Origin of the sequence: Fodinicurvata halophila, assembly GCF_042651425.1 — a bacterium.
Classification (GTDB): domain Bacteria; phylum Pseudomonadota; class Alphaproteobacteria; order Kiloniellales; family DSM-21159; genus Fodinicurvata; species Fodinicurvata halophila.
In genome coordinates, this window is sequence record NZ_JBHSCW010000010.1 from 51833 (window position 1) to 164439 (window position 112607).

Sequence of the window (112607 nt, forward strand, 5' to 3'; positions counted from 1 at the left end):
CCGGTATCCTCCGGAGGCGTGTCCCCGTCCTGCAGACAGGTCAGGAAGTAGAGCGAGAACTCCATCTCCGGGAAGTCCAGCCTGCGCAGCACCTTCATGCCCAGGACACCGGTGTAGAAGGCCAGCGAGACTTCCGGGTCCTTCACCCGCATCATGGCATGATTGAGGGTGAAGCCCTCGGTTTCCTCGGGACGTTCCTTGACGGTGCCGGGATAGGATTCGCCGCTGAAGGCCATTGCGCAATGTCTCCTGTTGTCTGTCTGGACGGAAAGATCCTGAGATTGGGTTGCATCTAAGAGTATCAACGGCAAGGATCGAATCAACATCCTATGCGTGTTTCTTGTCACGAGGCGAGACGATGACCGAGGAGAGCAAACAGCTGTATGAATGGATGCATGCCGAGATCGGCGCCTGTCTGAAGCGGGAGGAGCAGGTGGACAAGGAAGGATTGATCGCGCACGCGATGGCCGATGGGGCCAGCCGAACCGAGGCGGAGGCGGCCTATGAAGAGGCCATGGGGGACTGGATCGATGCTTACAGCCTCGTGGACAAGCTCAATTCCGGGGATCTGGAAGAGCCCTGATCCTCCCAGGCACTTGGCTGCCCTGCCATTGCTCCTGCTGTCTGGCGGCACTACCTTGCCGGACGCAAAACCTGTCGTTCGAATTTCTGGGAGATAAACGTGGCTGAGCAACACCCGCGCGCCTGGCAGCGCATGCTGTCGGGGCGTCGGCTGGACCTGCTGAATCCCTCGCCCCTGGACGTCGAGATCGAGGATATCGCCCATGGCCTGTCCCGCGTGGCGCGCTGGAACGGCCAGACGCACGGGGATTGGGCATTCAGCGTGGCCCAGCACTGCCTGCTGGTGGAGGAGCTTTGCGGGATCATGAAGCCGGATCTGCCGGCACGCTGGCGTCTGGCGGCGCTGCTGCACGATGCCCAGGAGTACGTGGTGGGGGACCTGATCTCGCCCTTCAAGGCAGCGGTGGGTTGGAGTTACAAGAGTCTGGAAAAGCGCCTGTCCTCTGCGGTCTTCCTGCGCTTCGGCCTGCCCGGCGACTTGCCGAAGACCGTCGAAAACCGCATCAAGCGCGGCGACCAGGCTGCCGCATATGTGGAGGCGGTCCAGCTGGCCGGTTTCGAGGAAAAGGAGGCCCGGCACCTGTTTCGTCCGCCGCGCGGCCAGGATCTCTCACCTGAACGCCTGCCCCTGACGCCGTTGGATCCGGAAAGCGCGAAGGCAGCCTACCTCGCCCGTTTCGAGGCCCTGCAGGAGGCCATGAAGGGCGCGCGGTGAGGCGGTCAGCTTTCGCGCAGGCGCGCCTGCCGGCCGCCGCGGCGCCGGGTGCCGGTTGCCTGGCCTGTCTGGGCCGTTTCCTGGAGCAGTTCGACGAGCCTGCGACGCGGGCCGCCACCCGCGGGTGAACGCTCGAGGCCGTGCCGGACGATGAGGCGGCGGGCAGCGGCGGGAGGGTCGTCCAGTCGCAGGGACCAGGAGAGCAGTAGGTCCTCTGCCGGGCCGGGGAAGGCTTCGCCCATCTCCAGCGCCTGGCCGATCAGGCCGCCAGGATCATCCTCGCTGTGGTGGGCGGAGAGATACTGGACCATCCGTTTCGAGCCTCTTGGAAGCCTCTTCAGTCAACCTGCAGGAGGTTGACGCGCATGGGCTGGGTGAAGAGGTACTGGCCCTCCTCGTGTTCCGCATACCCTTCGAAGGCGGCCTTCAGGTCGGCTTCCGCCTGTTCCACGCGGGCTTGCCGCTTCTCGTCGGCGGCCACGATCTTGTTCTTGAAGGCCTCGAAATCCGGATAAAGCACGGGCGCCTCGTAGACGATCTCGCGCAGTTCGTGAGCGTACTGGCTGGCGGTGAAGGCCCGCAGGGCGTCATAGGCCTGGGCACGGACCACCGTTTCGTCCTCGACCGGCAGCATGGCCCGGAAATGGGGCCCCTGGGCCAGCGGTTCCGCGATATAGATCAGACCCTCCGTCTTCACGACCCGAGCCGCCTCCTTCAGGGCATCCGCCATCAGCTCGGCAGGGATATGGTGTAGGGAATTGAAGAAGACGGCGGCGTCGAAACCGTCGTCCGGGAAGGGCAGGGCCTCGGCGCCCCCTGTCATGTAGCTTTCGTCGCGGACGCTGTCTTCGGCCCGGGCTTTTTCGACCTCGTTCTCCGAGGGGTCGAGGCCTGTGGCTGCGGCTCCCCGCTTGGCGAGGGCGCGCACCAGGGCCCCGTTGCCGCAGCCGATGTCGAGGACCTTCAGGCCCTCGAGTGACAGGTTCTCGACGAGGACGTCTATATTCGTCCGGCGTGGAAAAATCTGGGAAGTCTGTTCGTTCATGCTCCCGAAGCTAAAGCAAATGAGAGCGCCAGACCAGAACCCCGGTGCATTTCTTCTGAGCGGGCACTGGTCATGAGCGGTGCAAGGCGCTAGAGGTTGGCGGTTTCCAGGGCAGGACGACGCGAGGAAAGGGGCCAAGCGAGATGACGGAGACGGATCTGAGTGCATGGATCGGACAGCAGGAAATTCGTGAGGACCGGGTGGATGCCACGCGGGCCAACGGGATGCGGGCGACGCTGGAAAGCCCGGACGCTCCTTTCGCCGAGGGACAGCCGCTGCCGCCGTTATGGCATTGGGCCTATTTCTGGGACATCGCCCGTCATTCCGACCTGGGGGCAGATGGCCATTCGGCGCGCGGCGAATTCCTGCCGCCCGTGGATCTGCCGCGGCGCATGTGGGCGGGCGGCCGCCTGAGATGGTCGGGAGACCTGCTCGTGGGAGAAGCGGTGCGTCGGGAGTCGACCATCAAGTCGGTCCAGGAAAAGGAAGGGCGCTCCGGCCCCCTGGTTTTCGTGACGGTCCAGCATGTCATCTCCGGGGCTCAGGGTGTGGCCATCGAAGAAGAGCATGACATCGTCTATCGCGAGGCGCCGCGTGCAGACGAGGCGTCACCCACGCCGCCCGCCGTCCCCGACAGTCCGGTGCTCTGGGAACACCAGGTCGAGGCCGAGGCCGTGCGTCTGTTCCGCTATTCGGCGCTCACCTTCAACGGCCACCGCATTCACTACGACCATCCCTATGTAACGCAGGAGGAAGGCTATCCCGGCCTGGTCGTGCACGGGCCGCTGATGGCGACCCTGATGGTGGAGCTGCTGCGGCACAGTGCGCCGGATCGGCGCGTTGCCGCCCTGGATTTCCGGGCACGCAGCCCCGTGTTCGCGCCGGCCAGCCTGCAGGTCTGCGCGGCCCGTACCGAAGAGGGGACGGGGACACCGACGCGGCTGGAGACCTGGGTGAGCGGCGCTCCGGGCGTGCTGGCGATGTCGGGCCAGGTGGATCTGGACTGAAATCACGGGGACAGGGTCTGCACCCAGCGCATGCAGCTGCTGCGCAAGAGCGTTGCGGGGATTGGGCTTGAGCAGGCGGAGGCCGGCGGTATAGCTTGGGACCCGTAACAAGCAGGGATGGCCCCTGAGGGCGCCGTCCTCTCTCTTCACGGAACAGGAGATCCGTCATGTCGACCCGACCCAATTCGCCTGCGGCGAAGGACATCGCCTATAGCCTGCATCCCTATACCAATGCCCGCCGGCACGAGGAGACGGGGCCGCTGATCATCGAGCGCGGCAAGGGCGTGCATGTCTATGACGACCAGGGCAAGGACTACATCGAGGGCATGGGCGGTCTCTGGTGCGTGGCCCTGGGCTTCGGCGAGGAGCGCCTGGTGAAGGCGGCGACCGAGCAGATGCAGCGCCTGCCCTACTATCACAGCTTCGCACAGAAATCGCACGAACCCTCCATCGAGCTGTCCGAGCGCCTGCTGGACATGGCCCCGGGGGACATGAGCAAGGTCTTCTATGCCAACTCGGGCTCGGAAGCGAACGACACCGTCGTCAAGCTGGTGTGGTACTACAACAATGCCCTGGGGCGGCCGAACAAGAAGAAGATCATCTCGCGCATCAAGGGCTATCACGGCGTGACCGTGGCGTCCGCCAGCCTGACCGGCCTGCCGACGAACCACAGGGATTTCGACCTGCCCATCGACAGGATCCTTCACACGGCCTGCCCGCATCACTACCACAACGCTTTCCCGGGCGAGAGCGAAGAGGAGTTCGCCAGCCGCATGGCCGGGCAGCTGGAGGAGATGATCCTGCGCGAAGGGCCCGACACCATCGCCGCCTTCATCGGCGAGCCGGTGATGGGCGCAGGCGGCGTGATCGTCCCGCCAAAGACCTACTGGGACAAGATCCAGCGCGTGTGCCGCAAGTACGACATCCTGCTGATCGCCGACGAGGTGATCTGCGGCTTCGGGCGGACCGGCGAGATGTTCGGCAGCGATACCTACGCGATCGAGCCGGACATCATGGTGGTTTCCAAGCAGATCACCTCGGCCTACATGCCGCTGTCGGCCGTCCTGATCAATGACGCGGTCTACCAGGGTGTCGCCGACAACAGCGCCAAGATCAGCACCTTCGGCCACGGCTTCACGGCGAGCGGCCACCCCGTGGCGACCGCCGTGGCGCTGGAGAACCTGAAGATCCTGGAAGAACGCAAGATCGTCGATCACGTGACCAAGGTGGCGCCGCGCCTGCAGAATGGTCTGCGCCAGTTTGCCGACCATCCGCTGGTGGGCGAGGTGCGCGGCGTCGGCTTGGTGGCGGCCGTGGAGCTGGTGGCCGACAAGGACAAGCGCAGCCTGTTCGATCCCGTGGGGCGGGTCGGCTTCCACCTTTATGACACGGCCCAGAAAAACGGCCTGATATTGCGTAACGTCGGCGATTCCCTGGCCTTCTGCCCGCCACTCATCATCTCGGAGGAGGAGATCGATACGTTGCTGGAGCGTTTCGGCCAGGCCCTGGACGAGACCTACAGCTGGAGTACCCGCACCGGCGTCGCGGCCGAATAGGGCGGGCGCATCCGCGACCTTTTCGCCTCTTGGCGCGCGACAAGCCAGGGCCTAAGTTCCGTTCATGGACTACGAGGCTTTCTTCGAGCAGGAACTTGAGCGGCTGCGCGCCGAGGGGCGCTATCGCATCTTTGCCGACCTGGAACGCCAGGCGGGGAACTTTCCCCATGCCCTGCGTCGCGATGACGCCGCCGAAGGCCGTGAAGTTACCGTCTGGTGTTCCAACGACTACCTGGGCATGGGGCAGCATCCGAAGGTGCTGGCCGCCATGCAGGAGGCGCTTGCCAAACATGGAGCGGGCGCCGGCGGCACACGCAACATCTCCGGCACCAACCACGATCACATCCTGCTGGAGGCGGAACTGGCCGATCTGCACTGCAAGGAGGCGGCGCTGCTGTTCACCTCCGGCTATGTGGCCAACTGGACGGCGCTGGGAACCTTGGGCGCGCGTCTGCCGAACTGCGTCGTGCTGTCCGACGAGATGAACCATGCCTCGATGATCGAGGGCATTCGGCACAGCCGGGCGGACAAGCGGATCTTCCGCCACAACGATCCGGCCGACCTGGAGCGCCAGCTGGCAGCGCTTCCCGGGGACTGCGCCAAGCTGGTGGCCTTCGAATCCGTCTATTCCATGGATGGTGATATCGCGCCTATCGCCAAGATCTGCGAGGCGGCCGAACGCCATGGCGCCTTTACCTACCTGGACGAGGTGCATGCCGTTGGCATGTACGGCCCGCGCGGCGGCGGCGTTGCCGAACGCGACGGGCTGATGGGACGCATCGACCTGGTCCAGGGGACCCTGGGCAAGGCCTACGGGCTGGTCGGCGGTTACATCGCTGGTTCGGCGCGCATGGTGGACTTCGTGCGCTCTCATGGCAGCGGCTTCATCTTCACTACGGCCCTGCCGCCGGCCATCGCCGCCGGGGCGCGGACCAGCGTGCGCCATCTTAAGGACAGCCAGGCTGAACGCGAGGCACAGCAGGCGGCAGTGGCGCGCGTGCGCGAACGCCTGACGGCGGCGGGCCTGCCGGTCATGCCGTCGGAGAGCCACATCGTTCCGCTGCTGGTGGGCGACGCCGCGCTCTGCAAGGCGGCCAGCGATGCCCTGCTGCAGGACCATGACATCTATGTCCAGCCGATCAACTATCCGACGGTGCCGCGCGGCACGGAACGCCTGCGCCTGACGCCCACGCCGCTGCACAGCACGGACGATATCGAGCAGCTGGTGCAGGCGTTGAACGATGTCTGGGCGCGTTTGGAGATCCGCAAGGCGGCGTGACGACGCAAGCAGGCGCATTTTTCTTGCTTCGGCTGATCCAGACTTGGAGCAAGGTCAATCGCCTATGCACAGCCAATTTATAGTTTGTGGATCTGTGGGGCTCTGGATAGGTTTTGTCTCACCTGCCGCGTGACCAAAGCGTCCCCGAGCTAACCTTTTATCCCAGAGGTACTGTGAGATGGTGCATCCAGAAACCGATAGCGCTTCCTCGAAAGAAAGCAAGAGCCCGGAGGTGCGGGTCGCGATCGCCAGTCTGGGCGCAATCGGCCTGAAGCTTGCGCAGGAACTGGATGCGGGGATTCCTGGATACCGTTTTGTGTCTGTGTCTGCGCGCACACCCGAAGCTGCGGCAGAGCGCATGAGTGGCTTCAAGGCGAGCGTGCCCGTTCTGCCGATCGAGGAACTGGAGCCACATGCGGATCTGGTTATCGAATGTGCGCCCTCCGCGCTTTTCTCGGAGATTGCCACGCCATTCCTGAAGGCGGGCAAGTCCGTCATCGCGCTGTCGGCAGGAGCCCTTCTGGAGAATGAGCACCTGCGAGACATTGCAAACACGCATGGCGGCCGAATCATCGTTCCTTCGGGCGCGCTGCTGGGACTGGATGCGGTCGCGGCTGCGGCAGAAGGCAAGATCGAGTCCGTGCGGATGATCACGCGCAAACCGGTTCGCGGCTTACTGGGTGCGCCATATCTCGAGAAGAACGGCATAGATCTGACCGGCATCACCGAACCCATGAAGGTCTTCGAGGGCAGTGCACGTGAGGCTGCCGCAGGCTTTCCTGCCAACCTGAATGTCGCGGTTGCCTTGTCTCTGGCGGGCGTCGGTCCTGACAGAACGACACTCGAGATCTGGGCGGATCCTGATCTCACCCGCAACACCCACAGCATTCAGGTGGTCTCGGACAGCGCAAACCTGGAAATGAAAATCGAGAACATCCCGTCCGAGAATCCGAAGACAGGCCGCATCACGGCGCAATCGGTGCTGGCGGTCCTGCGGAAGATGAATGCCAGTTTGAGTATCGGCACCTGATCCGGCGGCACACGCGCTTACGGAGAACGACAGGGCCTGCGCATCGCCGGGACACAGAAAGTTTCGGTAGCTTTAGCGGCGCGGACAAACACGAATAATTTAAGAACGATTATCAATCGCATTTACCTGGACATGTGGAACGGGTTGCTCTATATTCAGTTCATCAAGTGTCGAGCTCACTGTAAGGGACAGCCCATGTATCGCGACAACAGCCTGATGCCGAACGAAGCGATCCGCGTGCTGGCGCTGGGCCTGCTGGCCGAGCGGCCGCGCCACTATGCGGAACTGGCAGGGGAGGTGCGGCACTTCATCGAGCGCATGGTCGGGCCTTCCCTCGATCTGCTGGCCCAGCCGCTGGAACTGCTGAAGCTGGAAGGTCTGGCGGAGTCCGTCGAGGGCGAGGGGATGAGCGACAACGCCCTGCTGCGGCTGACCGACAGCGGCCAGGACGAGATGCGCAAGCTGTTGAATGCCAACATGCGCGCCCAGGTGAACGACCTCAACAAGCTGATCATCGCCATCAAGATGCGCTTCCTGCACCTGCTGCCCGCGGACGAGCAGCAGCGCCAGCTGGACCTGCTGATTGAGATCTTCGATCGCGAAAGCGTGCGCCTGAACGACCTGCGCAGCTACCAGGATGCCGAGGCTTCGGCGCTGTCCGACTGGTTGGACCTGGAGATCGAGCAGACGCGCAGCCGACTCGCCTGGTTCGAGGAGCTGCGCCGGCGGATCGAAGCGGGCGGCGCGGCCTGAGCCAACCCCTCTCGAAAGAGGCTTGGACTTTCCCGCCTCGTGGGCGAATGATCGAGGGCATACCTTGTCCTCGGAGTGAACGGCCATGTCCCTTGAACGGATGATCCTGCTGATCGTCGGACTCGTCGTGGTGGCCAGCGTCCTGCTGGCGGTCTACGTCAATCTCAACTGGCTGTGGCTTACGGGCCTGATGGGGGCCCACCTGATCCAGGCCGCATTCACCGGGCTCTGTCCGGTCGTCGCTCTGCTGAAGCGCTTGAGAATGCCGCAGCGTCCCGGCTTCGGCTGAGCGCAACGCCGAGAGCTTCATTCGGATACGAACGGATAGTGAGCGAGGGGGCGGTAGTGCTATAAGCGGTTGATCTGCCGTTCTGCCCGCCCACCCGGAGTCTGCCGATTGAAGTTCCTGCGCGATCCCTTCCTGGCGCTGATGACCGGCGTCCTGGTGCTGGCCAGCGTCCTGCCGGCCGAGGGACGGGTGGCCGACCTCTTCGCGCTGCTGAGTTCCCTGGTGGTGGCCCTGCTGTTCTTCCTGCACGGCGCCGTGCTCTCGCGCAGCGCCCTGCTGGACGGCCTGACCCAGTGGCGCCTGCACCTCTTCATCCTGGCGACGACCTTCCTGGTCTTTCCGCTTCTGGTGCTGCCACTCGGCCTGTTGCCCCAGAGCCTGCTGCCCGAGGATCTGCTGACAGGCTTTCTCTACATGGGCGCCCTGCCGTCGGCGATTTCCTCGTCGATTGCCTTGACCGCTGTCGCGCGGGGAAACGTTCCGGCGGCGATCTGCAGCACGGCTGGCTCGAACGTCTTCGGCCTGATGCTGACGCCATTCCTGGCAGCTCTGCTGCTCAGTACCACGGCCGTAGGCGGGATCGATCTTGTCGAGTCCCTGAAGGACATCTTCATCGGGCTTTTGCTGCCCTTTCTGGTCGGCCAGCTGCTCCATCCCTGGATCGGAGGCGCACTGAATCGCCGAAAGCCCCTGTTGGGACGCTATGACAAGCTGGTGATCCTGATCATTATCTACACGGCTTTCTCGCAATCGGTGACCCAGGGACTTTGGAGTCGCCTGCCGTTGCACGGTATTGCCCTCGCGCTGCTGCTCTGTTTGCTGCTGCTGGGCATTGCCGTGCTGTTCACCCTCTACGGAGCGCGCCTGCTGGGCTTCGCCCGTGCCGAAGAGGTCACGGCGGTCTTCTGCGGCTCCAAGAAGAGCCTGGCCACGGGCCTGCCTCTGGCGCAGGTGATGTTCGCCGGATCGCCGGCGCTGGGCATGATCGTGCTGCCGGTCATGATCTACAACCAGCTTCAGATCATGCTGGGCGCCGTCCTGGCCCAGCGCTATGCCCGCCAGGAGCAGGATGCAACAGCCCTCGAAGAAGGGGGCGCCGAACGTCAGTAAAGGTGCTGGCCGCCGGTGACGAAGACCTCACTGCCGGTGACATACCCGAAATCGCTGCTGCACAGCTGGAACACCGCGCCGGCCACTTCCTCGGGCGTGCCCATGCGCTGCATGGGAATGCGCGGGATCAGGGCCTCGTACTCCGGACCGACCATTGAGGTCTCGATCTCGCCGGGGGCCACGGCGTTGACGCGTACGCCCAGCTCGGCGAACTCCACCGCCATTTCGCGCGTGAGCGCCGAGAGGGCGGCTTTCGAGGTGGAGTAGGCCGAACCGGCGAAGGGGTGAATGGCGTGTCCGGCGATGGAGGTGATGTTGACGATGGCGCCCTGGCCTTTGCGCAGCGGGACCGCGAAGCCGCGCGCCAGTGCCAGCGGTGCGAAGAAGTTCAACTCGAAGACCTCGCGCCAGCCGGCAATGTCGCCGTTCAGGCAGCCCAGCCGCTCCTTGAAGGGAGTCTTGGGCGAGACGGCGGCGTTGTTGACCATGGCGTTGAGCGGAATATCGCCCAGAATTTCGTTGCCTTTCGCAATGAACTCCTGGACGCCCTCGGGATCGCCGATATCGGCCGTGACATGGTGGGTCCAGTTGGGATCGTAGCGGCATTCCGGCGGGATGCCCTCGCGCGAACAGGTGATCACGCGCCAGCCTTCCTTCGAGAAGCGCTGGACGGTGGCATGCCCGATCCCCCGGCTGGCGCCGGTCAGCAGAATGGTCTTGCGTTCCTGGGGCTCCGCCGTCTCAGGCGGCGTCTGTGACGACATGGCGGTGCTGTCCTTCACGGCTGCGGGAACCGGCAGATCCTGGAGGTCCTGCCGGAGAGGTCAGTGAGCCATGAAGACAGGAAGCGCCGCGCTGTTCAAGACCGTTTGCGTGGCTCCGCCCAGCAGGAATTCACGCAACCGGCTGTGCCCGTAGGCCCCCATCACCAGCATCTCGCCATGGACCTCGCTGGTTTCCGCCAGCAGGCTTTCCCCGGCTGAGGAGAGGATCTCGGTGCGCCGGGCCTCGGCACGTATGCCATGGCGCTGCAGGTAGAAGACCAGGTCCTGAGGGTCTGTCTCCTCGTCCTCCTTGCGGACCAGGCTGATCACCGTGACCTGCTCGGCCATCCTGAGGAACGGCAGGGCGTTCCGCGCCGCTTTGGCCGATTGTCCACCGCCGTCCCAGGCGACGACCACATGCCGTCCGAAGGAGTCGCTGGTGCCGGGGGGGAGCAGCAGGATCGGCCGGCCCGCGCTGAACAGAACGGCCTCCAGCGCCGGGGTATAGGCCGAGTCACGGTCCTCCGAGGGGCGACCCATGAAGACCATGTCGAAGAGCAGGGCGTGGCGCGACAGGACGTCGTCCTCGTTGCCCTCCACGCTTTTCCAGCCGGCATTGAACCCGCGCATGCCGGCCAGCTCCCTTGCCTCCTTCGGCTCCACGCCGGCTTCCCGGCACTGGGCTTCGAAGTAAGCGTGTGCCGTCTCGCGATACTCGCGGTTCCGCTCACGTATGTCGTTCATCATCTGGTCCACCATGGCGCCCGACATGCCTTCACCCAGCAGTGGGATGCTGGAGTAGGGATCGGCCTCGATATGGAGGACTTCAACATAGGCGTCGTGCTGGCGTCCCAGCCGGAAGGCGGCCTTCAGGACGTCGGCGGTGTTCTCGCTGCCGTCCGCGACGGCAAGGATGGCTGCGATGGACATGATCCTAACCTCGCCTGCAACTGTTTGTGTTCTCTGGCATTATATATGAAGTACATGCCGGGCTGGGAACGAAAATCCAGATGCATCTGCGCCACTTCGGCGCAGGTTGGGCTCCTGGCCAAATCGGCTGAATCACCATCACTCGTAGATGGGCCCTTCCTCGGAGAGGATATGCGGATCCTGGTGTATCAGCACCTCCGCGCCGGGAAACAGCGTCTGTAGCTCGGCCTCGATGGTGTCGGCAATGGCATGGGCCCGGTAGAGGGTCATGGAACCGTCGATTTCCAGGTGCAGCTGGATGAAGGTCTGCTGGCCCGAACTTCGGGTTTTCAGATCATGGACGCCCAGCACGTCGGAGTGGCCGCGTACCAACTCGAGGATCCGCTCGCGTTCGCTGTCGGGCAGTTCGCGGTCCATCAGGATGTCCAGGGCCGAGCGCGCGATCTTCCAGGCGCTGCGCAGCAGGATCGCGGCGATACCGAGCGCGATGATCGGGTCCGCGAGCGTCCAGCCGAGATAGATGGCAAGCACGAGCGCCAGGATGACGGCAGCGTTCATCAGCAGATCGCTGAGGTAGTGCAGGGCATCGGCGCCGATGGCGATCGAGCCGGTCTGGCGCACCACCTGACGCTGGAAGCTCGTCAGACCGAGAGTGACAATGATCGAGACCAGCATAACGGAGATACCCCAGACTCCGTGTTCGGGGGCCTGGGGCGTCACCAACCGGCTCACGGCCTCCGCGATGAGGAAGAGGGCCGAGCCGGTGACCAACCCGGCCTGGGCCAGGGCCGAGAGGGATTCGATCTTGCCGTGACCGAAACGATGATCGGCATCCGCCGGGATCAGCGACTGGCGGACGGCCAGCAGGGTCATGACCGAGGCGGCCGCGTCCAGCAGGGAATCCACAAGGCTGGAGAGCAGCGCCACGGAATCGGTGACCTGCCAGGCCACGATCTTGAGCAGGATCAGGCCGAACGCCGTGGCAACCGAGGCATAGGTGGCCCAGCGCATCAGCCGGGCCTTGCGTTGCGGTGCGATCATCGCCTCCTGCTCTCCGTGAGGTGGGATCCTGTGCGACGCCGGATCAGGGGTAGAGGCGCTCCGTGGTCCAGCTCTCGCCCTCGCGATGATAGACGATCCGGGTGTGCAGGCGGAAGGCGCCTTCCTCCCAGAACTCGATCCGTTGCGGCACAACGCGGAAGCCAGACCAGTGAGGCGGTCGCGGCACCTTGCCCACGGCATACTTGGCGGTCATGGCCGCCACGCGTTTTTCCAGGGCGTAGCGGCTTTCCAGCGGGCGCGACTGGTCCGAGGCCCAGGCGCCGATCTGGCTCTGGCGCGGCCGGCTGGCGAAATAGGCATCGGCTTCCTCGGCCGGAACCTGTTCGACATCGCCTTCGATGCGCACCTGGCGACGCAGGGATTTCCAGTGGAACAGCAGGGCCGCCTTGGGAGTCTGCAGCAGCTGTTCGCCCTTGCGGCTTTCATAGTTGGTATAGAAGACAAAGCCTTGGGAATCGAAGTCCTTGAGCAGGACCATGCGCGCCGATGGCATGCCGTCCGCACCCACCGTGGCGAGGCACATGGCATTGGGATCGTTGGGTTCCTTGTCCTCGGCGGCCTCCATCCAGCGCCCGAAGAGCGCGAATGGGTCCTGGCCGGACGCGTCAAGTGAAGGCTCTGTCATACCGGTTGCATCTCGTCCTGCAAGGGGTCGCGGCGAAAGCGACGAAGGCACATGCGAGCCTGAAAACTCTCACAACACAGGCACGCGTGAAAAACCTACAATATCCGCAAGATAGAACAAGGCCATCCTCATGCCTAAATCTTGCCTTGAGATGGCCTTATGCATTCACGATGTACTTGCGTCAGGTAGATTTTGGAACAAGGGGAAAGATGATGTACAAGAAGCTTCTCTGCGCATTGGCCATGGCAGCCGCCCTGGTGGTGGCAGGCTGCCAGCAAGGGCAGGGCCCGGGCACCAAGCAGACCGTTGGTGGCCTGGGTGGTGCTGCGTTGGGTGGCTTGGCCGGCTCGCAGATTGCCAAGGACAGTTCCTCCAGCACGCGCGCATTCGCGACAGGCCTGGGTGCTGTCATCGGCCTGATCGCCGGCAGCGAGATCGGCAAGTCCCTGGACGAAGCCGATCGCCAGCGTGCTGCACAAGCCCAGCAGCAGGCCGCGCAGGCGCCGATGGGTGAGCAGATCACCTGGAACAATCCGAACAGCGGCAACTACGGCAGCTATACGCCCGTGCGGGATGGTCGCACGGACGATGGGCGTTATTGCCGCGAGTTCAGGGAAACCGTGACCATAGACGGCCAGACGGAAACGGCCACGGGCATCGCCTGCCGCCAACAGGACGGAACCTGGCGCATCCAGCAGTAGCAATACGCGACGACGCTGCCTATATCCTGCAACGGGCCCGTTGTGCAGTCGCAAGACCTGCATGGCGGGTCCGTGGGGGTATAATGTCAGACAGACAGTCAGCGGTAGTCCATGAAAGATCTTTACAGCGTTCTGGGGCTGAAGCGCGGCGCCAGCAGCGAAGAAATAAAAAGCGCCTACAGAAAGCTTGCCAAGAAGCTGCATCCGGACCTGAATCCGGGTGACAGCAAGACGGAACAGCAGTTCAAGGACGTCAGCCAGGCCTACGCGATTCTCTCCGATCCCGAGAAGCGCAAGCGCTATGACGCCGGAGAGATCGACGCCAGCGGAAACGAGACCGCCCGCGGCGGCTTCTACAGGAGCTCCGCCAGCCAGGGCGGCGGCAAGTACAGCCATTTCGACTTCGGCGACGAGGCCGACCTGGGGGATATCTTCTCAGACCTCTTCGGGCGCGGCTTTTCGCGCAAGGAGAAGGGGCGCACCTTCCGTCAGCGCGGCACCGATATCTCCTATCGCCTGTCGGTGGGATTCCTGGAGGCCGTCAACGGCGCGCGCAAGCGCATCCAGCTGGGAGAGGGGCGGACACTGGACGTCAATATCCCGCCCGGCACGGAGGATGGCCAGACGCTGCGCCTGAAGGGGCAGGGCCTTGGCGGCATGGGGGGTGCGCCGGCCGGCGATGCCTATATCGAGATCCAGGTGCAGCCGCATCCCCATTTCGAGCGCCATGGCAGCGACATACATCTGGATTTGCCCGTCAGTCTTTCGGAGGCGGTGCTGGGAGCAAGTATCCCGGTGCCGACCGTGGAAGGGAAGGTGACCATGAAGATCCCGCCGGGATCCAACAGCGGCTCCACGCTGCGCCTGAAGGGCAAGGGCATGCCGGCCCGGCGCGGCGGGCAGCGTGGCGACCAGTACGTGAAGCTGAAGGTCATGCTACCGGAGAAGCCGGATTCCGAACTGAAGGACTTCATTTCCGAATGGTCGAAAAAGCATTCCTACAATCCCCGGGCCAAGGCCGGACTGGTGTAGGAGGGCCGAATGCAAGGAGGTGACGCCGTGCCTTTGACCTTGCAGGACATCGTCGAGCAGACTCGTGCCGCCGGGCTGGAGATCAGTGAAACCGAGGTGCGTAGCTACGTGTCGGAAAACTGGGTGCTGGCCGAAGTTCGAGAGGACACCTACTACTTCGACGAGGCCGATGCGGCGCGCGTGAAGCTGATCGTCGAACTCAAGCGCGACATGGCCGTCAATGACGAGGCGGTTCCGGTGATTCTCAATCTCCTCGACCAGCTCTACGGCATGCGCGAGGTGCTGGAGGATATCGGGCTGGCCGTTGAGCGCCTGCCGCCCTCCCTGCGGCGGGAGCTGGAGGATTGCCTGGCCCGCGTGCCCGGCAAGTCCTGATCGCGGCGAAGCCGGACAGGGGCTGAGCCCTGTTCCTGGCCGCTCCGGGTGTGTACGTCTTCACGCGCGCCACGACAGGGTGTTCCGCCCCTTACCGAAGATCCCTGCGGGGCCCCAGGAAAATCACTTGCCGTTCCCGTCCACGGGCGAAGAATGGCATGATGCGGTTCGAAGTGAGGTGCAAAGGCACGGCCGCGAAGCACGAGAAAGGGGCAGGGGACATGGCGGACGCCGGCATTGCGCAAACAATCGGACCCGCGGTGGTTCTGCTCGGCTCCGCCGTGATCGCCGTACCGCTGTTCCGAAAACTGGGCCTGGGATCGGTCCTGGGCTACTTCGCCGGCGGGCTGCTGGTCGGCCCCTCGATCCTGGGCATCTTCACGCACCCCGACACCATCCTGCATATCTCCGAGCTGGGCGTGGTGATGTTCCTGTTCCTGATCGGACTCGAGATGCGCCCGCACAAGCTTTGGGCCCTGCGCGCGCAGATCTTCGGCCTCGGCCTGGCCCAGGTCGTGGTGTGTACGGCCCTGCTCACCGGGGCGGGGATGGTCCTTGGCCTGCCGCCGGTGATCGCCTTCATCGCCGGCGCGGGCTTCGTTCTCTCCTCGACCGCCGTGATCATGTCCGTCCTGCAGGAGCGGGGAGAGCTGGCCAGTCGCCAGGGCCAGCAGGGGGTGTCGATCCTGTTGCTGGAGGATCTCATGATCGTGCCCCTGCTGGCGATCGTCGCCTTCCTTGGGGCACTGTCTGCCGGCGGCGAGGCGAACGGCATCGATGCCGTCTCGATTCTTGTTGCCGTTGGCGCCCTCGCCCTAGTGATCGCAGCCGGACACTGGCTGCTCGACCCCTTCTTTGCCCTGCTGGCCCGGGCGCGCACCACGGAGGTGCTGACGGCGGGTGCCCTGCTCGTCGTGCTGGGCGCGGCCCTGTTGATGGAGGTGAGCGGGCTGTCCATGGCCATGGGCGCCTTCCTGGCCGGCGTCATGCTTTCGGGCTCCAGTTACCGCCATCAGATCCAGGCGGATATCGAGCCCTTCAAGGGCCTGCTGATGGGGCTTTTCTTCCTGGCTGTGGGCATGTCCCTCGACCTTGGGCTGGTGGTTTCCGAATGGCGCATGATCCTGGCGCTGCTCGTCCTCTTTGTCGTGGTGAAGGCCGTCGGCATCTACGGCGTTGCCCGGGTCTTCGGTGCCACCAATCGGCAGGGTCTGCGCCGGGTTGCGCTGTTCGCACAGGGCGGTGAATTCGCCTTCGTTCTGTATTCCGCGGCCGCCAGCGAGGGCGTTATCGGTGCCAGCGAGAATGCGGTCTTTTCCAGCGTCATCATTCTCTCGATGGCCTTCACGCCGCTTGTCCTGCTGGCGGCGGACCGCTGGCTGAAGGGCGATGCCGTTTCCACGGACGGCGTCGAGGCACCGGAGGGGCTCAAGGGCCGGATCCTGATGATCGGCTTCGGGCGCTTCGGGCAGATCGCCTCGCAGCTGCTGCTGGCTCAGAGCGTGAACGTCTCGCTGATCGACAACGATCCGGATCGCATTCGCGAGGCCAGGAAGTTCGGGTTCACGGTCTATTACGGGGACGGAAGTCGCCTTGATATACTGCGCCAGTCGGGTGCCGATACCGCAGACATCGTCATGGTCTGCGTCGACGATCGCAGGGCGGCGGATCGCATCGTCGAACTGGTGAGACAGGAGTTTCCCGCCTGCCGCCTGCTCGTGCGATCCTATGACCGCGGCCATGCGATCACCCTGCGCAAGGCGGGGGTGGACTTCGAGATGCGCGAGACCTTCGAGTCCGCCCTGGCCTTCGGAGGCGCCGGCCTGCGTGCGCTCAGCATGACCGCTCTCGACGTCGGCGAGGTGACGGCCGATATTCGTCAGCGCGATGCCGAACGGCTGGAAGCCCAGGTGCAGGGTGGCATGCAGGCGGGCGGCGACAAACTGCATGTGGCCCCCCGTCCCGAACCGTTGATCACGCCGCGAAGCAAGGCGGCAAGAGCTGACTCAAGGAGTGACCAATGACAAAGATTCTCGGACTGTCCGGAAGCCTCCGGAAGAACTCCTACAACACGGCCCTGCTGCGGGCGGCCGCGGCGGCCGCACCCCAGGGCGTCGAGGTCGATGTCGCCACGATCGAAGGCGTGCCGCTGTATGACGGCGACCTGGAAGAGCGTGAAGGCGTGCCCGCCGAGGTGCAGCAGCTCAAGGACCGCGTGATGGCGGCGGATGGACTGCTGCTGGTCACGCCCGAATACAACAACGGCATTCCCGGCGCGTTCAAGAACGCCATCGACTGGATGTCGCGGCCTCCGGCCGATATATCGAAGGTCTTCAAGGGGCGGCCGGTCGCGCTCATGGGTGCCTCGCCGGGCGGCTTCGGGTCCATCCTGGCCCAGAGCCACTGGCTGCCGGTGTTGCGCACGCTCAGCATGCGGCCCTGGTTCGAGGGACGCCTGATGGTCTCGCGCGCCGGCTCCGTCTTCGACGAGGAGGGCACCCTGACGGATGAGGCCCTGCGCGGGCGACTGCAGGATTTCATGGAGGGGTTCGTTGCCTTCATCGCACAGGAAAGCCGAACGTCATAAGAAGCAACAGAGGTGAGCGGATAGGCAAGGGCGTCGCAGCGCGTCTGTAGCGGCCCGCTCCCTATTGGCCGGATATTCCGTGGATGCCGGACGAATGTCCGGCTCATCACCTTTTGGCATTTTCACTCCAGTACGATCTGCACGCTGGCGCTGCGACCGGCCGCGTCGATCACCGTCAGCGTGGAGGAGCCGCGCCCGTCCGGGGTCCAGGAGGCTACGCGGCGGCGATAGCTCTTGGGCAGCGGTTTGCCGTTGGCCAGCCATCGGAAGGGGGCCCGACCACCGTTGATTTTGAGCGCCAATGGTGTTGTGGCCATTCCTTGCGCAAGACCGAGATCGATATGTGTGCCTTCCGACGGAAAAACGATCTCCGGTGCTGGCTCCGGCGGCGCTCCGGTGGCCGCCTGTCCGGCAGAGGAGGCAAAACGGCGTTGCGAGAACGGCAATTCGGAAGCGGCAAGGCGGACCGCGCCTGCCGGTGGGCGCGGCAGTGGCGTCAAACCGATCCCGGCGCGGGAGAAGGCCTCGAACAGGACGGGAGCCGCGGCGCGATACCCTGTCAGGCCCGGCACGGACCCGCCATCGGGGCGGCCTATCCAGACGCCGAGCACGTGGCGACCGTCATAGCCGACGGCCCAGGCGTCGCGGTATCCGTAGGAGGTGCCGGTCTTGTAGGCAATGCCGAGCTGCGGGGCGCCCTCGGGCGGAATGACGCCTGACAGCATGTCGGCAATCTGCCAGGTGGCCGGCGAGGTGAGCAGGGTCGCCGGATGCGCAGCGGGCTCGGAGTCCTCGAGATAGCGCAGGGGCTCGACCTTGCCGCGGTTGGCGAGGCCGGCATAGAGCTGCACCAGCCCTTCCAGCGTCAGCCCCGCTCCGCCGAGGCCAATGGCCAGTCCCGGCGCCGCCCCCGGCGGCAAGCTCGGGCGAACGCCGGCACGCTTCATCCGTGCTACGAGCCGAGTCGGGCCGACAGCATCGAGCATGCGGATCGCCGGTACGTTGAGGGACATCTGCAGCGCTTTGCGCACCGTCACGTCGCCTTGATAGTCCCTGTCGAAATTCTTCGGCCGGTAGCCGGCAAAATTTCCGGGGCGGTCCTCGATGATCGTCTCCTGCATCACCAGCCCCTCCTCGAAGGCGAGACCATAGATGAAGGGCTTCAGTGTGGAGCCGGGCGAGCGTTCCGCCACGCTCATGTCGATCCAGCCGTCGCGGGCGCTGTTGAAATAATCGGCCGAGCCGACCCGTGCCAGCACCGCGCCGCTGCGGGCGTCGGCCAGAAGCATGGCGATGGAGACGCGCGGGCCCCGCCCTCGTGCCGTTTCGCGCGCCACCCGTTCCAGGCCGGCCTGGATGCCGCGATCGATCAGCAGGCTGTGGCGGCGCCTTTCGGGTGCGGACTGCCTTACCGATTCGGCCAGGTGCGCGGCGTAGGCCGGCATCTGTCGACGCCTGCCTTGGACCGCAACGCGCGCGGCGCGTGACACCTCGCTCCTGGCGATCACGCTGGCGTCGGCCATGCGGGTGAGAACCCGGTCGCGTGCCGCCCTTGCCGTTTCCGGGTGCCTGTCGGGCCGCCGCGCCTCGGGCGATTGCGGCAGGGCGACGAGCAGCGCGGCTTCCGCAAGGCTCAGCCTCCGGGGTTCCTTGCCGAACCATGCGAGACTTGCCGCGCGCACGCCTTCCAGATTGCCGCCATAGGGCGCCAGCGTCAGATAGCGCTTCAGGATCTCGCGCTTGGAAAGCCGCCGCTCGATCTGCAGGGCGCGGGCGATCTGACGGAACTTGGCGGCAAAGCTGCGTTCCTCCCGTGGTTCGAGCAAGCGGGCGAGCTGCATGGTCAGGGTCGAGCCGCCCGAAACGATGCGGCCGTTTGTGGCAAGCTGCCAGGCGGCGCGCAGGAGTGCCAGAGGATCGACCCCCGCATGCGACCAGAAACGTCGGTCCTCATAGGCGATCAGCATCTCGAGGAACCGGGGGTCGAGCGTGTCGATGTCGGCCTCGAGCCGCCAGCGCCCGTCGGGTGCAGCAAAGGCGCGCAAGAGCGTACCCTGGCGATCCACCACCTCCGGCGAATACGCGATGGCATCACCGAGCGGCGGCGGGTAGCTCTTGTCGAGCCGGTCGAGCACGACCATGCCGATGACGGCAATCCCCAAGACCGTAGTCAAGGCGATGGCGGCGCGTCGCGCCCACCGGGGAAGCCTTGTGCGCCGTCCGGCCATGATCAGTCGCTCGAGATTTCCAGCACGCCGGTCGCCGTTCGCGCGGAAAGTTGCGGCCGGTACATGTCTTCCACGGTTGCCGCAGGATGCGTGTAGATGCCTGGCGTGACGGCACGCACCACATAGGCAAGTCTGTAGTTGCGGTCGTCACCGGTACGTTCGAACGCGGCAATGAAGCGGTCGTCGCGAAACTCGGTGTGCACCGCGTCGGTTTCGCCCAGCCATGGGAAAGTGTCGAGCTCGGCACTGTCGACAAGACGCGGATTGTCGATCTCGAATCCGGCCGGCAGCAGGTCGGAGACGAGCACGCGCGAGGGCCAGGAATTGGCCTCGGTGATCTCCAGAACCACCACATAGCGCTCGTTCTGAAGAGCTTCCGAGACATTCGCCTGTGTGCCGTCGAGGTGGTAGTAGCTGCGCTGGATGGTGAAGCCCTCCCCGCCGGCCGGCAAAGGCTGGCGGGGTGCGGCCACGGTGGTCAGCGCCACATCCTGCGGTTCTGTGCCGACATTGGTGATGGCAAAGGGATCTGCGGTAATCTCGGTCCCGGAAAGGCGCCGTGCGAAGGCGCCTTCATGGGCAGCACCATCCACCGTTAGCGCGATGTCGCCGCTCGCTTCGCTCAGGGCCCGGGAGGCCAGGAGCATCCAGGCCTCGTCCTGCGTGCTCATGTGCTGGGTGCGGCTGCTCAGATCGGAGACGAAGTTCACCATCTGCGGCACCGTCTGCGGCCGGGGTCGGCTTTCGGCCGCAAGTGCCAGCATCGCTGCAGCGTCACGGAGGCGTGAGCCGTAATCGGAGCGCGCCATATTGCTCTTTGTCGATTGTGCCTGGCGCAAGGCGGAGCGGAACGTCGCCTCGGCGCGCTGCACATCGCCGTAGAGCGCCAGCGCTGCGGCAAGCTGGGCACGGGCGAGCGGACTTGCGAAGGCGTCGAGACGTGCATCGGCGTAGTAGCGCAGGTCGCCGACCGAGGCCTTTTGGTTGCGCGCCAGCACATAGAGCGCATAGGCGATCTTGTCGCCGTTGGACTCGACGTCCGTGTCGTAGGCGAGCGCGTTCGAGAGGTTCTGCAGCGCCTGAGCCATGGCGCGTTCGGGCACGGCAAAGCCCTGTTCGCGCGCCCGCGTCAGGAATTCGGTAACGTAGGAATCGAGCCAGAGATCGCCCCCGCCCGGTCCCCACAGGCCGAAGCTGCCCGCCGATGACTGGTAGGAGAGCACCTGCGCGATGGCCTTTTCGATGCGCTTCCTTGCATCCGGGTCCGGCTCAAGGCCGGCCGTCTTCGACAGTTCGTTCACATAGAGAAGCGGCAGCGCGCGGCTGGCGACCTGCTCGCTGCAGCCATAGGGGTAGCGGTCGAGCGACATAAGCAGGCTCGGGATATCGAATGCTTCATCCGGCGCGACATTGACCGTGACGGAGGCATCCTCGCTGTAGCGATCGGCAAGCAGGCCGCCGTCGATCCTGAGGCGGCCGCCATCGGCGGGGAGCGTGACCGTCCGCCGCGTGGTGACCGGCATGACGCCGGGACGGACCGGAAGGCTGGCCGATTTCTCCACCGTTAGGCCCGACTCGTGGACGAGCGAAACGGCAAGCCGGACCGTGCCCGCCTCCTGCGCGACAAGCGGCAGGGAAAGGCTCGTCTTGCCGTCGGCTGCGAGGGCGAGGCTTGCCGGTGCGGAGCTTGTGTCGACGGTGGCCGCGCCGTCGGCCGAGACCGAGAGCGCGTAGTCGCCGGCAGGCCCGTCGGTATTGGCGACCTCTATCAGCATCCGCGACTCGTCGCCGGGTGCCAGGAAGCCGGGCTGGCTCGTCGTGACCACCACGGGGTCACGAACGATCACGTCCTTCGCCACTGCCCCCACGGCGCCCTTCGACCAGGCGACGGCCATGACACGCACGGTGCCGTTGAACTGCGGCATGTCGAAGCCGATCTCGGCCCTGCCCTCCTCGTCGAGGCGGACGATGTCGGAGAAGAAGGACACCAGCTCCTCGGTCGGCGGACTGCCGCGCGAAGTCATGCCACCGGCATCGCCGCCGGTGCGCAGCCGGCCGGTTGCCCCAAGGGAGCCGTCGATCAGCCGGCCGAAGATGTCGCGGATCTCGAGTCCCAGCATGCGCTGGCCGAAATACCAGTCGGCGGGGTCGGGGGGCTCGTAGCGGGTCAGATTGAGAATGCCCACGTCGACTGCAGCGAGGGTGACATAGGCCTCCTCGTTGGCGGCAAGGTCCCCGAGGGAAACGGGAACCGTCAATCGTTCGTTCGGCCGCGTCTTCTCCGGAGTGTCGAGATCGACCGAAAGTTCCCGCTCACCCGGATCCACCTCCAGCCATCGCACGCCGATGGCACGCATGGGCAATCGGTTCTCCGTGGTCTCGCCCGGCCGAAAGAGAGTTGCCGTCACATAGGTTCCGGCGCCCAGGTCCTCGGTCACCGGGATGTCGACCGTGGTGCCCTCCGACGGGACGCTGACTCTCATGCTGTGCTGCAGGCTCTCGGCGCCGAGTGTGATCAGGGCCTCGCCGGCAAAGCGCGGCGAAATCTTCAGTTGCGCCGTATCGCCGGGTTCGTAGTGCTCGCGGTCGAGCGCGACCTCCAGGCCGTCCGGCGTTTCAGTCGAGCTTGCCTCGACATACCAGCCGGCCTCGAACTCCACGCTGGACATGGGGCCGCCGGGCTCGGGGTCCTGCACCTCCAGACGGTAGCGGCCCCAGTCAACCGGGACACTGATCTGAGGTTGGGAATCAGCTGCTGCGCTGACCGTGCCTTCGCGCACCAGACTGGTGGTGGTGATCGGTTCGTAGTTCCATGAACTGCCGTTGCGGTACCACTGGTAATGCCGTTCAACCTTGAAGAGCGACCATTCCAGACCCCGCATGGCGATACGCTCACCCGAGGGATCGGCGGCGATAACGCGGAAATTCGCCTTGCCGCCTTCTTCCACCTGTCCGCCGGTGAACTCGGGCCTCACACCGATAAGTGGGGTTTGTGGCTCAACACCGATGTCGAGCGAACGCTCGACGGCGCGGCCGCTGGCTTCGCGCATTTGTACATGCAGTTCGGCCGTCAGAAGCCGGGTGGTGGAGGGCACGCTGTCGATGGACACGTCGAAGACGGCCTTGCCGTCCGCGTCGGTTTCGGGCAGGCCGGCCAGTGGCGTGCGCAGGGCCTCTACGCCCTCCTCGTCCGCGAGACCGAAAACATAGCCGGGGAAGCGCGCCCACTCCCGCGTCGGCTTTATCGCCATTTCGCCTTCAAGGGACAGGCCGGCCGCCGGTGCGCCGTAGAGATAACGGCCTTCGAGGGCGATTTCGGTCGAGCCGCCGACGGGGACGGTATCATCGGCGCTCGTCAGGTCGAACTCCGTGCGGTCCGGCACGAAGTCCTCCACCAGAAACATTTTCTCGGTGATCGGCGGCTGTCCGGGATCGGCGTGCACCCGCAGGTTCCAGGTGCCGCGCATGGCGTTCTCCGGCAGCGCCAGCTCAATGGCGTGGCCGCCGAGGGAGGTTCCCTGAGAGACGATGCGGCGATCTTCCACCCCATCCGGACGCTCGAAGATGAAGGTGAGCGGCAGGTCGTCAGCGGCTTCGACAGCGCCGTCGCGGGCCAGAGCGGCCGCATGCACGGTTTCGCCGGCACGGTAGATGCCGCGCTCGGTCCAGGCAAAGATATCGAGCGGGCCGGGCGCCGGACGGCCGGTCACGCCCCGGTCCGACAGGTCGAAGCCGGCGCGCGTCATATCGAGAAACACGAAATCCTCTTCGCCTTCGGCCAGAAGCACGGCAGGTGCAAGACCGGCTTTGCCCCGCGTAAGCCCCGGCGAGAAGCGGGCGTGGCCGTCAGCATCCGTCGTCGCCTCGCCCAGCACCTCGTTGTTGCGGGCAAGCAGCGTGAGCTTGAGTCCTTCGGTCGGCTTGGCCGTGGCGAGAGAGCGGGCGAAAACCGAAAGCCCGTCCGCGCCGGCAAAGGTCGACAGCCCGATGTCGGAGATCAGGAACCACTGGGTGGCCCTGTTTTCCCAAACCTTGCTGGTAGCACCTTCGGGAAGGGCGGTTAGCATGTAGACGCCGGGCTCCCGCTCCGGCAGGGCTTCATCGATGGGAAGGCTGGTGGTGACGTTTTCATTCAGTTCGGACTCGATGTCGACGGTGCCCTGCCAGACCGGCGCACCGATGTTGTCGGCGACCTCTTCGATTTCGAAGCCGTTGAGCTGCTGCAGGAACTTTGACTCGGAAAGTAGCCGCGCCAGGGCGCGCTCGCCCACGCGATGGAGGGAAAGCTGTGCGCTGTCGGTATTGACCGAGACGAGAGGGATGCCCCGCCGGGCCGTCGATGGCAGCACGAAATTGTCGCCGGTAAAGCGCAGTGCCGGGGAGCGGTCGCGAATATAGATCTCGAGGGGTACGGGCTCGGCAATCACCTCGCCGATTTCCGAGGGAAGGCCCTGGCGGATGGTGATGCGGTATTGCTCGCCGTGCTTCAGTCCGGTCACGCAAAGCTGCTTGTCGTCGAGATCGATGGCCGGGGCGCGCGCCCGGTCCACCGTCACATATTGCGCGTAGTCGACGTCGCTCCTCACCAGTGTCTCGGAGAACTGCACGCACACGCGTGGCGTGGCACTGTCAGAATCCACCGAGTGGTCGACGACGCGGAAGCCCTTGCGGCGCTTGAGACTGGCGTAGAGTGCCTGCACCTGGGGCGAGGACTGAAGGGCAAGGCTTGCCTCATAGGCGCTGAGGGCGGGACGGAAGAGGCTGCGCTTTTCCAGAGCGGCGGCAAGGGCGGCGAGCGCATCGGCCCGCCCGCGGGCGCTGCGCGACAGGCGATAGGCGGTCACGGCCGCACCGGTGGCGGCGCGCTGCAGGGCGTTGGCCCTTTCGTTGTCCGTGGACTCGAGCGCCATGGCCGCGCGGGCCAGGCCAGTCCAGACTGTCGCATTCTCCGGCTCAACCGCTATTGCGGCGGTATAGTCGCGCATGGCGCCTTGTGCGTCGCCCGCGTCGAGCGCCCGGGCAGCGGCGCTGGTGAGCGCCACGAAGCCGGCCTTGCCTGCACTGGCCTTGCCCAGCAAGGTGTCGCGGTACTGTTCGGCTTCACGGAGCACGTGAGCGGGCACGAAACGCAGCGCGGGCGGTGCCCCGATGTCCGGTTCGGCACCGGCCGTCACCACCTTGCCGGCAACCGCGCCGTCGAAGGGTTTCAAGCTGCCGAAATCCGATTTCAGGAAGCACCAGCGGGGGCCGATGTTGTAGGTGAAAGCCCGGCATTCCGGGTCGTTGAGACAGACTTGCTTGCATTCATCCAGCGAGACGTTCTGCTCCGTCCGCAGGTCGAAGCCGAAATAGTCACTGTTCTCTGTTGTGACGATGCGGCTTGTGTCCTGCGCCGACGCGGTGGCTGCCAGAGCAAAAAATGCGACAAGGATAAAGGAAAGCCTGCCGAACGTGCCCACCGCATCCCTCCAGGCGCTGCTACTATTCCAATGGCATTCACCCAGTTTCATGAAGGCCTGTCAACTCTACCCTCGATGCGATGTCTGTCAGTAATACGCGACATGGCTGTCGTGAGCAGTACATGCTCTGCTCAGTTTCAGTCGAGGCCCTGCAGAGGAATAGGGGGTTCGTGTCTCGAGCGGAGGTGTTGTCTCTTCGGAAGGGGCGTCCAAGGATTTCCTGCCAGCCGATCCGTACCAGCCCGCGGGATTCCCGAACATTCTAATGCTCGGTCTTGTCGCCGTGATTGCCCTGCTGAAGCTCCTCGGGAAGGTTGTAGTGTCCATCGATGAAGGAAAGGTCGAGGAAGACCGAGGGATCGGCTTCCGGGTCCACAAGACCTTCCTGCTTGTACCATTCCACTTGGCGGTAGATCGAAGCCACGTCCAGGCGTCCCTGCGGATCGATATAGCTCGCGCCTTCCCGGATCGCTTGCGGCGAGGCTTCGATGTAGTTCCGCAGCAGCGCCGTCAGCTCCTTCTGTTTCTGTGACAGGGCGCCCTCTCCACTATCGTGGAAGGCCTCCGCGTAGTCCTGGGCGGCGCGCTGATAGGCCCTGAGGAAACGCCGCAGGGTATCACGTTCCTGTTCGGCCATGTGGCGCGAGGTAAAGATTCCGCCCAGCTGGTAGGGGGTCTCGTCGCTGACCCAGCCGAGGATCCGGGCACTGCCCTCATTCTCCAGCCGGCGGGCCTGAGCGAAGGGCAGGATGGTGGCATCTGTGTCGTTGCGTCGGATGGCCTCGACCATGCGCGAGACCCGCTCGAGCTGAACCAGTTCGATTTCGGCGATATCGAAGCCCTTCTCCTCGGCCAGCAAGCCTGCCATCAGGTGAAAGCTTGAGCCGATCTGGGTGATGCCGAAGCTGTGGCCGGGCAGGTCCTCGGGACGACGGAGGCCGTGCTGCCAGGCAATCTCGGAAGCGACATAGGCCAGGAACCTGTAGCCCGGCTCCTCCCGGCTCTGGGCGGCGATGACGCGCAGCGTATCCTTGGCGGCGAGATTGTAGAAGCCGGCCGTGAAGGCGGTGGCCCCAATCTCGGCCTGGCGGTTGGCGACGGCGATGGCAATGGGCTGGGCGGCATCGAAGAACTGGAAGGTGACCTCGAGGTTCTCGTCCTCGTAATAGCCGAGCTCCTTGGCCAGGAAGAGAGGCGCGCTGGAGGTGAATGCGATGGCTGCGATGCGCAACTCTCTGGTTTCCGCCTGAAGCTGTAACGGGGCGAGGGCCATGCCGAGGCACAGCATCAAGGCGCAGGGCCATTTCATTCAGACGTGCTCCCAATCTCCCGAAGCCTATTCACCGGAGCGCAGGCTGCGCAGCGAGGAAGGCTGTTGTTCCGCAGACGCGGATTCTTCTTTCTTGTCATAAGTTTGCCTGCCCGCAAGCAGACTGTCCAGAGACTGCGAAAGCGGGTTTTCCAGTTCCCTGTAGAGGCCGGCAAGGGCGTCCTGGACCAGGGCGGGCCAGTCCTCCTGGTTCTTCGGGGTCAGGTCCAGGTAGTCCACGAGCTGGCCGAGTGTGACCTGGGAGAGATCCCGGCCCAGGACCTGCCTTCCGCCGGAGGTGGAGATGATCAACCCGGACTCGCGCAGGCGGTCCACCACCTCTCCTGATTCCACCGGTGTTGCGGGCAGTCCGGCGGCAAGCATGCGTTCCGTCAGCGGGCGCCCCCGACCATGGGCACTGCGCAGACGTTCCAGCAGGGCCAGGGCCAGGACGAGCCGGTTCAGGGGCGCTTCCTGCAGGTGGCCGTGCTGGATGACCGCGCGCCACTCCGGAAGCGCGGCGGCCAGTTGGGCCCCCAACAGGATGACGGCCCAGGCCAGATACATCCAGATGAGGAAGATGGGCAGGGCCGAGAGTGCCCCGTAGACGGCCTGGTAGGAGGGAACCTGACCGACATAGAGGCCGAAACCATACTTCAGGATCTCGAGCAGGACCGCAGCCAGGAAGCCGCCAGCGAGCCCTGCCGGGAGGCTGACCGGACGATTGGGCACCACGATGAAGAAGACGGCGCAACCCAGGGTGGCCAGCAGGATCGCCAGCATGCGCGTGAGCGGCATGGAGAAGGCCTCCAGCGAACCAGCGGCATGCACCGTGGCGAAGGCATAGCTGGTGATGGACAGCGAGGCCCCCAGCAGGAGAGGGCCCAGCGTCAGCAGGGCCCAGTAGACGAGCAAGCGCAGGACCAGCGGCCGTTCCTGGCGGACACGCCAGATGGTATTGATGGAGGTGTTGATGTTGGACAGCAGCAGCAGGGCCGTCACGGCCAGCCCGACGATTCCCGGTGCGGTGAGCTTGGCCGCGTTGCGGAGAAAGGAGTCCAGGTGTTCGTTGGCGCGTGCCGCCTGATCGGGCGGGATCGCCTGGAACAGCATTTCGCGCAGGCTCTCGCGGGCCTCGTCGAAGGCGGGAAAGGCAGCCAGTAGGCCAAGAGCGATGGCCAGCAACGGCACGAGCGCCAGCAGCGAGCTGTAGCTGAGCCCGGCCGCCATCTGCAGGCACCGGTCCTGATCATAGCGCCGGAAGAGATAGCGGGTGAAGAGATAGAGCTGTCGCAGGGAGATCAGCCTGAGGCGACGCCACAGGAGCGTAATCCGAAAACGGCCCTGTGGCGCCCGCACTGTCGTCTCCGTTGCCGCGCTTCCTGCAGGCTGTGTGTCGGTCTTTTTCGTCATCAATCAAGAGACTAGCACGAAAGGTCTGCTTGGCCAGGAAAGCCGTTCACAAGCCTGCCGCGAATCGGCGGAAAGAAACTGTTCACGGGCCCGTGGACGCCTTTGACGTGCCGGGTCATTGGTGTAGGATGCGCCTCCAGAATCCCGAGGTTACAGTCACGGCCGCCATTCACGCCGGGGTCGTCGACGGCAGAGCGAGATCAAGCATGAACAACACGACGACGCTGATGTCCGGCAAACGCGGCCTGATCATGGGAGTGGCCAACGACCGTTCCATCGCCTGGGGAATTGCCCAGGCCCTGGCTGCCCAGGGCGCGGAACTGGCCTTTACCTATCAGGGCGATGCACTGGAGAAACGCGTGCGTCCGCTGGCCGAATCCCTCGGCAGTTCCCTGGTGATGTCCTGCGACGTCAGCGACGATGCCTCCATCGATGCCACCTTCGAGGAGCTGGGCAAGAGCTGGGAGAGCCTGGACTTCGTCGTTCATGCCATTGCCTGGGCCAATCGCGACGAACTCAAGGGGCTGTATCTCAACACCACGCGCGACAACTTCGTGCGCTGCATGGACATCTCCTGCTATTCCTTCACCGCCGTAGCCCAGCGTGCCGTACCGATGATGCGCGAAGGCGGCAGCCTGTTGACTCTGAGCTACTACGGGGCGGAGCGGGTCATGCCGCACTACAACGTCATGGGTGTCGCCAAAGCCGCGCTCGAGGCCAGCGTGCGTTACATGTCGGCCGACCTGGGGAACGAGAACATACGTGTCAACGCGATCTCCGCCGGTCCGATCCGCACCCTGGCCGCGTCGGGAATCGGGGACTTCCGCTATATCCTCAAGTGGAACGAATACAATTCACCGCTGCGGCGCAATGTGACCCTGGACCAGGTGGGCAGCTCCGCGCTCTATCTGCTCTCGGATCTCTCCTCCGGCGTGACCGGAGAGGTTCACCATGTGGACTCCGGCTATCACACCGTCGGCATGATGGCCGTCGATGCAGCGCCGCAGATCCGCGAACTGCTCGAAGGCTTCAAGCACGAAGAATGACACGGCTTCGGCACAGGCAGGGACTGTAGGGCGATGCCGGGAAACAGCTTCGGGCAATCCTTTCGCTTTACCACCTGGGGGGAAAGCCATGGCTCTGCCATCGGCTGCGTGATCGACGGGGTTCCGCCCCGCATTCCCCTGTCAGAGGCAGACATCCAGCCCTATCTCGACCGGCGCCGGCCGGGCCAGTCGCGCTATACCACCCAGCGCCAGGAAAGCGATACGGTGCGCCTCCTTTCCGGTGTGTTCGAGGGTGAGACGACGGGCACGCCGATTGCCTTGCACATCGAGAACCAGGACCAGCGCTCCAAGGACTACGGCGACATCAAGGACAAGTTCCGTCCGGGGCATGCCGACTATACCTATTGGCAGAAGTATGGCATCCGCGATTACCGGGGCGGCGGGCGATCCAGCGCGCGCGAGACGGCCATGCGGGTGGCCGCCGGCGCCGTGGCGCGGCGTGTCATCGCCCATCTTCTGGGGAGCGAGCAGGTCGCCATCCGCGGGGCCCTGGTGCAGATGGGCACGGACAGCGTCGACCGCCTGCGCTGGGACTGGGCCGAGGTGGACCGCAACGCCTTCTTCGGACCCGATGCCGCCATGGCCGAGGTCTGGGCGGCACGCCTGGACGAGGCACGCAAGAACGGTTCCTCTCTGGGGGCCGTGGTCGAAGTGGTGGCCCAGGGGCTGCCGGCCGGCCTGGGTGAGCCGGTCTACGACAAGCTGGATGCCGATCTGGCCAAGGCGATGATGTCGATCAACGCCGTCAAGGGGGTCGAAATCGGAGAGGGCTTTGCCGCGGCCGCACTGAGCGGCGAGGAGAACGCCGACGAGATGCGCATGGAAGGCGACGAGGTCACCTTCCTGTCCAACCGGGCCGGCGGCGTCCTCGGCGGGCTGTCCACCGGTCAGGACCTCGTCGTGCGCTTCGCCGTGAAGCCGACCTCCTCGATCCTCTCGCCGCGGCGCACCGTGGACCGCTTCGGTCAGGAGACGGAGATCGTCACCAAGGGCCGGCACGATCCCTGCGTGGGCATCCGCGCTGTCCCGGTGGGGGAGGCGATGATGGCCCTGGTCCTGGCCGACCACCTGCTGCGCCACCGAGGGCAGGTTGGCTGATCACGTCATTCGGACGGCCGAGGCCGAGGATGTCGGGCGCCTGGCGCGCCTGCTCCAGGAAACCTATGCCTTCTATGGAGAGAAGGCACCGGTGGCCGAAGACCTGCTGATCGAACGGCTGCAACGTTATCTCGGGGCCAATCCCGGTTTCGAGGCCCTGATCGCCGAACAGGACGGACGGGACCTGGGCTATGCCATCTATGCACCGGTCTTCTGGACCAGCGATTGCCAGCTTTCGCTGTTCCTGAAGGAACTCTATCTGGTCGAAGACGCACGGCGCTGCGGTATCGGCCGCGACTTCATGGTGGAGCTGGCCTCCATCGCGCTGGAACGCGGCTGGTCGCGCATGATCTGGACGGTGGATCGGCACAACCACAAGGCCCGGCGATTCTATGACTCCCTGGAGGGAACGCAGGCGCTGGACAAGGTGGTCTACCTGCAGAGCGACAGCGTCATGAAACGCCTGGCGACTGCCGGCGGCTCTCGATTTCCCTACAGTTTCCGGGTGTGATCGGCGGCATCTACTTCACCAGAAGGCTCTTCACCTTCTCCAGGAAGGCCGAGGGCCGGAAGGGCTTGTGGAGGATGTCATCCGCACCCAAGGCCTGGGCGGCCGGCAGATAATTCTGGCTGACGGCCCGGCCACCGCCCGAGATGGCGAGAATCTTCAAGCCGGGATTGGCGCTGCGGACGTTGCGCACGACCTCGAGCCCGTCTGAATTGGGCATCATCAGGTCGGTCACCACCAGGTCCAGCGTCATGATAAGATCGCGCTCCTCGCTGCGGCGTCCATCGGTGGAGGTGATCACGTCGTGACCCTCGTGCTCCAGAACATCGGCCATCAGGCGCAACAGGGCTTCCTCGTCGTCCAATAGCAGGATGCGAGCCATACGCGTTGTCTTCCTTTGCTACTCTTTATCAGTGCTACGGGCCAGAACTGTCGCTGGCAGGGTAAAGGCGGCGTTAACGCCACTGGACATCGAACTATGTCATTCTGGATGAAAAGCAAATGGCCTGTCGTGGCGGCAGTTGCAAGTGCCCGCGGTGCCCAGCTTGCGAAGTCTACAACCCGTACCGGCTCCACAGGGCACGACTCTCGGCCGCATCCAGCAGGCCATGGGCGAGTTCGGCACTGTCCGGAAAGGCGCTCTGGGATTTCAGGCGCCGGCGCAGCCAGGAGTCCTGCTGCTGGAGACCGCGCAGGCGGACCTTGTCGCCGAAGCGCCTGCGCAGTTCGCCACGCGCTTCGGCAATGCCGTCGACCAGGCCAAGGCCCACGGCACGCTTGCCTGTCCAGAAGGCGCCTGTGAACAGCTCGTCTTCCGAGGCCTTGAGCCGCCCTACCCTCTGACGGCGTACCTCGTCCTTGAAGCTCTCGTGCAGCTCGTCAAGGATGCCGCGCAGGTGTTCCACGTCTTCGCTCTTCCGCGGTTCGAAGGGATCCAGCATATTCTTGTTGTTGCCGGCGGTCTCCACACGGCGTTCGACGCCGATCTTCTGCAGCATCTCCGGGAAACCGAAGCCCTGGGAGACCACACCGATGGAGCCGACGATGGAGCTCTCATTGACGTAGATCTGCTCGGCCGCACAGGCCAGCCAGTAGCCGCCGGAGGCAGCCACATCCTCGACGAAAGCCAGGACCGGGACCTTCTTTTCACGAGAGAGGTCGCGGATGCGCTGGGCAATCAAGGCGGACTGCACCGGCGAGCCGCCCGGCGAATTGATGATCAGGGCGACCGCCTCCAGCCTCTTCAGAGAAAAGGTCTTCTCCAGAGTGGGAGCCAAGCTTTCCAGGGTCATCCCGCTGCGCATCGGGCCGGCCGAACCGATGATGCCGCGCAGACGAATCACGCCGACCAAGGGGGGTGGATGGCGCAGGGACTTGATGGGGATGTAGTTGCGCAGGCGTTGCGGCAGGACGGTCATTCAGGCGGCCTCCTCGAAGCCGGTCAGCAGATTTACGGTGTTGATGCCGATTTCCTCGACGGCGTAGCCGCCCTCCATGACGAACAGGGTCGGACGGTTCAGGCCCGCCAGGGCCCGGCCGATATGGAAATAGTCGTCGCTTTCGAGCCTGAAGCCGGATATGGGGTCATCCTTGAAGGTGTCCACCCCGAGCGAGATGACGACTGCATCGGGCGCAAAGGCATCCAGACGGGCCAGGGCCCGCTCGAAGGCCTCTCTCCAGGCGTCGAAGCCGCTGCCCCAGGGCAGTGGGTAGTTGGCGTTGAACCCCTCGCCCTGACCGGTCCCGATCTCGTCGGCGTAGCCCAGGAAGAAGGGAAAGTTCTCGCGCGGGTCGCCGTGGACGGAGGCAAAGAAAACGTCGCTGCGATCGTAGAAGATTGCCTGGGTGCCGTTGCCGTGGTGGTAGTCCACGTCGAAGACGGCCACGCGCTCAGCGCCGCCGTCGCGCAGCGCCTGCGCGGCGATGGCCGCGTTGTTGAGGAAACAGTAGCCGCCGTAGTAGTCGGCGGCGGCGTGGTGGCCCGGCGGGCGGCAGAGCGCGAACACGGCCTGATGACCTTCGCCGATCAGGCGCTCCTGGCCGCTGAGTGCCACGCAGGCCGAGCCGTAGACGGCGGGCCAGGTGCCGGCGGTGATCGGCGTGCCGGCATCGAAGGAGTAGTAGCTCAGCCGGCCCATGATGGACTGCGGGATCACATCGCGCAGGCCGCGGATCGACCAGGCCAGCGGCAGGGCATCGTGGCTGCGCCCGTCGGCGGACCACTCGGTCCAGGCGGATTTCAGGAAATCCACGTAATCGCTGTCGTGTGCCCGGGTGAGAGCCTCCAGGGGCCACTCGCGCGGAGCCTCTACGGGTCCCAGAGCGCGCCTCCTGACCTGGTCCAGGATCAGATCGGCACGGCGCGGCATCTCGTAACAGGGCTTCAGCTGGCCGTCGACCAGTTCGGATTGCCCGTCCTGGAGGCGGTGGCTGTCGCTGTAGATCGTCAGAATGGCTCGGTCTCCTCGGATAGCTCGATGTGGCGTGCCGACCAGGGGCCGGGCCAGACCTCGGCCCCGCCCCGGCGCAGTGTGCGCAGGCGTTCTATCGGAATATCGACGCTCAGAACAGGGCCTTCGTCGTCGCAGCTGTCCAGGGCTGGCAGGAAGCCACCATTGCCGTCGCTGCCCAGAGCGCTTTCGCAGGGCAGGAAGAGGGCCGCGCCGGCATGATAGCCCTCGCGCGGCCGGCCTGTCGCCGCCGCGCCGATCACGCCCACGGCCGCGACGGCGGTCATGGACTCGACAGCCCTGGCCCGGGCGCAGTGGAAGACGCGGTGATAGCCCGAGGGACGGCTGGTCTGGGAGGGCACCAGGATCAGATCCGGCTGCAGGGCCGAGACGTGAGCGGCCAGGTCCGGCAGCTCGCAGTCCAGGCAGATCAGGATGACCAGGCGCAGGCCGCGCCAGTGGATGAGCGTCAACCTGCGGGCCGGCGACAGTTGCCAGTCGTCGGGGTCCTGCTCGCCCGGCGTCAGGCAGAGCTTGTCCTGATGGAAGACAGACCCGTCGGGCAGGCAGAGCCAGGCCCGATTGACGAAGGGAACTTCGCCGTGCGCCGCCTGCGGATCCCGTACTGGCATACTGCCGGGCAGAATGGCCATCCCGTGACGTATCGCCAGTTCGGCCGCAATCTCTCGGGCGTATGGGGCCTGCTCGGCCATCCAGGCGATCTCCCCGGTGGGCGGCAGTCCCGGCGGCGCAAAGGACAGCCATTGTTCGCAGGCATACTCCGGCAGGACCAGAAGTTCGGCACCCTGCTCCTTCACCGTCACGACCTGCCGTTCGAGCAGATCCCCCCAATCCTCGAGGCTGGACGATGCCCGGCCCAGGTTCACGACCCAGAGCGCGATGCGCAGGTCTGCTGGCACCTCTGTCATGGTGGGAGGTCCTTCAATCCAGTGTCACTGCACCGGCATGGCGCAGGATGGCTTCGGCATCCGCAGTGAAATGCTGCTCCGGCCCGTGAAGTTCAAGACCGGGGAGCAGGCGGGTCGGGGCGCGGCTGCCGGGACGCGCACGCAGCAGAACGCGCCGTGCCGGTCGGCCCCGGCCTGGCCAGAGGGGGTGGATGGTGATGTCGCCGCAGCGTTCGCGCAGCCCGGAGAGCAGGTCATGCAGGCGGTCGGCACGGTGGATCAGAGTGAGGTATCCGCCGGGGCGCAGGCAGTAGAAAGCGGCATTCAGCCAGTCCCAGAGATCGCCGTCTTCCTCCTGGTGTGCCCGGGCCTTGCCGGCATGTGGCGAGGCCGACGAGGTGCCCGCGGCCTGATAGGGCGGATTGGTCATGACCAGATCGAACCTGGCGTGCTGTTCGATATCCCGGCAAAGGCCATCGCGACAGACCACCCGGAAGCGATCGCTGCAGTCGTTGAGCGCGGCATTCTGCCGGGCCAGTTCGACCATGTCGGGCTGGATATCCCAGCCGGTTATCCGGCATTCCGGGACGCGGGCCAACAGGCAGAGAGCCGCCGCGCCGACACCGCAGCCCAGGTCCAGCACCTCCGACCCGCTGACGGCGGGCGTGGCGGCGGCCAGGAAGACGGGATCGATCGCCACGCGATAGCCCGCAAGGGGCTGCTGCAGCCGAACCCGTCCGTCCAGCAGGCCGCTTTCTCCTGTCTCGATCTCGGTTCGTGTCTCGGGATCCAACTCGGGGCCGTGAAGAACGTCGCCTGTCATCGTGGGCTCTACAGGTCGGTGGTCCCGTCCGACGCAGGTGGCGGTGGTTCCGCATCCGCTTCTGCAAGCAGGGCGCAGGCCCGCTCGTAGTCCTCGTCAATGACCATCAGTCGGCGCGTGATGGCCACCACCGAGCCCTCCAGCACCGAGGCATGGTTGTCGAAGGTCACAGCTTCGATCCCGGCATCGGCCAGCAAGGCCTGAACCCAGGACAGGCGCACAAGGTCATTGGTCCTTAACAGTTCGCGCACGCGCTTCCTCCTGCGTAACCGTGTCCGGGGCACGCGACATGACAGCTGGAAACCGCCGGTTCCGCTTGACCGAGGCCTGTTGCTGCCTATTGTGCGGAGCCGTAAGCTTCTCTGCCCGGATCTCGGCTACGATGCGCGATCCGGAACGGCAGTGCAACCACGGGAGACAGCGAATGGCCGATGCGGCCGATGCGAAGCAGACCCGGCAGGACAGCGGCAAGGCGGGACTGGACTCCTTGTTGGCGCTGCTGGGCGACGACATGAAGCGCGTCAACGAGATCATCCTGGAGAAGATGCAGTCACCGGTCAGCCTGATCCCCCAGCTGGCCGGCCATATCGTTGGCGCCGGCGGCAAGCGCCTGCGCCCCCTGCTGGTCCTGGCCTCCGCCCGTCTCTGCGGGGCCGAGGGCGAGCGCCAGATGTCGCTGGCGGCCTGCGTCGAGTTCATCCATACGGCCACCTTGCTGCACGACGACGTGGTGGACGAAAGTGACCTGCGGCGCGGCCAGGCCACCGCCAAGGCGCTCTGGGGCAACCAGGCCAGCGTGCTGGTGGGCGATTTCCTGTTCAGCCGCTCGTTCCAGCTGATGGTGTCCGACGGTTCACTGAAGGTTCTCAAGCTGCTCTCGGACACGGCGGCCACCCTGGCCCAGGGCGAAGTGCACCAGCTTATGACCGCCAACGACACCGAAACGGACGAGACGGCCTACCTGGAGGTGGTGCGTGCCAAGACGGCTTCGCTTTTTGCCGCCTCCTGCCAGGTCGGGGCCCAGGTTGCCGAGCGACCGGAGGCGGAGGAAGAGGCCCTGCGTCGGTTTGGCGAATCACTGGGCATGGCCTTCCAACTGGTGGACGACATTCTGGACTATACGGCGGAGGAAGACCCGAAGCTGGGCAAGTCGGTCGGCGACGATTTCCGCGAGGGCAAGATCACCCTGCCGGTGATCCTGGCGTTCCAGCGCGGCGAGGAGGCGGAGAAGACCTTCTGGCGCCGTTGCCTGGAGGACCAGGACCTGCGCGACGGGGATCTGGAGCACGCTCTGGGCCTGCTGGCCCTCCACAATGCCCTGGAGGACGCCAAGACGCGGGCCTTCGCCTATGCCGAGGATGCCCGGGCCGCGCTGGCGGTCTTCCCCGAGGGCGAGATCAGGAGCGCCCTGCTGGAAAGCGTCGATTTCTGCGTGGAACGGCTTTACTGAGGCAGGGTGTCGGCCAACTTCCGGAAACAAAAAAAGCCTGTCGGATGCGACAGGCTTTTCGTCCTGGATTTTCTGGTCGGGGAGAGAGGATTTGAACCTCCGGCCCCCACGTCCCGAACGTGGTGCTCTACCAGGCTGAGCTACTCCCCGGATGCGCGCGGGTTATAGCCTTTCGCCGCGCGCGATGCAATGGACAACCTGCACAGCGACTGACCTCCGCTTACGGTGAATAGCGAATGTAGGGAAGGTGCGCCTTTGCAGACTGGATTGGGCCCAGGGAAAAGCCGGTACCAGCATCCTTCGAGACGCTGCCTTCGGCAGCCCTCAGGATGAGAACCTTTTTTGTTCAATAACTTGACTTCATTTGGGATTCTTTGCCGAAGGCAAAGCCTCGAAGCATCTCGCCTCAGCCTTTCGCCCCAGGGGAAATGCCCATACTCCTGTTCATGTGAGGGCTTTTCCGTCCTGGAACGAGTCGATAGCCGCCATCTGCTGCTCGATGTCGATGTCGAGCCAGGAGGTGATCTCCAGCCGGCGGTCGTCCAGGACGTTCTCGGAGGGATGGCTGCTTTGCCAGCGGGCGAGCTGACGGTCGCGCTCGCGCACCAGGGCGCAGATCTGCGGCCGGAAGAGGCGCAGCATGGCGGTGATCCAGCGGTTGGTGGGCCAGGAGGGGCGTGCATGGCCGATGGCGAAGCGGTCCAGCATGCGGTTGACCTCGTGGGCGCGATAGAGGGTTTCTCCCGTCACCCAGCGGTTCACGGTGAACAGGGCACGGGCCCTGCCGTGACGGTCCATGGAGATGGCGATCAGGTGGCAGGGACCGTCCTGCCCGGCCTCCAGCAGGTGTCCGGGTGCCGCCGGCGCCGGCCGGATCCCGCGCGGCATGCCCTCCGGCCCCAGAAAGGTGTGGAAATGGCCATGCTCCTGGGCCGGCCGCCGATCCGGCGCGTGGGCGTGGTAGTAGTACCGGGCGTGGGTTTCCTTGTCCTCGACGCCGCCGGAGGGATAAGCCTCCCATTCATAGAAGGGACCCTGGTTGCGCAGGATCTCGGAGATCACGTTGTCGCCGGTGCGCGCGAGCACCGCCTCCACCGTGCGGATCTCCTCGCCGGCTTCGGCCAGGTCGGCAAGCTCCTGCAGCGACAGGGCCTGGAGCTCCGTCTCTGCGGCGGCGGGGGCGTGGTCCTGCGAGCGCGGCGACTTCATGTCCGAAGTGATACCCTGCCCGAGGGGATTTGACGAGGGGCCGTGAACCGGCGGGGAAAACGCAGAGGGATTCAGTCGCGCACCACCAGGACCGAGCAGTCGGCATGGCGAACCACGCGGGCGGCGTTGGGGCCCAGCAGGTAGTCCTCGAGGCCCGGCCGATGGGCGGCCATGACGATCAGGTCACAGCCCGTTTCCTGCGCATAATGCAGGATCTCCCTGTAGATCGTGCCCCGGGCAAGGATGTGCTGCACCTTGATGCCCGCGGGAACATGCTCCTGCACGAAGCTGTGCAGGGCCTGGTTGCCTTTCTCCAGCGCTTCGCTCTCGAAGCCTTCGGGGAAGTAGCTGCCGACCATGCTGAGGCCGAAGTCGGGGAGCACGCTGATCACGTGCAGGGTCGCGCCGAAGGTCTGCGCGTACGCGACCGCTGTTTCCAGGGCCTTCTTGTGGGTGTCGGGATCATCCAGATCCACGGCAATCAGTATGTCACGATACATGATGGTCACTTCCGCTCATGACGGGCAGTCCCTCCTCGCTGTTCCCGGTTTCAGGCTTCGGCGTGTGCCGTCGGCCGTTCCTCGGCAGGGCGCCGGCGTCGCTGCAGCAGCCAGATCCCGCCCACCAGCAACAGAGCCGGGACCAGCATGATCTCGCCCGGTGGGCGATCGGGATTGGGCAGCTGGACCGAGGTGACGGTGAAGCCGAAACCGATGTTGAAGTCGCTGGCCTCGCTGCCCTGGGTCACGCGATCGATGCGCACCTGGTCGCCGGCCGTGGAGACATGGAGCCCGGTGTTCGTGGACAGCCGTTCCCCCGGTGTTTCCATAGGCTGGCCCAGGTTCAGCATGATGGTCTTGGTGACTTCGTCGCCCATGTCGTTGAGGCCCTCGACCTCCATGCGCAGGTAGCTGTTGGGCGGCGCCTCTTCGACGATCTCCATGAGCTCTGTCGGAGGTTGCGGCAGGTAGGCCTCGGTGAACTGGTCGAGGAACAGCCCGGGGCGGAAGATCATCAGCGCGGCCAGCAGCAGGAGCGCGCTTTCCCAGATACGGCTCCTGGTGACGAAAAAGCCCTGGGTCGCCGCGGCGAAGATCAGCATGGCGATCTGGGCCGTCACGGCCACCACGACCACATGGGTGATGCTGTCGACCCCGATCAGCAGCAGCTGGGTGTTGAAGATGAAGATGAAGGGCAGGATCACCGTGCGCAGGCTGTAGTAGAAGGCCTGGAAGCCCGTCTTGATCGGATCGCCCCGCGATATCGCGGCGGCCGCGAAGGAGGCCAGTCCCACCGGTGGCGTGACGTCGGCCATGATGCCGAAGTAGAAGACGAAGAGGTGGACGGCGATCAGGGGCACGACCAGCCCGTTCTGAGGGCCCAGCTCGACGATGACCGGCGCCATGATGGTGGCGACGACGATATAGTTGGCCGTGGTCGGCAGCCCCATGCCGAGGACGAGGCAAAGGACAGCGGTGAGGATCAGCATGACCATCAGGTTGCCGCCGGAAACCGTCTCGACGACCCCGGCCAGGACCTGGCTCAAGCCCGTCTGGGCCACCACGCCGACGATGATGCCGGCGGTGGCCGTGGCGACGGCAATGCCGACCATGTTGCGGGCGCCGGCAACGAAGCCGGCGGCAAGATCCTCGACGCCCGCCCAGGCGGCCCGTCCGACGCTGCCGGCCTGGCGGTAGACAGCCAGGATCGGGCGCTGCGTCAGCAGGATGAAGATCATGAAGGCCACGGCATAGAAGGCCGAGAGTCCCGGCGAGAGCCGCTCGATCATCAGGCACCAGATCAGGATCACCACCGGCAGCAGGAAATAGAGGCCGGATTTGACCGTGGGCCCTGCCTCGGGAAGCTGAAGAATCGGTGAATTGGGGTCGTCCAGGTGCAGTTCGGGCACTCGCGAGGCCTGCCAGAGCAGCGCCAGGTAGGCGGCAAGAACCAGCAGCAGGATGACGATCAGCGAGGCCTCGCCCGCCACGACCTTGATCCAGCCGATGCCGTAGTAGACCAGTCCGGAGAGGATGATCAGGCTGGTGACCGTGATGCCCACTCTGACCAAAGTGCCCATCAACGTGGTCGGCTTGCGCTTGGGTAGGCCCTGCAGGCCCATCTTTAGGGCCTCGAGATGGACGATGTAGAGCAGCGCCACGTAGGTGATGACGGCCGGCAGGAAGGCGTGCTTGATGATCTGGATATAGGGGATGCCCACGTACTCGATCATCAGGAAGGCGGCCGCGCCCATGACCGGCGGCATGATCTGGCCGTTCACGGAACTGGAGACCTCGATCGCGCCGGCCTGCTCGGGCTTGTAGCCGACCCTCTTCATCAGCGGGATGGTGAAGGTGCCCGTGGTCACCGTGTTGGCGATGGAGGAGCCGGAAATGATGCCCGTCATGCCCGAGGAGACCACCGCCGCCTTGGCCGGTCCACCGCGCATGTGCCCAAGGAAGGCGAAGGCAACCTGGATGAAGTAGTTGCCGGCCCCGGCCTTGTCGAGCATCGAGCCGAACAGCACGAAAAGGAACACGAAGCTGGTGGAGACCCCCAGGGCGATGCCGAACACGCCCTCCTGCGTCAGCCACTGCTGGGAGGCCATACGGCTGAAGGAGGCACCGCCGTGGGCGATCATGTCCGGCATGTAGGGCCCGGCGAAGGCATAGATCAGAAAGACCACTGCAATGCTCGTCAGCGCCGGCCCCAGAGAGCGGCGCGAGGCTTCGAGCAGCAGGACCATGCCGATGCCGGAGACCACGAGGTCCGAGAGGATCGGTGCGCCCGGGCGCTGGGTCAGCTGCTCGTAGAAGACGAAGAGATAGAGGACACTGGCGACCGCCAGCAGGGCCAAGACCCAGTCCAGCAGGGGAATGCGACTGAGCGGCGCCGGGCGGAAGGAGCCCAGGCAGACAAGCAGCGCGGTCAGGCCGGTCGCGCCGAATATGACTGCGCGCTGGCCGTCGCCGCCAAGGAATTCCATAGCCGCGTACACCAGCGTGACAAGGCCGCCGAGGCCGAAGAGGCTGCTGTAGATCGGATAGCCCCGGGCGCTGCTGAGCATGCCCGGAAAGGACAGGAAGGCCAGGAAAATGGCGAAGGCCAGGTGGATGGAGCGGGCCTGTGTGGAATTGAAGATGCCGAACCCGAGGATGAAGGGCAGGGGCGAGGCGATCCAGACCTGGAAGGCCGACCAGAGAAAGGCCACCGTGAGGATGAGGCGCTTCGGAAGGCCTTCGGGCACGCGGGCGCCGGTTTCAACCTGGGCGACCAGATCCTGTGCCGAGTCCTGGGAATTTGCCGTATTCCGGGAAGTCTGCGTCTCGCCCGTCTCGCTGTTCGTCATGCCGCGCCCCGAATGTCTTCACCCCTTGACCTGCCCGCTCGTGGCGCACTGCGGCAAGGGAACGAATGAGAAACGGAAAAGAACCGGGGGCGCACTGGCGCCCCCGGTTCCAGGCCAAAGCTTACTCTTCGAGGAGGCCTTCTTCCTCGTAGTACTTCTTGGCACCGGGATGCAGCGGTGCGGAGTTGCCGTCGTTGGCCATGGCATCTGCCTCCAGGACCTCGAAGGCCGGATGCAGGCCCTTGAAGGTGTCCAGGTTGTCGAAGACAGCCTTGGTCACCTGGTACACGGCGTCTTCCTTCACATCAGTGGAGGTAACCAGCGTCGCACCGACGCCGAATGTGTTCACGTCTTCCTCGTTGTTGTACATGCCGGCCGGGATGGTGGCATTGAAGTAGTAGGGATATTCCTCGACCACCTGGTCGATGATCTCACCTTCAACCGGCACGATGACGGCGTCACAGGTGGCAATCGGCTCTTCGATGGAGCCGCTGGGGTGGCCGACAGAGAAGACGAAGGCGTCGTAGTTGTTGTCGCAAAGCGCCTGCGCCTGTTCACGGGACGGCAGCTCCGAGGTCTGCTCGAAGTCGTCCTGGGTCCAGCCGTATTCGTCCATCAGGAGGTCCATGATGTTGCGCTGGCCGGAACCGGGGTTGCCGATGTTGACGCGCTTGCCCTTCAGGTCCTCGAAGCTCTCGATGCCGGAATCGGGGCGTGCCACCAGGGTGAAGGGCTCCGGATGCAGCGAGAAGACGGAGCGCAGGTCCTCGTTGGCGCCGTCGTCTTCCATGGCGCCCTCGCCATGATAGGCGAAGTACTGCACGTCGGACTGGGCCACGCCGAAGTCGAGCTCGCCTTCGCGGATGGCGTTCACATTGAATACCGATCCGCCGGTGCTCTCCGCCGAACAGCGGATGCCGTGCTCGGAGCGGCCCTGGTTCACCAGGCGGCAGATCGCACCGCCGGCCGGATAATAGACGCCGGTGACGCCGCCCGTGCCGATGGTAATGAAGCGCTGGTCCTGGGCCTGGGCGTCCGGAGTTGCCAGGCTTCCATATGCGCCGGCCGCAAGCGCGGCAACGGCAGCGGTAAGTGCGAGTTTTTTCATTCTCGGTATCCTTCTTTACTGCTTGATCCTTGTGCGGCGAGCCCCGGTGTGCAGGGCCGGCCTCACACGAAGGGGCGCCGGAAAGCCGGCCGAACTCCCTTCAGGCGGCGCCGGCCGATCATCCGGACATGCAGACTCGAATCTGTTGCCCGAGGCCGGTTCGCAGCTGCGGTTTGCCACCTATGGTCATGAGTTCTGTCGGCGTTTCCCAAGGCTCACCCGTTCACTGTCGTTGTGCGGCGGCATCTTCCGTGCCGCCTTTCAGGGTAAAATTAAACACCTTTTTCCGCCTGGCGCCACCCCCAAGATACAGCAAATGTGCCGATACCGGAGGACACGCAGGGCTCCTTGAGACGGTGCAATCTTAAGGCGAGGTTGTAAACAGGTGGTTCATATCGAAGGAAAAAATGAGTCGATCAGGCCCGATGCAGTGCGGCCAGCAACTCCCTGGCTGTGGCGGCGTCGGCCAAGGGGCGGCCCATGCTCTTTGCCGCGGCGGCTGCGGCGCGGACCAGGGCGGCGTTGTCCGGTGCCGTCCCGCCGCTGGGCAGGTGCAGGTTGTTCTCGAAGCCGATTCGTGCGTGTCCGCCCAGGGCCGTGGCGGCAGCAGCGCAGGCACATTCGCGGGGCCCGAAGGCACAGACGGCCCAGCTATGCGCCTTGCTGTTGGCCTCGAGGAAGGGCAGCAGCTCCTTGGGGTGCGAGGTCATGTCCTGGCTGTAGCGGCCCAGGACAAAGAGCACGAAATGGCGACGGGACGGAATGATGCCGCGCTCGGTCAGGTCGTTGAAGCGCAGCAGGTCCTCGGCGTCGTAGAGGATGAACTGGGGCGAGATGTTGGCCTCGTCCAGCCAGGCCATGAAGCGGCCGGCCTCCTCCTCCGCCTCGGCATCGGGCACCAGTTCGCGCACCGCCAGGCTGACGGCCTCGGGTTCCACGGCGCGCACGCAGTCCATCTGCTGGTGGCGGTCATAGAGGCCGACAGCCTCGGTGGTGATCTGGATGATCAGGTCCTGGCCGACGGCCTCGCGGACAGCCGCGATGGCCTCGCGGTAGCGACCGGCATCCAGGCTATGGCGTTCCGCATCGTCGCGCACATGCAGGTGCAGCAGGCTGGCGCCTGCCTTGTGGCAATCCCGTGCCGTCACGGCCAGCTCTTCGGGCGTGATCGGAACACGGCGGTGATCGGCCTTCGTCTTGCGCGCGCCGTTTGGGGCCACCGCCAGGATCAGTGGATCCCAGTCCTCCGCTGTTGTGGTCATGAAGCCACTCCGATCTCATGCAGGGCCCCCTGAACGGCCCCCTCGAGCCGGTCGAGAATCTCCTGGACCTGCTGCTCGCCGATGATGAAGGGCGGGGCCAGCAGGACATGGTCGCCGGCCTGGCCGTCGACCGTGCCGCCGTTGGGATAGCACATGAGGCCATGATCCATGGCCTGGGCCTTGATGCGGGCGAAGAGCCTGTGGGACGGGTCGAAGGGCTGCTTCGTGGCGCGGTCCTCGACCAGCTCCACGCCGATGAACAGGCCGCGGCCACGGATGTCGCCCACATGCGGATGATTGCCGAAGCGCTCCTCCAGGCCCTGGCGCAGGAGCGCGCCCTGGTGGCGGACGCGGTCCAGCAGGCCCTCGCGCTCGATGGTGCGCTGAACCTCCAGGGCGCCAGCGCAGGCCGTGGCATGGCCGATGTAGGTGAAGCCGTGCTGGAAGGCGCCGCTGCCGCCGACGATGGTGTCGTGGATCGCACCCGACAGCAGGCAGGCGCCGACGGGCTGGTAACCGGCGCCCAGTCCCTTGGCGCAGGTCAGGATGTCCGGGGCAATGCCGTCCTCCTCGCAGGCGAAGAGATGGCCGGTGCGGCCCATGCCGCTCATGATTTCGTCGAGGATCAGCAGCACGCCGTGCCGGTCGCAGACCTCGCGGATGTGCTTGAGATAGCCGGGCACCGGCTCCACCGCGCCCAGGGTCGCGCCGACCACCGTCTCGGCGACGAAGCCGATGACGGTCTCGGGGCCCAATTCGCGGATTTTCGCGTCCAGCTCGTCGGCCAGGCGCTGGGCATAGGCCGCCTCGCTCTCCGCGGCCGGTTTCTCGCGATAGGCAAAGCAGGGCGAGACATGGTTGGCCGGCAGCAGGATGGGCTCGTAGACCGCGCGCCGGCCCGGATTGCCGCCGATGGACAGCGCCCCCAGCGTGTTGCCGTGATAACTCTGCCGCCGGGCGATGAAGTGGCGGCGCTGCGGTTCCCCCTTCTCGTAGAAGTACTGGCGGGCCAGCTTCATGGCGGTCTCGTTGGCCTCCGAGCCGCCGGAGACGAAGTAGACTTTGCTGAGATCGCCCGGGGCGCGGGCCACCAGGTGCTCGCCCAACTCCTCGGAGGGCCGGTTGGCGAAGAAGCCGGTGTGCGCGTAGGGCAGCTGGTCCAGCTGGGCCTTGATGGCCTCGACCACGGCCTTGTGGCTGTGGCCCAGGCAGGAGACGGCTGCGCCACCCGAAGCGTCGAGATAGCGCTTGCCGTTGCTGTCGATGACATAGGGTCCGTCCCCGCCGACGGCGACGGGCAGGGACTGGCGGGGTTGGCGGTGCAGGATGGCAGTCATGCGCGAAGCTTAGGCGCGCGGATTGACACCATCAAGCGCAACGTCCGCGAAACCCGGCTGCCGCGGTTCAGAGCGGTGCGATGCTGGCCAGGCCGGTCAGGACCAGGGCCACCAGATCGGCCTGGCGGTTGGTGCCGGTCTTGTCGAAGAGGTTGCGCAGGTGAAAGGCGACCGTCGTCTGGGACACGCCAAGATCTTCGGCGATCTGCTCGGTCCGCCGCCCCTGGGCTAGCGCGCGGGCGACTTCGCTCTCGGTCGGGGTCAGGTCAAACAGCTCTGCAAGGACGGAACTCGGCACTTCGGTTCGGCGTTCGGGATCGGAGAGGAAGACGACCACCAGAGGCTCGTCTGCCGCGCCCTCTGTCGCCCCGGGCAAGGCGCAGGATATCAGGAGGAGGTCGCGCCGACCCGAAGGGCGCGGTATGGAGAGGCTGGCGATGTGCTCCTGGCTCTCCCGCGCGAGCGCGCAGCTTTCGGCCAGCAGCGTGCGCAACTCGCGGCTCAGGGCTGCCGAGTCCGTGCGCAATTCGCGGTCGATCGCCAGCCCGTCCCGGGCCTGATGCATGGCTGTTGCCGCGCGGTTGGCGGAGACGACCCCGTCCTGCCCGATCAGCACGACGCCGAACGACAGCATGTCCAGGACACGGTGCAATCCGGAGCGCTCGCCGGTTCGAGAGTCGGCCAGGGCCTCGCGGAGCTGGTCCAGCTCGCGGCTGGCCAGGGCGTTCATGCGCTGCACCTGTGACAGGCGCGACTCGATGCTGGCCAGCATCAGGTCGTAGTCCACCGGCTTGACCAGATAGTCGTCCGCGCCCGCACGCTTGCCGTTGATGACCTCCTCGCGCTGGCTCAGCGCCGTCAGGAAGACGAAGGGGACATCGGCTAGCGCGGGCCACCTGTTTCGCACGGCCTCGAGCAGTTCGTAGCCGTCGAGGTTCGGCATGGAGATGTCGCACAGGATAAGGTCCGGGCGCAGGGTCTCCAGAAGCGTCAGGGCTTGCAGGCCGTCACTTGCCCCAACCGCATTGTAGCCGGCCCCGGAGAGTTCCTCGACGATGTCCTGTCGCAGGTAGGTTTCGTCCTCGATGCAGAGGATCGTTGCGCCCGTCCTGCCTGCTGCCGTCTGCGAATGCTGTTCCACGACCTGTCCCGCCCTTTGAAAAACCCTATCCGATGTTTCGCACAGAATGGGCCTCCACTTCCATCATGGACGCGGCAGGCACGTCCCCCCTTCAAACGGACGGGGACGCGCGTCGCCGGTCGCGATAACCTGCTGTGGTCCGGATTCGCTGGGGAGAAGAAAGCAATGTGGGATTTTTCGGTGGCCCGTGCGTTCCGCCTCATGGGACAGACGCTGCCCTTTCTCTTGCTGCGTGTCGCCGTCTACTTCGGCGTTGCCGTGGCTTATGTCCTGATGACGGGCGTCGGTGCCGGGGTCGGCTGGGGAATCGGCGGCTTCGGCGATGCCGGGTTCCAGGCCGGCGCGACCTTCTGGGGCGGCATCATCGGTTTCGGCATTGTCGGGGTCGTGATGTATTTCCTGCGGGAATACATCCTCTATATCGTCAAGGCCGGCCACATCGCCGTGCTGGTGAAGCTGCTCGACGGCGAGACCATGCCGGAAGGCCGCTCGCAGATCGCTTATGCGCGCGAGGAGGTCGAGACGCGATTCTTCCAGGCGAGCGTCCTGTTCGGCGTCGACCAGCTGGTCAAGGGAGTCCTGCGCGCCATCACCGGACTGGTGCGGGGGATGGTGACCATCCTGCCGATCCCCGGGGCACAGCAACTCGTGAGCGTGCTCCGGGCGTTCCTGCGCATTGCGGTGGGCTTCATCGACGAGGTGATCCTGGCCTATGCCTTTCGCACCGGCTCGACCAATGCCTGGGGCTCGGCGCGAACCGGGCTGGTGCTCTATGCCCAGAACTACCGGCCCATGCTCAAGAACGCCGCCTGGCTGGCCCTGATCGTCTATGGCCTGTCCTTTCTCATCTTCCTGTTGATGCTCGCGCCGGCCGCGCTTGCCGTCTACCTGATCCCCGGCGCCTGGTCGGCGGGCGGCATCGTCTTCGCGTTGCTCTTCGCGTGGAGCGTCAAGGCAGCCGTGCTGGAGCCCTTTGCCATCACCTGCATGATGGAGGTCTATTTCCGCACGATCGAGGGGCAGGAACCCGATGCCGCCTGGGAAGCCAAGCTGGAGCAGCTGTCCGGCAAGTTCGGCAAGCTGAAGGAAAAGGCGCGTGCCTATGGGGCCTCGACGGGCAATGTCGGGGATGACGGCGTGGCGAGCGCGAACCCGGGAACCTCGTAAAGCCGGCGGCACCTTTGCCACTGTAGCCTTTCCGACACGTTGATCCGGCGCCGACGGCCGGCATAGATGGACAGCCTGCCGGGATTCTGCTGTTCTAAGGCAGGATCATCGGGATTGGGGGGCGCTATGTCGTCTGGCCGCAACGACATCGCAAGCTTGATTTGTTTCATGCTCTCGCAACTCTTTCCGTGGGGCTGCGGCAGCTGTGCGCGGAAATTGCGTCGAACTCCCGGCGCCCTCGTCCTGCTGCTGGCGCTTGGCCTGTATGGACCGCCGGCCGTTGCGGAGGATGCCAGGTTGGTTGCCCCCGAGGGAGAGGTGCTGCTGACGATCACCGGCAACATCGAGGCGACGAACGACGGGGATACGGCGCTGTTCGACAGGGCCATGCTGCGGGCCCTGCCCGAGCGGACGCTCGAGACGGGCACGGTCGTCACCGACGGCGTCAATCGCTTTGAGGGGGTCCTGATGCGCGATCTTCTCGAACGGGTGGGGGCCGAGGGCGAGGTCGTGACGGCGCGCGCGCTGAACGACTATGTGATCGACATTCCCATGGCGGATTTCCAGAACTTCGACGTGCTTGTCGCGACCCGCATGGACGGTGAGCGCCTGTCGCCGCGCGACAAGGGACCCCTGTGGATCGTCTATCCGCGAGACGACCACGGCGAACTTCAGGATATCCGCTACGATTATCGCTGGGTCTGGCAGCTCCTCCAGCTCGACGTCAAATGACACGCCGGGGCGATACCATAGCCTATGCAGTGTCCGGTATCGCCATACTGGCCTTTGTCGTCCTGCTGGCCTTCGCTCTTGCGCGCCTGATCGAAACGGAAAACGAGATGCGGCGCAACGAAGGCGACAACATGCTCTGGGCCATTTCCCAGGCCCAGACGGCCGTGCTCATGCTCGATACGGCCCTGGCGCGTCACGCAAGCGGTCTCGGGGAACCGGGCGACATCGAACGGCGGTACAACGTCCTGCTGAGCCGCCTGACCCTGCTTTCGGAAGGCCCCCAGGCCCGCTACATGGATGCTCTCGGCCATGCGCAGCCCTTGGCCGATCACAGGCGCAAGGTCGAAGGTCTGGAAGACGGTATTCTGGCGCCGGCGCGCAATGAGGCCGAGGAAGCCGGCGCGATTCACGCTGTGCTGGCCGGTCTAGCCTCCGATCTCGGGCGCGCGGCCAACCAGTCCATGGTCACGCACTGGGAACGGACCGGCGCCCGGCTCGACCGACAGCGCGCGGCCATCATCCAGGTCATCATCTCGATCCTGGCCATCATCGCGCTGGGTGCCTTCCTCTGCCTCACGCTGCTGCGGGCCATGGCCCAGAAGCAGCGTATCCAGCGCAGCCTGACGCAGGAGCAGGAAGTGCGCGAGGCCTATCGCAGTTTCGTCGCCCTGGTGTCGCACCAGTTCCGCACGCCGCTTGCGGTCATCGATTCCTCCATGCAGCGTCTCTTGAGACAGGGGGGCGTCCTTTCCGGCGACGACCTGCAGGAGCGGGCGCGGCGGGTTCGCGACGAGGTGCAGGGACTGACGCGTCTGGTGGACACGACGCTCGACACCGTCCGCCTGGATGGCGGCAGCATCCAGACCAATCCGCGGGCGTGCGATGTCAGGACACTGGCTGAACGCGTGATTGCCAGCCAGACGGAAGCAACGCCGGGGCGCCGCATCACCCTGTCGATCGGCGAGGAGGTGCCGCCCCGGCTCTGGACGGACCCCCTGCTGGCGGAGCAGGTTCTCGCCAACCTGCTGTCCAATGCGGTCAAGTATTCCCCCGACAACGAGACGGTGTTCCTGCGTGTGCGGGCGGAAAGCAACCGTATCCTCTTCGCAGTGGAAGATCGCGGGGTCGGCATACCGGAGGAGGAGCAGGGCAGGCTGTTCAGCCGGTTCTTCCGCGCCACCTCGGCCAAGGGCACGCGCGGTGCCGGCATCGGACTGAGCGTCTGCCTTCAGCTGGCACAGACCCTTGGCGGTCACCTTGCCTTCGAAAGTCGCAGCGGACTCGGATCGACCTTCACCCTGGCCTTGCCCGTATCGGAATAGCCCGGACCCGCCCGGCATCCTCGAGGGAATGCGAACCGGTGGCCGGCACAGAAGGTGCTCTTGCAAGCCGGGCTGTCCACCGTTATAACCCGCCTCTCAAACGTACGGCGGTGCGGCCAACAGGCATGCCCAGCCGCCGATATTCCGCTGTGTTCAACAGCCTTCGATACCAGAGGACAAAATGCCGAAACTGAAGACCAAGAGCAGCGCCAAGAAGCGCTTCAAGCTGACCGCGTCCGGAAAGGTGCGTGTCGGCTCCGCCTACCTGAGTCACAACATGCGCAAGCGCCCGCAGAAGATGAAGCGCAACGCCCGCGGCACCAAGCTGCTGACCAGCAGCGATGCCCGCATCGTCAAGCGCTATTTCCTGCCCAACGACTGACGGGAGAGCCAAGCCATGTCACGTATCAAGCGCGGAACCACCGCACACGCCCGTCACAAGAAGGTGCTCAAACAGGCCAAGGGATACCGCGGCCGCACCAAGAACGTCTATCGTGTCGCCGTCCAGCAGGTCGAGAAGTCCCTGCAGTACGCCTATCGCGACCGTCGCGTTCGCAAGCGCAATTTCCGCTCGCTGTGGATCCAGCGCATTAACGCCGGCGCCCGCGAGCACGGCCTGAGCTATTCGCAGTTCATGAACGGCATGCGAAAGGCTGGGATCGAACTGGATCGCAAGGTGCTGGCGGACATCGCCGTGCGCGAGCCGGAGGCCTTCAAGTCGCTGGCTGAACAGGCGCAGAGCGCGCTCAGCCAGTCCAAGGCCTGAGGGTCCGAGAGACCGGTTCTGTCCCGTCCGGGCGGCTGCGGCCCCGCAAGGCTGCCCGGCATCGGCCTTTCCCTGTCACCGCTCTTGCGGGGCATCTTTCCGCGTGTGAGAGCCCCAACTGACCGATGACCGCGACGGACGTGCCGATGCAAGACCTGGAACACCTCAAGCAGCAACTGCTGGACGAAGCCGCCAAGGCAACCGACCTGGACAGCCTGGAAGCCCTGCGTGTGCGCGCGCTGGGCAAGAAGGGCGAGATCACCCAGCGCATGAAGACCCTTGGACAGCTTTCGCCCGACGAACGCCGCGAGGCGGGGCAGGCGCTGAACCAGGTGAAGGATGCCCTGGCCGAGGCCATCGAGGCCCGCCGCGAGGAGCTGGAGGCCGTGGCCCTGGACGCCCGCCTGGAGGCCGAGCGCATCGACGTCTCGCTGCCCGTGCGCCCGGAACGCAGCGGGCATATCCATCCCATAAGCCGGACCATCGACGAGCTGATCGCCATCTTCGGCGAGATGGGCTTCTCGGTTGCCGAGGGGCCGCACATCGAGGATGCCTTCCACAACTTCTCGGCGCTGAACATTCCGGAGTGGCATCCGGCGCGCCAGGACATGGACACCTTCTACCTGAAGGCCGAGTCCGAGCAGGCGGAACGTCCGGTGCTGCGCACCCACACCTCGCCGGTGCAGATCCGGCACATGCTCTCGGGCAAGCCGCCGGTGCGCATCATCGCACCGGGCCGCACCTTCCGCGCCGACCATGACGCCACGCACAGCCCCATGTTCCACCAGGTCGAGGGCCTGGTGGTGGACGAGACCACCCACATGGGGCACCTGAAGGGCACGCTGATCGAGTTCTGCCGTGCCTTCTTCGGCGTCGAGGACCTGCCGGTGCGCTTCCGGCCCAGCTATTTTCCCTTCACGGAACCCTCGGCCGAGGTGGACATCGGCTGCTCGCACGAAGGCGGCCAGCTGGTCATCGGGCCGGGCAAGGACTGGCTGGAGATCCTGGGCTGCGGCATGGTGCATCCCAAGGTCCTGGAGAACTGCGGCATCGATTCCACGCGCTATCAGGGTTTCGCCTTCGGCATGGGGATCGAGCGCATCGCCATGCTGAAGTACGGCATCCCCGACCTGCGCACCTTCTACGAGTCCGACCTGCGCTGGCTGCGGCACTACGGCTTCCTGCCGCTGGAGGTGCCCTCCATGGTGCGCGGGCTGTAAGGGGCAAGAGGCATGAAATTCACCTTCAACTGGCTCAAGGATCACCTGGAGACCACCGCCGGCCTGGACGAGATCGTCGAACGCCTGTCCATGCTGGGCCTGGAGGTCGAGGACGTGGAGGACCGCGGCAAGCAGCTGGCGCCCTTCACCGTGGCCCATGTCATCGAGGCCGCGCCGCATCCCGATGCCGACCGCCTGAAGGTCTGCCGGGTGGCGACGGCGGAGGGCGAGGCGCAGGTGGTCTGTGGCGCGCCCAACGCCCACACCGGGATGTACGGGGTATTCGCCGCGCCTGGAAGCTACATTCCCGGCACCGACCTGGACCTGAAGGCCGGGGTCATCCGCGGCGTCGAATCCCAGGGCATGCTGGTCTCGGAACGCGAGCTGGGCCTGTCCGATGCGCACGAGGGGATCATCGAGCTGAGGCCCGAGGACTATGGTGGAAAACTGGAGGTCGGCCAGGCCTTCGCGCCGCTGGCGGGGCTCGACGACGCGGTGATCGAGATTGGCATCACGCCCAATCGCGGCGACTGCCTGGGCGTGCGCGGCATCGCCCGCGACCTGGCGGCGGCCGGGCTGGGCCGCCTGAAGCCACTGAAGGCCGAACCGGTGCAGGGCAGCTTCGAGAGCCCGCGCACCTGGCGGCGCGACCTGCCGGCCGACGACCAGGGCGCCTGTCCCTATGTGGCCGGGCGCAGCTTCCGCGGCGTCAGGAACGGCCCGTCGCCCCAGTGGCTGCAGGACCGCCTGCGCGCCATCGGCCTGCGTCCGATCTCGGCGCTGGTGGACATCACCAACTACGTCACCTTCGACCTGGGCCGTCCGCTGCACGTCTTCGATGCGGCGAAGCTGACGGGCGACCCCACCATGCGCCTGGCGCGCAAGGGTGAAAGCCTGGAGGCGCTGGACGAGACCACCTACGCGCTGGACGAGGACACCCTGGTGATCGCCGACGACAGCGGTCCGCAGGCCATCGGCGGCGTCATGGGCGGCGAGGACACGGGCTGCCAGGAAGAGACCACGGAGGTCTTCCTGGAGGTGGCGCTGTTCGATCCGATCCGCATCGCCTTCACGGGGCGCCGTCTGGGCATCCATTCCGATGCGCGCTATCGCTTCGAGCGCGGCGTCGATCCGGAGAGCGCCCGCTGGGGGGTCGAGGTCGCCACGCGCATGATCCTGGATCTCTGCGGCGGCGAGGCCAGCGAGCCGGTGGCCGCCGGCACCCTGCCCGAGGCGCAGCCGGTCGTGGAGCTGCGCGCCAGCCGAGTGGCCGGCCTGGGCGGCGTGGAGATCGCCGCGGCGGAGCAGAAGAGCCTGCTGGAGAAGCTGGGCTTCGAGGTGGAGATGAAGGGTGAGACCCTCGCCTGTCGCGTCCCCACCTGGCGCCCGGACATCGAGGGCGAGGCCTGCCTGGTGGAGGAAGTGCTGCGCCTGCGCGGCTACGAGGCCCTGCCGCTGACCCCGCCCAAGCGCGAGGAGAGCCTGCCGCGCGAGGTGCTGACGGTGAAGCAGAAGCGCTTCTCGGCGGTGCGCCAAGCGCTGGCCTGGCGCGGCCTGGAGGAGGCCGTCACCTTCTCGTTCCTCGCCGAACGCCAGGCGCGACTGTTCGGCTGGGACGCCGAGGCCCTGCGCGTGGACAATCCGATTTCCAGCGATCTGGACGTCATGCGTCCCTCCATCCTGCCGACCCTGCTGGACGCGGCCTCGCGCAACGCGGCGCGCGGGCATTCCGACACGGCCTTCTTCGAGATCGGGCCGCAGTATGCCGGAACCGCGCCCGAGGATCAGGCCGATCTGGCCGCCGCCCTGCGCAGCGGTCGCGCCGTACCGCGCCACTGGCTGGCCGAGAGTCGCGCGGTGGATGCCTTCGATGCCAAGGCCGACGCGCTCAAGGCGCTGGAGGCGGCCGGTGCGCCGGTGGACAGCCTGCAGGTCACGGCCGATGCGCCGTCCTGGTACCATCCGGGCCGCTCCGGGCAGCTGCGTCTGGGGCCCAAGGTGCTGGCCAGCTTCGGCGAACTGCATCCGCGGGTGCTCAAGGCCTTCGACCTGAAGGGCGTGGCCGCGGCCTGCGAGGTCTATGTGGAACGCATTCCCGAACCCAAGGCCAGGGCGAACAGGGCGCGCGCCGCCCTGGAGCTGTCGGCCTACCAGCCGGTGGAGCGGGACTTCGCCTTCGTGATGGATGCCGACGTGCCCGCCGAGAAGGCCGTGCGCGCGGCCAAGGGCGCGGACAAGACGCTGATCACGGCCGTCGATGTCTTCGACGTCTACAGCGGCAAGGGCGTGCCCGAGGGCCAGAAATCACTGGCCCTTTGCGTGACCCTGCAGCCGCGGGACAAGACCCTGACCGACGAGGATCTGGAGGAGATCAGCGGCCGGATCATCGGCCAGGTGGAAAAGGCCACCGGCGGCAGCCTGCGCGGGTAAAGCCTGCGCTATAAAGGGGTAATAGCGGGAAGTTCTATACCCGGTATTCAAGGAAACTTAGCAAGGTTTTGATTTTTCTGTAGAATGTCTGCTATACAGATTCGGTGCCGGGAATGGGCGCTCGATGGCTGTTCCTGACCAGGCCAACAGCAACAGGTAGGGCTTATGCAGGCACCGGAAATTCCGGCCGAGGAAAGGGAACGCCAGGAAGCGCTTGAGCGCTACGGTGTCCTCGACGCCGAGCCCATTGCCGAACTGGATATCCTGACGCGCCTGGTCGGGCGGCATTTCTCGACCCGTTTCTGCATGCTGAGCCTGACCGATCGCGATCGCCAGGTCTTCAAGTCGCGGTACGGCCTGGAAGTGGACGAGATTCCACGCAACTTCGGCTTGTGCGGTCATGCCATCCTGAGCGATGAGGTCCTTTGCGTGCCCGATACCAGGCAGGATGCGCGTTTTGCCGACAACCCCCTGGTCAGCGGCGAGCCCAACCTGCGCTTCTATGCCGGTGCGCCGCTCACGGTGCAGGAAGGTTATCGCCTGGGCACCCTATGCATCGCCGATACCGAACCGCATAAAGACTTCGACGAGCACGACAGTCAGGCGCTCGTGGATTTCGCCGTGCTGGCCATGGATATCCTGGAACGCGAGCGTGTCGAGCGCCAGCATCGCCTGCAGAACCAGGCGCTGGTCCAGCTCGTCTCCTCCCGCCCATTGGCCGAGGGCGACGTGGAGGAGGTGGCGCGCCAGGTGTGCGAACGCCTGACCGAGATCCTGATGGTCAAGCGCGCCAGTGTGTGGGTGTTCGGCGAGACCCAGATGGAGCCGATGCACGTCCGTGATGTGAGGAACATGGGGTCCTCCGGACAATCGCCCCTCTTCTTCACGGACCTGCCCGACTACCTGCCGGCCGTCATGGAGCGCCGCGGCATCATCGTCTCGGACGTGAACAACCATCCGGCCCTGCTCACGCAGCTGAACAACTACCTCAGTCAGCATGATATCAGAGCGTTGATCGACTCTCCCATCCGCGTGGCCGGCGAGGTGGTCGGCGTGGTGAGCGCCGAGCATGTCGGCGCTCGGCGCAACTGGGCGGAAGAGGAAACGGCCTTCGTCGCCTCTCTGGCCGACACGGTCTCCCTGGCCCTGGAAGCCCGCGAACGCAGCCGGGCCTATGCCCAGAGCCTGCAGGCGCGCGACCAGGCGGAAGCGGCCAATCGTGCCAAGGAGAACTTCCTGGCCGCCATGAGCCACGAACTGCGCACGCCGCTCAACGGCATCATCGGCTTCAGCGAGGTCATGGAGCAGGAACTCTTCGGGCCGCTGGGCAACGAGAAGTACCGCAGTTATGTCCAGGATATCTCCCAGAGCGGACGGCACTTGAAGCATATCATCGGTGACATCCTCGAGATCGTGAAGCTGCAGCGCAAGGAAGTCGCCCTGGAGGAGGTCGAACTGGATCCGCATGCCCTGCTGGAGGACTGCCTGAACCTGACACAGCAAGGCGCGTCGCGGCCGGACATCGAGATCGTGCGCGGCTACGAGCTGCAGGGGTTCCAGCTGCGGGGCGATATGGAACGCCTGCGTCAGGTTTTCCTCAACATCCTCTCCAATGCCTTCAAGTACAGCTATCGCAACAGCCAGCTGTCGATCCGCAGCTGGCAGCAGGATGCCTGTGCCCATTTCGCCATCCAGGACCAGGGCGTGGGCATTCCCGCCGAGGACCTGTACCGCATCCGCGAGCCTTTCGAGCGGGTGCGCTCGGCCATGGCTTCCGATGGCGGCGGGCTGGGCCTGGGTCTGTCCACGGCGATCGAGTATATGCGCGCCCACGGCGGCGAGCTGGAGATCGCGAGCGAACCGCGCAGCGGCACCTGCGTGACGCTCTGTTTCCCGCAGTCCAGGACGCTGGAGACATCCGGGCCCGGCTGACCCGACAGGCCTTGCAGTACAGGCGGTCGCTTTCCAGATGTGGTTCCTGAATGATCTTTTCCGAACGGTCGATCACACGAGAGAAAGGACCGATTCCATGAAGACAACAGCAGCAATTCTTGCCGGCGGCCTGGCCGCGCTGATGGCCGCGTCCGCCTGGGCCACGGACGGTGCGGACAAGGACGAACGCCGCGCCGAACATCGCGAGCGCATGCAAACCTGGATGGAGAACATCGATACCAACGACGACGGCTATATCAGTGCGGATGAGGCCGAGACGGCGCGCAATGCCATGTTCGAACGCCAGGATGCCGACGGGGACGGCCGCATCACCCGCGAGGAGATGGCCACCTTCATCGAGAGCTATCACAGGGATCGGATGCCCGCCGCCAACAGCGAGGAGATGCGCGATCGCATGTTCGAGCGCATGGACAGGGACGAGGACGGTGTCATCACCGAACAGGAGTACACCGCAACGGGCGAGATCCGCTTCGAGCGCATGGCTGGAGAGGACGATCGCATCAGCATCTCCGAAGTGATGGCACGCATGGACGAGCGGCACAGCAAGCGCAGCGAGTAAGGGGTGTCCAGCTCCCCTGAGCGACGAATGCCGGGAGCGCGACTGGCGCGCCTCCCGGCATTCGTTTGTTGAGCGCTCGGCAAGGGCGGTGCCGGCATGCTTCGAGGCACCCCTCCCGGGGTGCGCCTCAGCATGAAGTCGGGTAGTGACCTGAATATAAAGAATTATCCTCATCCAGAGGTGTGGAGCGCAATCGCGCGGAGCCTCGAAGGATGGGCCGCGCGGCCAGGCAGTGCCGTTGGCCAGGCGTCCGGCTACAGCTGACCGACGCGCAGGCTGAGGGGCCAGGTGATGCGGCGGATGACGGTGGGATCGCCCCAGGCCTGTTCGAGTTCGGCCAGGAAGGCCTGGAAGGGCGCCGGGCCCTGGTCCTGTTCCAGGTGTTTGACGGCCGACCAGGTGCCGATGTAGCCGGCGTAGGCTTGGAAGCTCCAGGTGGCTTCCATGCGGAACTGCGGGGGTGCGATCTCTAGAAAGGGGAAGTCCAGGCTGGCGTAGCCGTCTTCCACATGGCAGCGCTCGGGCGGCCAGTAGGGCTTCGCGGTGCCCTCGTAGAAGTCCTGCACCACGGCGTCGACCCTGGGCGAGACGCGGGCCAGGCCATAGGTGATCAGCGCCAGAACGCCGGCCGGTCGCAGGACCCGCCGCACTTCCTCGTAGAACGCCGGCAGGTCGAACCAGTGCGCGGCCTGGGCCACGGTGACCAGGTCGGCGCTGCCGTCCGCCAGGCCGCTGTCCTCGGCCGGCGCCCTGCGGTACTCCACGGCCGGATGCGGCCGGGCCCCGGCGATCTGCTGCGCGCTGGCATCGGTGGCGACGACACGCTCGAAGACGTCACCCAGCAGGCACGAGAGCTGGCCTGTCCCGCAGCCGCAATCCAGCACCAGCCTGCGCCCCGGCGCGATCCTGCCCAGCCAGTCAGCCAGGGCCGGCGGGTAGCCGGGTCGGTAGGCGGCATAGGCCTCGGCATGGTCCGAGAAGTGATCCTTGAAGGTCGTCATGGTGCGCGATCATAGCGCGGACCCCTCGCCGATGAGAACCGGGGACCTATAAAAAACGCCCGGCGCCGTGAGGCGCCGGGCTGCGGCGTTGGCTGTGTGGATCGTGGAGGCGGGACCGCTCAGGCGGTTGTCTTCTCCTCGCTCTCCTCGGTAATGGGATGCTCCAGGCGGCCCAGCATTTCCTTGGGCACGACCTGCCAGAAGCGGCCGCGCTCGAGCGCCCAGTCGTTGAGCAGGCGCTCGGAGAAGCGGCTCTGGGTCTCGTCGTAGTGCTCGGCCACCAGTTCGTGCAGCAGGCTCTCGTAATGCTGGGTCTCCACCCGCTGCCAGATGACGCTGTCCGGGTTGATGCGCCGGGGCAGGATCTCCTCGGGGTCGTAGACGAAGGCCATGCCGCCGGTCATGCCGGCGGCGAAGTTGAAGCCGACACCGCCCAGGATGACGGCCGTGCCGCCGGTCATGTACTCGCAGCCGTTGGAGCCGCAGCCCTCGATCACCGCCACGGCGCCGGAGTTGCGCACGCAGAAGCGCTCGCCCGCCTGGCCGGCGGCGAAGAGCTTGCCGCCCGTCGCCCCGTAGAGCACCGTGTTGCCGATGATGGTGTTCTCCTCGGTGTTCAGCAGGCTCTTGGTCATGGGCCGCACGACGATGGTGCCGCCGGACAGGCCCTTGCCGACGTAGTCGTTGGCGTCGCCGAAGACCTCCAGCTTCAGGCCCTGGACCCCCCAGGCGCCCAGCGACTGGCCGGCCGAGCCGCGCAGGCGCACGGTCATGTGCCCCGGCGCCAGGCCGGTCATGCCGAACTTGCGGGTGATCATGGACGACAGCTTGGTGCCGATGGCCCGGTGCGTGTTGCGGATGGTGTACTGCAGCTGCATCTTCTCGCGGTCGCGGAACAGCGGCTTGGCATCCTCGATGATCTGGGCGTCCAGGGTCTCGGGCACCTCGTTGCGGCCCTCGACGACGCAGTAGGTCGGCAGGCCGCCGGCATCGGCACGCGCCAGCAGCGGGTTGAGGTCCAGGTCGTCCAGGTGCGGCGCGCCGCGGCTGACCTGACGCAGCAGGTCGGTGCGCCCGATCACCTCGTCCAGGCTCTTCACGCCCAGCCCGGCCAGGATCTCGCGCACCTCCTCGGCGATGAAGGAGAAGAGGTTCACCACCTTCTCCGGCGTGCCGGTGAACTTCTCGCGCAGGGTGTCGTCCTGGGTGCAGACGCCCACCGGGCAGGTGTTGGAGTGGCACTGGCGCACCATGATGCAGCCCATGGAGACCAGCGAGGCGGTGCCGACGCCGTATTCCTCGGCGCCCAGCATGGCGGCGATCACCACGTCGCGGCCGGTCTTGATGCCGCCGTCGGTGCGCAGGCGCGTGGTGTGGCGCAGGCGGTTGACGGTCAGCACCTGGTTGACCTCGGACAGCCCCATCTCCCACGGCACGCCGGCGTACTTGATGGAGGTCTGGGGGCTGGCGCCGGTGCCGCCGTTGTGCCCGGCGATCAGGATCACGTCGGCCTTGGCCTTGGCGACGCCGGCGGCGATGGTGCCGATGCCGGAGCGCGCCACCAGCTTCACGCAGACCCGGGCGTCGGGATTGATCTGCTTCAGGTCATAGATCAGCTGGGCCAGGTCCTCGATGGAATAGATGTCGTGGTGCGGCGGCGGGCTGATCAGCATGACGCCCGGCGTCGAGTGGCGGAACTTGGCGATCATCTCGGTGACCTTGAAGCCGGGCAGCTGTCCGCCCTCGCCGGGCTTGGCGCCCTGGGCCACCTTGATCTCGATCTCGCGGCACTGGTTCAGGTATTCGGCCGTCACCCCGAAGCGCCCGGAGGCGATCTGCTTGATGGCCGAGTTCTCGTTGTCGCCGTTGGGGCGCGGCGTGAACCGCTCGGGATCCTCGCCGCCCTCGCCGCTGTCGGACTTGGCGCCGATGCGGTTCATGGCGATGTTCAGCGTGCCGTGCGCCTCGGGCGAGAGCGCGCCGAGCGACATGCCGGGTGTCACGAAGCGCTTGCGGATGGCGGTGATGGACTCGACGTCGTCGATGGCCACCGGGCTCACGCCGTCGGTCTTGAAGCCCAGCAGGTCGCGCAGCGAGGTCGGCGGCAGGTTGGCGATGCCCTCGCTGAACTTCTTGTAGGTGGAATAGGAATCGCTGGCCACGGCCGCCTGCAGCGTGTGGATCAGGTTGGCCTCCCAGGCGTGGCTCTCGCCGCCGCGGCGGTAGCGATAGAAGCCGCCGATGGGCAGGGCCAGCACTTCCTCGTCCCAGGCGCGGGCGTGGTTCTCCACCACCTTCTGCTGGATGCCGGACAGGCCGATGCCGCTGATGCGGCTGGGCATGTCGGGGAAGAACTCGTCCACTAGTGTGCGGCTGAGGCCCACAGCCTCGAAGTTGTAGCCGCCGCGATAGGAGGAGATGACCGAGATGCCCATCTTGGACATGATCTTCAGCAGGCCCTCGTCCACCGCCTGGATATAGCGGTCCACGGCCTCCTGCAGGTTCATCTCTCCGAACAGGCCGCGCTCGTGCCGCGCGGCGATGGCCTCCTGCGCCAGGTAGGCGTTGATGCTGGTGGCGCCGACGCCGATCAGGACGGCGAAGTAGTGCACGTCCAGGCACTCGCCGGAGCGCACGTTCACGCTGGTGAAGGTGCGCAGCTTCTGGCGCATCAGGTGGGTGTGCACCGCCGCCGTGGCCAGGATCATGGGCATGGCGGCGTTCTCGGGGCCGACCGCCTCGTCGGTGAGGATGAGGTGGGTGGCGCCGCCGCGCACGGCATCCTCGGCCTCGCGCTGGATGCGGCGGATGCCTTCGCGCAGGGCGTTCTCGCCGCCCTTGGGCTCGAAGGTGCAGTCGATCTCGGCCGCCGTCTTGCCCATGTAGTCGCGCATGGCCAGGAACTCGGCGGTGGAGAGCACCGGCGAGTGCAGCTGCAGCAGGCGGCACTGGCTCTCGTCCTCGTCCAGGATGTTGCCCAGGTTGCCGAGCCGGGTCTTCAGCGTCATCACCCGCTTTTCGCGCAGGGAGTCGATGGGCGGGTTGGTCACCTGGCTGAAGTTCTGGCGGAAGAAGTTGTGCAGGCCGCGATAGCGGTCGGACAGCACCGCCAGCGGCGTGTCGTCGCCCATGGAGCCCACGGCCTCCTTGGCCGTCTCGACCATGGGATGGAGGATCAGTTCCATGTCCTCCATGTTCAGGCCGAACTCCAGCTGGCGCCGCCGCAGCTGGTCCTTGTCATAGATGCGCGGCTCGCCGTGATCGGGGCGGATGATCTCGTCGATCACCTTGATGGACTTCACCCAGTCGCCGAAGGGCTGGCTGGCGGCCAGCCGGTCCTTCATCTCGGCGTCGTGGTAGAGGCGGCCCTCCTGCAGGTCCACGGCCAGCATCTCGCCGGGGCCCAGGCGGCCCTTCTCGACGATGTTGGCCTCGTCCAGGCGCACCATGCCGGTTTCCGAGCCGGCGAACAGCAGGCCCTCGTTGGTGATGGTGTAGCGCATGGGGCGCAGGCCGTTGCGGTCCATGCCGGCGACCAGCCAGCGGCCGCCGTAGCCGCAGATGGCGGCCGGGCCGTCCCAGGGCTCCATCACGGCGTTGACGTAGCTGTAGAGCGCCTTCCAGGCGTCGGGCATGTCGCTGTCGGGATTCCAGGCCTCGGGAATGGTCATCAGCTTGGCCATGGGCAGGTCGCGGCCCGAGCGGACCAGCAGCTCCATGACCGCGTCGAGCGCCGCGGAATCCGAGGAGCCCGGCTGGATCACCGGTTTGATGTCCTCGATGCCCTCGCCCAGGATGTCGCTGGACAGGCGGCATTCGTGCGCCTTCATCCAGTTGGTGTTGCCCTTGACGGTATTGATCTCGCCGTTGTGAGCCAGCACGCGGAAGGGCTGCGCCAGGCGCCAGGTGGGAAAGGTGTTGGTGGAATAGCGCTGGTGGAAGATGGCGAAGTTCGACACGAAGCGCTCGTCCATCAGGTCGGGGTAGAAGCTGGACAGCTGCTCGGCCAGGAACATGCCCTTGTAGATGATGGAGCGCCCGGACAGCGAGCAGATGTAGAACTCCTTGATGGACTCCTGCTCGGCCGCCGTCTCGATGCGCCGGCGGATGATGTAGAGCTCGATCTCGAACTGCGCCAGCGACACGCCCTTGGTGTTGGCGATCATGATCTGCTCGATCTCGGGCCGGGTGGCGTTGGCCTTTTCGCCGATCACCTCGGTGTTCACCGGCACCTGGCGCCAGCCGTGGATGGTGTAGCCGTGCTGCAGGATCTCGCGCTCGACGATGACGCGGCAGCGCTCCTGCGCGCCGTGGTCGGTGCGCGGCAGGAAGACCATGCCGACGCCGATGTGGGCGTCGCCTGCGTCGTGGCCGGTGCGCTCCACGTGCTCGTGGAAGAACCCCTGGGGAATCTGCACATGGATGCCGCAGCCGTCACCGGTCTTGCCGTCGGCGTCCACGGCGCCGCGGTGCCAGACGGCCTTCAATGCCTCGATGCCGGCGACCACGACATCGCGGCTGGGCCGTCCGTCCAGGGAGGCCACCAGGCCGACGCCGCAGGAATCATGCTCCTCGGCCGGATCGTAGAGGCCCTCGCGCGCCAGGCGCTCGCGCTCGCTGGCCTGCAGGGTGATCTGTTGCAGGGCATCGCCCTGTACGCTCAGGTCGCCGCGGGCCGCGGTCTTCATCCACTCTGTCATTGGTCTTCGTTCCTTTCGCGGCGTTATTCGGCGGCCATGACGGCCGGCGTCTCGGCCTTCGCCTTCAGGTAGCTGTCGATCGAGGCGGCGGCGTCGCGGCCGTCGCGGATGGCCCAGACCACCAGCGAGGCGCCGCGCATGATGTCGCCGGCAGCGAAGACGCCGTCCAGGTTCGACATCATGGTGCGGTGGTCGACGCGCACCGTGCCCCAGTTGGTGACCGCCAGTTCCGGGGCGTCGAAGAGCACCGGCAGGTCCTCGGGATCGAAGCCCAGGGCCTTGATGACCATGTCGGCCTTCAGGGTGAAGCTGGAGCCTTCCACCGGCTGCGGCGTCTGCCGGCCGGTGGCGTCGGCCACGCCCAGGTGCATGCGCACGGCGCGCACTTCCTCGACCGTGTTGTCCCGGCCGTCGAAGGCCTCCGGCGCGGCCAGCCAGACGAACTCGACGCCCTCCTCCTCGGCATTGGCGACCTCGCGCTGCGAGCCCGGCATGTTCTTGCGGTCGCGGCGATAGAGGCACTTCACGGAGGTGGCGCCCTGGCGCACGGCGGTGCGCACGCAGTCCATGGCGGTGTCGCCGCCGCCGACCACCACCACGTCGCGGCCCTGCGCATCCAGGGTGCCGTCGTCGAAGGCCGGCACCTCGTCGCCCAGGCCCTTGCGGTTGGAGGTGATCAGGTAGTCGAGAGCCGGGAAGACGTTCTGCAGGCCGGCGCCCGGCAGCTGCACGTCACGCGCCTTGTAGACGCCGGTGGCCAGCAGCACGGCATCGTGCTGTGCCCGCAGGTCGGCCAGGCTGGCGTCGCGGCCGACCTCGAAATTCATCCTGAAGGTCACGCCGGCGTCGGCGATCAGCTGGCTGCGGCGCTCGACCACCTCCTTCTCCAGCTTGAAGTTGGGAATGCCGTAGATCATCAGGCCGCCGGCGCGGTCGTACCGGTCGTAGATGGTGACCTGGTAGCCCTTGCGGCGCAGCTGCTCGGCGGCGGCCATGCCGCCCGGACCGGCGCCGACGATGCCGATGGACTCGCCGCGCTCCTGGCTCGGGCTGGCCGGCTTGACCCAGCCTTCCTCCCAGGCGGTGTCGGTGATGTACTTTTCCACCTGGCCGATGGTGACCGTGCCGTGGCCGGCCTGTTCGATCACGCAGTTGCCCTCGCACAGGCGGTCCTGGGGACAGATGCGCCCGCAGATCTCCGGGAAGTTGTTGGTTGCCTGGCTGACCTCGTAGGCCTCTTCCAGGCGGCCTTCCGCCGTCAGCATCAGCCAGTCCGGGATGTTGTTCTGCACCGGGCAGTGGACCTGGCAGAAGGGCACGCCGCACTGCGAGCAGCGCCCGGCCTGGTCGGCCGCGGAATCGGGGTCGAACCGGTCGTAGATCTCGTCGAAATCCTCACGCCGCTCCGGCGCACTGCGCTTCGTGGGCGTGCGCTGTTCAAGGTTGACGAATTTCAGCATGCGGTTCGGCATCGGTCCTGACTTTCCTGTTTTTCATGAGGGCCCTTTTTCGGCGGGCGGCCGGGAATCTTTATCCAGGGTTATACGGCATTTGCCGCACCTTGGCGAGAGAAAATCGCTTTTTAGGTCAGTTATGCTGTATCAATTATGGGGCATGAATCCCCCAGGAGAGGCAGCATCTGATGTGCCGCGTGCGGAAAATTATAATTAGTTCCGATATGAGACGAATTGGGTCGCAAACGAACAAATTCGCGGCGCGGGCTCTGGGGCGTCCCCGGGCCGGTCACCTGTATAGGCTGGGCTGCGCGGTGAGATTGTGAATTCCACCCAAAGACTGTATGATCCGCCCGCTTTCCGACAGGCAGACGCTTGGGGATAAGCGGCGACGGCGCTTTTGCCTGAAAGAACAACGACAGAAAACGTAAGGTATGTCCAAAGAAGACCTGATGGAGTTTCAGGGCACGGTTGTTGAACTGCTGCCCAATGCCATGTTCCGCGTGAAGCTGGACAACGGCCACGAAGTCCTGGCCCACACCGCCGGTAAGATGCGCAAGCACCGTATCCGCGTGCTGGCCGGGGATCGCGTCAATGTGGAAATGACGCCCTACGACCTGACCAAGGGCCGTATCACCTTCCGCTACAAGTAAGGGGGCCGGCCATGGCCGCGCCCCGTTTCATCCTCGCCTCGGCCTCGCCGCGACGGCACGACCTGTTGCACCAGATCGGCCTGCCGCCGGACGAGATCGATCCCGCGGACCTGGACGAGACGCCGCTGAAGGGCGAGCTGCCCCCGGCCTATGCCGCGCGCATCGCGCGCGAGAAGGCCCGGGCCGTGGCCGCGCGCCATCAGGGTGCCTATGTCCTGGCCGCCGACACGGTGGTGGCGCTGGGCCGGCGCATCCTGCCCAAGCCGGCGGATGCGGCGACGGCGCGCGCCTGCCTGGAGAAGCTGTCGGGCCGGCGCCATCGTGTGCTGGGCGGCATCGCGCTGATCCGCCCCGACGGCAGGTGCTCCGAGCGCCTGGTGACCACGGCGGTGCGCTTCAAGCGGCTGGACCGGGACGAGATCGGGATCTACCTGGAGTCCGGCGAATGGCAGGGCAAGGCCGGCGGCTATGCCATCCAGGGCCTGGCCGCGGCCTTCATCCCCTGGATCAACGGCTCGCACGCCAACGTGGTGGGCCTGGCCGTGGACGAAGCCTGGAAACTGCTGCACGGCGCGGGCTATCGGCCGTGAGCGGGCGGCTGCTGATCTCCGCCTGGCCGGGCGAGACCCGGGTGGCGCGCCTGGACGCCCGCGATGAACTGAGTTTCCTGCGCATACTGCGCGAACCGCGGCCGCCCGCCCTGGACGATATCTACTACGCGCGCGTGAGCCGCCTGGACAGGGGACTGAACGCCGCCTTCGTCGACCTGGGCCCAAGCCCGCCCGGCTTCCTGCCCCTGGGCAAGACGGTGACCCGGCCCGCCGAGGGCGCGGCGCTGGCGCTGCGCGTCACCCGTGCGCCGGCCGAGGACAAGGGCGCCAAGCTGGCTTTGGCGGAGATGGACCCGCCCGCCGGGGCGACGCCCCCCACCTGCCTGCAGCGCGGCGAGGACCTGGCCGGCCTGCTGCGCGCCCGGGCCGCGCCGGCCGACGAGATCGTCTGTGACGACAGCGCCCTGCGCGATCGCCTGCGCGCCGCCGGGATCGAGGCGGCCTTTCACATGGGCCCGGCGGCGCTGTTCGACGACGGGTTGGAGGCGGAGATCGAGGCCCTGCTGCTGCCCGAGGTGAGACTGGCGGGCGGCGGCGGCCTGTTGATCGAGCCGGTGCGCACGCTGACCGCCATCGACGTGAATTCCGGCCGCCAGGACGGGCGCGGCGGTGCCCGGCGCAAGGCGCTGGAGGTCAATCTCGAGGCCGCGGCGGAGATCGCGCGCCAGGTGGACCTGCGCGACCTGTCGGGCCGGATCGTGGTGGATTTTCTGGAGATGGCGGGCAAGCGCGAGCGCGACCAGCTGATGGAGGCCCTGCGCGCAGCCGTCGCCGACGACCCCGAACCGGTGCAGGTCCAGCCGCTGAGGGGCAGTGGCCTGGCCGAGCTGACCCGGCGGCGCAGCCGGCCGCCGCTGCACGAGGTGCTTTGCGCGCCTGTCGGCCTGGGCGGCTGTGGCTGGGCCAAGTCAGCGGCGACCCGCGCCTTCGAGCTGGTGCGCGCGCTGGATGCCCGGCCGGCCGGGGCGACGCCGCGCGTGCGGGTGACCCCGGCGGTGGCAGCGGCCCTGGCGGGCCCGGCGGCAGACGCGCTGGCGCGTCTGGAAGAGCGCCGCGGGGGCCTTCCGGATATTGCACAGGTGGCCGCTGACGCGCTAGATCAGGAGGGCTACAGCCTGGACGAGGGAGAGCAGAGATGAGCGGCAGCGACGAAACCGGTGGCCCGGGCGGCGACGGCGCCAAGGTGGTGCCGCTGGAGGCGCACAAGCGCCGGCGCGGGCCCGCCTGTCCCATCTGCGGCAAGCCGGAAGCGGCGCAGCATCGCCCCTTCTGTTCGGCCCACTGCAAGAACGTGGACCTGGGGCGCTGGCTGAGCGAACGCTATCGCGTGCCCACCGACGAGGCGCCCGATGGCCCGCAGGGCGGCGGGGATGACGACGATCCGGGCCCGCAGAGCGCCTGAGGCGGGCGTGTGGGGGACAAGCGGACAAAAAATCCGCCCCGGCTCTGGACAGAACCCGCCTCTTCTCCTATAAGCCCGAACTGCCCGCTGCACTCGGGACGCGCCAACCGCCCGACCAGACCCACGCAGCCCGGCGCCCAGGTAGCTCAGTTGGTAGAGCATGCGACTGAAAATCGCAGTGTCGGTGGTTCGATTCCACCCCTGGGCACCATTTTCTCAAGAGACCCATCTTTTAGCACTCTAGGTGACAATATGATCTATTTTGTTTATAAAGGAATTAACAGGGAGAATTCGCCTCAGCACGTCTAAAAGTTAGCAAAAAAGATGTCCAGAAAGCGGACTTGTAACCGGGCAGCTACTATAGAAAATTTGCGCGAGCCTGAGATCAAGGCGGCGCTGATTGATGCTTTATTTGAAGATGGAAGGATATATGGCGATTCCGTTGTGATAAGCGAAATGCCGCTCACAACTATGAGTCGTCGTGCTGATATTGTATTGGCAAATGGACATCTTCTCGGCTTCGAAATTAAATCGGATGGTGACAAGATCACCCGACTGTGTGCTCAGATTGAAGCCTACCAACGTACATTCGAGGGAATCTTTATAGTCTCGGGTGCGCGTCATCTCAGCCAAGTTATTAATTCTGCTCCCCATCATGTAGGTATCGTTGCAATAGATTTGGGTGAGGGAAGCATTCCAGAAGCTAAAATGATTCGGAAGCCCCACTTCAAGAACATGAGCATTGAAGTTGCGATCAGGCAAATGCGTGCTAATGAGCTTTTCAAACTAGCCCAAAAGTTTAACGCAAATCCAGGTGGGGCACGAGACCGATTTACGCTTGAGCGGCAGGTTAGGGAGCTCCCAGCAACCGAAGTGCGTCTTGCGGCTTTAGAGGCAGTTAAGAACCGCTATCGTAGTCCTTATGAGGCTTTCCTTCTTGCTAGGAGCCAATCCGGTAGGACGTTGGAAGCTTTGCGATATCTGCAGCGACCTTCTTGGAATGCTTCTCGAGCTATTATCCCCAATGAGCAGGCTAACTCATGCGCATCTGAGATTGCTGATCTGCAGAAACTCAAACTGAACGTTAGGCCTCGAAAAGTAGGTTAGTCAAAAATATCTTCATCCTCTACCGTTTCGGTATCATTGCCATAATGAAGTTGTTGCCAGAGGTGTAAGTTTACTCTCACCGCAATCCAGGGACCAGGTTGCCCCATTTTGGCTATATTCCCTCGTGCTGCATCATCGATTTTGGTAGCTCCCCAAACGGCTCCAACTAGTGTTGAATCCCAATCTGCAAGGTTTGTGATTTTTTTGGCACAAGCAGGGTAACCACCCTGATCCTCTCTGACGCGTCTAAATATCCAAGCATCTGATAGTGGATAGTCAATCCGTGGCACAAACCTTTGCTTCATTGGTTCTATGGGTTCTGGGTGAATTGAGCCGTAATCACCATAGATAGCAACTGCGTTTCCCCCTAAAGCTGCATGCATAGCACGCTCTTGAATAGGTATCGCCGCGCCGGCATCGTCATAAGTGGCAGCTGACTTCGGGTAGCTTGATCCGATTACAACGATCCGTACTGCTTCATCTATCGTGCGGAGCGAGTTGATGGCATTCGCAGCTTCAATGGCGAGTGCATTGGCGCGCGAGCGTACATAGCCAAAATCCAGCACCAATAGTAAGTTGTTGACGTCATCTACGGCGCTCATAATAGCCGACAGAACAGGTATATCGGTTTGTGGCGAACGAGACCGAACTACGATTTGTCCTACCTCATTCTCAAGTAAAATGACCTGTCTCACGATATCTCGAAGAGGCCCTCCTGAAGGTAATAAGGCAGTCGGGATTGCGTTATTTTGGCCAGCTACGAACTTTCTCCACGCTGCAAAACCTTTGCTCGGGTCACTGAGTGATGGATATTCGTCACAAGAATAGATTGGGCTTTGCTCTAAATCGATGATGCGAGGCCGTCCTTCCAGTGCATCATCTACCTTCATGCTTACGTCTTCGATAGATTTTGTCCGCCCATGACTTGAAAGAACGACTATAGGAAGAAGCTTATCCTTCTCAAGAGGTCCAAGTTCTTTGTACCCCCGCATTTCCCAAAGTCGAGTTCTTAAGGAAGGGTAATAAGGATATGCGTCAAAATCGACGTTCATGCTTGATCGTCCTCATCGTCGAGTTCTGGTTGATCTTCTGGTTGTCTCCGTCTTGGTTGGACCCGAGGCATCTCTATTGCGCGCGCTGCGAGGCGATTGAGTGTGTCACTATCTTGTATTGCAACAGTCCTCCATTCGCTCAACTGAAGTCGTAGGTCCTCTATTTCGGTATTCTTTTTTTCCAAATCTCGTGCGTTTCGCCGTCCCATTACAAGAAGCGGAATAGATAACAGCCAACCTCCGCCTGCAACGAAAGCGAGCAAAAGGACTAAATCTTGAGTTAACCAACCGCCAATGGCCACAAACGTGCCTAGAGCACCGAAAACCATTAGGCCATAGGTGATCCAGCCCTCTTTCGGTGCTTGCTCCATTATCCCCCCAGTTAACCACCAATTAGCAACACGATTGGAAACGTAGATTTGCGGTCAGAATCAGCTTGTTCACCTATTGTCTGTACACATTGTCAAAGATAAGTATGAACGGATAAATTGTATTTTTCTACAATTTTGTTAGGTTTCCTTTTGATTCGTGATTTTAATTGGAGCAGTAACTTCAGGTCCGTTTGCTTTTGGTATGGGCTGAATTGAGGGGGAAGAATGGCACAGAAAGCGTATATCCTGCGAATGTATCCGGGGGGTGTGGACAGGCTGAATGATGCTCTAGAAGAAAATCAACTGATGCTTGGGTGGTCCAAAGCCGCAGGGTTGATCGACCAGAGCCTGGAATGGACCGAATTCCGTGAAATCGTTCGCCGGATCTATGATCCTGATGCCCAGAACATGAGGTGGGCGGGAAACGCGGCCGGGCATCTCTGGCGCTTCATCCGCGAGATGGGAGAAGGAGATTTGGTCGTAGTTCCCTACGGCTCAGAATTTTATGTGGCAAAGGTCACGGGGGATGCAGAACACAGGAAGGACAAGGTTGAAGAGGATATGGCCTTTAGGAGGCCTGTGGAATGGCTCAACGATAAGAAGCCCATTCCAAGGAAACATGCAAAGGCGGCACTTCTGTCGCGAATGAAAGCACAGGGAAGCTGCACCGGTGCAACAGACCTGGTTGAACAGGTCGAAGAATGTCTCAGGATTGCGAAAGAAGGGGGTAAGCCCTCCTTTGAAGAAGATCTCAGGAAAAAGCTGACCGAAAAAACCCTGGAAGAAATGCGTACTGGCCGCATGGAGGACTATGGGTTTGAGCGGTTGGTTGCGAACGTTCTGCGAACCAGCGGCGCTTCTCAGCCTGCAATTGTATCTAGAAGCAATGATGAGGGCGTCGACATATATGCAACCTTCCTGGTGGCTGGAGTTTTCCAACAGGTTGTAGGCGTTCAAGTGAAGCACTATAAACCTGATCCTCCCATCGGAGGTAAGGTTGTCCAGCAACTGATAAACGGTATCGAGTCCGGACAGGAGCCCGTCACATTGGGCATGGTGATCACTTCGGGCACCTTTGATGACGAGGCCGAAGAGGAAGCCGAGAAATACAGAATCAACAATGGCATTCCCATTGAGCTCGTGGATGGTGAACTGTTGGCCAAGCTGATAGTGGAGAACGGCTTGGAAAATCTCAATCTCGACACCTTCCATGCCGATTTATGATTCTGGCGGTTTTATCGCTCTGAAGACCAGAAAAACGCAATAGTTGCAGATCTCTCTGTGCTTGCTAGGCTGCCCCGCGCGCAACACAGAGGTTCCCTGCATGCAGACACCCGAAGACAAGGCCCGGGCGGAGATTGACCGCCTTCTGAGCGATGCGGGCTGGGTGTTGCAGGATATGGAAGATTTCAATCGCAACGCGGCGCTGGGCGTCGCGGTGCGGGAGTTCCAGTTGCCGGCTGGCCCTTGTGATTACCTGCTGTTTGTGGACGGCAAGGCGGCCGGGGTGATCGAGGCCAAAAAAAGCGGCGTGACCCTGAGCGGGGTGGCCGATCAGTCCGAGAAGTACATGGGCGCCCTGCCGCCTCATCTGGCCAGTTGGGGTGACATGCTGCTCTATGATTACGAGAGCACGGGCACGGAGACCCTGTTCCGTGACCTGCGCGACCCGAAGCCGCGCTCACGCCGGATCTTCGCCTTTCATCGGCCGGAAACCCTGCGGGCCTGGCTGCAGCAACCGGATACCCTGCGCGCCCGGCTGCAGCAGATGCCGCCGCTGGACAGCAGCGGGCTGCGCGACTGTCAGGTCGAGGCCATCACCAACCTGGAGCGCTCGCTGGCCGAGGACCGGCCGCGGTCGCTGATCCAGCTGGCGACCGGGGCCGGAAAGACCTTCACGGCCTGTTCCTTCTCCTATCGCCTGATCCGTCATGCCGGGGCGCGGCGAATCCTGTTCCTGGTGGATCGCAACAACCTGGGCGACCAGACGCTGCGGGAGTTCCAGAACTTCCAGCCGCCGGGGGCCGCCAACCGCTTCACCGATACCTATATCGTCCAGCACCTGCGCTCCCACCACATCGATCGCGATGCCAAGGTGGTCATCACGACGATCCAGCGCCTCTATTCCCTGTTGCGCGGCGAGGAGCTGGAGGACGAGGCCGAGGAACGCTCGGCCTTCGAGATGGCACAGGCAGCGGGCAGCGAGGTTGCGCCCCTGGGCTATAACCCGGAGATTCCCGTCGAGACCTTCGACTTCATCATCACCGACGAGTGCCATCGCTCCATCTATGGCCTCTGGCGCCAGGTGCTGGAGTATTTCGATGCTTCAATCATCGGCCTGACGGCCACGCCGTCCAAGCATACCCTGGGTTTCTTCAACCAGAACCTGGTGGCCGAATACCCTTATGAGCGTTCGGTGGCCGATGGCGTGAACGTGGGCTACGAGATCTATCGCATCCGAACGCAGGTCAGCGAAGAGGGCGGGCGCATCGAGGGCACGGATACCGGTTTCCAGGTGCCGGTGAGGGACAAGCGCAGCCGCAAGCTGCGCTATGAACAGCTGGACGCCGACCTGGAGTACAGCGCCAAGGAGCTGGACCGCTCGGTGGTGAACCCCAACCAGATTCGCACGGTGCTGCAGACCTATCGCGAGCGGGTCTTCACCGAACTGTTCCCCGACCGCAGCGGCCAGTGGCTGCCCAAGACCCTGATCTTTGCCAAGGACGACAACCACGCCGAGGAGATCGTCCATGCCGTGCGCGAGGTGTTCGGGGAAGGCAACGACTTCGCCAAGAAGATCACCTATCGCAACAGCGGCGAGGACCCCAAGGAACTGATCAAGGCCTTTCGTGTCGATCCCTTCCCCCGCATTGCGGTGACCGTGGACATGATCGCCACCGGCACGGACATCAAGCCGGTGGAGGTCCTGATCTTCATGCGCGACGTGAAATCCGAGGGCTATTACGAGCAGATGAAGGGCCGCGGGGTGCGCTCCATTCCCGATGCCGACCTGAAGGCCGTGACCCCCGATGCGAAGACCAAGACGCGCTTCATCCTGATCGATGCCGTGGGCGTGTCGGAGACCAAGAAGAACGCCTCGCAGCCACTGGAGCGCAAGAAGACCGTCAGTTTCGATGCCCTGCTGGACCAGGTGGCCATGGGACGGCGCGACGAGGAGGCCCTGTCCTCCCTGGCCGGCCGCCTGTCGGCCCTGGACCGCAAGCTGGGCGAGGAGGAGCGCCACCGCATTGCCGAGGCCAGTGGCGGCAAGCCACCGCGGGAGCTGTCCAACGATCTGCTGGACGCCATCGATCCGGATAGGCAGGAAAGCGCCATCCATCAGCAGCATGGACCACAGGCCACCCAAGACCAGAAAGATGCCGTGGTCGGGAGGCTAATGGACGAAGCATGTCAGCCCTTTGATTCGCCACAGCTGCGCGACCTGCTGAAGGACATCAAGCAGAAGACGGACATCGTGATCGATGAGGTCACGACCGATACCATGCTGGGCGCGACCTTCGACAAGAGGAAGGCCGAGGCAACGGTGACCAGCTTCCGGGAGTTCATGGAGGACAACCGCGACCAGCTGACCGCCCTGCAGATTCTCTATAACCAGCCGCGCGGACAGCAGAAGCTGACCTATCAGGCCATCCGCGAGCTGGTCCAGCGTTTGGGCGATCCGCCGCATTACCTGACCACTGCCACTGTCTGGCAGGCTTATCGCCGGCTGGAGGCGGCCAAGGTGCGCGGCGCCCCGGTCGACGACCAGCTGACCGAGGTGGTCAGCCTGGTGCGCTTTGCCCTGGGCCAGGACGAGGTGCTGGAGCCCTTCGGCACCGTGGTGGAGCAGCGCTTCAACCTGTGGCTGGGGCGCGAGAAACGCGCCGGCCGGGCCTACACGGCCGAGCAGGAAGACTGGCTTCGCACCATCGCCTCCTATATAGCGGCGAACGCCGAGATTACGCCGCGCGATTTCCAGGAAGCCCCCAGCCTGGCCGACCGTGGCGGAATCATACAGGCGCGCAAGGTACTGGGGCCGGAGTTGAACGACATGCTGGATGATCTGCAGGGAGCGCTGGTGGCTTAATATGAGTTTTGGGGAGAATATCGAACAACTCATCGGTAGCAGCACAAATGGTCTGCATGCGTGTCACCACACATGGGAGCGTGTCCGAATCGGTGAGATTGCAGCACTGGTTAATGGCTATGCTTTTAAATCCAGCGGTTTCAACGATAAGGAAGGCACACCTATTGTCAGGATTCGTGACGTAACAAAGGGGGTGCCGGGCACCTACTATCACGGTCCTGTTGATGATCCGAAGATGACCTTTATTGAGAACGGACAAATCGCAATTGGTATGGATGGGGATTTCAATTGTCGGATTTGGGGGGGTGGGCAAGCTCTGCTCAACCAGCGTGTTTGTTCGTTGACTGCCAATGAAGACTTCTATTCCCAAAAGTTCCTAGCATTAGCTCTACCAGGATACCTGAAGTTAATTAATGATCATACTTCCTCTATTACTGTTAAACATCTCTCGTCACTGACAGTTCGCGACATTCCGGTGCCACTCCCTCCCCTCAACGAACAACGCCGCATCGTCGAGAAGATCGAGACGCTGTTTGCTCGATTGGACAAGGGCGAAGAAGCGCTGCGCGAGGTGCAGAGGCAGCTTTCCACTTATCGCCAGTCGGTGCTGAAGGCCGCCGTCACCGGTCAGTTGACGGCTGATTGGCGTGCGCAGAACGCGCACCGCCAGGAACACGGCCGCGACCTGCTGGAGCGCATCCTGCAAACCCGCCGCGAAACCTGGGAAGGCCGCGGGAAATACAAGGAACCCGCTGCCCTCGACACGACCGACTTGTCGGAACTACCGGAAGGCTGGATTTGGACATCGCTTGGCGCTCTCATTTCGGCAGGCCCACAAAACGGATTGTATCTGCCCCAATCAAAATACGGCTCGGGAACCCCAATTCTTCGGATTGATGATTATCAAGTTGATTGGCTTCGGCCCATGAGCGAACTTCGACTCGTCGCTGCCGAGCCGGACGATTGCCAGAAATATGGTCTGCACCATGGTGATTTTGTGGTGAATCGCGTGAACAGTGTTTCCCACTTGGGAAAGACCACTCTTTTACCCAGTGAATACGAAGGAGCGCTATTCGAGTCGAATATGATGAGGTTTTCGGTGGGCAACCTGATCAGCAAAGAATATCTCAGACTTTATTTGACCAGCGATTTGGGTAGAAAGAAACTGATCCAGAACTGCAAGCACGCTGTGAACCAAGCCAGCATTAACCAAGGTGATGTGGAGGCGACGCCTGTTCCACTGCCTCCGTACCTCGAACAGGAAGAGATCGTCCAAAGAGTATCAGAAGAGTCGTCTCGCGAGATCGCAAGCTTAAAGACTTGTCAAACCGAGCTTGCCCGTTCCGCCGCCCTGCGCCAGTCCATCCTGAAAGACGCCTTTGCAGGCCGTCTGGTGCCACAGAATCCAGATGACGAATCTGCCAGTGAGTTGCTGGCGCGTATCCAGTCGGATTGTCCCGCCAAATCGAAACGATCACGCCGGACGCAGGCTGCATGATTGTCGTCTGTCCGGCTGTGCCTTGGCCCCTTTTCATGAACACTGACTCTGTCTTTCCCCTCGAGGTACTCCGATGAGCAACAAGGAACAACTGGTCCAGAAGGTCTGGAACTATGCCCATGTGCTGCGCGACCAGGGCATTTCCTATGGCGACTATATCGAACAGATCACCTTCCTGCTGTTCCTGAAGATGGACCAGGAGCGGGTGGACCACCTGGGCGAGCCCTCGACCGTGCCGCCGGAGTGGGGCTGGGCGCAGTTGGCGGGCAAGGACGGCGAGGACCTGGAACAGCAGTATCGCCGCAGCCTGGAGGCGCTGGCCCATGAAGACGGGCTGGTGGGCACGATCTTCCGCAAGGCGCAGAACAAGCTGTCGGATCCCGCCAAGCTGAAGCGTGTGGTCAGCCTGATCGACAAGGAGGGGCCCTGGATCGGCCTGGACGTGGACGTGAAGGGCGAGATCTATGAGGGGTTGCTGGAACGCAATGCCTCGGAAGTGCGCTCGGGCGCCGGGCAGTACTTCACGCCGCGGCCCGTGATCGACGCCATGGTCAAGTGCGTGGATCCGAAGGTGAGCGAGACGGTCTGCGACCCGGCCTGTGGCACCGGCGGTTTCCTGCTGCAGGCCTATGAGCATATGAAGGACCAGACCCGGGACCGGGAGAAGCTGCGCGACCTGCGCCACACGGCCTTTACCGGCATGGATATCGTGGACGAGGTGGTGCGGCTCTGTGCCATGAACCTCTACCTGCATGGCCTCGGCAATGGCGGCAGTCCGGTGGAGCGCGGCGATGCCCTGTCAAATGATGGCGGGGAGCGCTTTGACGTGGTGCTGACCAATCCGCCCTTTGGCAAGAAGTCCAGCTATACCGTGGTGGGTGAGGATGGCCAGGTCACCACCGAGCGCGAGAACTACGAGCGCGCGGACTTCAAGTTCACCACCTCGAACAAGCAGTTCAACTTCCTGCAGCACATCATGACCATCCTGGACACAAACGGGCGTGCGGGCGTGGTCATGCCCGACAACGTGCTGTTCGAGGCGGGGCGCGCCGGTGAGGGCTTGCGCCGACGCCTGTTGGACGGTTTCAACTTCCACACCCTGCTGCGCCTGCCCACGGGTATCTGGTACAGCCAGGGCGTGAAGGCCAACGTCCTGTTCTTCGACAAGCGCCCGGCGGCGCGCGAGGCGCAGACGCGGGAGCTGTGGGTCTATGACTATCGCACCAACGTGCACAAGACCCTGCGCACCAAGCCGCTGACCCGGGCTGAGCTGGACGACTTCGTGCGCTGTTACCATGACCGGCAGGAGACCGAGCGCTTCCGGCGCTTCACCTATGACGAACTGATCCAGCGCGACAAGGTGAACCTGGATCTCTTCTGGCTGCGCGACGACAGCCTAGAAGACACGGAGAACCTGCCGCCCCCCGACCTGCTGGCCGCCGAGATCGTGGAGAACCTGGAATCAGCCTTGGAACAGTTCCGCAGCGTGGCCAGCGAGCTGGGGGAAAAGGCAGGAGGTGATTCAGTGGAGGACCCGATACAGAAAGTTGAATAAGGGTATTTCGAAGGTAATGCTTATAATTATCCATTATAAAAAAGAGAGGGGAATTTAAATTCCCCTCTTGATGAAATTAATAGTACTTTTTATCATTGAGCTTTACTTTAAATGACCCTCTTAATTCAGGATGTCGAGATTTAAGTGTACTCGCGACATTCTCTAATCCATTTTTTAGTTCATCGCTGTGTTTTTCTTTTATTTTTGAATCATTGCCATTTGACGGAGATTTTTGTTGGATTTCGGTCATTCTTACATTACCTCCCAAATTATAGTATAATGCTCTTGACTGATTCTATAGTTAATCTTTCTAGGCGAAGCGTTCAAAGGATGCTGTTCGATGTTCGAGGAAAAAAAGCACCCAGAACTTGTGTTTGGCTTGGTTGGTCCAATTGGTGTGAACATGGACGATGTTGAATCCAAGCTTTGTGCGAGTTTGCAGACGGTTGGCTATGAGCCAATCTCGATTCGTGCAACTGAAATTATGCAACAAGTGGATGTCGGTATCGAGATCAAACATAGCGCTGACCCTCTCACACATTATCAGACTCGAATAGACTATGCCAATGCAGTAAGAAGAAAATGTAATAATGATGCAGCTATCGCTGGGCTTGTTATGCTTCATATACGACAATTAAGATATGATATTAATTCCCAAATACTGTCTAATAAAGAGCTTGAATCAGAAAACGCTTCTGAGATTCCTTTGCAGAAACATGCATTTGTAATTCGGCAATTTAAGAGAAAAGAAGAAATTGATGCTTTAAAGAAAGTTTATGGATCAAAATTTATACAACTATCAGCAAATGCGCGTCAGGAAGAAAGATTAAAAGGATTGTCACGTCGCATGGCTTCGCAAAATCCAAATTTGGATAAAGATACCTGTGATAAATATGCTGAACAACTTATAGAGCGGGATTTAAATGAGATAACGGTAAATTGGGGTCAAAGAATAGGTGATGTATTTCATCTTGGAGATGTATTTGTAGATGCAAATACAGAAGTGTTAATTGAAAAAAATATTAGAAGATTTGTAGAAGCTTTTTTTGGGCGTAATTCTATTAGTCCATCAGCGGACGAATACGGGACTTATATGGCTGCATCAGCCTCTCTGCGTTCAATTGATACTGCGCGTCAAGTAGGGGCATCAATATTCACTACTGAGTCAGAGGTTGTGGCTCTGGGCTGCAATGAGGTTCCAAAGGCAGGAGGTGGTACATATTGGTCAGATGATATAGATCCACATCGTGATTACGATGAAGGGCATGATGCTAACACAACTTATAAGAGACGCTTGTTATTTGATATTATCAAGAGGTTGAGAGATAATGAGTTTATTAACTCACCAAGTAGTGATATCGATTTGTTCCAAGAAATTATTGGTAATGAAAATATATCAGACTCTTTATTAATGGATATTACTGAATTTGGGAGGATGACTCATGCGGAAATGAATGCAATAACTGACGCAGCTAGATTGGGGCGCTCTCTAAAGGGGGCTACTTTATACTGTACAACTTTTCCCTGTCATAACTGTGCAAAACATATTATAGCATCTGGTATTCAGAGAGTCGTTTTTATAGAACCTTATCCAAAAAGTAAGGCTTCAGAATTACATGAAGATTCAATTTCATTTGGAAGAAATAGATCCACAAATAAAGTTTCATTCGAGCATTTCTATGGGATTTCTCCAAGGCGCTATAGAGATATTTTTGAAAAAAAGAGAAGAAGAAAGGGAGATGGAACTCTAGAAGAATGGTATGAAAAAGAAGCAGCTCCGAGAATCGAAGATAGAAGTTCATTCCATACATTTAATGAGACTTCGGCTATATTTTCAATATTAGAGAAAGTAGCAGAAGATTTTAATCTTACAGAATAAAAAATTTTTCACTACAGTATATATATTTAATTCGAATTTTTACTTTATACATGCTCTATATTATAAAATAATAATTTAAAAAGTATCTATTTTTGCCTGAAATCGAAGTTAAGAAAAAGACGACCGAGCAAGAAGAAAAGCAGTCGAATCAAATGGAAGATCATCTCTGTAAAGACCGCCATTCAAAGCAGTGCAGAGCTATTCCACTAGGGGGCGGCTGTAGCGTTCGATGAAGCTGGCGAGATCCGTCACGCTTGTCTCGCGCCGGATGACGGACATGCCGGCTTCGTAGGCGTCGTCCTCCGGGGCGTCGAGGTAGATGTCGTTCATCACCAGGAAGGTCATGGCGGCCAGCCAGGCCAGGCGCTTGTTGCCGTCCAGCAGAGCATGTCGTGTCACGATCCCCTCGAAGACCAGGGCGGAGAGCAGGGCGGCTGTGGCCTGGGGCTCGTATTCAGCGTAGGTGCGTGCGCGTTCGAAGCCGGCAACAAGATCGTCGGGGGAGGTGATCACCAGCTTCTCGTCATGGTCGTCCATGAAACGGGCAAGCCGGTCGACCACTGCCTGGGGGTGCGGCCAGACGTAGCTGTTGACGCTCATGCCTTCTTGTCCTGGCGAGCGGGTATGAGAGGCGGCTGTCCGCGTGTCATTGCCCGAAAAGGCGCAGCGTGCGGGCATAGCGGGAGGCCATGCGGTCCGCGGCGCGCCAGGTCTCGTCGTAGTGGCTGTCCACCACCTGGGCCGTGAACTGTCTTTCGGATACGGAGACGCGTAGGGTCGAGCCCACGTCAGCCTTCAATTCCTGAAGAATATCCTGGGAGAGCGGCAGGAAGGCGCTGTTCCCGATTTTCTTGATGGTCTTGCGTGTGTCCATGGTGGTCGTCCTCTGCCTGACGCGTTTACGTATATACTATCGTTTATACTATGATTCAAGGAGAGGACATCTCTTTATCGTACTCAGGGAGTAGGCCGCTCGTTGGCTGACAGGGAGACCGAGGGTGTCTTGCACGCTCGTTGATGCGATACTATATTTTAGTACCATGCTCAGATGAAGCGGAAACACAAGAGGACCCTCGCGGCGATTTTCGCGCGCCCTACACCAGGTTCGATTCAATGGGGTGATGTTGAAGCCCTGTTCAAGGCGCTCGGGGCTGATGTCGAGGAACGAGAAGGCTCTCGTGTCGCTGTCGTACTGTTCGGGGAGGTGCGGATCTTTCATCGACCACACCCAACCCCGGACACCGACAAGGGTGCTATCGCCAGCATTCGGAAGTGGTTAGAGGGCGAATGGAGTGAAGCCATGAACAACGTCATGATCATCAATGGCTATCGTGCTGTTGTTCAGTACGATCCGGAGATTGAGAAATTCCGTGGTGAGTTCACGGGTCTCAATGGGGGCGCGGACTTCTATGCGGAGAGTGTCGAAGACCTGCGCAAGGAAGGCGAAATCTCGCTGCGCGTTTTTCTGGAGACATGCCGGGACAAGGGCATTGAGCCCACCAGGCGGTTTTCCGGAAAGTTCCAGGTGCGTGTTCCCGAGATGGTGCACAAGCAGGCCGTCGAAGCCGCCAGGGCCCGAGGCGTCAGCCTGAATCAACTGGTGGCTGAGGCTCTTGAGCACGAGTTATCCGCGTAAATGTGCTGGTGCCCCCATCGCCTTGCTGAAGGCTGAGCGCGCGTTGCTTTTCAATATGACGCTCGAAACTCCTGCGGAGTTCATACAAGAACGTTTGGTATTCGAAAATATACCCGTCATATCAATCGGTTGAAAGACCTCCTCCCTGACGCTCCCCGGGCTCCAACATTATTTTCATCACCCTCTTAAAAACCGCCCAGCGCCTACACACATCAAATCATCCGCGCATGAGCCGGGGGTCGCATGAGCGCTCCGTGGTTTCGCTGCGCCTTGCCTCCTGGAGGTAAAAATGAACGCCATGCTTGGCGTCGGCATGCTGGCCGTGACGGTTCTGTTCTTTGCGTGGGCCTATGGCCAGTTTCGTCGCCCGCGCCCCGAGGCCTGGACCCGGGGTGATCTTGGGGGCGTCACCGTAACCCTGACCCTTGTCACCCTGTCGATGTTCTCCGTGTTCCATCTGGGTGCCTTCCTGTTCGATCTCGGGTCCGAAACCCGCTGGCTGGAGATCAGCGCCGTAGCGGGCGTTGCCCTGCTGCTGTGCTGGCTGCTCGTGCCGCGCCTGATGGCGCCGGCCTTGCGGGCGGCGAATGCACACGGCGCGCTGGCGTCGTCCGTGACGGACACGCTGCCCGAGCCCGCCAACGACCCGCGTCCGAGAGCACCGGCACGAGCGAAGCCTGCGACCGGCAAGGTCGGCCGGCGCCGCGCTGCCTGATCCAGATGACGCGGCGAGCGGAGGCTGCCGGTAGAGCGGCCGTCGTTGCCGACGTGCCGCTTTCCGGTGCTTCGATCGCAGACCGTCGATACGCGGGACATAAGAAAAGGCCGCCCGGCGAGCCGGGCGGCCAAGTCCCTCCTTGCACAGGGCAGGGCAAGAGAGGGAGGGAGGAGCCTGTTCGGGACGCTGCCTTGGCTGGGGGCGCGGTTTTCCCGGAGTGCTGCGTCGCCGGGCCGTCAGCGCGAAGGGGCGGCCGGCGCGTGGAAACTCACTCTGTTTGTCGCCTGCATGTTTCCATGTCGTCCCTGCCTGGTGGGTGCGGAACCTGACTCTCATGAACAGGGACAGGCCGCCGGACGACAAAGTTCCTTCGCGACACCTACTGAATTGTTCAGCACAGCCGCATGCACAAGAGCGCAGAGATGTGACATTCTTTTGGCACGCTACAGGCAGGTGGGGAAGGTGCGTGCGTGCTTCGCCGCCGGTGGCGATGCTGCGAGGCTCGACCTGGCGGCCGAGCACCTCTGCGCGAGGGTAGTGGCGCTTTTTCCGGAAGCCCTGTAATCTCCCGGCGGTTGTCTACTTGGGGGAGAGAAGGCGGTGGAAGCCTTTGTTTCGTTCGTCCTGTCCAACTTCACATTGAGCTTCTTCGTGCTGGGCCTGCTCGTCGCCGGCCTGGCGCTGCTGCGCCTGAAGAAGCCGCCCACACGCGAAGACGTGGCGGAGGCGCTGCTGGCCTGGTTCCTGTTCTTCTCGATCGGGATCAGCTTCCTCTACAACTTCGTCATGCATGTCTTCTTCGGCGCGATGGCGGCCGCCTTCATCGGCTGGGCGGACAGCCCGTTCCAGGCCGAGGTGGGGTTCGCCAGCCTGGGCTTCGCCGTGGTCGGCTTCCTGGCCTGGCGCGGCGGCTTCGGCCTGCGCCTGGCGGCCGTGGTGGGCCCGGCCTGTTTCCTCTGGGGCGCGGCCGGCGGCCATGTCTATCAGATGATCACGGCGGGCAACTTCGCGCCGGGCAATGCCGGCGTGATCTTCTATAGCGACATCCTGATCCCGCTGATCGGCTTCGCGCTGCTGTGGTGGCGCGGCCGGGCGGGGGGACGTTCCTGACTCGCTGCCGGCCGGCCCAGAAGATTGACACTGCGCGGCGGCGGGCTATATCGTCCTGCTCCACAAGAAAACGGCGGTTGCCGGCTGGGGCGGGAAAACAGCCGCCGGGCGTACCGCGGGCACGAGAGGGGAAACGGGATGGCGGACCCTGCGCTGAAGCAGGCCCTTCACAGCGGACAGATCGTCGTCGCACCGGGAGTCTATGACCTGATCTCGGCGCTGGTCGCCGACCGCATGGGCTTCCCCGCGCTCTACGTCACCGGCTATGGCACGGTCGCCTCCAGCCTGGGCCTGCCCGATGCGGGACTGGCCAGCTATCGCGACATGCTGGAGCGCATCAGCCAGATCGTGGCGCGCACCACAACGCCGGTCATCGCCGACGGCGACACGGGCTATGGCGGCCTGCTGAACGTGCGGCACACGGTGCAGGGCTACGAGGCCGCCGGCGTCAGCGCCATCCAGCTGGAGGACCAGGTCTTTCCCAAGAAATGCGGACATACGCCCAAACGCGAGGTCATCCCGGCCGACGAGATGGCGCAGAAGATCCGCGTCGCCCGGGACAGCCGGCGCAGCGACGACTTCCTGATCATCGCGCGTACGGACGCACGCACTGAACACGGCCTGGACGAGGCGCTGCGGCGCGGCGCGGCCTATGCCGAGGCCGGGGCCGACGTGATCTTCATCGAATCGCCCGAGAGCGAGGATGAGATGGCGCGCATCGCCCAGGCCATCGACCGGCCGCTGCTGGCCAACATGGTGCCGGGCGGGCGCACGCCGCTGCTGCCCGCCGAGCGGCTGCAGGACATGGGCTTCGCGCTGGCCATCCATCCGGTCACCGGCCTGCTGGCCGCGACCCGGGCACTGGAACAGGTCTACGGCGACCTGAAGCAGCCGGGCGGCACCGGGGACGGCCGCGACCTCTACAGCTTCGCCGAGTTCAACCGCCTGATCGGCTTCGAGGAGATCTGGGCGTTCGAGAAGGCATACGCCAAGTAATTCGTGCGCGTACGCGTACGCAAGAGGAAGAGATTACAGAGCCCGCCAAAGAGGCTTTCACAGGGAGGATACCACGTGCCGCAGAGCGATGAGAGGGCCCGTCCCCCCATCTGCCGCCACGCCGCAGGCCCAGGCGGGCCGGCGAAGGACGGACGGTCATGATCGAACCGGTCATCGTCGTCATCGTCCTGCTGGCGCTGATCGCCATCGGGGCGCCGATCTTCCTGGCCCTGGGGGCGGCCGGGCTGGCCGGGCTCTACATGGCGCGCGGCTCCATGGCCTTCTTCTTCGGTCCCACCTCGATCTTCGGGCAGCTCAATTCCTTCGAGCTGATCGCCCTGCCGCTGTTCATCCTGATGGGCAGCTTTCTGTCGGTGACGCCGGTGGGACGCAACCTGTTCCATGCCGTGGTGGTGTGGCTGAACTGGCTGCGCGGCAGCCTGGCGATCTCCACCGTCGGGGCCTCGGCCCTGTTCGGCGCGGTCAGCGGCGTGTCGATTGCCGGTGTGGCGGCGGTGGGCTCCATCGCCATACCGCAGATGCTGGAGCGCGGCTACAGCCGGCGGCTGGCGGCCGGCTCGGTGGCCAGTGCCGGGGCGCTGGCCATGCTGATCCCGCCCAGCGTGCCGCTGATCATCTATGGCGCGGTTTCCAGCGTGTCGGTGGCCGACCTGTTCATCGGCGGCCTGATCCCGGGGCTGGCGCTGGCCTTCGCGCTGGGCCTGTATATCTACATCCGCGTGCGCATCTTCCCCGAGGAGGCGCCGGCGCAGGAGACCAGCCGCATCACCTGGGGCCAGCGGCTGCGCGCGCTGGCCGGTATCTGGCACGCGGCCCTGCTGGTCGTGGTCGTGCTGGGCACGATCTATTCCGGCATCGCCACGCCCAGCGAGGCGGCGGCCTTCGGCGCCCTGGGCGCCTTCGTCATCGCCGGCGGCATCTTCCGGGTGCTGGACCGCGCGACCCTGCTGCGCGTCCTGGGGCAGACGGCGCGGGTGTCGGGCGCCATCCTGCTGATCATCGGCTGCGCGCGCATCTTCGGCGACTACCTGAATCTGGTGCGGGTGCCGGACACGATCACCAGTCTGCTGATCGCCACGGAACTGCCGCCGGTGGCGATCCTGCTGCTGGTCATGCTGGCCATGGTCGGCCTGGGCATGCTGGTGGACGCGGTCTCGCTGATCGTGGTGACGGTGCCCATCCTGCTGCCGGTGGTGACCGCGCTGGGCTATGACCCGCTGTGGTTCGGCATCATCCTGGTGATGAACCTGGAAATCGCGGTGGTGACGCCGCCCGTGGGGCTGAATCTCTATGCCCTGAAAGGCGTCGCGCCCATGCTGAGGATCGAGGAGATCATCCGCAGCGTCCTGCCCTTCGTGGGCATACAGCTGCTGACCCTGATCGTCTTCGTCCTGTTCCCCGGGCTGGCCCTGTGGCTGCCCAACCTGCTTGGATGACAGGCAACAGACCCTTGATGAGGGAGGAGAAGAAAATGATCGATCGCAGAAAGTTCCTGACCTACAGCGGCGCGCTGGCCGCCGGATCCACGCTGGGCCTGCCGCTCAGCCGGGCGCGCGCCGCCGAGACCGTCACCGGCGTGACCTACCTGCCGCCGTCCTACAAGGCGCTGACGGCCGGTTCGGCCGGCTTCGTCGAGCAGCTGGAAAAGAACCACTCGGACGTGGTGGATATCGACTTCCACGATTCCGGGCGCCTGCTGTCCGCCGACGAGCAGCTGCCCGCGCTGCGCGCCGGCAACATCGACTTCATGTTCCACACCACTTCCTACGTCACCCGCTCGCTGCCCATCCTGGGCGTGCTAGGTCTGCCGGGCGTGGTGAACGCGCTCTATGAGAATCCGGACCGCCTGAAGCGCGGCTCGCCGCTGTTCGAGCTGATCAACGAGCAGCTGGAGAGCGAGCATGGCCTCTACATGCTGAGCGTGGGCGGCAACATCCTGCAGCCCGAGTACATCTGGAGCACCGAGTCCGATCCGGTGCGCAACCTGGACGACCTGGACGGCAAGAAGGTGCGCGTGGTGGGCTATGAAGCCACCGGTGCCATCGAGGCCTTCGGCGGGGCCTCGGTGCGCATCCCCTCGTCCGAGCTGTACCTCGCGCTGCAGCGCGGCACCGTGGACGCGGCGGTGTGCAACATCTCCACCGTGGTGGGCCGCAGCCTGCAGGAGCAGGTGACCCAGGTGCTGCGCGTGCCGGTCACGGCCTTCGGCATCGGCATCTTCGTGACCACCGAGCACTGGGCGCAGATGCCCGACGACGTCAAGGAGGCCATGACCTCGGCGGCCGAGTGGTTCGACGAGAACAGTGCCCGCATGGCCAACGAGGATTACTACGGTGACGAGTACTGGCCGATGATGGACGAGGCCGGCGTCGAGGTGATCGAACCGGATCAGGAGACGCTGGACCGCTTCGCCGAGGTCAGCACCGAGGTGCGTAACGAGTGGGTCGGCGAGGTCGGCCAGGAGGTCGGCGAACGCGCCATCGCGCTGGCCGAGGGCGAGGACGCCTGAGGCCGCTGCAGGGACCAAGGCAGGAAGGAGGCTCGATCATGCTGTCTGGCGGGGTGCGTGTCCTGGAGGGGCTGTCCCGGTGGCTGCAGCGCAGCGGCCAGGTGGTGCTCGCCTTCATGGCGCTGACCATCTTCTATGACGCCATGATGCGCTATCTCTTCACGGCGCCCACCACCTGGAGCCTGGAGATCAACTCCTTCCTGCTGGTCTATCTGGCCATCATCCCGGCGGCCGATACCCTGCGCCGGGGCGAGCAGATCTCGATCTCGCTGCTGCCCGACAAGCTGCCGCCGCGCGGGCGCGCCGCGCTGTTCGTGGTGATCAGCATTGTCGGCGTGGCCTTCTCGGCCATCCTGGCGTGGCGCGGCTTCCTGCTGGCGCAGGATGCCTGGCTGCACGAAGAGCGCGTGTCCAGCGTGTTCGGCACGCCCATGGTCTTTCCCTATTCCATCCTGCCCATCGGCTTCGGCGTGCTGGCGGCCCAGTTCGTCATCGACGGCCTGCGGGCGCTGGGCGTGGCCGGCGGCTGGCTGCCGCCCGAACGCCTGCAGCCGGGCAAGGCCGAGACGGAGGACAGCCAGAGAGTCGAGCTCTAGCCGCCAACCGGGCGCCCCGCCCTGACTTCCCGGCGAAAGGTTCGGGGGTGGAGATTGGCGTTCTCTTTCATTATTAGAGAAAACTGCGGATATACATGGTTTTCACGCGGAATTCACGTTTGCGTGACTGAATTCGTGTTTGCAATAACGAAATATCGATCAGAGGTGATTGGACCATAACTTCAGATCTTCATACCTTTTGTCTTGAGAAGACGGCATCGAACCGGAGCCGTCATAGACAGCCAAGACGAAAGGAGATCCATCATGTTCAAGCACACGACCACCGTTCTCGGTTTCACTCTCGCCACCCTGCTGGCCGGACCAGCCCTGGCCCAGAACAATCCCAGCATCGAGGGCTATGACGGCGGCAACGTGCAGGCCGAAACCGCCTTGCACACCGTCGAGAGCACGCCCTTGGAGGCCAGCTATACTGCGGGTCGCCTCGCCGCCAATCCCAGCCTGGAAGGCTACAGCGGCGGCGAGTTGCCGAGCGGCAAGCCGCAGTTCGCGACGGCCAGCGAACCGCGTACCCAGTTCGCCGACAACCCTGCCGGGATCCGGGACGACAGCCCGCGCAGCGCTGTCGAGGCGAACGCCGACGGCTTTACCTGGAACACGGAGCAGCTGAGCACCTACGGGCGCTGATTGCGCCAACCCCGGAAAGCCTCCCATCCTCCCCGTTGCCCTTACCTGCCGCGTCAGGTCCCCGGACCTGGCGCGGCTTTTCTGTCGTCGTCCATCCAGGCAGCCTGTTGCCGCAAAGTGTCCACAGGCTCCGGGGCTGACGCGTAGCTGTGCTTTATCCCTCTCAGGCCTGGCGCGGGCCGAAGAGGATGATGGTGGCGCCGAGGATGCAGGTGGCCGCCCCGATCACGTCCCAGCGGTCGGGCCGCGCGCCCTCGATCGCCCACATCCAGGCCAGGGAGGAGAGGATGTAGACGCCGCCATAGGCGGCGTAGGCGCGGCCGGCGAAGTCGGCGTCGATGCGGGTGAGCGCCCAGGCGAAGAGCGCCAGACAGGCCATGCCGGGGATCAGCCACAGCGCCGACTTGTCCAGGCGCAGCCAGGCCCAGAAGGCGAAGCAGCCGGCGATCTCGGCGAAGGCGGCCAGGATATAGGTGGGAAGGACCCACATAACTCGTGCTCCTGCCTCAGCCGGCCAGCTGCTGCATGACCTGGGCGCCGATCTCGAAGCTGCGCAGGCGGGCGGCATGGTCGTGGATCTGGCCGGTCAGCATCAGCTCGTCGGCGCGGGTGCTTTCCAGGAATTGTCCGATTTGCGCCTTCACGCTCTCGGGATCGCCCACCGCGGTACAGGCCAGCGCATGGTCCAGCATCTCGCGCGCCGGGCCCTCGACCTTCTCCAGGAAGCGGGCGTCGGGCGCCGGCAGCGGCCCGGGCCGGCCGGTGCGCAGGGCGACGAAGGCCTGCTGCAGCGAGGTGAAGTGCAGCTGCGCTTCCTCGTCGCTGTCGGCGGCGAAGAGGTTGAGGCCCAGCATGACGTAGGGGCGATCCAGCTGGGCCGAGGGCTGGAAGCGGCTGCGGTAGATGTCCAGCGCGTTCATCATCTCACCCGGGGCGAAGTGCGAGGCGAAAGCGTAAGGCAGGCCGAGCGCCGCGGCCAGCTGGGCGCCGAACAGGCTGGAGCCCAGGATCCAGAGCGGTACGTCGAGGCCGGCACCGGGCACGGCGCGTACCTTCTGACCCGGCTGGGGCGCGGCAAAATAGGACTGCAGCTCCTGGACGTCCTGGGGGAAGGCGTTGGGGTCGCTCTCCAGGTTGCGGCGCAGCGCGCGCGCCGTGGTCTGGTCCGAGCCGGGGGCGCGGCCCAGGCCCAGGTCGATGCGGCCGGGATAGAGGGCCTCCAGCGTGCCGAACTGCTCGGCGATCACCAGCGGCGCATGGTTGGGCAGCATGATGCCGCCGGCGCCCACCCGGATGGTCGAGGTGGCGCCCGCCACGTGGCCGATGACCACGGCGGTGGCGGCGCTGGCGATGCCGGGCATGGAATGGTGCTCGGCCAGCCAGTAGCGATTGTAGCCCCAGCGTTCGGCATGCTGGGCCAGGTCGCGCGTGTTGGCGAACGACTGTGCGGCGTCGCCGCCTTCGACGATGGGGGCGAGGTCGAGAATGGAGAAGGCTGTCATGGGCATCCGCTGTGTCGGAAGTGTAAGGAGTCGGTCCCTGCAGTTTGGCATGGCCCGTCGATGAAACAATGGCTGCTGGCGGGGGCGGGGTGCGCCCGGTCTTTCCGCCTGTGCCAAGACGCTTCGAGGGCCCCTGCAGGGCCACCTCAGCGTGAGGCTGGTTTTTTGTTTTATATCAGAACCTTAAGCCTATCCTCATTCCGAGGTGGTGTACGCAGTACGCCCTCGAAGAATGCCGGCACCGGCGGTGCCTTTGGTATGAGCCCAGTCCAACCGCCTGTTCCGGGCCGCTTCGAGGCTCGCTACGCTCGCACCTCAGCGTGAGGGGTGTTTTGTGTTTATTTTCAGTTAGTTAAAACTGGCCTCATGTTGAGGCGGGCCGCTTAAGCGGCCCCTCGAAACATGTCGGCACGGACGGTGCCGTTGGAATGGGCCCGGTCTTTCCGCTTCTGCCGGGCTGCTTCGAGGCTCGGCCTGTCGGCCGAGCGCCTCAGCATGAGGGTGTATTTTTGTTTATTCTCAATCAATTATGATCCCTCAAAGAATGCCGGCACGGACGGTGCCGTTGGTGTTACTGCAGGGACACCAGGAAGAGAAGGAGGTACCTCTCAGAAGCCAGTAGACAGCGGCTGCGGTTGGTGTATAGCAAGGATTTTCATGCGGCCCGCGTCATGAGGCCGTTCTCGTTGGAGGAGTCGATGCCTTTCATTTCGTTGCTGTACTTCCGCACCGCGGTGGTTTTCCTGCTGGTGGGGATCGTCATGGGGCTGCACATGGCGGCCACGCATGATCACAGCACCCTGGCCGCCCATGCCCACGTCAACCTGCTGGGCTGGGTGACGCCGGCGCTGTTCGCCGGTTACTTCGCGCTGAACCCGGCGCAGGCCGAGCGATGGCTGGCGAAGCTGCAGTACGCTGTCTACGTTTCCGGCGTGGCGCTGATGGGGCCCATGCTCTACCTGATGCTGCGCGGCCGGCCGGAGCTGGAGCCCGTGGTGGTCTTCAGCTCTCTGCTGGTCTTCGCCGGCGCCATTCTCTTCGCCGTGATCGCCTTCACCAGTCCGGCGCGCGTGGCGCTGCCGCGGGTGGCTGCCGAGTAGGCCGGGGCTCAGTTCCCGTCCTCGCCCCTGGTCAAGGGGTCGCCGTCCGCCAGCCAGTTGTCGAACAGGCGCTGTCGGAAGCTCTCGGTGCGCGCGTACCACTCGCTGTCCTCCCAGATCGCCGTGCCCAGGTGGTGCTCGGCAGTGGGCAGCTGGGCGGTGATCGGTGCCATGGTCTGCTCGTCCAGGCCGAGGCGGCGCATGGCCGAGCGCCGCGAGGGACCGTAGGGGATGTGGCGCACCTGCTCGGCCATACGCTCGGGCTGGGTGGCGAAGGCGATGAACTGTTCCGCCAGCTCGGGCTGGTCGCTGCCGGCGGGAATGGCCCAGGCGTCGTAGTCGAGGATCTGGTGATCCCAGATGATGGAGATCGGCACGCCCTCGGTGCGTCTTTCGTAGAAGCGACCGTTGAAGCCGCTGGCCATGGCGACCTCGCCCTCGGCCAGCAGCCGGGCCGGTTCGGCCGGATCGCTCCACCAGACGATCTCGTCGCGGATCTCCTCGAGGCGGCGGAAGGCCAGGTCCATGCCGCGCCGGGTGCTGAGCAGGTCGTAGAGCTGTGAGCGCGGCACGCCGTAGGACAGCAGGGCCCATTCCAGGATGGCGCCAGGCGACTTGCGCAGGGCGCGCTTGCCGGGGAAGCGCTCGATGTCGAAGAGAGCCTCGATGCCGGAGGGCTTCTCGCCGGGAAAGGCTCGCTCGTCGTAGGCCACCACCGTGGAGAAGACCAGCTGCACCACCGCGCAGGGCAAGAGCGCGCCGTCGATGAAGTCCTCGCGTGCCGGCGTGCCGTCGGGGGCGGGCGGCAGGATGTCCGGGTCGATGGGGCGCAGAAGGTCGTCCTGGCAGCCCTTGCGGGCGTCGGCCGAAACCAGGTCGATGACGTCCCACTCCGTCTCGCCGTCCTCCAGTTCGGCGCGCAGGTCCTCCAGGTTGCCCTCGTACTCCACGACCTCGACCTCGACCCCGGTCTCCTGCTCGAAGGGGTCGAAGTAGGCGATGCGCTGGCTTTCCTCGTAGACTCCGCCCCAGGAGACGACCGTCAGGGTGTCCGTCTCGCCGTCCTGGGCCGCGCCCGCAGCCGGCCAGAGCGCTCCGAGCAGGCAGGACAGCAGGGCGATACGCTCAGGCCGCTTCATTTTCCTCTCTCCTCAACTCGCGGGACAGGTCGCGATAGGCGCTGATGACCACGCCCTCCGGGGCGACACCGATCAGCCGCCCGTCAACGGACGAGACCACGGGGGCGGCCTCGCCCAGGAAATCGACCAGGCCGTCCATGGCGGCGAGAACGCTGGTGGTCTCGTCGAAGACGATGGGGCTGCGCACCGCGGCCTCGCCGGCGGTGCGCTCCGGATCCTGCTGCAGCAGGTGGCGGGCGGTCAGGGTTCCCAGGTAGCGGTCGTCCGCGTCGACGACGCAGATGGTGTCCCAGTCCTGGCGGCAGAGCTGCTCGCGCAGATCGCCCAGGCGCTGCCGGCTGTCGCAGCGCGGAAAGTCGGTGACCATGTAGTCGGCCACGCGCGTGTGCGACAGGATGGCGCCGTCCCGGCCGAGCGCCAGGTCGCAGCCCCGGTTGAGCAGCTGCACGTCGAAGATGGAGCGCCCGAACAGGCGGAAGGTGACCAGGTTGGCGAAGACCACGGAGACCATGGCGGCGATGGTGAGCGCGTAGCTGCGCGTCAGCTCGAAGACGACGATGATGGTGGTGAGCGGCGCGCCGATCACCGGGCTGGTCAGCGCCATCATGCCGCAGATGGCATAGACGACAATGCCCGAGGTGTCGACGGGGGAGAACTGGGCGACGATCATGCCGAACAGGGCGCCGAACAGGATGCCGATCAGCAGCGACGGGCTGAAGACGCCGCCCGGGAAGCCGAAGCCGAGGCACAGCGCCGTCAGGACGACCTTGGCGACGACCAGCAGGGCCAGCTCGTGCCCGGCGAAGGCGCCCTCGATGGTGGCGAAGCGCAGGGTCTCGTAGCCGATGCCCATGACCTCCGGCAGCTCCAGGGCGACCAGCCCCACCGCCAGGCCCGCCAGCATGGGCCGCAGCGCGAAGGGCAGCGACAGGCGCCCCGCCAGCTTGCCGCAGGAGAGGATGAGCCGCATGAAGGCGATAGCCACGAAGGCGCAGAGGATGCCCTCGACGGCGAAGAACAGGAACTCGTAGCTGTGCTCGACCCCCTCGAAGGCGACGGTGAACAGCGGTTCGCGCTCGAAGATGACGTTGGCGAAGACATAGCCTGTCGCCGCGGCGACGGTGGTGGGCGCGAAGGCGCGCAGGGAGTAGTGGCGCAGGATCACCTCGTGGGCGAAGACCAGGCCGGTGATGGGGGCGTTGAAGGCGGTGGAGATGGCGGCGGCGACGCCGCAGCCGATGGCGACGCCCTGCAGGTGGGCGATGCCCAGGTTCAGCCGCGCTCCCAGGGCACCGATCTGGGCGCCCAGGTAGGCCATGGGCCCGTACTGACCGACCGAGGCGCCGGCGCCCAGGGAGATCGCGGCCGCCAGGCTGGAGACCAGGCCGTCGCGCAGGGACGGCATGGGGGTGCGGGTCTGCACGGCGAGGATGGCGTCGGGCGGCGTGTAGCCGCGCCCTTGCGAGGTCAGGCGGGACAGCATCACGCCGACGACCAGGCCGCCCAGCGTGGGCACCAGAAGGGTCGCGCCCTGGATCAGCAGCGGCCGGGTTTCCCAGACGATGCGCGCGCGCGGTGCCACCAGCAGCAGGTCGTTCAGCCAGGCGACCAGCTCGACGAAGCCGATGGCGGCCAGGGACGCCAGTGTCCCGATGGCGATGCTGAGCAGTGCCAGCACCGTGATGCGGTAGAGCGCCTGCATTGCGAACCCCCCGTTCGAACGCTTTATCCCCCCTTATTGTCGTCAGTATGCCCCCTTCATCGCCGATTGCCCAACATTTCCTTGTGGTTTTCGGGGGCGCGGGGAGAGGGAGGGGCAGGTCCATTCCCCCGGTGCCGTTGGGGTGAGCCCAGTCTTGTCGCTTGTGCCAACATGTTTCGAGGGCCCTTCAGGCCGCCTCAACATGAGGAGAGTTTTTTGTTTGTGACCAGGAGGTTAAAGCATTTCCTCATTCTGAGGGGAGGTTTTGGTTCATATCACCATACTAAAAGCAGCTTCATGTTGAGGTGCATCCCGAAAGGATGCCTCGAAACATGCTGGCACCGGCTGTGCCATTGGCGTGAGTCCGGTCCAACAGCCTGTGCCGGGCCGCTTCGAGGCTCGCTTTCGCTCGCACCTCAGCGTGAGGGGATTTTTTTGTTTATTTCCAGTTACTTAAAACACTCCCTCATGTTGGGGTGCCCCCGTCAGGGGGCCTCGAAGCATGCTGGCATCGGCCGTGGCGTTGGCGCGAGGCTTGCCGCGCCGTGCGTGCCTTCGCCGAATCCCAGTGCTAGACTGGGTGCATGAACGACTACAGTCCCATTTTCCAGAAGGGCGCGGACGAGACGGAGTATGTCAGCCTGGGCAGCGACGGGCTGGCGGTGGAGCGGTTGGGGGCGCGCGAGTTCCTGACCGTCGCGCCGCAGGCGCTGTCGGCGCTGGCCGAGCGGGCCTTCGCCGACCTGGCGCACCGCTTCCGGCCATCGCACCTGCAGCAGCTGCGATCCATCCTGGAGGACCCCGAGGCCTCGGACAACGACCGCGAGGTGGCACAATCGCTGTTGAAGAACGCGGTGATCGCCTCGGCCGGGGTGCTGCCCAGCTGCCAGGACACGGGCACGGCGCTGGTGATCGGCGAGAAGGGGCAGCAGGTGCTGACCGAGGGCGACGACGCCGAGGCCTTCAGCGCCGGGATCGCGCGCACCTATGCCGAGCGCAACCTGCGCTTCAGCCAGCTGGCGCCGCAATCGATGTTCGAGGAACAGAACACCGGCACCAACCTGCCCGCCCAGATCGACATCGCCGCCGTGGCGGGCGACAGCTATGACCTGCTGTTCGTCGCCAAGGGCGGCGGCTCGGCCAACAAGACCTTCCTGTTCCAGCAGACCAAGGCGCTGCTCAATCCCGAAAAGCTGCACGCCTTCCTCGAGGAGAAGGTGGCCAGCCTGGGCACCGCCGCCTGCCCGCCCTATCACCTGGCCATCGTCATCGGCGGCCTGTCGGCGGAACAGACGCTGAAGACCGTGAAGCTGGCCAGCTGCCGCGCGCTGGACGGCCTGCCGACCACGGGCGATGCCACGGGCCGCGCCTTCCGCGACCGCGAGCTGGAGGGCCAGGTGCTGGAGATGACGCGCCATCTGGGCATCGGTGCGCAGTTCGGTGGCAAGTACTTCTGTCACGACGTGCGGGTGATCCGCCTGCCGCGCCATGCCGGCAGCCTGCCGGTGGGCCTGGGCGTTTCCTGCTCGGCCGACCGCCAGGTGAAGGCGAAGATCACCGCCGACGGCATCTTCCTGGAAAAGCTGGAGGCGCATCCCGAACGTTACCTGCCCGAATTGTCGGAGGGTGCCGGCACGGCGCCGCTGACCCTGGACCTGAACCAGCCGATGGACGAGATCCGCCGGACCCTGTCGGGCCAGCCGGTGGGCACGAAGCTGAGCCTGACGGGGCCGCTGATCGTGGCGCGTGACGTGGTGCACGCCGAACTGCTGGAGCGCCTGCAGGCGGGCGAAGACCTGCCCGACTACGTCAAGGACCACCCCATCTACTACGCCGGGCCGGCCAAGACGCCGGAGGGCATGGCCTCCGGCTCGTTCGGCCCGACGACTTCGGCGCGCATGGACCCCTATGCCGCGCCCTTCATGGCGGCCGGCGGCTCGCTGGTCACCCTGGGCAAGGGCAACCGCAGCCCGGAGGTGCGCCAGGCCTGCGCTGACCACGGCGGCTTCTACCTGGGCACCGTGGGCGGGGCGGCCGCGGCCATCGCCCAGGATCACATCCGCAAGGTCGAGACCCTGGACTTCGCCGAGCTGGGCATGGAGGCGGTCTGGCGCATCGAGGTGCAGGACATGCCGGCCTTCCTGGTGATCGACGACCAGGGCAACGATTTCTATGCCCGTTGAGGCGGGCGTCAGCGGGACCACAGTAATTCGAAGACAGGGAGATCAAGGTATGGCGACAGGCGGGATGATGCGCAAGCGGAGCCGGAGAGCCGGCCTCCTGACCGTGGGGCCATTGGCGACAGCTGTTCTGGTGGGCGGTGTGCTGCTGTCCGGCGGTGCAGCGGCTGACGAGCTCCAGCAGTTGGGAACCATCGAGGCCAGTATCGACGGGTCGCAGGGGCGTTGGGAAACTCTGGCCGTGCCGGCGGAAGGCGCGGCCACCGCCAACTATCGCATCACCGGGGCGACGACCAGCATCGCCATCCAGGGCCACGATCCCGACGCCGAACACATGCGGCAGAACGTGCTGAACCTGGAGGTGAGGCTGGTGGGCGAGGAGGCCGACGCGGAGATCCTGGGGGCCGGCGTCAACCTGTTCCCCGACGGCCTGGAGAACCCCTTCTATGTCAGCGACGCCGAGGGCGCCGGGGCCAGCGTGACCTTCGAGCACCTGGACCTGGGCGCCGAGGAGGGCGTGGCCGCGGGCCGCTTCACGGCCACCATCTGCCGGCGCGAGAGCATCAAGGCCGAGGCCGATCCCGACGCCTGCCGCGAGGTCGAGGGGCGCTTCGACACCGAGCTGCGCGTCCTGAAGGACTGAGCGGTCAGCCCTTGCCGGAGCGGCGCGGTTCGGCAACGCGCCGGAAGGCGGCGAGGTAGACGCCGACGCCGGTGAAGACCACGCCGACGCCGTGGTACCAGTGCAGCCGCTCGCCCAGGAAGACCACGGCCATCAGGCTGCCGAACACCGGGATCAGGTGGATGAACTGGCCGCTGCGGTTGGCGCCGATCAGCTCCACGCCGCGGTTGAAGCAGACATAGGCCAGCAGCGAGGCGAAGCAGGCGACGTAGAGCACCGAAGCCAGGGTCGCCAGGTCGGCCTGCGGCTGCCGCCCGAACGAGAGCTCCAGCAGGAAGGCCGGCAGCAGGAAGAGGGCGGCCAGGGCGACGATCACCGTCATGAAGCTGAGCGGGTGCACCTGGGGCCGCTTGCGCAGGAACACCGAATAGAGCGCATAGCAGCAGAAGGCGACCATCAGGATGAGGTCGCCCGGATTGAAGCGGATGGACAGCAGCGCCAGGGGGTTGCCCTGGCCGACGATGATGGTGGCGCCGACGATGGACAGCCCCACGCCGACGAGCTGTTTCGGCGTCATGGTGTCGCGGAAGACGAGGAACGAGAAGAGCACGATCAGCACCGGGATGGTCGACTGCAGCAGCGCGCCGTGCAGCGCCACGGTGTGGTTCAGTGCAACATAGACCAGGGTGCTGAAGGCGGCGAGGCCGGTGACCGAGAGCAGCAGCACCGCGGGCAGGGAGCGCCGGATGACGCGCCAGTCCCTGAGCGTGCGCCGCCAGGTGAAGGGCAGCAGGATCAGCAGCGCCAGCGACCAGCGCATGAAGCCCAGCGCGACGGGCGGCACGAACTCGTAGACGGCGCGGCCCAGCACCACGTTGCCGGCCCAGCAGAGCGTGGCCGCCAGTAGCAGCAGGTAGGGCATGTCGAACAGCTGGCCGGGCAGGCGCTTGGGCGAGCGGGGGCGTTTCGCCGGCGCGGATGGTGCGTCCCCTTCGGGGGCCTGCGATGAAGACCCTTCGGACATGCGTTCCCCTGCTGTCAGGCTGTTGGCTGTGGGCGTGCGGGACGCCCCGGTTCAGGGCAGCAAGACTGACCTGTGACCGCCTTGTTCACAAGCCGGGAAGTTACAAGGAAACTTGTGGATTGTGGGTGGTTGGGCCTGGGCCGAGATGTTTCGAGGGCGCACTGCGTGCGCCACCTCAACATGAGGGGTTGGTTTAGAAAATTGAAAACAAACACAAAAAACACCTCACGCTGAGGTGTGAGCGAAGCGAGCCTCGAAGCGGCCCGGCACAGGCGGTTGGGCTGGGCTCACGCCAATGTCGACGCTGGTGCCGGCGTTCTTCGAGGGCGTACTGCGTACGCCACCTCAGAATGAGGGTGGGGTCTAAGCGGTTGGTGAAAAAGAAAAATAGATCCTCACGCTGAGGTGGCCAGCCGTTAGGCTGGCCCTCGAAGCGCGCTGGCACCGGCGGTGAAGTTGGTCGTGGCTCAGTCGTAGTAGACGCCGACCACAAGATGGAGGCCGGCGACATGGGCGCGGGGCAGGGTGAACTCGCCGGCGGGGTTGAGCTGGCGCAGCACCACCTGGTCGGCCTCCAGGCGCACCAGCTCCTTGATCCAGGCGGTGTGCTCGCCGCCCGTGTCGTCCAGGGGGAAGGCGTCGACGGCCTCGGGCTCTCCGGCGATCTCGCGGCTGATCACCAGCACGTCCTTGCCGCGGCGGACCGGACGCTGGGGGTGGATCAGCAGCAGGTCGCCCTGGCGGTAGCGCGGCTCCATGGAATCGTTCACCACGTACATGGCGAAGGCGTCGGGCACGCCGCCCAGGGGCGCCGGGCGCTCGATCCACTCGATGGGGTCGTAGGCGACGATCATGCCGTCGGCGCCGCCCTGGGCGCTGGCATAGACCGGCAGGTCGCGCGCGCCCAGCGGCGCCGGGCGGGGCGGGCCGGCCACGTTCGGCCGCGGCAGTGGGCTGCTCTCATGCGCCGGGCCACCCTGTTCCGAGGGGGCATCCTGCAGGAGGCCGGGCGGCAGGCGTCCGGCGGCCAGGTCGGTCGGGTCGACGCCCATGAGCCGGGCCAGCTGCATCAGGTAGCGCGGCGCCCGCGTCTGCCCGCTTTCCAGCTGGGCCAGCGCCTGTTGCGTCACGCCCAGGCGGGCGGCCAGCTGGGGCTGCGACAGGCCGGCCGCGCGGCGCCAGCGGCGCACCAGCTCGCCCAGCCGTGCGTCCCGATCCGCCGTCTCCTGATTCGCCGTCTCTGAATCCTGCCTCTCCATGATCCGAGATCCTAGGAGTCTTTCCACAAGTTATCAACAAGAAAATTTGTTGCATTCGGAACAAGCTTGCTTGTATATAGAACAAATAGGGAACAAACAGTCTAGCGGCATGAATCGGAGAAGGGAAGGAGCTTTCAGGGATGCAGGATGGGAAGCAGGATGCCGGGCAGCGGAAGAAGGGGCAGGTACGCCAGGGCCAGATGAGCCACGAGGAGGACGTGGAGGCGACGCCGGAAGAACCGAGGGACAGCCTGGGCGAACTGGCCCGGCGCCTGTCGGGGCGAGTGGCCTGGCAGCGCATGAGCGCGGCGGCGACGCGGCGTGCCCTGGGCCTGCCGCCGCCGCCTTGTCGCGAACGTGCCGAGTACGAGGAGGGCCGCCTGGACCGGGCCGCCGGCTGTCGCCGGCCGCGGCAGGGCACGCTGGCCTATCGCACCGGCTTCCGCGCGCCCCGCCTGCCCGGCACGGCTGCGCGTGCGGCGGCGCGCGTGAAACAGGCAGGGGAGGAGCGCCGATGACACGCGCACAGGCACGGCGCCGCCTGGCGCTGCAACGCGCAACGGCGGCATCCGAGACCGCCGCGCCCGCGGCTTGGCAGGAGCGGCAGGCGCCGACCACCGCCGTGGAGGTCCGCCTGGGCCAGCGCCTGGAGCGGCAGGGCGACGGGCGCCTGGCGCTGGTGACCCTCAGCCAGGTCCGGACGCGGCGCCGGCGCGTGGATGCGCGTCTGTGGGACGGGCTGTCGCACGAGGAGCAGGCGGCGGCCGAATGCATCTGGCAGGCCTTCGCCGTGCTCGCCCGCGGCATGGGCCTGGCCTCTTGCGCCCTGCCGCGCGAGCGGGTGGACGGGACGCCGGCCGACGGCGAGGGCGCGCGCCGCCTGGTCGACCTCTATTTCCGCTGGGCCCGGCGCTGCACCGCCGAGGGGGTCGAGCACGCCACCATCATGGACGTGCTGGGCTATGGCTACAGCTGCGCCGAGACCGACCGCAAGCGTCGCCGCCGCAAGGGCCACACCCGCGCCCAGCTCGACGCCGGCCTGGCCCTCTACTGCCGCCTGCGCGGCTGGCCGGTTCGGCGGCGGTGAGGGGCGCATGGAGGCTTTCAAGCTTCTGGAAATACGTCACCCTCACGCTGAGGCGCGAGCTGCAGGCGAGCCTCGAAGCGTCTTGGCACGAGTGGTGGAACCGAGGCTCATGCCAATGGCGCAGCCGGCGCCAAGATGTTTCGAGGGGCAGCTACCGCGGCCCGCCTCAACATGAAGACATTCTTAGTGTGCTGAAAAACAAAGGCTTAGCATTTGCGGGCAAAGGGGAATAAGCCTCGCAACCCAGTCGAGAGCGTGTCGAAGGAATGCCGACACGGGCGATGCAATATGTATCATATCATGATACATATTTATGGACTTGATGCTGGATAAGGTCAAATCGAATGCTGTCTGAAATGCCCCCAGTCCATCCCGGCGAAATCTTGCGTGAGGAATACCTGGTTCCCTTGGGGCTATCCGCCGGTGCCTTGGCGAGGCGATTGGGCGTGCCGCGCACGCGCATTGAGCGCCTGGTGAAGCAGGAAACGCCGATCACACCGGACACGGCTCTGCGTCTGGCACGCTTTTTCCGCACAAGCCCGGAATTCTGGATGAACATGCAGGCCACCCATGACCTGAAGGTCGAGGCGGAGAGGAAGAAACGCGAGTTGGATGCCATCGAGTCCTTCGAGGCGGCGTGATGCACTTGAGGGTATTTTGGTAGAGGAGCAAACAAGCTCAAGATGAGAGTATCGTTTATCGCATTGGTATTAAACAAAAACCGCCTCACGCTGAGGTGCCCGCGAGAGCGGGCCTCGAAGCGTCTTGGCACAGGCGGCCCGGCTGGTCTCATGCCAATGGCACAGCCGGTGCCAACATGTTTCGAGGGGCCGCTACCGCGGCCCACCTCAACATGAGGTCATTCTTAAGGTGCTGAAAAAACTATTTTTTCGTATCCAGGAATTTGCGTAACCGAAATGATAGGACCTTCATTGCGCACCCCGGCACAGCCGGGTCTTCCCAGGTTCAGAAGGCGGGGGTGAAGCCGCGCTCGAGGCAGGCCTTGCGCGGCTCGTGGACGGCGAGAGCGCGCGGGGAGACCTCCCGGAAGGGAATCTGGAGCCGGAAAATCTCGAAGGTGATCATCCCGCTCGTGCAGTTGACGAGGATGTTCACCACATGCCCGCGATAGGCCATGCCCGTCCGGGTAATATCCAGCTCGGTCCAGTCGATCGGCGTGCCGCTGTAGTCATCGTAGGGTGGCGCGTAGCCGCCGCGGGTGCGGTCAAAGGCCTGTACATCGAGAAACGTACCGATGGCGAGCAAGGCGACGAGCAGCACGCCGGAAAGGGCGAAGGCGTTACGTGCCAGGTTCATGATCCTGTGCCGGACCGTCATGGTGTCCTCCCTGGTTTGGCCGGCTCTTGAACGCGGGCGCGCTGGTCAGGTCACAAGGACCGCGTCGAGCGATCGACGCGGAGAGAGACGGGCCGGCTCCGCGGCATGGCCGGCCCGGAACACGAAGGTGGGGTGCCAGGCGGCATCGCCGGTCAGGGCGGCCAGCTGTTCGGCCGTGCGCGGCGGGGCGCCCGTCTGCGCTTCGCGATCCACCCGCTCCGCCGGCTGGTTGAGTGGCTGCGCGACGAGGCCCTTTGACGTGAGCCAGAGATGCAGCCTTTGCCAGAGCCGCCCCGCCTGGAGCGCCGCGGCCGGATCGTAGAGGTCTGGCACGGCGATCATGCCGAGCAGCGGCGCCGTCGCGACGTGAACCTCGCGGGTGCCCTTGAGCCATTGCTGGTCCGCCTCCTCGCCGGAGGGCGCGGGCAGGATCTTGGCGAGGGCGTTGAGCAGGGGCGGCAGGCCCACGGCATCGAGGGTCACGCCGTCGCGATGCTCCTGCACCGCCTGCCAGTCGAAGCGGAACCAGCGGGCACTGTCCCTCGCCATCTGGCGGTCGTCGATGATCGCCTGGGTGCTGGAGACGATCAGCTTGCCCAGCCTGTCCCGCTCCGCCTCCGCGCCGGGACCGAAGAGAAACAGCCGCAGGGGTGGATCCGCCGGGACCAGCGCCTGCAGCTCCTCCTCGAGCCCGCCGGGCAGCGCGCGGGCGGTGTCATAGGCACCGCGATGGGTGTGACGCTCGGGAATGGCCGTGAACAGATCGCTCGTTGCCGCCTGTCCCGGGGACAGCCCGAGCACCGCCACCCGTTCGAGCGTCTCCTCCCGGGGCCGGGTCAGGGGACGGATAGATGTGGCCGAGACCTCGGCCTCGAGTCCCTGGGCCCTGGCGGCCTGGACCATGTTTTCCAGGACACAGCCCAGGGACAGCATCATCTCGCGACGGTAGGGGTCGAAGCTGCCCAGGTGACGGCTGTGATCGGCATAGAGCGTGATGGTCTCGCCGTCGACCTGGAAGCGCCAGGGCTGGGTGTTGTGTGCATTGGAGGCCAGGATGCCTGCCTTGACCAGGGCCAGCGGGCCCTCGTCGGCGGGTGGCCAGGACTGCCAGGGGGCATAGGCCGGGCCCTCGCCGACGGCGAACACGCCGTTGTGCCAGCTGCGCCAGGCAAGCCCGCCGCCGGTGAGGGTGCCCAGTCCCGTCAGGCCTGCCCCCAACAGGCGGCGGCGTGTCATCTCGAATTTCATGGGTCTTGGTCCAGGTTGGTGGCCGGGGAGATCGAGTCTGCAGACGGATGCGGCAGCTGCACCGCGGCCAGCATGTGCTCCGCAGTCCTGCACAGCTGTGTCCAGCCGGCCTCCGACTGCAGGTCGAGGCCGTTGAAGACAGACAGGTGACGGCCGCGCGCCGCGAGATAGTTGGCGGCCGCCCCCAGCAGGGTGAGCAGCGGCGCGACCTGGGCCAGGAACTCGGACTCCGCAACACCGAAGCGCTCCGCCAGGCAACGCATCACGGCCAGGCTGCGCTGCTCGCGCACGCTCTCGAGCGCCGCCGTCAGTTCGTTGCGCGCGCTCATTTCCCAGGCGATCACCTCCAGGGTCACGGGATGGCGGCGCAGGAAGGCGACATGACGCTCGAACACACGAGCCAGGGTCTGCGCCAGCGCGTCCGAACTGTCCGGGTCGGGCAGCGGCTCGGCCAGCAGGTCGTCGACCCGCCACCAGAAGTCGCCGGCCTCGGCATAGGCCGTCAGCAGGCCGGACAGCCCGCCGAAATAGCGATAGATCAGAACCTTGTCGACGCCGGCGCGGCGCGCGAGCGCGTTGATGCCGACGCCCGCGAAACCCTCGTCCAGAATGACGGCCTCGACAGCCTGGATCAGGCTGGTTTCGGTCGTGTCCCGGTCGCGGGGAGCGGTGTCGTTCATGCTGCAAGCCTTTATGTCACTGATGAGTGACATTGTATAGTCACCGGATGGTGACATGTCAAGGCCTGTCGCTGGATACTTCAGGCACGGCTTCGATGCAGGCTGGGCTGGGCTCAAGCCAACGGCATAGCCGGTGCCGGCATTCTTCGAGGGCGTACTGAGCACGCCGCCTCAGAATGAGGATAGGTTTAAGGTACTGATATAAAACAAAAAAATGACTCACGCTGAGGTGCTCGCGTTAGCGGGCCTCGAAGCGTCTCGGCGCAGGTGGTGCGTCCGGGCTCGCCTTTATACGTGGCGCCGTGCCCGCCTGCGCATGGCTTCTGCACGTGCGGACGGACCGGATCGGCGCCGTCAGGAGGCGTCGGTGGAGGGCCGTGCGTCCCGGGACTTCGAGCTGGAGGGGCAGAAGACGCGGCAGAGCATGCGGGTCAGCGCGTTGCCGCGGCGGCCGGTTTCTGGCTTGCCGGTTGGGCCGGCCGGGGTGGCTCCGCCTTCGGCTTCCCAGTCGCTGACGGCTTCGCTGTCCGGGGACTTGCCGGACGCGCCCTTGGACGGGCCGGCGGACGTGGTCTTGCGGGAGGTCATGTGGGGTCTCCTGGTGTGAGGGGATGTGCGGCGCCGGGGGGTCAGCGCGCGGTGGCTGTCTTGCGGGGCGCGCCGCCGGTCGGGCTGGGCCTGGGCGGGGCGCCGAAGGGTGAGTTGGCGGCCTGCGGCGTCTTGACCTGCTTGGGTTTTCGGGGCTCGCGCCCGCTACGTTTCTGGCCTTTCGCCATGGGAGTATCCTTTCCGGGTGTTTTGCGCGCTGTTCACGCGCGTGTGAGTGAAGGGGTGTGCGTCAGGCGGAGGGCGCGTCTTTGTGCGCCCGGTCGCGGGTCAGCGCGGCCTGCAGCTTCAGATGATCGATCGCGATCGTCTCGCGCGGCTTGCGGCCCGAGGTGACGGCCGGCAAACGGATGAAGGTGGCCACGCGGCGATAGGCCACCCAGGTTGCGCCGGCAATCACCTCCTCATCCTCCTCGACGGCGTAATCGCCGGCGGGCTGGAGGCCGTCGAGGCCATCCAGGGCGAAGGGCGCGAAGAAGTGAACGATCCTTTGGCGTGTGCGGGTGGCCATGGGCCATGTCCTTCGCCCGGGCGCAGCAAACGCTGTCCGGGCCGGTCTCGTGGAATGCGGGGAAGGGGCGGCGGCGCGGATTCTGGCACCGTGCGGCGCCGGACCCTTGGCCTGCATATCAATCGACAGAGACTGCCGCGCAAATGCGGTTTATTTAAGGCCCTGTTTCGCGGGGCCCGGCGGCTGGCCGTCGCCCAGGCCGAGCGCGCGCTGCATCAGCACGGTGTCGAGCCAGCGGCCGTGCTTCCAGCCCACCGAGCGGAACGTGCCCACCAGGGTGAAGCCCATGGCCTCGTGCAGGGCGATGGAGGCGCGGTTGGCGGAATCGCCGATCACGGCCACCATCTGGCGGAAGTCGCGCGCCGCGCACTCGGCGACCAGCTGGCTCAGCAGGGCGCGGCCGACCCCGCCGCCGCGGGTGTCCGCGCTGACATAGACCGAGCTTTCCACGGTGCCGGCATAGGCCGGGCGCGGACGATAGGCGCCGGCGTAGGCAAAGCCGATCACCGCGCCGTCGCGCAGCGCCACGATGTGGGGATAGCCGGCGGCCAGCAGCGCCGCGCGCCGCGCTGCCATCTCGTCTTCGCCGGGCGGCGCCAGCTCGAAGCTGCCGGTGCCGTGCCGCACCGCCTCGCCATAGATCGCGGTGATCGCCGGGATGTCGTCGTCCCGGCTGGCCCGGATCTCCGGCGCCGTGAGCGTGGCGGCTGTCATGCTGGTGCGTCCCTGCTGTGCCCGATGGGGAAAGGATACGAAGCGCCGGCGGAGGTGCAAGGGGGTTGGCGGGTGCTTTCAGAAAACAAGTTGGGCTGGAAAGGCATGCAGATGGCGTCCGTCTGCCCCCTACTCCAACCGTTCCAGCAGGCCGGCGATCACGCGGCAGCGGGGCTCCAGGGAGCTGACCAGCAGGTGCTCCTCGTGGGTGTGGGGGCCGCCGCCGCAGACACCCAGGCCGTCCAGGGTGGGGATTTCCAGGGCGCCGGTGAAGTTGCCGTCGCTGCCGCCGCCGAACTGGCCGTGCTCCAGGGTCAGGCCCTGTTCGGCGGCGATCGCGCGCGCCGTTTCATAGAGGTTCAGAGTGCCCGCGTGCGGCTTGAACAGCGGGCGCACCGGGCCTTCCTCGACCTCGATGTGTCGGTCCTCGCCCTGTTCGGCCAGGCCCAGGACGCGGGCGCGCACCTCCTCCATGTCGGCCTCGGTGGGGGCGACGCAGAGCAGCTGGGCGCTGCACTCGATGGGCATGACGTTGGCGAAGGTGCCGCCCTGGATGACGCCCACGGAATAGGTCACGCCGCGCGCGAAGTCGGACCAGGAATCCACCTGCTGGATCACCCGGGCCATCTGGCTGATGGCGCTGCGCCCGGCGCGGTTGTCGGCGCCGGCATGGGCCGGGCGGCCGTGACAGCGCAACAGGAAGCGCAGGAAGGCATGGCGGCCGGTCACCAGCTTGCCCTCGCGCGACGGCTCGGGCACCAGGACGTGGCGGTGCCGCCGCGCCTCGGCCTCGATCAGCGGGCGTGAACTGGGCGTGCCGACCTCCTCGTCGGGGATGACCATGACGGTGACGGGCAGCTTCGGGCGCCCGCCGTCGCGCAGCACCTGGCGCAGGGCGTGGACGGCCAGGTAGAGGCCGCCCTTCATGTCGAAGATGCCGGGGCCATAGACCCGGTCGCCCGCGCGCCGGATGGGCAGGGGACCGTCCAGCGTGCCCTCGGGGTGCACCGTGTCCACATGCCCCAGGATCAGGATGCCCGGCCCCTCCATCTGCCCCGGGAAGCGCGCCAGCAGCACGTCGCCGTAGCCCTGGCCCTGATCGACGCGCTCGATGGCGCCGCCCAGGGCGCTGAGCTCGCCCTCCACGGTGTCGACCATGCGGTTGACGGCTTCGCGGTTGTAGCTGGGGCTTTCGATGGCGACCCAGTCCAGGAGGCCGGAGAGGATGGAGTCGGGGTTGAAGGCGTTGGATCGGGTCATGGGGGCCGCCGGTGGTTCGGTTGGAAGGCAGGTGGGACGCTTGACCGGAGAGCGGCCTGGCGCAGTTCGTTCTTGGCGTTGCGCGCTTGGGGGCGATGTTAACGCTGCGTCCCGGGCAGGGACAGCAGCAATTGCAAGCGCGTGCCGGTTTCCGCCATCGCTTTTTATACGCGCAGTGCGGCTGCCGAGCAGGGGTGTCTGGATGAAGGGGCCGTCATGGCGTGAAGTCTCTTGTTCTTGATATGCGCTTATAGTGACGCTATATTACGTCAGTAAAAGCGGCATTCTATGTGACGGGAGAAGGTCATGAACCTGGCACAATACTCCGACGAGGGGTACTTCGCGCCGCGCAAGATCGCGGACGCCCTGCGCACCACCAGTGACGAGATTGCCCGCACGGTCGGCCTGGGCAAGGACGCGGTCCAGCGCCGCGATCGCATCCGCTCGAACAAGACACAGCGGCGGCTGCGTGAGATGGTCGAGGTGATCAACAAGGTCGAGCCGCGCTTCGGGTCCCTGCTGATCGCCTATGCCTGGTATCGTTCGGAGCCGCTGGCCGGTTTCTCGGGCCAGACCGCCATGCAGCTTGTGCGCGAGGGCCGCGCGAACGAAGTGCTCGACTATATCGACGCCGTCGATGCCGGTGTGCACGCCTGATCAGCAGCATGAACTATCGCGGCAAGCTCTATCGCGCGCTGAATCCCGTTCATGCACGCCAGCCCCTGTCCGGACGGGGCGCCGAACTTCACGGCGGCCGTTTCAATTCGAAAGGCCTGCCGGCGCTCTATGCCTCCCTGACCGTGATGACGGCGCTGCGCGAGGCCAACCAGGTGGGCAGCCTTCAGCCCACGACGCTCGTCTGTTACGAGGCAGACATCGAAAGCGTCTTTGACGGCCGCGAATCGGCCGCGCTCGAGGCCAGGGGCATGACCTTGCAGGCCCTGGCTGACCCGACCTGGCGCGACCAGATGAAAGCCAGCGGGGACGCGAAGACCCAAATCTTTGCACGCCAACTCATTGATGAGGGCTATCACGCCCTGCTTGTCCGGAGCTTTGCCCCCGGCGCAACGGAACAGGACCTGAACCTGGTCCTCTGGCGCTGGGGAAATGCCGCCCCGGCGCGCTTGAGCCTGATCGATGACGAGAACCGTCTGGCGTGATGGTCCGCTACAACGTCGGCTGCCGGGATGAGGAGGTCTGCACCTGAAGAAGGTGGATGAGGATTATTTTGGGTAAATGCTCTAGCTGGACAGTCCAGGAATCAACCTGGCAGAGCGTCAGAGGCTGCTCTTCTCATTCGCTGTCGGGTTTGGTTAAGTGAGCCGGAGATATGACAGCCGGGGGCGAGCATGACCGTTTGGCACTTTGTGGATGATGATGCGGGTTACCTGGATTGGCTCAAACAACACCCCTTTGGCTTTGTGGTGAACCTGCGCCGTAGCTTCGATCCAGATTATGTCGTTCTTCATTGTGCCAGTTGCGTCTCGATCCAACGATACCCGAAAATGAAGAGCGAACCCGGAGGCTTTACCGAACGCGGCTATACAAAGCTCTGCGGCGAGTCTCTAGGCTCTCTTGAGCAGGAATTGGAACGGTTCACAACACGGCCCGAGCCGTTCTCCAAACGTTGTTCCCTCTGCATGCCTAAATCGGAGTAGGGCTCTCGCTCCCAGCTCGTTAGATGATTCTTCCGACAGTGGGAAATAGGGACCGACATTAACCATCCCGTCATTGCCCGAAGATCTATGAAGGCCATGCACTCTACGCTGAGGCATAGCCGTCGCCCGTGAACAATCCGCCTGAAATAAGCATCAATTGCGCCGTACTCGTAAAGATGGTAGAGGCTAAGAAAGAAATACAACGATAAATTCCGGATCATCCAGGGGGCTTCCATGAATACGTTGCCGGAGATGCTGAAACAGGGCGACAAGGCGCGGCTGTTTCCCGTTCTTGCCGATACCAGTCGAGAAGGCCGTATGGCCTCCATATTCCTCGCCGCCTTGCCGATGGTTCCGTCTCTCGCCGAAGAAGTTCTGGGTACGGCCGGCTTTCGCGTCGGCAAGCGCACGCGCATGGAGACCTATACGGAGGTCGTGCTGAAGAATGGCCCGACGACAAATGACCGACCGGATGGACTGATCATTGCGAAGAACCCGAAGTCTTCCTGGTCCGCTCTTGTGGAAGCGAAGGTGGGGAAGGCGGAGCTCCAGCCTGAACAGGTTGAACGCTACCTGGAGCTTGCCAAGGCCAATGATATCGATGCCGTGGTCACGATCTCGAACCAGTTCGTGGCGCGCGCCGATCAGTCACCGGTCCCGGTTTCCAAGAAGCTGACCAAGAAGGTTGGCCTCTATCACTGGTCCTGGACCTGGCTCAGGACCCAGTGCGAGATCCTCCATTACCAGCAATCGGTCGAGGACCAGGAGCAAAAGTTCATCGTCTCCGAGTTCCACCGCCTGCTGCAGCATCCGGGCACGGGTATCGAGCGCTTTACCCAGATGGGCCAGAACTGGAAGGAGATTGTCCAGTCCGTCACGAACAAGGAGCATCTCAAGAAAAGCAGTCCGGATGTGGAGGACGCGGTTGCGTGCTGGTTCTCCGAGACGCGCGATCTGAGCCTGCAGTTGTCCCGATACATCGGGAAACCGGTCAAGGAACGGATCGAGCGCAAGTTCCAGTCGGATGGAGCTGCGCGGCTTAAGCAGGGAATCTCCAATCTGGTTGAGACGAATTCGCTGACCAGCGGGTTTGTGGTCCCGGATGCTGCCGCCGATATCGAGGTCTGCGCAGACCTGGGGTTCAAGACCATCGAAGTCTCCATGAAACTCAAGGCACCGACGGACCGGAAATCGCCAAAGGCGCGCGTGAACTGGCTACTCAAGATGCTCAAGAAGGATGATCCGAGACTGATCATCGAAGCACACTGGCCGGGACGGAAGCCACCCACGCAGAAAGAGGTCGATGCATTACGGGAAGACTCCAGCGCGATCGAAGACGGATCATCGGAAACGTCTCCCCATTCGCTCGAGGTCAAGTTGGTCGAACACTTGGGGATGAAGCGGTTTGCGGGACGCAGAACCTTCATCGAGGACCTAGAGCGCATTGTGCCGGAGTTCTATGACCTGGTCGGCCAGTACGTAAAACCATGGCAAGCTCCCCCGCCTAAACCCAGAAAGAGGGCTCCTTCTGAGGACCAGTTGCAGAGTGAAGAAGAAACGATTCTAGAAGATGAAGATCAGAGGTTTGGAGCATAGCCTTTGAGTGTCTGGCCCGAAAAGAGTTGAGTGATTTCAGTCTCTTATGATTTCTCCGTGTGTTGAGCAACCGATGGAGCCGCAAGATGTGAACTGAAACCGCTTGCCCGATGTATGATCGCAGTGCCCTAAGGTATGGAAGTGATATCACTGATGCCGAATGGGCTCTGATCACACCGCAGTTGCCCGAAGCGCGCGCTCTTGGGCGGCCGCGCGTGACCTGCCTGCAGCGAGGTCGTCAACGGGATCTTCTACATCCTGCGTACGGGCTGCCAGTGGCGGTTCTTTCCCCGGGACTTCCCGCCGCGCTCGACGGTGCAGCGCTATTTCTACGCCTGGCGCGACGATGGCACGTGGCAGACCATCAACCATCTCCTGGTCATGGCTGCGCGAGAAGCCGAAGCCCGCAGTGCCAGTCCGATCATTGGGATCCTCGACAGCCAGTCGGTTAAGGCGAATGAAAGCGGCGGTGTGTCTTGGTTTCGATGCCGGCAAGAAGGTGAAGGGCCGGAAACGTCATATCCTCACCGATACCGGCGGCCTGCTGATCTCTGGAATCGGGCACAGGACTGGCGTCGAGGATTGTGATGGTGTGCCCGACCTGCTGACGGATATACGCAGTGCCTATCCTTGGCTGTGCCTCGTGTTTGCCGATGTCGCCTAAGTTGGGGCCAAGCTCATGAGGGCGCTCAAGCGTCTGGGCGATGGACACTTTAGGTTGTGCGTTGCAGCGATGCCGCAAGTGGCTTCGAGGTGCTGCCGCTTCGCAGGGCTGTCAAGCGAACGCTGGCTTAGCTCAACCGCAACCGCCGCCTCGCCAAGGGTGAGCCATCGACAGTGCCCAAGCATAGCTTCACCCCACCCGCGTCCAAATCCTCATCAGGCGCCTCGCAACGTATTGATATCATGTAAAATATTTTAAGTTAGCCTCTCAAGTTATCTGAAAATGAATTAACCCTCGTCATCCATTTCCCTAATAAGTTTTTTATATTCCTTCATAGTCAAAGGCTCAGCGTCTTCTATTCCTTCAAAAGAATTAAGTAGTTGGGAAACATTTTTATTACGAGAATTACTAATTATATCTGCAATAAACTTGGAAGTTGCTTGCTCTGTACTATCCAATATAGTAGTATTTAGATTATCAATACTTGTCATAGTAGCTTGATATTCAAAACTAATGGAATTCACCCCCACATTAAATTCTTCTTGTTTTCCAAGCTCAGTATAAACACGCGATATACTCCTGACATTCATGGTCCCAACGCAAGTTCCTCTTTCCGTTCTCCATCCTACCGTATTTATAAGAAACTTGGGGGTAAATAGACTAGTACTTGCGAGTGGTTCCTGGTAGACGCGGATATCGCTTTGCTCAAATGCCAGACGTGCTTTCTGGCGAACGGTTTCCACGTTCGTCCAACACCCACCTTCAACGTCATCAACTACTTCCAGATGTACGTTCTGAATCAAGCCCAACGATTCTTCCAAGGATATATAAGTTGGATATGTGGACTCTGATTCTTGGCCTAATGCCTCTCTGGCATTCAATATAAGAGCCGTTGAGAGCACCGCCGTCATCATAGCGAGTAAGAAATAGACAGCATTTGCTGTACATCTATTTGGAGTTCTAAGCCCCATAAACCCTGCCTCACATACTCCCAAGTACGTTAGTTTAGTGGTTAGGAGTTTATACCAAAGCCTAACTCAAATTTGAGCTTTCAAGGAAACGATTTTTCCCAAACCGTCGATGGGATGATTGGCACCGCAATCACTCTGCACCCTCGCTTACCATTGGCTTGACACATACTGACGTGACCCCCCATTACCATTCAGAAATCAAAGGTAATTTCTCAGACATGAGGGTTGCGCATGGGAGGGGGGCAAAACGACCTGAACTTGCTCGTTCGATGCATAAGTTTCACGGTATCGAGCGGACATCGGGCAGAACAAGAAGCCATTGACACTCTTGAGCACTCTGGCTCTTCGAGTGCAGTCAACATACTCAGGATGGTACGGATCCAAAGAGAGATTATCGCAGTTGGTGCTTTTTCTATGTATGAATCCCTACTTCAATCCGAGCTTGAGTGGTCAAGGCCATTTGATGAATTACGGGATCGTTTGGAAGAACAAGAGCACCATGACCTCTCCAGTCGTTTCGAAGATTACAGGTTAGCTATCAATGTTTTGAAACATGGGACCGGGTTAAGTCACACACGCCTACTAGAAAGACGGGAAGAACTTGAATTTGCGATCAAAGAACCATCCACGTTCTTTTACGAAGGTGACATAACGGAAGGACAATCACTCATTGATGTAGACGAGAAATTCGTGCAGAGATGTGCGGAATTAATTAAAGAAACGCGAAATAAAATAGATAAATAACGAAATATAAATATATAATTTATAGATATATACATAAATATATAAATGACATATCATTTAGAGCATGGTTTAATGAATCAGATTTAAGCATCCATTCTCCCATTTCCGCGCACTATTAAGATTCTATTTGAGAATATAATCAATAACTGATTCTGCGTAGAAGCATGCTTCCTATGGCGACAAGCGTCATGGCCTAGGAGACGTCGATGCGATATTCGTAATCGCGCACCAGTCGGCTCCAACGCATCAGCCAGCTGAAGATGTACTCGACGACCCATTGCCGCGGCAGCGCCTAGAATCCAAAATCCTGGTCGATTCACACACCACCTCGATGACGAAGTCGTGGAAGGCGACCTTATCCGTGAGCTGGGTCCGATCATAGGCGCCATCGGAAAAGAGATGCTTGAGCCAGGGTTAGCGCTTGCGAATGGCGTACAGGATCATTTGCGCTCCGGCGCTGTCCGAGATATCCACCGGGATGAAGTTGATCATCAGCAGACGCATATCGGTATCCACCGCAACATGATGCTTGCGCTACACGGTCTTCTTGTCGCTATCGAAGCCCCGTTCCGCTCCCGGCGCGGGGCCTTCACCGGCTGGCTGTCCAGAAGTGAGCCTAGCTTAATAGATAGGGGTACGGTCCCCTAACGCTTTGTCCAAGCAGCACTGGGCCAGAAATAAGGGAGCCCCATGTCTTGCTTACCCGTTTTCAACGGGCGTCCTTGATTGCAAGGGATCGGCAATCTCCATAAGATTTTGAACAGGATTTTAAGAAAGAACATCGAGCTCTTACTTGCGAGAGGCTGCATGATAGGCTCGGTTGGTGGCAAAGACCGGTTGAAATAAGAAAGTTTTATCAGCCATTTAATTGAGCAGGCATCTGTTTGAAAGAGTAAGGTCTTCTTGAATAGAGGCCGCTATTTCGTGGATTGAAAAGTGAACGGTCTAAAAAAGCCAAGAAGGCTTCAGAAAGAAGTCTAGAAAGGTAAGGTCGGGCCTGCGCCAGGCGGATCGCTTCAGCCCGGCCGGGTGAAAGCCATCAATCCCCTTGACACCCGGGGCTTGTTCCGGTTATGTTCACCTATCATCGAAAAGTTTGAGCGGAACCCGCGGCCCCTGGGGCGGCGGGTTTTTTCGTGGGGAAAGGCCGATGGGTGCGGACGGGGAGGATCAGGGCGGAGACGCTGGTGGAGCGGCCAACGCCACCGCTGAAGACTGGCGCGACTTTCTCTGTCGCCGCTTGGCGGCGGGGGAGGTGCTGGGGCAGCTCTGCGGGCGGCGCGGCATTCCCGAGCGCGCAGCGGTGCTGGCGGCGCTGGCGGGCGAGCCGGGGCTGGCGCGGCGCTTCGCGCTGGCCCTGCAGCTGCAGCGGCAGCAGTGGGCCGAGGAGATCCTGGAGATTGCGGACGGCAGTGAACCGGCGGACCCGGAGGGCGACGGGCGCCTGGCGCTGAGCCATGCCCGCCTGCGCATGGAGGCGCGGCGCTGGGTGCAGGAGATGACGCGCCGGGCGGCGGCGCTGCCTGCGGAGGGTTTCGCGTCGGACGGTTCTGGAAAGAAGGGCATTGCGGACGACAGTGCGGATGCGGGCGCCGAGCGGGCGGAGGCCCTGCTGGCCGCGGCCCAGCTGGACCGGTCCGAGCGCGCCTTCCTGCGCCGCCTGCTGAACAAACGGCTGGCCCGGAAAGACCGGCGCCCCACAAGATAACGACGCCCCAGAGGTTAGTTTCTCCGGGGCGCCGCTGTTTCAGACTTTGACGTGATCGCCCTTTGGGCGCCGCCAAGTCAGGCCGTGTCTTCCTCTTCCATCGGGTTGAAGATCTCGTGGTTCTCCTCGCCCTCGACGATGAGGTGGCCGGCCAGGCCGCGTTCGGCGCGCGACAGGGCGTGGTCCACCAGCACGTAGGTGCCCGGCACCTGGGTGGTGAACTCGGTCATGATGGCGCCGCCCGCCGGCACCATGGCCGTCTGCACGTTCTCCAGCGGCGGGCTGGTCAGCGAGCCATAGGGATGGACGCGGTCGAAGATCTCGCCGATCACGTGGAAGGCCGCGGAATAGTTGGGCCCGCCGGAGCCGTAGAAGATGCGCACGCTCTCGCCCACCTGGGCCTTCAGGGGATAGTGGTCGGTCAGTGCGCCCACGTGGCCGTTCATCACGAAGAACTCGGGCCGCTCGTTCAGCAGCTTCTCGTAGCTCTCGGTCAACAGGCCCGAGGTGCCGAAGGCCTCCTCGGTATAGATCTCGCCCTGCATGACGTAGAACTCGCGATCCACGGGGGGCAGGCCCTCCTCGGGCTCGACCAGGATCATGCCGTACATGCCGTTGGCGATGTGCAGCGCCACCGGCGGCACGGCGCAGTGATAGACGTAGATGCCGGGATTGAGCGCCTTGAAGGTAACCTTCTTGGTCTCGCCCGGCGCCGCCGTGGTGGCCTCGGCGCCGCCGCCGGGGCCGGTGGCGGCGTGGAAGTCCACGTTGTGCATCATCCAGCTGTCATCGGCGTTCTTCATGGTGACTTCCACCGTGTCGCCGACGCGCACCCGGATCATGGGGCCGGGCACCGTGCCGTTGAAGGTCCAGAAGCGGAAGGTGCTGTTGTTCGACAGATGGGCTTCCAGCTCGATGGTCTCCAGCTCCACCTGGACGGTGGCCGGTTCGCTGCGCTCGATGGGCGCGGGCACGTTCACCGGGTTCTCGGCGATGTCCGCCATCTCGGGGTGCGCGGGGTTCACCGAGTAGAGGCGGTTGCTCATGGTGCCGCTATGGTCGTGCTCGGCCAACTGGACCTCGCCCTGTTTCTGGGCGAGGGCCGGCGAGGCGCCGAGCAGGCTGCCCAGGCCCAGGCCGGCGCCTCCGGCAAGCACCCCGCGGCGGCTGACACCGGGGCCGGTGCTGCGCTGTCCTGTCTGTTCGGGGGTGTGGGCAGGGGCGTCGACGTTCTGGTCGTCCTGTTCTGACATGGTGCCTCCTCAGGTTCCGAGGTTTTGAGGTCCCGGCCGCGCGGCAGCGGCCAGGCGCCGGACCTTCTCGGGCAGGCAACGAACCGGGCGGATCGCATGGGACGCCTGCCCGTCTTGAGAGTTCCGGCGAAGGTCTATCCAGCCACAGGTTGGGGTTAAGATGCATCCTGTAAACCTTTTTTCGTGTGCTGCGGCGACCATCGCGGCATGAGCGCAGCGCGCAACGGAGGCAGAGGACATGGCACCGCGTGCGCTGCAGGAGCGACCTTGGCGGCACGAGAGCTTCGGAAGGGAAAGCTGCCGCGCGGCCTGGATGATCCGGCCCTGCTGGACGACCCTGGAACCGGCCTGGCGGCGCTGGACCGGCTGGAGGCGGCGGGCTCGCTGTCGGCCTTCATCGAGCTGGCCTGGCCGGTGCTGGAGCCGGGGCGGCGCTATCGCGGCAACTGGCACATCGACGCGCTCTGCCGCCACCTGGAGGCGGTCAGCCGGGGCGAGATCACGCGCCTGCTGATCAACGTGCCGCCGGGCACCATGAAGTCCCTGACGGTCAGCGTCTTCTGGCCGGCCTGGGAATGGGGGCCCCTGGGCCGGCCCTGGCTGCGCGGCGTGCTGGCCAGCTATTCCCAGCGGCTGTCGATCCGCGACAACCTGCGCTGCCGCCGGCTGGTGGGCTCGGACTGGTACCGGGCGCGCTGGGGCGGCGGCGTGCAGCTGTCGCGCGAGCAGA

Annotated in this window: 106 protein-coding genes, 2 tRNA genes and 2 pseudogenes (2 of these 110 running past the window's edge); 61 read left to right on the forward strand and 49 right to left on the reverse strand. The window is 64.1% G+C overall.

Annotated elements, in window-relative coordinates; genetic code table 11:
• Nucleotides 1-236, reverse strand: partial view of a lactoylglutathione lyase gene (gene gloA, locus ACFOW6_RS15380; protein WP_382423310.1) — the 5' end (the start) only. 301 nt of this gene lie to the left of the window's left edge; the window shows 236 of its 537 coding nt (coding positions 1-236); its start codon is at nt 234-236; the stop codon falls past the left edge of the window.
• A gap of 122 nt (nt 237-358) precedes the next feature.
• Between gloA and ACFOW6_RS15385 the strand changes: the two genes are divergently transcribed.
• Both ACFOW6_RS15385 and ACFOW6_RS15390 read left to right on the forward strand, forming a co-directional pair.
• Complete coding sequence (locus ACFOW6_RS15385) at nt 359-583, forward strand: hypothetical protein (protein WP_382423311.1); 225 nt, start codon at nt 359-361, stop codon at nt 581-583.
• A 99-nt stretch (nt 584-682) separates the two neighbouring features.
• Nucleotides 683-1297 (forward strand): HD domain-containing protein, encoded by a 615-nt coding sequence (locus ACFOW6_RS15390; protein ID WP_382423312.1) that lies wholly within the window; start codon nt 683-685, stop codon nt 1295-1297.
• A 5-nt stretch (nt 1298-1302) separates the two neighbouring features.
• On the opposite strand, the gene ACFOW6_RS15395 is transcribed toward ACFOW6_RS15390, so the two are convergent.
• A complete protein-coding gene (locus ACFOW6_RS15395; protein ID WP_382423313.1) occupies nt 1303-1608 on the reverse strand; it encodes a hypothetical protein in 306 nt (101 codons plus the stop codon).
• 26 nt (nt 1609-1634) lie between these two features.
• The gene (locus ACFOW6_RS15400; RefSeq protein ID WP_382423314.1) at nt 1635-2342 is read right to left on the reverse strand and encodes a class I SAM-dependent methyltransferase; all 708 of its coding nucleotides are present in this window, start codon (nt 2340-2342) and stop codon (nt 1635-1637) included.
• A 143-nt stretch (nt 2343-2485) separates the two neighbouring features.
• On the opposite strand from ACFOW6_RS15400, the gene ACFOW6_RS15405 reads away from it, so the two are divergent.
• The 7 genes from ACFOW6_RS15405 (at nt 2486) to ACFOW6_RS15435 (ending at nt 9366) form a co-directional block, all read left to right on the forward strand.
• Nucleotides 2486-3349: an FAS1-like dehydratase domain-containing protein gene (locus tag ACFOW6_RS15405; RefSeq protein ID WP_382423315.1), complete on the forward strand. Its 864-nt coding sequence runs from the start codon at nt 2486-2488 to the stop codon at nt 3347-3349.
• A 167-nt stretch (nt 3350-3516) separates the two neighbouring features.
• Nucleotides 3517-4905: an aspartate aminotransferase family protein gene (locus ACFOW6_RS15410; protein ID WP_382423316.1), complete on the forward strand. Its 1389-nt coding sequence runs from the start codon at nt 3517-3519 to the stop codon at nt 4903-4905.
• A gap of 64 nt (nt 4906-4969) precedes the next feature.
• Complete coding sequence (gene hemA / locus ACFOW6_RS15415; protein ID WP_382423317.1) at nt 4970-6184, forward strand: 5-aminolevulinate synthase; 1215 nt, start codon at nt 4970-4972, stop codon at nt 6182-6184.
• A gap of 178 nt (nt 6185-6362) precedes the next feature.
• Nucleotides 6363-7214: an aspartate dehydrogenase gene (locus ACFOW6_RS15420; protein ID WP_382423318.1), complete on the forward strand. Its 852-nt coding sequence runs from the start codon at nt 6363-6365 to the stop codon at nt 7212-7214.
• 195 nt (nt 7215-7409) lie between these two features.
• A complete protein-coding gene (locus tag ACFOW6_RS15425; protein WP_382423319.1) occupies nt 7410-7967 on the forward strand; it encodes a hypothetical protein in 558 nt (185 codons plus the stop codon).
• 85 nt (nt 7968-8052) lie between these two features.
• Nucleotides 8053-8256 carry a YgaP-like transmembrane domain gene (locus tag ACFOW6_RS15430; protein ID WP_382423320.1) on the forward strand — a complete coding sequence of 68 codons (204 nt, stop codon included), beginning with the start codon at nt 8053-8055 and terminating at the stop codon, nt 8254-8256.
• A gap of 108 nt (nt 8257-8364) precedes the next feature.
• Nucleotides 8365-9366: a bile acid:sodium symporter family protein gene (locus tag ACFOW6_RS15435; RefSeq protein ID WP_382423321.1), complete on the forward strand. Its 1002-nt coding sequence runs from the start codon at nt 8365-8367 to the stop codon at nt 9364-9366.
• Here the strand turns inward: ACFOW6_RS15435 and ACFOW6_RS15440 are convergent.
• From ACFOW6_RS15440 to pdxH, 4 genes are all read right to left on the reverse strand, one after another.
• Nucleotides 9360-10130: an SDR family NAD(P)-dependent oxidoreductase gene (locus tag ACFOW6_RS15440; RefSeq protein WP_382423322.1), complete on the reverse strand. Its 771-nt coding sequence runs from the start codon at nt 10128-10130 to the stop codon at nt 9360-9362. The two genes, ACFOW6_RS15435 and ACFOW6_RS15440, sit on opposite strands and share 7 nt — an antisense overlap.
• Before the next feature lie 60 nt (nt 10131-10190).
• A complete protein-coding gene (locus ACFOW6_RS15445; protein ID WP_382423323.1) occupies nt 10191-11060 on the reverse strand; it encodes a universal stress protein in 870 nt (289 codons plus the stop codon).
• 138 nt (nt 11061-11198) lie between these two features.
• Complete coding sequence (locus ACFOW6_RS15450) at nt 11199-12101, reverse strand: cation diffusion facilitator family transporter (protein WP_382423324.1); 903 nt, start codon at nt 12099-12101, stop codon at nt 11199-11201.
• A 43-nt stretch (nt 12102-12144) separates the two neighbouring features.
• Complete coding sequence (gene pdxH / locus ACFOW6_RS15455) at nt 12145-12747, reverse strand: pyridoxamine 5'-phosphate oxidase (RefSeq protein WP_382423325.1); 603 nt, start codon at nt 12745-12747, stop codon at nt 12145-12147.
• Nucleotides 12748-12956: 209 nt separating this feature from the next.
• Between pdxH and ACFOW6_RS15460 the strand changes: the two genes are divergently transcribed.
• The 5 genes from ACFOW6_RS15460 to ACFOW6_RS15480 all read left to right on the forward strand — a co-directional run bounded on the left by ACFOW6_RS15460 (nt 12957) and on the right by ACFOW6_RS15480 (nt 17442).
• Nucleotides 12957-13448, forward strand: a complete 492-nt coding sequence (locus ACFOW6_RS15460) for an RT0821/Lpp0805 family surface protein (RefSeq protein ID WP_382423326.1) — start codon at nt 12957-12959, stop codon at nt 13446-13448.
• Nucleotides 13449-13559: 111 nt separating this feature from the next.
• On the forward strand, nt 13560-14480 hold the full coding sequence (locus tag ACFOW6_RS15465; protein ID WP_382423327.1) for a DnaJ C-terminal domain-containing protein: 921 nt from the start codon (nt 13560-13562) through the stop codon (nt 14478-14480).
• Nucleotides 14481-14489: 9 nt separating this feature from the next.
• Nucleotides 14490-14855: a chaperone modulator CbpM gene (locus ACFOW6_RS15470; protein WP_382423328.1), complete on the forward strand. Its 366-nt coding sequence runs from the start codon at nt 14490-14492 to the stop codon at nt 14853-14855.
• 221 nt (nt 14856-15076) lie between these two features.
• Nucleotides 15077-16879 carry a monovalent cation:proton antiporter-2 (CPA2) family protein gene (locus tag ACFOW6_RS15475; RefSeq protein ID WP_382423329.1) on the forward strand — a complete coding sequence of 601 codons (1803 nt, stop codon included), beginning with the start codon at nt 15077-15079 and terminating at the stop codon, nt 16877-16879.
• Complete coding sequence (locus ACFOW6_RS15480) at nt 16876-17442, forward strand: NADPH-dependent FMN reductase (RefSeq protein ID WP_382423330.1); 567 nt, start codon at nt 16876-16878, stop codon at nt 17440-17442. Before ACFOW6_RS15475 ends, ACFOW6_RS15480 begins: the two co-directional genes overlap by 4 nt.
• Before the next feature lie 122 nt (nt 17443-17564).
• On the opposite strand, the gene pbpC is transcribed toward ACFOW6_RS15480, so the two are convergent.
• The 4 genes from pbpC to ACFOW6_RS15500 form a co-directional block, all read right to left on the reverse strand.
• Complete coding sequence (pbpC, locus tag ACFOW6_RS15485) at nt 17565-19616, reverse strand: penicillin-binding protein 1C (protein ID WP_382423331.1); 2052 nt, start codon at nt 19614-19616, stop codon at nt 17565-17567.
• Nucleotides 19617-19672: 56 nt separating this feature from the next.
• A complete protein-coding gene (locus ACFOW6_RS15490) occupies nt 19673-25180 on the reverse strand; it encodes an MG2 domain-containing protein (protein ID WP_382423332.1) in 5508 nt (1835 codons plus the stop codon).
• A 211-nt stretch (nt 25181-25391) separates the two neighbouring features.
• A complete protein-coding gene (locus tag ACFOW6_RS15495; protein WP_382423333.1) occupies nt 25392-26438 on the reverse strand; it encodes an ABC transporter substrate-binding protein in 1047 nt (348 codons plus the stop codon).
• Between the two features lie 27 nt (nt 26439-26465).
• Entirely contained in the window at nt 26466-27797 is a 1332-nt protein-coding gene (locus tag ACFOW6_RS15500; protein WP_382423334.1) for a YihY family inner membrane protein, read from the reverse strand.
• A gap of 260 nt (nt 27798-28057) precedes the next feature.
• Between ACFOW6_RS15500 and fabI the strand changes: the two genes are divergently transcribed.
• From fabI to ACFOW6_RS15515, 3 genes are read left to right on the forward strand one after another with little or no spacing between them, the layout of a single operon-like run.
• Complete coding sequence (fabI, locus tag ACFOW6_RS15505; protein WP_382423335.1) at nt 28058-28897, forward strand: enoyl-ACP reductase FabI; 840 nt, start codon at nt 28058-28060, stop codon at nt 28895-28897.
• Nucleotides 28898-28930: 33 nt separating this feature from the next.
• Nucleotides 28931-30016 carry a chorismate synthase gene (gene aroC, locus ACFOW6_RS15510; protein WP_382423336.1) on the forward strand — a complete coding sequence of 362 codons (1086 nt, stop codon included), beginning with the start codon at nt 28931-28933 and terminating at the stop codon, nt 30014-30016.
• Nucleotides 30009-30527: a GNAT family N-acetyltransferase gene (locus ACFOW6_RS15515; protein ID WP_382423337.1), complete on the forward strand. Its 519-nt coding sequence runs from the start codon at nt 30009-30011 to the stop codon at nt 30525-30527. The genes aroC and ACFOW6_RS15515 overlap by 8 nt, the downstream gene beginning before the upstream one ends.
• 10 nt (nt 30528-30537) lie before the next feature.
• Here the strand turns inward: ACFOW6_RS15515 and ACFOW6_RS15520 are convergent, their stop codons facing one another.
• From ACFOW6_RS15520 to ACFOW6_RS15545, 6 genes are all read right to left on the reverse strand, one after another.
• Complete coding sequence (locus tag ACFOW6_RS15520; RefSeq protein ID WP_382423338.1) at nt 30538-30906, reverse strand: response regulator transcription factor; 369 nt, start codon at nt 30904-30906, stop codon at nt 30538-30540.
• 172 nt (nt 30907-31078) lie between these two features.
• A complete protein-coding gene (locus tag ACFOW6_RS15525; RefSeq protein WP_382423339.1) occupies nt 31079-31942 on the reverse strand; it encodes a S49 family peptidase in 864 nt (287 codons plus the stop codon).
• Nucleotides 31943-32893 (reverse strand): histone deacetylase family protein, encoded by a 951-nt coding sequence (locus ACFOW6_RS15530; RefSeq protein WP_382423340.1) that lies wholly within the window; start codon nt 32891-32893, stop codon nt 31943-31945.
• A gap of 77 nt (nt 32894-32970) precedes the next feature.
• On the reverse strand, nt 32971-33903 hold the full coding sequence (locus tag ACFOW6_RS15535) for a nitrilase-related carbon-nitrogen hydrolase (protein ID WP_382423341.1): 933 nt from the start codon (nt 33901-33903) through the stop codon (nt 32971-32973).
• Between the two features lie 13 nt (nt 33904-33916).
• Nucleotides 33917-34705: a tRNA1(Val) (adenine(37)-N6)-methyltransferase gene (locus tag ACFOW6_RS15540; RefSeq protein ID WP_382423342.1), complete on the reverse strand. Its 789-nt coding sequence runs from the start codon at nt 34703-34705 to the stop codon at nt 33917-33919.
• Between the two features lie 8 nt (nt 34706-34713).
• Nucleotides 34714-34956, reverse strand: coding sequence for a putative signal transducing protein (locus ACFOW6_RS15545; RefSeq protein WP_382423343.1), 243 nt, complete (start codon nt 34954-34956; stop codon nt 34714-34716).
• A 173-nt stretch (nt 34957-35129) separates the two neighbouring features.
• Between ACFOW6_RS15545 and ACFOW6_RS15550 the strand changes: the two genes are divergently transcribed.
• On the forward strand, nt 35130-36155 hold the full coding sequence (locus tag ACFOW6_RS15550; protein WP_382423344.1) for a polyprenyl synthetase family protein: 1026 nt from the start codon (nt 35130-35132) through the stop codon (nt 36153-36155).
• Between the two features lie 73 nt (nt 36156-36228).
• Here ACFOW6_RS15550 and ACFOW6_RS15555 read toward each other — a convergent pair.
• The 8 genes from ACFOW6_RS15555 to ACFOW6_RS15590 all read right to left on the reverse strand — a co-directional run bounded on the left by ACFOW6_RS15555 (nt 36229) and on the right by ACFOW6_RS15590 (nt 45561).
• Nucleotides 36229-36305: transfer RNA gene (locus ACFOW6_RS15555), tRNA-Pro, on the reverse strand.
• A 294-nt stretch (nt 36306-36599) separates the two neighbouring features.
• Entirely contained in the window at nt 36600-37364 is a 765-nt protein-coding gene (locus ACFOW6_RS15560) for a DUF6969 family protein (protein WP_382423345.1), read from the reverse strand.
• A gap of 71 nt (nt 37365-37435) precedes the next feature.
• Nucleotides 37436-37864, reverse strand: coding sequence for a universal stress protein (locus ACFOW6_RS15565; RefSeq protein ID WP_382423346.1), 429 nt, complete (start codon nt 37862-37864; stop codon nt 37436-37438).
• Nucleotides 37865-37914: 50 nt separating this feature from the next.
• Nucleotides 37915-40713 (reverse strand): TRAP transporter permease, encoded by a 2799-nt coding sequence (locus ACFOW6_RS15570; RefSeq protein WP_382423347.1) that lies wholly within the window; start codon nt 40711-40713, stop codon nt 37915-37917.
• A gap of 121 nt (nt 40714-40834) precedes the next feature.
• A complete protein-coding gene (locus ACFOW6_RS15575) occupies nt 40835-41821 on the reverse strand; it encodes a TAXI family TRAP transporter solute-binding subunit (RefSeq protein WP_382423348.1) in 987 nt (328 codons plus the stop codon).
• Between the two features lie 416 nt (nt 41822-42237).
• Nucleotides 42238-43083: a BKACE family enzyme gene (locus tag ACFOW6_RS15580; protein WP_382423349.1), complete on the reverse strand. Its 846-nt coding sequence runs from the start codon at nt 43081-43083 to the stop codon at nt 42238-42240.
• Complete coding sequence (locus tag ACFOW6_RS15585) at nt 43080-44420, reverse strand: aspartate aminotransferase family protein (RefSeq protein WP_382423350.1); 1341 nt, start codon at nt 44418-44420, stop codon at nt 43080-43082. Before ACFOW6_RS15585 ends, ACFOW6_RS15580 begins: the two co-directional genes overlap by 4 nt.
• 67 nt (nt 44421-44487) lie before the next feature.
• Nucleotides 44488-45561, reverse strand: coding sequence for a response regulator (locus ACFOW6_RS15590; RefSeq protein WP_382423351.1), 1074 nt, complete (start codon nt 45559-45561; stop codon nt 44488-44490).
• 165 nt (nt 45562-45726) lie between these two features.
• On the opposite strand from ACFOW6_RS15590, the gene ACFOW6_RS15595 reads away from it, so the two are divergent.
• From ACFOW6_RS15595 to ACFOW6_RS15635, 9 genes are all read left to right on the forward strand, one after another.
• A complete protein-coding gene (locus ACFOW6_RS15595) occupies nt 45727-46728 on the forward strand; it encodes a hypothetical protein (RefSeq protein ID WP_382423352.1) in 1002 nt (333 codons plus the stop codon).
• A 168-nt stretch (nt 46729-46896) separates the two neighbouring features.
• Complete coding sequence (locus ACFOW6_RS15600) at nt 46897-47460, forward strand: molybdopterin-dependent oxidoreductase (protein WP_382423353.1); 564 nt, start codon at nt 46897-46899, stop codon at nt 47458-47460.
• Entirely contained in the window at nt 47457-48782 is a 1326-nt protein-coding gene (locus tag ACFOW6_RS15605) for a sensor histidine kinase (RefSeq protein WP_382423354.1), read from the forward strand. The genes ACFOW6_RS15600 and ACFOW6_RS15605 overlap by 4 nt, the downstream gene beginning before the upstream one ends.
• A gap of 181 nt (nt 48783-48963) precedes the next feature.
• Nucleotides 48964-49164 (forward strand): 50S ribosomal protein L35, encoded by a 201-nt coding sequence (gene rpmI, locus ACFOW6_RS15610; protein WP_382423355.1) that lies wholly within the window; start codon nt 48964-48966, stop codon nt 49162-49164.
• A 15-nt stretch (nt 49165-49179) separates the two neighbouring features.
• The gene (rplT, locus tag ACFOW6_RS15615; protein WP_382423356.1) at nt 49180-49548 is read left to right on the forward strand and encodes a 50S ribosomal protein L20; all 369 of its coding nucleotides are present in this window, start codon (nt 49180-49182) and stop codon (nt 49546-49548) included.
• Between the two features lie 146 nt (nt 49549-49694).
• Complete coding sequence (gene pheS / locus ACFOW6_RS15620) at nt 49695-50768, forward strand: phenylalanine--tRNA ligase subunit alpha (protein WP_382423457.1); 1074 nt, start codon at nt 49695-49697, stop codon at nt 50766-50768.
• Nucleotides 50769-50780: 12 nt separating this feature from the next.
• Complete coding sequence (pheT, locus tag ACFOW6_RS15625) at nt 50781-53198, forward strand: phenylalanine--tRNA ligase subunit beta (protein ID WP_382423357.1); 2418 nt, start codon at nt 50781-50783, stop codon at nt 53196-53198.
• A 165-nt stretch (nt 53199-53363) separates the two neighbouring features.
• The gene (locus tag ACFOW6_RS15630) at nt 53364-55130 is read left to right on the forward strand and encodes a GAF domain-containing sensor histidine kinase (protein WP_382423358.1); all 1767 of its coding nucleotides are present in this window, start codon (nt 53364-53366) and stop codon (nt 55128-55130) included.
• A 97-nt stretch (nt 55131-55227) separates the two neighbouring features.
• Nucleotides 55228-55710 carry an EF-hand domain-containing protein gene (locus ACFOW6_RS15635; RefSeq protein ID WP_382423359.1) on the forward strand — a complete coding sequence of 161 codons (483 nt, stop codon included), beginning with the start codon at nt 55228-55230 and terminating at the stop codon, nt 55708-55710.
• A 254-nt stretch (nt 55711-55964) separates the two neighbouring features.
• Here ACFOW6_RS15635 and ACFOW6_RS15640 read toward each other — a convergent pair whose 3' ends face one another.
• The 3 genes from ACFOW6_RS15640 to ACFOW6_RS15650 form a co-directional block, all read right to left on the reverse strand.
• Nucleotides 55965-56711, reverse strand: coding sequence for a class I SAM-dependent methyltransferase (locus tag ACFOW6_RS15640; protein WP_382423360.1), 747 nt, complete (start codon nt 56709-56711; stop codon nt 55965-55967).
• A gap of 119 nt (nt 56712-56830) precedes the next feature.
• Nucleotides 56831-61411, reverse strand: coding sequence for a glutamate synthase large subunit (gene gltB, locus ACFOW6_RS15645; RefSeq protein ID WP_382423361.1), 4581 nt, complete (start codon nt 61409-61411; stop codon nt 56831-56833).
• 23 nt (nt 61412-61434) lie between these two features.
• Complete coding sequence (locus ACFOW6_RS15650; RefSeq protein ID WP_382423362.1) at nt 61435-62883, reverse strand: NAD(P)-dependent oxidoreductase; 1449 nt, start codon at nt 62881-62883, stop codon at nt 61435-61437.
• A gap of 416 nt (nt 62884-63299) precedes the next feature.
• Between ACFOW6_RS15650 and infA the strand changes: the two genes are divergently transcribed.
• The 6 genes from infA to ACFOW6_RS15680 all read left to right on the forward strand — a co-directional run bounded on the left by infA (nt 63300) and on the right by ACFOW6_RS15680 (nt 66638).
• Nucleotides 63300-63518: a translation initiation factor IF-1 gene (gene infA / locus ACFOW6_RS15655; protein WP_382423363.1), complete on the forward strand. Its 219-nt coding sequence runs from the start codon at nt 63300-63302 to the stop codon at nt 63516-63518.
• Between the two features lie 11 nt (nt 63519-63529).
• The gene (locus ACFOW6_RS15660) at nt 63530-64108 is read left to right on the forward strand and encodes a Maf family protein (protein WP_382423364.1); all 579 of its coding nucleotides are present in this window, start codon (nt 63530-63532) and stop codon (nt 64106-64108) included.
• Nucleotides 64105-65268 (forward strand): ribonuclease E/G, encoded by a 1164-nt coding sequence (locus tag ACFOW6_RS15665; RefSeq protein ID WP_382423365.1) that lies wholly within the window; start codon nt 64105-64107, stop codon nt 65266-65268. The genes ACFOW6_RS15660 and ACFOW6_RS15665 overlap by 4 nt, the downstream gene beginning before the upstream one ends.
• A complete protein-coding gene (locus ACFOW6_RS15670; RefSeq protein ID WP_382423366.1) occupies nt 65265-65531 on the forward strand; it encodes a DNA gyrase inhibitor YacG in 267 nt (88 codons plus the stop codon). The genes ACFOW6_RS15665 and ACFOW6_RS15670 overlap by 4 nt, the downstream gene beginning before the upstream one ends.
• Nucleotides 65532-65666: 135 nt before the next feature.
• Nucleotides 65667-65742: transfer RNA gene (locus ACFOW6_RS15675), tRNA-Phe, on the forward strand.
• A 113-nt stretch (nt 65743-65855) separates the two neighbouring features.
• A complete protein-coding gene (locus tag ACFOW6_RS15680; RefSeq protein ID WP_382423367.1) occupies nt 65856-66638 on the forward strand; it encodes a sce7726 family protein in 783 nt (260 codons plus the stop codon).
• Here the strand turns inward: ACFOW6_RS15680 and ACFOW6_RS15685 are convergent.
• Both ACFOW6_RS15685 and ACFOW6_RS15690 read right to left on the reverse strand, forming a co-directional pair.
• A complete protein-coding gene (locus tag ACFOW6_RS15685) occupies nt 66635-67690 on the reverse strand; it encodes a beta family protein (protein ID WP_382423368.1) in 1056 nt (351 codons plus the stop codon). The genes ACFOW6_RS15680 and ACFOW6_RS15685 overlap by 4 nt on opposite strands.
• Entirely contained in the window at nt 67687-68061 is a 375-nt protein-coding gene (locus ACFOW6_RS15690) for a hypothetical protein (RefSeq protein WP_382423369.1), read from the reverse strand. Before ACFOW6_RS15690 ends, ACFOW6_RS15685 begins: the two co-directional genes overlap by 4 nt.
• 225 nt (nt 68062-68286) lie before the next feature.
• Here ACFOW6_RS15690 and ACFOW6_RS15695 point away from each other — a divergent pair, with 225 nt between their 5' ends.
• From ACFOW6_RS15695 to ACFOW6_RS15710, 4 genes are all read left to right on the forward strand, one after another.
• On the forward strand, nt 68287-69285 hold the full coding sequence (locus ACFOW6_RS15695; protein WP_382423370.1) for a restriction endonuclease: 999 nt from the start codon (nt 68287-68289) through the stop codon (nt 69283-69285).
• A gap of 100 nt (nt 69286-69385) precedes the next feature.
• Nucleotides 69386-72148 carry a type I restriction endonuclease subunit R gene (locus ACFOW6_RS15700; protein ID WP_382423371.1) on the forward strand — a complete coding sequence of 921 codons (2763 nt, stop codon included), beginning with the start codon at nt 69386-69388 and terminating at the stop codon, nt 72146-72148.
• Between the two features lies 1 nt (nt 72149).
• On the forward strand, nt 72150-73646 hold the full coding sequence (locus ACFOW6_RS15705) for a restriction endonuclease subunit S (RefSeq protein ID WP_382423372.1): 1497 nt from the start codon (nt 72150-72152) through the stop codon (nt 73644-73646).
• 73 nt (nt 73647-73719) lie between these two features.
• Nucleotides 73720-75201 carry a type I restriction-modification system subunit M gene (locus ACFOW6_RS15710; protein WP_382423373.1) on the forward strand — a complete coding sequence of 494 codons (1482 nt, stop codon included), beginning with the start codon at nt 73720-73722 and terminating at the stop codon, nt 75199-75201.
• 76 nt (nt 75202-75277) lie between these two features.
• Here ACFOW6_RS15710 and ACFOW6_RS15715 read toward each other — a convergent pair whose 3' ends face one another.
• Nucleotides 75278-75451, reverse strand: a complete 174-nt coding sequence (locus ACFOW6_RS15715; RefSeq protein ID WP_382423374.1) for a hypothetical protein — start codon at nt 75449-75451, stop codon at nt 75278-75280.
• 90 nt (nt 75452-75541) lie between these two features.
• Between ACFOW6_RS15715 and ACFOW6_RS15720 the strand changes: the two genes are divergently transcribed.
• Nucleotides 75542-77080 (forward strand): anti-phage dCTP deaminase, encoded by a 1539-nt coding sequence (locus tag ACFOW6_RS15720; RefSeq protein WP_382423375.1) that lies wholly within the window; start codon nt 75542-75544, stop codon nt 77078-77080.
• 198 nt (nt 77081-77278) lie between these two features.
• On the opposite strand, the gene ACFOW6_RS15725 is transcribed toward ACFOW6_RS15720, so the two are convergent.
• Entirely contained in the window at nt 77279-77680 is a 402-nt protein-coding gene (locus ACFOW6_RS15725; protein WP_382423376.1) for a type II toxin-antitoxin system death-on-curing family toxin, read from the reverse strand.
• A 46-nt stretch (nt 77681-77726) separates the two neighbouring features.
• A complete protein-coding gene (locus tag ACFOW6_RS15730; protein WP_382423377.1) occupies nt 77727-77954 on the reverse strand; it encodes an AbrB/MazE/SpoVT family DNA-binding domain-containing protein in 228 nt (75 codons plus the stop codon).
• Nucleotides 77955-78128: 174 nt separating this feature from the next.
• On the opposite strand from ACFOW6_RS15730, the gene ACFOW6_RS18190 reads away from it, so the two are divergent.
• The 8 genes from ACFOW6_RS18190 to ACFOW6_RS15775 all read left to right on the forward strand — a co-directional run bounded on the left by ACFOW6_RS18190 (nt 78129) and on the right by ACFOW6_RS15775 (nt 85311).
• Entirely contained in the window at nt 78129-78716 is a 588-nt protein-coding gene (locus ACFOW6_RS18190; RefSeq protein ID WP_449267369.1) for a toxin-antitoxin system HicB family antitoxin, read from the forward strand.
• 289 nt (nt 78717-79005) lie between these two features.
• A complete protein-coding gene (locus ACFOW6_RS15745; protein ID WP_382423378.1) occupies nt 79006-79431 on the forward strand; it encodes a hypothetical protein in 426 nt (141 codons plus the stop codon).
• Between the two features lie 603 nt (nt 79432-80034).
• Complete coding sequence (locus tag ACFOW6_RS15750) at nt 80035-80544, forward strand: DUF6790 family protein (RefSeq protein WP_382423379.1); 510 nt, start codon at nt 80035-80037, stop codon at nt 80542-80544.
• Between the two features lie 138 nt (nt 80545-80682).
• The gene (locus ACFOW6_RS15755; protein WP_382423380.1) at nt 80683-81540 is read left to right on the forward strand and encodes an isocitrate lyase/PEP mutase family protein; all 858 of its coding nucleotides are present in this window, start codon (nt 80683-80685) and stop codon (nt 81538-81540) included.
• Between the two features lie 158 nt (nt 81541-81698).
• The gene (locus tag ACFOW6_RS15760; protein ID WP_382423381.1) at nt 81699-82997 is read left to right on the forward strand and encodes a TRAP transporter large permease; all 1299 of its coding nucleotides are present in this window, start codon (nt 81699-81701) and stop codon (nt 82995-82997) included.
• A 35-nt stretch (nt 82998-83032) separates the two neighbouring features.
• Nucleotides 83033-84070, forward strand: a complete 1038-nt coding sequence (locus ACFOW6_RS15765; protein WP_382423382.1) for a TRAP transporter substrate-binding protein — start codon at nt 83033-83035, stop codon at nt 84068-84070.
• A 38-nt stretch (nt 84071-84108) separates the two neighbouring features.
• Complete coding sequence (locus ACFOW6_RS15770) at nt 84109-84666, forward strand: TRAP transporter small permease (protein ID WP_382423383.1); 558 nt, start codon at nt 84109-84111, stop codon at nt 84664-84666.
• 264 nt (nt 84667-84930) lie between these two features.
• Nucleotides 84931-85311 (forward strand): hypothetical protein, encoded by a 381-nt coding sequence (locus ACFOW6_RS15775; protein WP_382423384.1) that lies wholly within the window; start codon nt 84931-84933, stop codon nt 85309-85311.
• A 163-nt stretch (nt 85312-85474) separates the two neighbouring features.
• Here ACFOW6_RS15775 and ACFOW6_RS15780 read toward each other — a convergent pair whose 3' ends face one another.
• Nucleotides 85475-85801 (reverse strand): YnfA family protein, encoded by a 327-nt coding sequence (locus ACFOW6_RS15780; RefSeq protein WP_382423385.1) that lies wholly within the window; start codon nt 85799-85801, stop codon nt 85475-85477.
• Between the two features lie 16 nt (nt 85802-85817).
• Nucleotides 85818-86813, reverse strand: coding sequence for an LLM class flavin-dependent oxidoreductase (locus tag ACFOW6_RS15785; RefSeq protein WP_382423386.1), 996 nt, complete (start codon nt 86811-86813; stop codon nt 85818-85820).
• Nucleotides 86814-87511: 698 nt separating this feature from the next.
• On the opposite strand from ACFOW6_RS15785, the gene ACFOW6_RS15790 reads away from it, so the two are divergent.
• Nucleotides 87512-87913, forward strand: a complete 402-nt coding sequence (locus tag ACFOW6_RS15790; protein WP_382423387.1) for a hypothetical protein — start codon at nt 87512-87514, stop codon at nt 87911-87913.
• Nucleotides 87914-87921: 8 nt separating this feature from the next.
• Here the strand turns inward: ACFOW6_RS15790 and ACFOW6_RS15795 are convergent, their stop codons facing one another.
• The gene (locus ACFOW6_RS15795; protein WP_382423388.1) at nt 87922-89052 is read right to left on the reverse strand and encodes an extracellular solute-binding protein; all 1131 of its coding nucleotides are present in this window, start codon (nt 89050-89052) and stop codon (nt 87922-87924) included.
• On the reverse strand, nt 89039-90754 hold the full coding sequence (locus tag ACFOW6_RS15800) for a chloride channel protein (protein WP_382423389.1): 1716 nt from the start codon (nt 90752-90754) through the stop codon (nt 89039-89041). Before ACFOW6_RS15800 ends, ACFOW6_RS15795 begins: the two co-directional genes overlap by 14 nt.
• Before the next feature lie 584 nt (nt 90755-91338).
• Here ACFOW6_RS15800 and ACFOW6_RS15805 point away from each other — a divergent pair.
• Together ACFOW6_RS15805 and ACFOW6_RS15810 are read left to right on the forward strand one after the other, a co-directional pair.
• Complete coding sequence (locus tag ACFOW6_RS15805) at nt 91339-92937, forward strand: FumA C-terminus/TtdB family hydratase beta subunit (protein ID WP_382423390.1); 1599 nt, start codon at nt 91339-91341, stop codon at nt 92935-92937.
• A gap of 49 nt (nt 92938-92986) precedes the next feature.
• The gene (locus tag ACFOW6_RS15810; protein ID WP_382423391.1) at nt 92987-93577 is read left to right on the forward strand and encodes a hypothetical protein; all 591 of its coding nucleotides are present in this window, start codon (nt 92987-92989) and stop codon (nt 93575-93577) included.
• A 4-nt stretch (nt 93578-93581) separates the two neighbouring features.
• Here the strand turns inward: ACFOW6_RS15810 and ACFOW6_RS15815 are convergent, their stop codons facing one another.
• Both ACFOW6_RS15815 and ACFOW6_RS15820 read right to left on the reverse strand, forming a co-directional pair.
• Nucleotides 93582-94580: a DMT family transporter gene (locus ACFOW6_RS15815; RefSeq protein ID WP_382423392.1), complete on the reverse strand. Its 999-nt coding sequence runs from the start codon at nt 94578-94580 to the stop codon at nt 93582-93584.
• Between the two features lie 467 nt (nt 94581-95047).
• Nucleotides 95048-95839 carry an XRE family transcriptional regulator gene (locus ACFOW6_RS15820; protein WP_382423393.1) on the reverse strand — a complete coding sequence of 264 codons (792 nt, stop codon included), beginning with the start codon at nt 95837-95839 and terminating at the stop codon, nt 95048-95050.
• 140 nt (nt 95840-95979) lie between these two features.
• Between ACFOW6_RS15820 and ACFOW6_RS15825 the strand changes: the two genes are divergently transcribed.
• The 3 genes from ACFOW6_RS15825 to ACFOW6_RS15835 all read left to right on the forward strand — a co-directional run bounded on the left by ACFOW6_RS15825 (nt 95980) and on the right by ACFOW6_RS15835 (nt 97567).
• Nucleotides 95980-96357: a hypothetical protein gene (locus ACFOW6_RS15825; RefSeq protein WP_382423394.1), complete on the forward strand. Its 378-nt coding sequence runs from the start codon at nt 95980-95982 to the stop codon at nt 96355-96357.
• A complete protein-coding gene (locus tag ACFOW6_RS15830) occupies nt 96354-96926 on the forward strand; it encodes a hypothetical protein (protein WP_382423395.1) in 573 nt (190 codons plus the stop codon). The genes ACFOW6_RS15825 and ACFOW6_RS15830 overlap by 4 nt, the downstream gene beginning before the upstream one ends.
• Before the next feature lie 356 nt (nt 96927-97282).
• A complete protein-coding gene (locus ACFOW6_RS15835; RefSeq protein WP_382423459.1) occupies nt 97283-97567 on the forward strand; it encodes a HigA family addiction module antitoxin in 285 nt (94 codons plus the stop codon).
• A 325-nt stretch (nt 97568-97892) separates the two neighbouring features.
• Here the strand turns inward: ACFOW6_RS15835 and ACFOW6_RS15840 are convergent, their stop codons facing one another.
• The 7 genes from ACFOW6_RS15840 to ACFOW6_RS15870 form a co-directional block, all read right to left on the reverse strand.
• On the reverse strand, nt 97893-98264 hold the full coding sequence (locus ACFOW6_RS15840; protein WP_382423396.1) for a hypothetical protein: 372 nt from the start codon (nt 98262-98264) through the stop codon (nt 97893-97895).
• A 45-nt stretch (nt 98265-98309) separates the two neighbouring features.
• On the reverse strand, nt 98310-99512 hold the full coding sequence (locus ACFOW6_RS15845) for a hypothetical protein (RefSeq protein WP_382423397.1): 1203 nt from the start codon (nt 99510-99512) through the stop codon (nt 98310-98312).
• On the reverse strand, nt 99509-100192 hold the full coding sequence (locus ACFOW6_RS15850) for a TetR/AcrR family transcriptional regulator (RefSeq protein WP_382423398.1): 684 nt from the start codon (nt 100190-100192) through the stop codon (nt 99509-99511). The genes ACFOW6_RS15845 and ACFOW6_RS15850 overlap by 4 nt, the downstream gene beginning before the upstream one ends.
• 354 nt (nt 100193-100546) lie before the next feature.
• Nucleotides 100547-100780, reverse strand: a complete 234-nt coding sequence (locus ACFOW6_RS15855; RefSeq protein ID WP_382423399.1) for a hypothetical protein — start codon at nt 100778-100780, stop codon at nt 100547-100549.
• A gap of 250 nt (nt 100781-101030) precedes the next feature.
• Complete coding sequence (locus ACFOW6_RS15860) at nt 101031-101309, reverse strand: hypothetical protein (RefSeq protein WP_382423400.1); 279 nt, start codon at nt 101307-101309, stop codon at nt 101031-101033.
• 150 nt (nt 101310-101459) lie between these two features.
• The gene (locus ACFOW6_RS15865; RefSeq protein ID WP_382423401.1) at nt 101460-102023 is read right to left on the reverse strand and encodes a GNAT family N-acetyltransferase; all 564 of its coding nucleotides are present in this window, start codon (nt 102021-102023) and stop codon (nt 101460-101462) included.
• A 129-nt stretch (nt 102024-102152) separates the two neighbouring features.
• Nucleotides 102153-103283: a M20/M25/M40 family metallo-hydrolase gene (locus ACFOW6_RS15870; protein WP_382423402.1), complete on the reverse strand. Its 1131-nt coding sequence runs from the start codon at nt 103281-103283 to the stop codon at nt 102153-102155.
• Between the two features lie 306 nt (nt 103284-103589).
• Here ACFOW6_RS15870 and ACFOW6_RS15875 point away from each other — a divergent pair, with 306 nt between their 5' ends.
• The 6 genes and pseudogenes from ACFOW6_RS15875 to ACFOW6_RS15900 all read left to right on the forward strand — a co-directional run bounded on the left by ACFOW6_RS15875 (nt 103590) and on the right by ACFOW6_RS15900 (nt 107201).
• Complete coding sequence (locus ACFOW6_RS15875; protein WP_382423403.1) at nt 103590-103940, forward strand: antitoxin Xre/MbcA/ParS toxin-binding domain-containing protein; 351 nt, start codon at nt 103590-103592, stop codon at nt 103938-103940.
• Nucleotides 103941-103948: 8 nt separating this feature from the next.
• Nucleotides 103949-104443 (forward strand): RES family NAD+ phosphorylase, encoded by a 495-nt coding sequence (locus ACFOW6_RS15880; protein WP_382423404.1) that lies wholly within the window; start codon nt 103949-103951, stop codon nt 104441-104443.
• Nucleotides 104444-104632: 189 nt separating this feature from the next.
• Complete coding sequence (locus ACFOW6_RS15885; RefSeq protein ID WP_382423405.1) at nt 104633-104941, forward strand: hypothetical protein; 309 nt, start codon at nt 104633-104635, stop codon at nt 104939-104941.
• A gap of 234 nt (nt 104942-105175) precedes the next feature.
• The gene (locus ACFOW6_RS15890) at nt 105176-106537 is read left to right on the forward strand and encodes a hypothetical protein (protein WP_382423406.1); all 1362 of its coding nucleotides are present in this window, start codon (nt 105176-105178) and stop codon (nt 106535-106537) included.
• Between the two features lie 243 nt (nt 106538-106780).
• A pseudogene (locus ACFOW6_RS15895) lies at nt 106781-106891 on the forward strand (transposase); the annotation flags it as partial.
• Between the two features lie 103 nt (nt 106892-106994).
• Nucleotides 106995-107201 carry a transposase gene (locus tag ACFOW6_RS15900; RefSeq protein WP_382423407.1) on the forward strand — a complete coding sequence of 69 codons (207 nt, stop codon included), beginning with the start codon at nt 106995-106997 and terminating at the stop codon, nt 107199-107201.
• 287 nt (nt 107202-107488) lie between these two features.
• On the opposite strand, the gene ACFOW6_RS15905 is transcribed toward ACFOW6_RS15900, so the two are convergent.
• Nucleotides 107489-108172: a hypothetical protein gene (locus ACFOW6_RS15905; RefSeq protein WP_382423408.1), complete on the reverse strand. Its 684-nt coding sequence runs from the start codon at nt 108170-108172 to the stop codon at nt 107489-107491.
• A 369-nt stretch (nt 108173-108541) separates the two neighbouring features.
• On the opposite strand from ACFOW6_RS15905, the gene ACFOW6_RS15910 reads away from it, so the two are divergent.
• Nucleotides 108542-108916, forward strand: coding sequence for a hypothetical protein (locus ACFOW6_RS15910; protein WP_382423409.1), 375 nt, complete (start codon nt 108542-108544; stop codon nt 108914-108916).
• A gap of 193 nt (nt 108917-109109) precedes the next feature.
• Here ACFOW6_RS15910 and ACFOW6_RS15915 read toward each other — a convergent pair.
• Nucleotides 109110-109527 (reverse strand): annotated as a pseudogene (locus ACFOW6_RS15915) (transposase); the annotation flags it as partial.
• A 539-nt stretch (nt 109528-110066) separates the two neighbouring features.
• Here ACFOW6_RS15915 and ACFOW6_RS15920 point away from each other — a divergent pair.
• Nucleotides 110067-110624, forward strand: a complete 558-nt coding sequence (locus tag ACFOW6_RS15920) for a terminase small subunit-like protein (RefSeq protein ID WP_382423410.1) — start codon at nt 110067-110069, stop codon at nt 110622-110624.
• Between the two features lie 77 nt (nt 110625-110701).
• Here the strand turns inward: ACFOW6_RS15920 and nirK are convergent, their stop codons facing one another.
• The gene (nirK, locus tag ACFOW6_RS15925) at nt 110702-111877 is read right to left on the reverse strand and encodes a copper-containing nitrite reductase (RefSeq protein WP_382423411.1); all 1176 of its coding nucleotides are present in this window, start codon (nt 111875-111877) and stop codon (nt 110702-110704) included.
• 267 nt (nt 111878-112144) lie between these two features.
• On the opposite strand from nirK, the gene terL reads away from it, so the two are divergent.
• Nucleotides 112145-112607 carry the 5' portion of a phage terminase large subunit gene (gene terL, locus ACFOW6_RS15930; RefSeq protein ID WP_382423412.1) on the forward strand. It continues 1040 nt past the right edge of the window, so 463 of the gene's 1503 nt are visible here — the first part of the coding sequence; the start codon lies at nt 112145-112147; its stop codon lies off the right edge, out of view.

Bases quoted from the DNA above. Each gene is read 5' to 3' on its own strand.
- ACFOW6_RS15385 (WP_382423311.1), top strand. From the start codon at position 359: ATGACCGAGGAGAGCAAACAGCTGTATGAATGGATGCATGCCGAGATC.
- ACFOW6_RS15395 (WP_382423313.1), bottom strand. From the start codon at position 1,608: ATGGTCCAGTATCTCTCCGCCCACCACAGCGAGGATGATCCTGGCGGC.
- ACFOW6_RS15400 (WP_382423314.1), bottom strand. From the start codon at position 2,342: ATGAACGAACAGACTTCCCAGATTTTTCCACGCCGGACGAATATAGAC.
- ACFOW6_RS15405 (WP_382423315.1), top strand. From the start codon at position 2,486: ATGACGGAGACGGATCTGAGTGCATGGATCGGACAGCAGGAAATTCGT.
- ACFOW6_RS15410 (WP_382423316.1), top strand. From the start codon at position 3,517: ATGTCGACCCGACCCAATTCGCCTGCGGCGAAGGACATCGCCTATAGC.
- hemA (WP_382423317.1), top strand. From the start codon at position 4,970: ATGGACTACGAGGCTTTCTTCGAGCAGGAACTTGAGCGGCTGCGCGCC.
- ACFOW6_RS15420 (WP_382423318.1), top strand. From the start codon at position 6,363: ATGGTGCATCCAGAAACCGATAGCGCTTCCTCGAAAGAAAGCAAGAGC.
- ACFOW6_RS15425 (WP_382423319.1), top strand. From the start codon at position 7,410: ATGTATCGCGACAACAGCCTGATGCCGAACGAAGCGATCCGCGTGCTG.
- ACFOW6_RS15430 (WP_382423320.1), top strand. From the start codon at position 8,053: ATGTCCCTTGAACGGATGATCCTGCTGATCGTCGGACTCGTCGTGGTG.
- ACFOW6_RS15440 (WP_382423322.1), bottom strand. From the start codon at position 10,130: ATGTCGTCACAGACGCCGCCTGAGACGGCGGAGCCCCAGGAACGCAAG.
- ACFOW6_RS15445 (WP_382423323.1), bottom strand. From the start codon at position 11,060: ATGTCCATCGCAGCCATCCTTGCCGTCGCGGACGGCAGCGAGAACACC.
- ACFOW6_RS15450 (WP_382423324.1), bottom strand. From the start codon at position 12,101: ATGATCGCACCGCAACGCAAGGCCCGGCTGATGCGCTGGGCCACCTAT.
- pdxH (WP_382423325.1), bottom strand. From the start codon at position 12,747: ATGACAGAGCCTTCACTTGACGCGTCCGGCCAGGACCCATTCGCGCTC.
- ACFOW6_RS15460 (WP_382423326.1), top strand. From the start codon at position 12,957: ATGATGTACAAGAAGCTTCTCTGCGCATTGGCCATGGCAGCCGCCCTG.
- ACFOW6_RS15465 (WP_382423327.1), top strand. From the start codon at position 13,560: ATGAAAGATCTTTACAGCGTTCTGGGGCTGAAGCGCGGCGCCAGCAGC.
- ACFOW6_RS15470 (WP_382423328.1), top strand. From the start codon at position 14,490: ATGCAAGGAGGTGACGCCGTGCCTTTGACCTTGCAGGACATCGTCGAG.
- ACFOW6_RS15475 (WP_382423329.1), top strand. From the start codon at position 15,077: ATGGCGGACGCCGGCATTGCGCAAACAATCGGACCCGCGGTGGTTCTG.
- ACFOW6_RS15480 (WP_382423330.1), top strand. From the start codon at position 16,876: ATGACAAAGATTCTCGGACTGTCCGGAAGCCTCCGGAAGAACTCCTAC.
- ACFOW6_RS15490 (WP_382423332.1), bottom strand. From the start codon at position 25,180: ATGAAACTGGGTGAATGCCATTGGAATAGTAGCAGCGCCTGGAGGGAT.
- ACFOW6_RS15495 (WP_382423333.1), bottom strand. From the start codon at position 26,438: ATGAAATGGCCCTGCGCCTTGATGCTGTGCCTCGGCATGGCCCTCGCC.
- fabI (WP_382423335.1), top strand. From the start codon at position 28,058: ATGAACAACACGACGACGCTGATGTCCGGCAAACGCGGCCTGATCATG.
- aroC (WP_382423336.1), top strand. From the start codon at position 28,931: ATGCCGGGAAACAGCTTCGGGCAATCCTTTCGCTTTACCACCTGGGGG.
- ACFOW6_RS15520 (WP_382423338.1), bottom strand. From the start codon at position 30,906: ATGGCTCGCATCCTGCTATTGGACGACGAGGAAGCCCTGTTGCGCCTG.
- ACFOW6_RS15525 (WP_382423339.1), bottom strand. From the start codon at position 31,942: ATGACCGTCCTGCCGCAACGCCTGCGCAACTACATCCCCATCAAGTCC.
- ACFOW6_RS15530 (WP_382423340.1), bottom strand. From the start codon at position 32,893: ATGCCGCGCCGTGCCGATCTGATCCTGGACCAGGTCAGGAGGCGCGCT.
- ACFOW6_RS15535 (WP_382423341.1), bottom strand. From the start codon at position 33,903: ATGACAGAGGTGCCAGCAGACCTGCGCATCGCGCTCTGGGTCGTGAAC.
- ACFOW6_RS15540 (WP_382423342.1), bottom strand. From the start codon at position 34,705: ATGACAGGCGACGTTCTTCACGGCCCCGAGTTGGATCCCGAGACACGA.
- ACFOW6_RS15550 (WP_382423344.1), top strand. From the start codon at position 35,130: ATGGCCGATGCGGCCGATGCGAAGCAGACCCGGCAGGACAGCGGCAAG.
- ACFOW6_RS15560 (WP_382423345.1), bottom strand. From the start codon at position 37,364: ATGAAGTCGCCGCGCTCGCAGGACCACGCCCCCGCCGCCGCAGAGACG.
- ACFOW6_RS15565 (WP_382423346.1), bottom strand. From the start codon at position 37,864: ATGTATCGTGACATACTGATTGCCGTGGATCTGGATGATCCCGACACC.
- ACFOW6_RS15570 (WP_382423347.1), bottom strand. From the start codon at position 40,713: ATGACGAACAGCGAGACGGGCGAGACGCAGACTTCCCGGAATACGGCA.
- ACFOW6_RS15575 (WP_382423348.1), bottom strand. From the start codon at position 41,821: ATGAAAAAACTCGCACTTACCGCTGCCGTTGCCGCGCTTGCGGCCGGC.
- ACFOW6_RS15580 (WP_382423349.1), bottom strand. From the start codon at position 43,083: ATGACCACAACAGCGGAGGACTGGGATCCACTGATCCTGGCGGTGGCC.
- ACFOW6_RS15585 (WP_382423350.1), bottom strand. From the start codon at position 44,420: ATGACTGCCATCCTGCACCGCCAACCCCGCCAGTCCCTGCCCGTCGCC.
- ACFOW6_RS15595 (WP_382423352.1), top strand. From the start codon at position 45,727: ATGTGGGATTTTTCGGTGGCCCGTGCGTTCCGCCTCATGGGACAGACG.
- ACFOW6_RS15600 (WP_382423353.1), top strand. From the start codon at position 46,897: ATGCTCTCGCAACTCTTTCCGTGGGGCTGCGGCAGCTGTGCGCGGAAA.
- ACFOW6_RS15605 (WP_382423354.1), top strand. From the start codon at position 47,457: ATGACACGCCGGGGCGATACCATAGCCTATGCAGTGTCCGGTATCGCC.
- rpmI (WP_382423355.1), top strand. From the start codon at position 48,964: ATGCCGAAACTGAAGACCAAGAGCAGCGCCAAGAAGCGCTTCAAGCTG.
- rplT (WP_382423356.1), top strand. From the start codon at position 49,180: ATGTCACGTATCAAGCGCGGAACCACCGCACACGCCCGTCACAAGAAG.
- pheS (WP_382423457.1), top strand. From the start codon at position 49,695: ATGCAAGACCTGGAACACCTCAAGCAGCAACTGCTGGACGAAGCCGCC.
- pheT (WP_382423357.1), top strand. From the start codon at position 50,781: ATGAAATTCACCTTCAACTGGCTCAAGGATCACCTGGAGACCACCGCC.
- ACFOW6_RS15630 (WP_382423358.1), top strand. From the start codon at position 53,364: ATGCAGGCACCGGAAATTCCGGCCGAGGAAAGGGAACGCCAGGAAGCG.
- ACFOW6_RS15635 (WP_382423359.1), top strand. From the start codon at position 55,228: ATGAAGACAACAGCAGCAATTCTTGCCGGCGGCCTGGCCGCGCTGATG.
- ACFOW6_RS15640 (WP_382423360.1), bottom strand. From the start codon at position 56,711: ATGACGACCTTCAAGGATCACTTCTCGGACCATGCCGAGGCCTATGCC.
- gltB (WP_382423361.1), bottom strand. From the start codon at position 61,411: ATGACAGAGTGGATGAAGACCGCGGCCCGCGGCGACCTGAGCGTACAG.
- ACFOW6_RS15650 (WP_382423362.1), bottom strand. From the start codon at position 62,883: ATGCCGAACCGCATGCTGAAATTCGTCAACCTTGAACAGCGCACGCCC.
- infA (WP_382423363.1), top strand. From the start codon at position 63,300: ATGTCCAAAGAAGACCTGATGGAGTTTCAGGGCACGGTTGTTGAACTG.
- ACFOW6_RS15660 (WP_382423364.1), top strand. From the start codon at position 63,530: ATGGCCGCGCCCCGTTTCATCCTCGCCTCGGCCTCGCCGCGACGGCAC.
- ACFOW6_RS15670 (WP_382423366.1), top strand. From the start codon at position 65,265: ATGAGCGGCAGCGACGAAACCGGTGGCCCGGGCGGCGACGGCGCCAAG.
- ACFOW6_RS15680 (WP_382423367.1), top strand. From the start codon at position 65,856: ATGTCCAGAAAGCGGACTTGTAACCGGGCAGCTACTATAGAAAATTTG.
- ACFOW6_RS15685 (WP_382423368.1), bottom strand. From the start codon at position 67,690: ATGAACGTCGATTTTGACGCATATCCTTATTACCCTTCCTTAAGAACT.
- ACFOW6_RS15690 (WP_382423369.1), bottom strand. From the start codon at position 68,061: ATGGAGCAAGCACCGAAAGAGGGCTGGATCACCTATGGCCTAATGGTT.
- ACFOW6_RS15695 (WP_382423370.1), top strand. From the start codon at position 68,287: ATGGCACAGAAAGCGTATATCCTGCGAATGTATCCGGGGGGTGTGGAC.
- ACFOW6_RS15700 (WP_382423371.1), top strand. From the start codon at position 69,386: ATGCAGACACCCGAAGACAAGGCCCGGGCGGAGATTGACCGCCTTCTG.
- ACFOW6_RS15705 (WP_382423372.1), top strand. From the start codon at position 72,150: ATGAGTTTTGGGGAGAATATCGAACAACTCATCGGTAGCAGCACAAAT.
- ACFOW6_RS15710 (WP_382423373.1), top strand. From the start codon at position 73,720: ATGAGCAACAAGGAACAACTGGTCCAGAAGGTCTGGAACTATGCCCAT.
- ACFOW6_RS15715 (WP_382423374.1), bottom strand. From the start codon at position 75,451: ATGACCGAAATCCAACAAAAATCTCCGTCAAATGGCAATGATTCAAAA.
- ACFOW6_RS15720 (WP_382423375.1), top strand. From the start codon at position 75,542: ATGTTCGAGGAAAAAAAGCACCCAGAACTTGTGTTTGGCTTGGTTGGT.
- ACFOW6_RS15725 (WP_382423376.1), bottom strand. From the start codon at position 77,680: ATGAGCGTCAACAGCTACGTCTGGCCGCACCCCCAGGCAGTGGTCGAC.
- ACFOW6_RS15730 (WP_382423377.1), bottom strand. From the start codon at position 77,954: ATGGACACACGCAAGACCATCAAGAAAATCGGGAACAGCGCCTTCCTG.
- ACFOW6_RS18190 (WP_449267369.1), top strand. From the start codon at position 78,129: ATGAAGCGGAAACACAAGAGGACCCTCGCGGCGATTTTCGCGCGCCCT.
- ACFOW6_RS15745 (WP_382423378.1), top strand. From the start codon at position 79,006: ATGAACGCCATGCTTGGCGTCGGCATGCTGGCCGTGACGGTTCTGTTC.
- ACFOW6_RS15755 (WP_382423380.1), top strand. From the start codon at position 80,683: ATGGCGGACCCTGCGCTGAAGCAGGCCCTTCACAGCGGACAGATCGTC.
- ACFOW6_RS15760 (WP_382423381.1), top strand. From the start codon at position 81,699: ATGATCGAACCGGTCATCGTCGTCATCGTCCTGCTGGCGCTGATCGCC.
- ACFOW6_RS15765 (WP_382423382.1), top strand. From the start codon at position 83,033: ATGATCGATCGCAGAAAGTTCCTGACCTACAGCGGCGCGCTGGCCGCC.
- ACFOW6_RS15770 (WP_382423383.1), top strand. From the start codon at position 84,109: ATGCTGTCTGGCGGGGTGCGTGTCCTGGAGGGGCTGTCCCGGTGGCTG.
- ACFOW6_RS15775 (WP_382423384.1), top strand. From the start codon at position 84,931: ATGTTCAAGCACACGACCACCGTTCTCGGTTTCACTCTCGCCACCCTG.
- ACFOW6_RS15780 (WP_382423385.1), bottom strand. From the start codon at position 85,801: ATGTGGGTCCTTCCCACCTATATCCTGGCCGCCTTCGCCGAGATCGCC.
- ACFOW6_RS15785 (WP_382423386.1), bottom strand. From the start codon at position 86,813: ATGACAGCCTTCTCCATTCTCGACCTCGCCCCCATCGTCGAAGGCGGC.
- ACFOW6_RS15790 (WP_382423387.1), top strand. From the start codon at position 87,512: ATGCCTTTCATTTCGTTGCTGTACTTCCGCACCGCGGTGGTTTTCCTG.
- ACFOW6_RS15795 (WP_382423388.1), bottom strand. From the start codon at position 89,052: ATGAAGCGGCCTGAGCGTATCGCCCTGCTGTCCTGCCTGCTCGGAGCG.
- ACFOW6_RS15800 (WP_382423389.1), bottom strand. From the start codon at position 90,754: ATGCAGGCGCTCTACCGCATCACGGTGCTGGCACTGCTCAGCATCGCC.
- ACFOW6_RS15805 (WP_382423390.1), top strand. From the start codon at position 91,339: ATGAACGACTACAGTCCCATTTTCCAGAAGGGCGCGGACGAGACGGAG.
- ACFOW6_RS15810 (WP_382423391.1), top strand. From the start codon at position 92,987: ATGGCGACAGGCGGGATGATGCGCAAGCGGAGCCGGAGAGCCGGCCTC.
- ACFOW6_RS15815 (WP_382423392.1), bottom strand. From the start codon at position 94,580: ATGTCCGAAGGGTCTTCATCGCAGGCCCCCGAAGGGGACGCACCATCC.
- ACFOW6_RS15820 (WP_382423393.1), bottom strand. From the start codon at position 95,839: ATGGAGAGGCAGGATTCAGAGACGGCGAATCAGGAGACGGCGGATCGG.
- ACFOW6_RS15825 (WP_382423394.1), top strand. From the start codon at position 95,980: ATGCAGGATGGGAAGCAGGATGCCGGGCAGCGGAAGAAGGGGCAGGTA.
- ACFOW6_RS15830 (WP_382423395.1), top strand. From the start codon at position 96,354: ATGACACGCGCACAGGCACGGCGCCGCCTGGCGCTGCAACGCGCAACG.
- ACFOW6_RS15835 (WP_382423459.1), top strand. From the start codon at position 97,283: ATGCCCCCAGTCCATCCCGGCGAAATCTTGCGTGAGGAATACCTGGTT.
- ACFOW6_RS15840 (WP_382423396.1), bottom strand. From the start codon at position 98,264: ATGACGGTCCGGCACAGGATCATGAACCTGGCACGTAACGCCTTCGCC.
- ACFOW6_RS15845 (WP_382423397.1), bottom strand. From the start codon at position 99,512: ATGAAATTCGAGATGACACGCCGCCGCCTGTTGGGGGCAGGCCTGACG.
- ACFOW6_RS15850 (WP_382423398.1), bottom strand. From the start codon at position 100,192: ATGAACGACACCGCTCCCCGCGACCGGGACACGACCGAAACCAGCCTG.
- ACFOW6_RS15855 (WP_382423399.1), bottom strand. From the start codon at position 100,780: ATGACCTCCCGCAAGACCACGTCCGCCGGCCCGTCCAAGGGCGCGTCC.
- ACFOW6_RS15860 (WP_382423400.1), bottom strand. From the start codon at position 101,309: ATGGCCACCCGCACACGCCAAAGGATCGTTCACTTCTTCGCGCCCTTC.
- ACFOW6_RS15865 (WP_382423401.1), bottom strand. From the start codon at position 102,023: ATGACAGCCGCCACGCTCACGGCGCCGGAGATCCGGGCCAGCCGGGAC.
- ACFOW6_RS15870 (WP_382423402.1), bottom strand. From the start codon at position 103,283: ATGACCCGATCCAACGCCTTCAACCCCGACTCCATCCTCTCCGGCCTC.
- ACFOW6_RS15875 (WP_382423403.1), top strand. From the start codon at position 103,590: ATGAACCTGGCACAATACTCCGACGAGGGGTACTTCGCGCCGCGCAAG.
- ACFOW6_RS15880 (WP_382423404.1), top strand. From the start codon at position 103,949: ATGAACTATCGCGGCAAGCTCTATCGCGCGCTGAATCCCGTTCATGCA.
- ACFOW6_RS15885 (WP_382423405.1), top strand. From the start codon at position 104,633: ATGACCGTTTGGCACTTTGTGGATGATGATGCGGGTTACCTGGATTGG.
- ACFOW6_RS15890 (WP_382423406.1), top strand. From the start codon at position 105,176: ATGAATACGTTGCCGGAGATGCTGAAACAGGGCGACAAGGCGCGGCTG.
- ACFOW6_RS15900 (WP_382423407.1), top strand. From the start codon at position 106,995: ATGAAAGCGGCGGTGTGTCTTGGTTTCGATGCCGGCAAGAAGGTGAAG.
- ACFOW6_RS15905 (WP_382423408.1), bottom strand. From the start codon at position 108,172: ATGGGGCTTAGAACTCCAAATAGATGTACAGCAAATGCTGTCTATTTC.
- ACFOW6_RS15910 (WP_382423409.1), top strand. From the start codon at position 108,542: ATGGTACGGATCCAAAGAGAGATTATCGCAGTTGGTGCTTTTTCTATG.
- ACFOW6_RS15920 (WP_382423410.1), top strand. From the start codon at position 110,067: ATGGGTGCGGACGGGGAGGATCAGGGCGGAGACGCTGGTGGAGCGGCC.
- nirK (WP_382423411.1), bottom strand. From the start codon at position 111,877: ATGTCAGAACAGGACGACCAGAACGTCGACGCCCCTGCCCACACCCCC.